Consider the following 114,600-nt stretch of genomic DNA (forward strand, 5'->3'; position numbering starts at 1 on the left):
TCACCGGCGGCGCCAACGGCACACGCCGGAACTTGTCGAAGGCCATGTCGAGCTGGCCCTGGCCCTGCAGCGCCAGGCCGAGCATGCGGTTGGTCTCGGCCGACTCTTCGTCGGACTTCTGCTTGCCGGCCTCGGTGACGAGGAAACGCTTGGTGGTCAGCAGCAAATGGCCGATCAGCAGCAGCGACGCCGGCAGCACCAGGCGTAGCCACACGGCGCTGCCGCTGAGCACCACCACCTCGCCGAGCAGCAACACCAGCAGCACCACGCCGGTGGTGGTGGCGCCCACGCCGGCCGACAGGCGTGGCAGCAGCGCGATGAGGTAGAGCGCCACCAACGCAACGGCCCCCAGCGAAACCGCGTGGGCCCAGCCGGGGGTGGTCACGAAGTGCTCGGACAGGATGCTGGAGGTGATGTGCGCGAGCGTCTCCACCGGCGTCATCGACGACGCCACCGGCGTGGGCAGCGTGGTGCCGATGCCGGCCGCGGTGGCGCCGATCAGCACGATCTTGTCGGCGTATTTCGACGCCGGGATGGCGCCGCTCAGCACCTCGTAGAAGGAGTCGATCTGGAAGGCCGGCTTGCCGCCTTGCGCCACATAGAAGTGCGGCCGCATCAGTGCCGCGCCATCGGTCACGATGCGCAGCCGACCCAGCTCGACCACGTCATCCTGGACGCGGATGTCGCCCGGCCCCAGGTTGAGGCTTTTGGCGGCGGCCAGCAGGGCCAGCGAGGGCACGGCCCGACCGTGATAGTCGACCAGCAAGGCGTCGCGCCGGATGGCGCCGTCGGGGTCTTGGATCTGACGCAGGTGTCCGCTGCCGATCGACTTGCTGCCCAGCAGCTCGATCGGTTGCTGGGTCTGGTCGGCACTGAGCAGCGTGGCGCTGCCGGTGTCGATGGTGCTGGCCTGTGCGAAGTCTGGCAGTGGTCGGTCGGGGCGGCCCACCGGCTCGCCGAAATGCAGGTCGGACGCCAGCAGCACGTTGCCGGCGCGGGCCAGGCTGGCGGCCAACCGGTTGTCGGTGTCGAGCGCCTGCTCGGCCTGGGCGATCACGCGGGCGGCGGCACTGTTGGGCCCTGCGGTGCCCGGCTCGGCGGCCAGGGCCTGCTTGACCTGACGGATGTAGTCGAGCCCGCGGTCTTGCTGCGGCTCGAAAAAGAAGGCGGTGTGAACGACCGTCTTGGCCTTCGCTGCAGCGAGCTTGTCGATCAGCTGCGCGTGCACCTCACGCGACCAGGGCCAGCGGCCGATGTTGCCGACACTACGGTCGTCGATGGCGATCACGGCGATGCGCTCGGACGGCACGCGCGACGCGCTCGACATGCCGAAATCGTAGTAGCGGCGTTCCATGCCCGAGATGAAGTCGGTCACGCCGTGCAGCAGCAAGACTCCCAGCACGACGCAGACGCCGACGAACCAGTCAGCCCGCCAGACGCTCCCCTTCCTCTTGCCCATTGCAGTCCCGTGCCTTCGCGTTGCCGCTTTTAGAGTGTCTGGCACGTTAGCAGAGCCCCCATGCCAACACAAGAAGGGCCTCAGACGCCTGAGGCCCTGGCTCTGGAACAGAGTCTAGCGGGGGGCTTTGCCCTTGCCGTCCCCTGTCGTGGGGACGGCGGGCCGTCGACGCGAGCGCGTCGTGGTGTCAGGCTGCCGGCTGGGATGCCGTGTGGCGGCGTGCGAGCAGCTTGCCGATGAGCAGCACGATCAGTGCGCCGCCGATGCCCGACGCGTATTTGACCGTGTCGGTCTGCGGCAGTTGGGGCAAGTAGGTGGTGACGGCCGGGTCGGTGAGTGCCATGGTGCCGGCGATCCAGCCCAGCAGCATCGCGCCGAGCGTGATGATGACCGGGAAACGGTCCATCAGCTTGATCACCAACTGGCTGCCCCAGACGATGATCGGGATGCTGACCAGCAGGCCGAAGATCACCAACGGCATCTGGTGACCCGGGCCGGCGGTTTCGGCGGCCCCTGCGATCGCGATCACGTTGTCGAGGCTCATCACGAAGTCGGCCACGATGACGGTCTTCACGGCCGCCCACAGCTTGTCGCTGGCCTGGATGTTGCCGTGCGCATCCTCGTCTTCGGGGGCCAGCAGCTTGATGCCGATCCACAGCAGCAGCAGCGCGCCGACGATCTTCAGGAAAGAGATCTTCAGCAGCGTCAACGCGAAGAAGATCAACACGACGCGCAAGCCGATCGCGCCGGCCGTGCCCCACAGGATGCCGAGGCGGCGCTGGGCGGGCGGCAGCTTGCGGCAGGCAAGCGCGATCACGACGGCGTTGTCGCCGCCGAGCAGGATGTCGATCATGATGATCTGGCCCACCGCGAGCCAGAACTCGGCTGTGAGGAATTGCTCCACGTCCAGTCCTTCAGAGATGAATTGAAATCGCGACGATGCGCATCGCAGGGCGAGATTGGCGCAAGTGTAGAGGCGCGCTGGACGCCCCCCTTGCGAGGAAGTACGTAGCGTTCAAGAGCCCCCCGGCGGCCTGCGTCGTGTTCAGCCGAGGCCGGGCGGTTGAACCTGAGCGGCCCTCGCTGCCGGTTGGCCGGCTGCTCGGTGACGGTGTCCCTGCGCTTGCTTGACCCATCGCTCGCGGTCGATCCGACCTCGTGTTCGCGCTTGCGCCAAAAACGCGGAAGGCCGCCAGCGCGGCCTTCCGTGTCGCTCAACTGCCGATCAGATCACGCTCTTCAGCAGCTTGCCCATCTCGGACGGGTTGCGGGTGACTTTGAAGCCGCACTCTTCCATGATGGCCAGCTTCGCGTCGGCCGTGTCGGCGCCGCCCGAGATCAGCGCGCCGGCGTGGCCCATGCGCTTGCCGGCCGGCGCGGTGACGCCGGCGATGAAGCCGACCACCGGCTTCTTCATGTGGTCCTTGCACCAACGCGCCGCTTCGGCCTCGTCCGGGCCGCCGATCTCACCGATCATGATGACGGCGTCGGTCTCGGGGTCGTCGTTGAACATGCGCATCACGTCGATGTGCTTGAGCCCGTTGATCGGGTCGCCGCCGATACCGACCGCCGAGCTTTGGCCCAGGCCCAGTTCGGTCAGCTGCGCCACCGCTTCATAGGTCAGCGTGCCCGAGCGCGAGACCACGCCGATGCGGCCCCTGCGGTGGATGTGGCCGGGCATGATGCCGATCTTGATTTCGTCGGGCGTGATCAGGCCGGGGCAGTTCGGGCCCAGCAGCAGCGTTTCCTTGCCACCCGCCGCGACCTTGGCCTTCATCTTGTTGCGCACTTCGAGCATGTCGCGCACCGGGATGCCTTCGGTGATGCAGATCGCCAGGTCGAGGTCGGCCTCGACGGCTTCCCAGATCGCGGCAGCAGCGCCGGCGGGCGGCACATAGATGACCGACACGGTGGCGCCGGTCGCCTTGGCGGCTTCACCGACGTTGGCATAGATGGGAATGCCTTCGAAGTCTTCGCCGGCCTTCTTGGGGTTCACGCCGGCCACGAAGCAGTTCTTGCCGTTCGCGTAGTCACGGCACATGCGGGTGTGGAACTGCCCGGTCTTGCCCGTGATGCCCTGGGTGATGACCTTGGTGTCCTTGTTGATCAGGATGCTCATATCGATTCCTCTCAGGGCAATTACTTCACCGCGGCCACGACTTTTTGCGCGGCTTCGGCCATGGTGTCGGCGGAGATGATGGGCAGGCCGGATTCGGCCAGCATCTTCTTGCCCAGGTCTTCGTTGGTGCCCTTCATGCGCACCACCAGCGGCACTTTCAGGCCCACCGCGCGGCTGGCGGTGATGACACCGTCGGCGATCACGTCGCAGCGCATGATGCCGCCGAAGATGTTGACCAGGATGGCCTTCACGTTGGGGTTCTTCAACATGATCTTGAAGGCCTCGGTGACCTTCTCGGCGGTCGCGCCGCCGCCCACGTCGAGGAAGTTGGCCGGCTCGCCGCCGAACAGCTTGATGGTGTCCATCGTCGCCATGGCCAGGCCCGCGCCGTTGACCAGACAACCGATGTTGCCGTCGAGCTGGATGTAGGCCAGGTCGAATTTGGAGGCTTCGATTTCGGCCGGGTCTTCTTCGTCGAGGTCGCGGTAGGCGACGATCTCGGGATGGCGGAACAGCGCGTTGGCGTCGAAGTTGAACTTGGCGTCGAGCGCCTTGATGTTGCCGTTGCCCTCGAGGATCAGCGGGTTGATCTCGGCCAGGCTGGCGTCGGTCGCCATGTAGCACTCATAGAGCTTGCGGAACACGTCGATGGCCTGGGCCACCGAGGCGTCGGGCACGCCGATGCCCTTGGCCAGTTCGGTGGCCTGGGCGTCGGTCAGGCCCGCCGCCGGGTCGACGAACACCTTGATGATCTTCTCGGGGGTGGCGTGCGCCACTTCCTCGATGTCCATGCCGCCTTCGCTGGAGGCCATCATCGCGACGCGCTGCGTGCCGCGGTCGGTGACGGCGGCGACGTAGTATTCCTTCTTGATGTCGGCGCCTTCTTCGATCATCAGGCGGCGCACCTTCTGGCCTTCCGGGCCGGTCTGGTGGGTCTTGAGCTGCATGCCCAGGATCTGCTCCGACAGCGACTTGACCTCGTCCAGCGAGCGCGCCAGCTTCACACCACCGCCCTTGCCACGGCCACCGGCGTGGATCTGGGCCTTCACCACCCACACCGGGCCCCCGAGCTTCTGTGCCGCTTCGATGGCTTCCTGCACGGTGAACGCGGGATAGCCGCGCGGCACCGGCACACCGAAATTGCGCAAGATCTCCTTGCCTTGGTACTCATGGATCTTCATGGTGTGTCGCTCTCTAAGACGGTTCTACGGGGGAGGGTTGCAGGAGACCGGACTGGCCTTCGTGGGGCCGGTACCAGCGCGGGTAATGGAGGCGCACCGCTTCACCATCCGATCGCAGCGCATGGCAGCGGTCGAGCTGGAACGGGGCTTGTTGGGTGTCGGCGCTCGCGCCTTCGCGCACGTCGAAGACCTCGCCGGCAAAGGCCTGGATCACGGCGGTGGGAAGCACCTGGGTCATCTCGGTGATGTGGGTGCAGCCGTGTATGCCGCCCAGGCGCTCTTTGACGGCCTGGCGGAAGTTGCGGAACAGGTTCAGGCCCACCAGGCGCGCGTAGGCGTCGCCGTGCTGGTCGCAGTGCCCCGGGTAGGGCATGCTGTCGGTGACGGCGCCGGCCGACACGATGTTGAGTTCGCGATCGACCACCAGCCGCAAGGTCATGTCGTGGAAGGGCTCGCCGGCGCGGCGGACGCCGCTGGCCAGTTGGTGGTCGCGCGTCTTGACGTCGACCAGGCGGGCGTCGACCTCCCAAAGGCCGTCGTCACGGACATAGACGGCAAGGTCGATGCTGCGGCGGTGCTTGAGCTGGCGTTGGGGAGCAGCCGTGGGAAGAGCCATGTCAGCCGGTTTCAGGCGAGTGTCGGCGAGCCCGTCACTTTAGCATGGTGCGTCGCATCAAACCTTGCAGCTGCCTGTCAAGGAGGGTTTGTAACCGGCGGGGGCTTGTCGGCGGGGCGACGAGGGGCCGGAAGTGGCGGCCTTGCGGCCCGGCGTCACAGGTCGTCGTCGGTGCCGCGCACCACACGGCGGATCACCTCGGCCGAAAAACCGCGGCCGGCGAGAAAGCGCATCTGACGGGCACGCTCTGCCGGCTCGGTGGCGACGAGGCCGAATTTGCGCTGCCAGACCGCCTGCGCGCGTTCGTATTCAGTGCCGCGCGCGCGCTCGAGCGCCTCGGCCACCAGCTCGGTGTCCAGCCCATGCCCGTGCAGTTCCTGCCGCAACCGCGCGGTGCCGAAGCGGGCCGACTTGCGGTGCATCACCGACTCGACGAAACGGGCCTGCGACAGCAAACCCTGGGTTTCGAGTTGGTCGAGCACCGCCTGCAGCTGGCCCGGCTCTTCTTCGTGCGGCGCAAGCTTGCGCTCCAGCTCACGGCGCGAGTGCTCGCGCGCGGCCAGATACTTCAACGCCCGGCCCTTCAGCGACAGCTTGCCGAAACCCACCGGTGCCCCCGGCCTGTGCGCACCGCAGGGGTGCGAGTCACTCGTCCTTGGCGGCGGCCTTGCCGCGGCCGGCCGGCTTCTCGGGCTTTTCGGCCGGCGCGTCGGCGGCGGCCGAGGGCGCCGCCCCGGCCAGCAGCGGGATGCCCAGCGAGCTGCGCACCTTGTTCTCGATCTCGAAGGCGATGTCGGGGTTCTCGCGCAGGAACTCGCGGGCGTTGTCCTTACCTTGGCCGATCTTTTCGCCGTTGTAGGCATACCAGGCGCCCGATTTCTCGACGATGCGGGCATTCACGCCCATGTCGATGATTTCGCCTTCGCGGCTGATGCCTTCACCGTAGAGGATGTCGAAGTCGGCTGTCTTGAACGGCGGCGCCACCTTGTTCTTGACGACCTTGACCTTGGTCTCGTTGCCGATGACTTCCTCGCCCTTCTTGATCGAGCCGACACGGCGGATGTCGAGCCGCACCGACGCGTAGAACTTCAATGCATTGCCGCCGGTGGTGGTTTCGGGCGAGCCGAACATCACGCCGATCTTCATCCGGATCTGGTTGATGAAGATGACCATGCAGTTGGTCTTCTTGATCGTGGCGGTCAGCTTGCGCAGCGCCTGGCTCATCAGTCGCGCCTGCAGACCGGGCAGGCTGTCGCCCATCTCGCCTTCGAGTTCTGCCTTGGGTGTCAACGCGGCGACCGAGTCGACGACGATCAAATCGACCGAGCCGGAGCGCACCAGCGCATCGACGATTTCGAGCGCCTGCTCGCCCGTGTCAGGCTGGGAAATCAGCAGGTCTTGCAGGTTGACGCCCAGCTTCTGGGCGTATTGCGCGTCGAGCGCATGCTCGGCGTCGATGAAGGCGCAGACGCCGCCCTGCTTCTGCATCTCCGACACCACCTGCAAGGTCAGCGTGGTCTTGCCCGACGATTCGGGGCCGTAGATCTCAACCACCCGGCCGCGCGGCAGGCCGCCGACGCCCAGTGCGATGTCGAGCCCGAGCGAACCTGTCGAGACCACCTGGGTGTCTTCGACCGCCTCGCCTTCGCCCAATCGCATGATCGAGCCCTTGCCGAACTGCTTTTCGATCTGGGCCAGCGCGGCCTGCAGGGCTTTCGCCTTTTCGGTGTTCAGGGCAGATTTGGTGGGTGCGTCCATGCAGTTCTCCGTTGATCGCGGCATTATCGCAAAAGCTGGATGTTTGTACAGTGCTTGTGCTGTGTGTCGCATCGATCGGTCCCCCGGCCTCGGTATTTCTCTTGGGGACGGTATCCCTGTCGGCATCCCTACAATCGCGTCACGATCGACTTCCCGCCCACACAGCATGCCCACCTGCTGCCGGAGACCCTCATGCGTATCCTGATCGCGGAAGACGATCAAGTGCTGGCCGACGGCCTGCTTCGGTCCCTGCGAAACTCCGGCTATGCGGTCGACCAGGTCGGGTCGGGCGCCGAGGCCGACGCTGCCCTGTCGTCGCACGAGTTCGACCTGGTGATCCTCGACCTTGGGTTGCCCAAGCTGCACGGTCTCGAAGTGCTCAAGCGCCTGCGGGCGCGCGGCACGACAACGCCGGTGCTGATCCTGACGGCGGCCGACAGCATCGAGGAGCGCGTCAAGGGCCTCGACCTGGGCGCCGACGACTACATGGCCAAGCCGTTCTCGCTGCAGGAGCTCGAAGCGCGCGTGCGGGCGTTGACGCGACGCGGCCTAGGCACCGCGTCGAGCGTCATCAAGCACGGTCCGCTGACCTTCGACCAGACCGGCCGCGTGGCCTACATTCATGACCAGATGGTGGAGCTGTCGGCGCGCGAACTCAGCCTGCTCGAAGTGCTGCTACAACGCGCCGGCCGCCTGGTGAGCAAGGACCAGCTGGTCGAGCGATTGTGCGAATGGGGCGAGGAAGTCAGCAACAACGCCATCGAGGTCTACATCCACCGCCTGCGCAAGAAGATCGAACAAGGGCCGATACGCATCGCCACGGTGCGTGGGCTCGGGTACTGTCTTGAGAAGATTCCGGGCTGAGCGCCGCGTGTGGCGCGCCGCCGGCCGCCTGCCGTGATACGGGAACAACGCTCGCTGTTCGGCGAGATCCTCGACTGGATGCTCGCGCCGCTGCTGCTGCTGTGGCCGATGAGCGTGGCGCTGACGTGGCTGGTGGCCGAGGACATCGCCGCGCGTCCCTTCGACCGCGCGTTGGGCGAGGTGGCGCGCTCGCTCGGGCAGCAGATCTCGAACGCCGACGTCAAGGGCGGCCTGCAGTTGCCGGAGACGATCGCCGAGATGCTGCAGGCGGACAACGCCGACACGGTGTACTTCCAGGTGGTGGGCTCGCGCGGCGAGTACCTGGCCGGCGACCCGCAGCTGCCGCAGCCCACGGTGGAACAGAGTGGGCGGGCGGGCGAGCTCAAATACCGCGACGCGGAGGTTCACAACGACGCGATCCGCGTGGCTTACGTGTTCGTGCCCTTGCCGGGCGAGGCCGGGCGGTCGCTGGGGCTGGTGCAGGTGGCCGAGACGCTCAACAAGCGTTCGCAGCTCGCCACCGAAATCATCAAGGGCGTGATCCTGCCGCAGTTCGTGATTCTGCCGGTGGCGGTGCTGCTGGTCTGGCTGGCGCTGGCGCGGGGCATCGCACCTCTGGCCGAGCTGCAGGAGCGCATCCGCCGGCGCCAGAGCGACGACCTGAGCCCGATCGACGAGCGTGAGGCGCCCGAGGAAGTGGCGCCCCTGGTGCGCTCGATCAACGACCTGCTCGGGCGTTTGGATCAGTCGATCAAGGCGCAGAAGCACTTTCTGGCCGACGCCGCCCATCAGCTCAAGACGCCGCTGGCGGGCCTGCGCATGCAGGCGGAACTGGCGCAGCGCGAAATCGACGCGGGGCAGCGCGACCCCCAGGAACTGAAGAAGTCGCTGCGCCAGATCGCGCACTCCAGCCAGCGCGCAGCGCATCTGGTGAACCAGCTGCTGGCGCTCGCGCGGGCGGAGAACCAGGGCCAGTCGCTGCACCGCCAGGACGTGGCGCTGGCGCGCCTGGCCGCCGATGCCGTGCGCGATTTCGTGCCGCGCGCGCTCGAAAAGCGCATCGATCTGGGCTACGAAGGTCCGGACCAGGCCCGCTACTTCGGCGGGACGCCGGTGCGCGTGCTCGGCAACCCGTTGCTGGTCAAGGAGCTGATCCGCAACCTGGTCGACAACGCGATCCTCTACACGCCTGAAGGCGGCACCGTGACCGTGCGCGTGGTTCACGACCCCTTCGGGCAGGTCGGGGTGGTGCAGGTCGAGGATTCCGGCCCGGGCATTCCGGTGACCGAACGTGAGCTCGTGTTCCAACCCTTCTATCGGGCGCTTGGCACCGGCGTGGACGGCAGCGGACTCGGGCTGGCCATCGTGCGAGAGATCGCGCAACAGCACGACGCCGACATCAGCGTGGAAGACGCGCGCGCGCTGCCGGCGTCCCCGGTCGACCCTGCGGCCGCCCACGGCCGCGGCACGCTCATCACGGTGCGCTTTCCGGTCGCCCCCGCGGCGGCGCCACCACCTTCGGCCGATTCTCCGAACGAAGTGCACCCCTGACGGATTGAACGGCTGCGCCCGCCTCTCGGCGCCCCGGTGCGGTCCGCGAACGACGCCGCCTGGCGGTCGCATCGCCGCATGCACCGGGCCGGACAGCCGCAAGTGACGGCTGATGCGGCGCCGCCACCGCGAGCGCCGGCGCCGATCACTTTGCTGCACCGCAGGTCTGGGAAAACCCCGGGCGCCATCCGGCCGCCACCGCGATTCAATGTCAGTCCTGCGGTGCAGCAGCCCGGTATCCGCCTCGATCGCGGCAGGCCTCGCACCGTTGCCAGGCAAGGAGAACGGCGTGAAGGGTAGTTGCATCACCGCGGCGCAGCCGGCGCCGCTTCGCTTGTATTTGGATGCGCTCGAGCGGGCAGCGCGCATGCGGGGCGACCGCAGCGCCTGTGTTCATCCGCATGCAGCGTGTCAGCGTGACAGTGCTTGCGGTGGAGGCGGCCTGTGAGCGCCGGCGAGGGCACGCGGCGGCGGGTGGCCGCGAGGCTGGCTGCCGGGGCTCTGGCCTCGGCCTTGGCGGTCGTGGCCGGGTGGTGGTGGCTGGCCCCGAGCGATCCGGTGCCGCCCGTCCAGGACAAGGGCGCGCCGGTCGGCCGGGCCACGGGGTTCAGCGTCATGGCGGCCGGCTCCGGTGGCCATGCCGCGTCTGCGGCGGTGGAAGCGCCCCTGGCGCAGATCGAGCGGCGCGTGTTCGAGCGAGGTTCGCTGCGCGGCACCACGCCCGACGGCGATTGGGCCCTCGATGCGCAAGGCCAGTTGCGCCCGGGCCTTGGCCTGCGTCGTCGCTTCGACTACTACCTGTCGGCCCACGGCGAGGTGAGCGTGGACGACATCGGCCGGCTGATGCTGCAGCAGGCAGCACGCGAGCTGGCGCCGGAAGCGGTGGCCCAGATCAAGACGGTATGGGAGCGTTACCTCGCGCTGCAGCGCTACGGGTTTACCCAACAGGTGCAGCTCGACGACCGCAGTGCCTGGTCGGCCGCGCTGGCCGAACGGCAACGGGTGCGCCGCCAAATCCTCGGGCCGGCGTGGGCCGAGGCGTTCTACCGCGAGGAAGAAGAGGCGCTGGCGCGGCACATCACCGGCGAGGCTGCTGCTCAGGTGTCGGCCCTGCTGCCCGATCCGCGACGGCTAGACGCCGCCACCTTGCACCAGCAGCGTGTCGCGCAGTTCGGCCCGGAGGCCGCGGAGCGGCTCCGCCAGGAAGACGAGGCTTGGGCGCAGTGGCAACGCAGGCTGTTGCGGGCGCATGCCGAGATCGAGGCCTTGCGTCGGGCACCCGAGTTGTCGCAGCCGCAGCGCGATGCGGCCATCGAACGCTACCTTCAGGAGCATTTCGACGCGGCCGAGCGGATGCGGGTCCTGGCCTTGATGGCAGCGCGCTGACACGTCGGCGTCGCAGCTCCCGCACCGCCGGGGCACCGTGGGGTACCCGTTGCCACTGGCGGTGCGCCGTGACGGTCAGCTAGAGTCATGCCGCAATGGGGGTGGGTCGCCGGGCGACTACGTCGGCTTGTGCCGCACCGTCTGCGGTCTCTCGGCCGCACCTTTGTGAACCGGCTCGCCGCCGTCTGCGCGGCATGGGGGATGCGATGACTTCTATGGCTCGCCGCTGGCAGTTCTGGATCGACCGTGGCGGCACCTTCACCGACGTGGTGGCCAAACGCCCCGACGGTTCGATCGCCACGGCGAAGCTGTTGTCGGAGAACCCGGAGCACTACCGCGACGCCGCGGTGGCCGGGATCCGGCGTTTGCTGGGGATCGCAGAGGAGGATTTGATCACGCCGGACCGGGTCGAGTGCGTGAAGATGGGCACCACGGTGGCCACCAACGCACTGCTCGAGCGCAAGGGCGACCGGACCGTGCTGGTGACCACGCGGGGGTTCCGCGACGCGCTGCGCATCGCGTACCAGAACCGGCCGCGGCTGTTCGACCGGCACATCGTGTTGCCCGAGTTGCTGTACGAGCGTGTCATCGAAGCGCACGAGCGCATCGGCGCCGACGGCGAGGTCGTCGAAGCACTCGACGGCTCGGCCCTGCGCCGGGCGCTGCAGCAAGCCTACGACGACGGGTCGCGCGCCTGCGCGATCGTCTTCATGCACGCCTGGCGCTATCCGCAACACGAGGCGCTGGCGGCCGAACTCGCGCATCACGTCGGCTTTACGCAGGTGTCGGTCTCGCACCGCGTCAGCCCGTTGATGAAATTCGTCTCGCGCGGCGACACCACGGTGGTCGACGCCTATCTGTCGCCGATCCTGCGGCGTTATGTCGAGCAGGTCGCCAACGAGATGCCCGGTGTGCCGCTGTACTTCATGCAGTCGTCCGGTGGCCTGACACTGGCCGACCGCTTCCAAGGCAAGGACGCCATCCTCAGCGGGCCTGCAGGCGGCATCGTCGGCATGGTGCGCACCGCGCTGGCGGCGGGACACGACAAGGTGATCGGCTTCGACATGGGCGGCACCTCGACCGATGTGTCGCACTACGCCGGCGAGTTCGAGCGCGCCTTCGAGACGCAAGTGGCGGGCGTGCGCATGCGCGCGCCGATGATGAGCATCCACACCGTGGCGGCGGGCGGCGGGTCGGTCCTCGAGTTCGACGGTGCCCGGCTGCGGGTGGGGCCAGCGTCTGCCGGGGCATCGCCCGGGCCGGCGTGCTACCGGCGCGGCGGGCCGTTGACCACCACCGATGCCAACGTGATGCTGGGCAAGATCCAGCCAGACTATTTCCCGAAGTTGTTCGGCCCCCAAGGCGACGATCCGCTGGACCGTGGTGTGGTCTTGCAAGGCTTCGCGACGTTGGCTGACGAGGTGGGCCGCAAGTCGGGCCGGGTGGTCGCCCCCGAGGAACTGGCCGAAGGTTTCCTGCAGATTGCGGTGGCGAACATGGCCAACGCGGTCAAGAAGATCTCGGTGGCGCGCGGCTACGACATCACGCGCTACACCTTGCAGTGTTTCGGCGGCGCGGGTGGGCAGCACGCTTGCGCGGTAGCCGATGCCCTCGGCATGACCCGAGTGTTTGTGCACCCGCACGCCGGTGTGCTGTCGGCCTACGGCATGGGCCTGGCCGACCAGTCGGCGATGCGTGAGGCGGCCGTCGAACAGCCGCTCGACGACGCTGGCATGGGCATGCAAAGGGCGGAAGCGGCCCTGGAGGTGATTGCCGAGCAGGCGCGCCAGGAACTGCTGGCCCAGGGTTGCGCGCCGGAGCGCCTGCAGGTGCAGCGCCGGGTGCACCTGCGCTACGAAGGCACCGACACGGCGCTGGTGGTCCCGCTCGGTGCGCCTGCGGCGCTGCGCGCGGCGTTCGAGCAAGCCTATCGCCAGCGCTTTGCCTTCCTGATGCCGGACAAGGCGCTGATCATCGAGTCGGTCTCGGTCGAAGCCCTCGCACCCGGCGATGCGGTGGTCGAGCCCCAAGCCGAAGCGCCCGAACATCAACCCGAGCGTGACACCGTGGTGCAGATGCACGCCGACGGGCAGTGGCATGGCACCGGCCTGTACCTGCGCGCGTCGCTGCGCCCCGGCGCGGTAGTGGACGGCCCTGCCATCATCGCCGAACGGAACGCCACGACGGTCGTCGAGCCCGGCTGGCAGGCGCGCGTCACGGGGCTCGATCACATCGAGCTGTCGCGAGTGGTGCCCCGCCCGCGGCAGCATGCGGTGGGTACCGCGGCCGACCCCGTGATGCTCGAAGTGTTCAACAACCTGTTCATGAACATCGCCGAACAGATGGGCCTGCGGCTGCAGAACACGGCCTATTCGGTCAACATCAAAGAGCGGCTCGACTTCTCCTGTGCGCTGTTCGACGGCGACGGCAACCTGATCGCGAATGCGCCCCACATGCCGGTGCACCTGGGGTCGATGAGCGAGTCGATCAAGACCGTGATCGCCCGCAATCCCGAGATGGCGCCGGGCGACGTCTATGTGCTCAACGACCCGTACCACGGCGGCACCCATTTGCCCGACGTCACCGTCGTGACACCCGTGTTCGACGACGCTGGCGTCGAGGTGCTGTTCTATGTCGCCTCGCGCGGCCACCACGCCGACATCGGCGGGATCTCGCCGGGCTCGATGCCGCCCTTTTCCCGCACGATCGACGAAGAAGGCGTGTTGCTCGACAACGTGAAGCTGGTCGAAGCCGGGGTGCTGCGCGAGGCCGAGCTGTTGGCGCTGCTGACCGCAGGTCCCCATCCGGCGCGCAATCCGCGGCAGAACCTGGCCGACCTGCGGGCGCAGGTGGCGGCCAACGAGAAAGGCGTGCAGGAGCTGCGGGCGATGGTGGCGCAGTTCGGGCTCGACACGGTGCGGGCGTATATGTGCCACGTGCAGGACAACGCCGAGGAAAGCGTGCGGATGGCGATCGCACGGCTCGATCCCTCGCTGTCGCGTGACGGGCGCTTCAGTGTCGCGCTCGACAACGGCGCGCGCATCTGCGTGGCGGTTCGCATCGACCGCGAGCGGCGCTCGGCGGTGATCGACTTCACCGGTACCTCCGCGCAGCTGCCTGACAACTTCAATGCACCTCGCGCCGTCACGATGGCCGCGGTGCTGTACGTGTTCCGCACCCTCGTCGACGCTGACATCCCGCTCAACGCGGGATGCCTGAAGCCCCTCGAGGTCATCGTGCCGGCCGGCTCCATGCTGAACCCGCTGCCCCCCGCAGCTGTCGTCGCGGGCAACGTCGAAGTGTCCACTTGCGTCACCAATGCTCTGTACGGTGCGCTCGGCGTGCTGGCCGGCAGCCAGCCGACGATGAACAACTTCACCTTCGGGGACGAGAGGTATCAGTACTACGAGACCATTGCCGGGGGATCGGGGGCGGGGATCGACACCAGCGCGACCGTGGCGTCCGGCACCGGTGCGGCTGCCGGCGGGGACAGGGATGGGGCGCGGGGCTTCGACGGCACGAGTGTCGTGCAGACTCACATGACCAACTCGCGCCTGACCGACCCGGAGGTGCTGGAGTTTCGCTATCCGGTGCGGCTCGAGCGTTACGAGATCCGAGCTGGCAGCGGCGGCGCGGGACGTTGGCGGGGCGGCGACGGGGGCACCCGCGTCGTGCGGTTCCTCGCGCCGATGACCGCCTCCATCCTGTCGAACGGGCGCGGCGCGGGCGGATTCGGTCTCGCCGGGGGCGCGGCCGGAGCGGCGGGCCGCAACCGGGTGGTGCGCGCCGACGGCCGCACCGAAGTGTTGGGTCATATCGGCTCGGCCGACATGGCCCCCGGCGACCTGTTCATCATCGAGACCCCGGGCGGTGGTGGCTACGGTCGAGCGCCCTGACCTCCGTACGCTGGCGGTTGCCATCGCCATCCGTCGGCGTCGGTGCGCGCCCGCTATCGGCGCTTCGAGCGGCCGAGGCGGCGGCCCGTGGTGGCTCAGCCGGGGGAGCTGCGGGAGCCAAAGCGGGCCAGGACTTGCCGAAAGGCGTCGGGGTCGGACGATTGCAGGCGTTCGAGGGCCGCCGTGGCAGACGCCAGCAAGGCCTCGCGATGGCTGCCCTTGACCCGCTCGATCTCGCGATGCACCGCCTGCAACTCGACATGGCGCCGACGCTGTTCGTCGGTCTGCCACTCGGCCTGGTCCGACAACGCCAGCACGACGTCCATCAACAGCCCGAGCTGCCGCCCGTAGGACGCGGTCTCGAAAATCTCCTTCTCCAGCGCGCCGACCCCGGCGCGGGGAGGTATCGCACCGAAGAACCAGCGGGTGTCGGGTGCGATGTCTTGCACCACATCGCCGCTGAACGGCCAATGGATGTTCGGGTTCCACAACCACAACCACGGCAGCATGGGTCGTCTCCCGAAGTGAACCCAACGAAGTTCGGGCATGTGAGACGCGCGGGTGCCCCGGCGCGGACGGCGGCGATGGCGCACAAGCGCCACGGCTGCGTATATCATCTTCTCAGCGATCGCGCATCTGGCCGATGACCCTTTGAAGCCAGCGGCTCGATCCGGTGGCGCCGTTTCCGGTCTTGCAACGCTTGCACACATATTAGAGCGGGCAGAGACGCGAATAATGCGATCACTTCGGAGCGTCTTGTGTGATGCGGCGAACGATGCAGTGCCTGTATATGCACGTGCTCTGAGGACTCGACGGGAATGGCGGCGGTCGGTCACTTGAGGCCGCTGTAAGCAGAGGGATAGGAGGATCCATGAAAGCGTGGCAGGAGGAAGATATCCACTCCTTGCTGACGATCGGTTCGGAGGCGGAGCTGTTTTCGCGGCTCACTTTGACGATCGGTTCGGAGGCGGAGCTGTTTTCGCGGCTCACTTCTGTGGCCCAGGATCTCGGCTTCGATTTCTGCGCGTACGGCTTGCGCATGCCGTTGCCGCTTTCCAACCCGCGCATCGCGATGTTCAATAACTATCCGCTCAGCTGGCAGCAGCGTTACCAGGAGCGGGGTTATGTCGCAGTCGACCCGACAGTGCACCACGGCATGCGTTCATCGCTGCCGCTGGTCTGGTCCGACAGCGTCTTTGCATCCAGCCGCGAGTTGTGGGAAGAGGCACGGTCGTTCGGCCTGAAGGTGGGCTGGGCGCTGGCGTATCGAGATCCGAACGGGATTCGCAGCCTGCTGACGCTCTCGCGTTCCAGCGGCGAACTGACGTCGACGGAGTTGAAGACCAAGATGTCGAAGATGTACTGGCTGGCGCAGGTGGGCCACCAGGGCATGAGCGACCGTGTTTCAACTCGCTTGATGCCGGAGTTCGATATCCGGTTGAGCGAGCGCGAGACGGAGGTGTTGCGGTGGACCGCCGACGGCAAGACCTCGAACGAAGTCGCTGACATCTTGAACATTTCAGAGCGCACCGTGAATTTCCACATCAGCAATGCCATGGGCAAGCTCGGTGCGAGCAACAAGACGGCGGCCGCGATCCGTGCGGCAGTGCTCGGTTTTCTCTGAACCGGGGTGTTCGAGGGTGGCCGGCCTGACGCGCGTGAGCGCCTCTGGACGGCCAAGCAGGGTCATCCGGGCGGCGCGATGCCCACGGCCTGGGCAACTGTCAGCTGCCAGTCCAGGGCATTCAGGCGTTCGTTCAATAACTGCATCGTCAGCGCCGGCCCCAGGTCGGACCGGCGCTCGTCGACCAGCATCAAATTGCTCCTCACCCCGGGCGCGAGCAGCATCGGCAGCCCGCTGCCGGGATCAACTTGCCAGTCCCAGCCCAGCGACACCATCGGGGCTTCACAACTGACCCACTCGGTGTACCCCATGATGCTTGGCATGGCCTCGCCGCAGCGTGGTCGTGCCTGCAGGTCGATGTCAAGGCCGGAGAACAAGTGAGTGAAGCGCGTCGACATCACGATCGCCCACGTCAGCCGCAGGTAGCCGTCGTCGGGTTGTGAGGGCGGGCCGACGTTCAGGGTGAACGAGGTGGCGAGCGCTGGCGGTGCAGGCCGACGCGCCGCTGCCGCGGGGAAGTCGCGGCGCACGTCGTCGTGCACCCGCGTCTTGTTGCCGCCGGCGGGTGCCGGGGGCGCTGAAGTGCTTCCGCAGGTGATCCAATACCGCCCGAGGACTGCGCGGCGCCCAGACCGGAATGTCCTTGTCATGGGAGTTCGACTGATTACATGACTGGCGCGCCTGGTGCCAGCGGTTGTCTCATCTGGGTGGCGAAGCCCGGGCCGTTCGAACCGTGTCGCCTTGGCCGCCCACCCGCATCTGTGTTTCCCTGGGCAGTGCCGCAGGATGCTAGAGGCCGCCTGCGGCAGTGGGTAGTGTCTGATTTGTCAGGGGAGAGCCGTCCAGCATAAAGCGAGCCGCGTTATCCCTCAAGATAAGCACCTGTCAGTTCTGTCAATCCTGACAGTTGTTGCGGGTGGGGGGGTGATCTGAAATCTGGCGCTCCTGAAAAGTAGCTTGCTGGAGGAGGATCCCGTGGAGATCATTTGCGGAACAGGCGATACATTGGCGCCGGGCATCACCAACGCCCTTGCCGCCTACCGATACCGGGTGTTCGTTGAAACCCTTGGCTGGGACCTTCCCGTTCAAGGCAACGCGGAGACGGACGAATTCGACGGCCCGCACACGATGTACGTGATCGCGCGCAACGAGCGTGGTGAAATCTGCGGTTGTGCCCGGCTGTTGCCGACCACTGGCTCCTACCTGCTGGCCAAAGTCTTTCCGCAGTTGCTGCAGGAAGCACCCCCGGTCGGCAGCGACGTGTGGGAGCTGTCGCGCTTCGCGTCGATGGACTGTGGCGCTCCGGACCGGTTGTCGCACCAGGAGTTGAAGGTCGCGGAGCAATTGCTGGCCGCGGCGCTGGAGCATGCGGCCAAGCGCGGCGTCAAACGTTTCATCACTGTCTCTCCGCTGGGTGTCGAGCGGCTGCTGCGGCGGGCTGGCGTTCACGCGCACCGGGCGGGGCCACCTGTCGCGGTGAACGGGCAGCACCTGTTCGCTTGCTGGATCGAGGTCGACCGTCAGTCCATCCATGCCCTGCGCCAAGGGCTCGGCCATCAAGCCCCCGTCGCGCCGACCAAGGCGCCGGTCTCCGGGCCCCAACTTCCGGCCTGAGAGGAAGGCCCTGTGGGGCGAGCGTCCGGATCTTGCTGACAGCGCTTTCTCGCTAGGCGAACCCGACAGGGGTGGGCCGTGACAGGACTGCAGACCAGGGCCCCGCCCGAGGGTGGTGCAGGGGCCGTCGGCGCGCCCCGAAGGCGGCCTCGGCTGAACAGCCCGAAGGCCGGCTTGTTTTCGACATGTTCTCGCCGCTCCCACGCTGGCTCGCGCTGCGCCCGGGCACCCCGCCGGACGTCCTGGCGGCGCCCCATCGCCTCACACGAGGTGATCGCCCGGCTGGGAGAAGGCCAAAAGCGCGCGTAGTGCTCGGCGTCGCGCCCGCGCCGAGCACTCGCCCTTGAGACGCTGGCCCCATCCGATACCCGGCACGCTACGACACCGGCCCCTGCTTGAGGTCTCGTCGAGCGGGGCCGGCCGGGGCGTGCCGCCCTCCTCTGCCTTCCGGGCACCTCCCCTTGACCACCGCGACGTGGCCGCGGGAAGTCGTTGACGCGGTGTCTGTCGGCGGGCGCCAGTGCTCGCGCCAGCAGCACGTTCGGCTAAATACGGATGGCCCAACGAACACGAGGCCCGAGACGAGCAGAGTCGTTGCGGCTCTTACTTGTTCTGCACGTCGGTGCGTCCCAGCCATAGTCCTGCACAGCGGAACTCGTGTCACTCGCGGTGGAGGCTTCCCCCCTTGCGGGGGATAGACATTCGTTGCCTTGATGCAACTAGATGGGACGTTTGGACCCCCCCTGAATGAGGGGGGTTGTCAGCCAGTTGATAGCCCGATGTGATGCTGATGAAGCACGGCACAGCCCTGCCCCCAGCAGGGTGGTGTAGGCGGATGACACAAAAAACAGCTCCGTCTGCGTCCGGCAGACCGGGCTCGAGAAGGGCACTGTGGCAGACGTCGTAACCCGCCTGACGCCACGGAACGCGCAATGAAAGAAGGGCGGCCGGGGAGGCGCGACAGGGCCGGGCGTTGGGAGCGCCTTGTCCCCTGCCGTCGGCGCCGAATTAGTGTAAACCGCGAACTAATTGGGGGCATCTGAGGCTTCGAAGGGGCCAGTCGAGTTACATCGAGACAATGCCTCGTTCCCATCCTTGCCTCTCGCCAGCGCCTGGAGCCTGCCCTGGCGACCTTTGCTGTATGACCTCCTCTTCCACGGCCACCGCCGCCTCACGCTATTCGGCTGCGTTTCCGCCACGGCCGGCGCTGTTTTCGATCACCTGGCCCTTGTTCACCGAGTTGCTGCTGGGCATTTCGGTGGGCCTGGCCGGGCTCGCGATGGCCTCGCGCATCTCGGACGAGGCCGCCGGGGCGTTTGCATTGGTAAACCACCTGCAAGCTGCGTTTTTCATTCTGTTCCGAGTGGTGAGCATGGGTGTCAGCGTGGTGCTCACCCAAAACCTCGGCGCCGGCAACCGTGCGGGGGCCGATCAGACCGCCCGGGCCTCGTTGGCAGCGACATCCTGGATGGGCTGGACCACCGCGGCGGTGGTCGCTTTGTCGGCACCCGTGCTGCTCGGCTGGATGAACGCGCCGCACAGCATCTTGCCGCTCGCCTTGCCGTATCTGACGGCGGCGGCGGCCGTCCTCGCGCTCGACGCCTACAACGCGACGATGGCCTCGGTCATGCGGGCGCACCTGCATGCTCGCGACACGCTCTACAACATGCTGGCGATGCACGCGCTGCACCTGTTGTTGTGCCTTCCGCTGATGCAGGGCGTCGGGCCGCTGCCGCCGCTCGGTCTGGTCGGGTTTGCGATTGCGATGGCGTTGAGCCGCGCCTTCGGCATCGCCTTCCATCTGTGGCTGTGGCGGCGCCGCCTGCAACTCGTGCCGCGCGCCCGCGACTGGTGGGAGGTGCGGTGGCAACGGCTGCGGCCGGTGCTCCACATCGGACTGCCGGGGGCTGCGGAAAGCGTGGCGTACCGCATCGCGTTGATGGTCAGCATCGCGGTGGTGGCGCGCATGGGGGCCGCAGAACTGGCCACCCACAGCTACACGATGCAGGTGATGTACTTCATCCTGCTGTTCGGGCTGGCCACCGGTTTCGCGAGCGAAATCCTGGTCGGCCACCTGATCGGCGCCGGCCAACTGCACGAGGCGCACCGCCTGGTGCGCAACAGCCTCAAGCTGGGTCTGATGGTGTCGACCGGCATCGCGTTGCTGGCAGCCCTGGCGGCGCCCTGGTACCTGCGCTGGTTCACCGACGACCCGCACATCATCGCGACCGCCCGGCAGCTGTTGTGGCTGACGGTGTTGCTCGAACCGGGTCGCACCTTCAACCTGGTCGTCATCAATGCCTTGCGGGCGACCGGCGACGCGCGCTTTCCGGTCGCGGCCGGCGCCGCCTCGATGCTCATCGTGCTCGCAGGCGGCGCGTGGTTCCTCGGTGTCCACCTCGGGCTGGGGCTGGTGGGCGTGTGGATCGCCTACGCAGCCGACGAGTGGCTGCGCGGCCTGACGATGGCGGCGCGCTGGTATCGCCAGGGATGGGTACCGCACGCTCGCGCGACGCGCCGCCGCCTGCTGCGCAAGCGACTGGGCCTCGACGCGATGGCGTGAAGACACCGCGCCGGTCGCCGGCGCGAGCCGGGCGGCAGGGATGGCGATGGGCGAAGGCGTTTGACGCAGGGCGTTGCTGCGCCGCACAAGATGGCTCCGCCCACGCAGCAGGTCGTGGACGTGGACTCGCTCCTCGGGCTTTCTCAAAAATCCGGCGCAGTCCCGTCGCGGGCCACCGGCATGCACAGCTCGCACCGCACCCGCTCGGGTGACGGCATGGTTTGATCCGCCGCGTAGCGCTCGAAGAAGTGCCCGTCGCGCAGGGACATGCCGCCGTGCGGCAGCCAGTCCCGCAGCAGTTGGGTCCAGGCCGGCCCGACTGCCGCCCCGGGCCCTTCGAAATCGAGGCAGGCATACCAGCCCGCCGTGACGCGCTTGCGCGGTGCGCGCACTCGCGTGTCGGCCCAACCAAGCGGCAGGACCACACAGGCGTCGAAACGGCAGCGGGACGGCGCCGTGATGTCCGGATCGTCCAGTCCCATGCCGATCAGGGGATGCCCGGCCAGCCCCAGCTCGGCTATCCACGGCACGAAGCGAGCCCAAGCCGGGTCGACCACCTGGCCGTAGTCGCCGTGCACGCGCCAGTACAGCAATTCCATGTCGGGCAGCTGCTTCAGCTCGACACGGTAGCGGGGCAGCGGTGGCAGGGGACGCGTTCGGCTGCTCTCTCGCACCTCCCATTCGGCATGCCCGCCGTCGCGCCACTCGCTCGGGCTCATGCCGAAGTGGCGGCGAAACGCGCGCGCAAAGGCTTCACCCGATGCGAAGCCGCAGGCGAGCGCCAGCTCGGTGACACGCAACTGCGGTACATGCCGCAAGCGCGCGCCGGCGGCTTCGAGCCGACGCCGGCGCACGAAGTCTTGCAGCGTCTCGCCGGTCCACGCGCGAAACACGCGGTGGAAATGAAAGGGCGAGAAAGCCGCCAGCTCGGCCAGCGGCTCCAGGCGCAAATCGCCGTCGAGGTGGGCGTCGATGTGATCCAGCACCCGGTTGATGCGGCGGGTGTGGCTGTCGGAAGGGTCGGGGGGGTTCGTCGGCGTCGGCGGACGTGGCATGGTGGTCGGCGGGCGCGGCAGGCTCAAGACACCATCATGCGCCGGCTCTTCGCGATCGACATCAGGATGCCGATGCCCAGCCCCAGTGTCACCATCGCCGTGCCCCCGTAGCTGATGAAGGGCAGCGGCACGCCCACCACGGGCAGGATGCCGCTGACCATGCCCATGTTCACGAAGGCGTAGGTGAAAAAGCTGAGTGACGTCGCACCGGCGAGTAGCCGCGAGAACAGCGTCGGCGCGTCGCTGGCGATCATCAGCCCGCGGAAGATCAGGAAGGTGAAGCCGAGCAGCAGCAACACCCCGCCGACCAGGCCGAACTCTTCGGAATAGGCAGCGAAGATGAAATCGGTGGTGCGCTCGGGAATGAACTCGAGGTGGGTCTGCGTGCCCTTCATGAAACCCTTGCCGTGCACGCCGCCCGAGCCGATCGCGATCATGCCCTGCAGCGTGTGGAAGCCCTTGCCGAGCGGGTCCTTGGTCGGGTCGAGCAAGGTGCAGACGCGGCCCTTCTGGTAGCTGTGCAGGACCGGCCAATCGACCTCGGGCTGGCAGATGCGCTCTTCCGAGAGCACCAGCGCGGTGATCGCGATGGCGCCGCCGCTGAGCACCGGGATGATCAGCTTCCACGACAGCCCGGCGAAGAAAATCACGTACAGCCCGCCCGACAGCACCAGCAGCGCGGTGCCCAGGTCCGGCTGTTTCATGATCAGCCCAACCGGCACCGCCAGCAGCATCACGGCGACGAGGAAGTCGGGCACCCGCAGCTGGCCCTCACGACGCTGGAACCACCAGGCCAGCATCAGCGGCAGCGCGATCTTGAGCAGCTCGCTCGGCTGGATCACCGTCACGCCGATGTTGAGCCAGCGGGTGGCGCCTTTGCGCGTGATGCCGGCGAACTCGACGCCGAGCAGCAACAGCACGCCGGCGACATACAGCGGCACGGCGATGGCCATCAGACGCTGCGGCGGGATCTGCGCGACGACGAACACCACACTCGCTGCGATCAGCATGTTGCGGCCGTGGTCCACGAAGCGCGTGCCGTGGTCGAAGCCCGCCGAGTACATGATCAGCAGACCGGCGCCGCACAAGGCCAACAAGGCCAGCGCGAGCCAGCCGTCGAAGCCCAGGAACAGCGGCTTGGTGCGTTGCCAGAGCGACGGCTTCTTGAAGGCGACGTTCATCGCACCTCCACGATCGGCAGGGTGGGAGACGGCTCGCGCGCCGGTACCGGCACGGGGGACGGTGCCGGCGTCGGTGCGGGCGGCAGCGGGCTGCCGGGGCGCGGTGCTGCCGGCTTGTCGGGCAGAGGCGGTGCGGATTCGCTCGGCAGGGGCGCCGAGCCGGCCGCGGCTGGTGCGCTGGCGGGGGCGCTTGCCGGCGTCGTCGCGATCGCGGGGGCAGCGGTGCCGCTGGGCACCACTGCCGGCGCTGCGGTGGGCGCCGGGGCGCTGGCGCCGGTGGACGGCACGGCGGCGACCGCAGCCGGCAGGGCCACCTGCGCCGCGAGACGCGGGGTGCCGATGGGCGCCGAGGTTTCGCTGCGTTGCGACGCGGCGATGTCTTCTTCGCTCGGATAGACGCCGCTCAACCAGTAGTCGAGCACGCGGCGCGCGATCGGGGCCGCCGCCTGCGCGCCGAAGCCGGCGTTCTCGACGATGACCGCCAGTGCGATCTTCGGGTCGTCCACCGGTGCGAAGGCCGTGTAGAGCGAGTGGTCGCGCAGGTACTCGGCCAGGCGCGACGCGTTGTACTTTTCGTTCTGGCGCACGCCGACAGCCTGCGCGGTGCCGGTCTTGCCGCCGCTCTGGTAGGGCGCCCCCATGAAGACACGGGTGGAGGTGCCCTCTTGCGTCACGCCGTACATGGCCCGGCGGATCACGTCGACGTGCTCGGGTTTCAGGTCGAGCGGCTCGATGTGTTCGACACCCACCGCCCGGCGCTCGCGGCTGACCACGTCGCGGATCTCGCGCACCAGGTGCGGTCGATGCCGCTCGCCCCCGGCCACCAGCGTCGCCATCGCGTTCGCCAGCTGCAGCATCGTGAAGTTGTTGTAGCCCTGGCCGATGCCCAGCGAGATGGTTTCGCCGGCATACCATTTCTGCTGCTCGGGGCGCTTGTAGGCTTTGCGCTTCCACGCGGTGGACGGCAGCACCCCGCGCACCTCACCCTCGATGTCGATGCCGGTCAGCTGGCCGAAGCCGAACGGGGCCAGCTGCTCGTACATCAGGTCGACGCCCATCTCGTTGGCCAGCGAGTAGTAGTAGACGTTGCTCGATTTGACGATGGAGCGGTGCATGTCGACCATGCCGAGGCCACCGTCGCCGTGGCTGCGGAAGCGGTGGTTGCCGAACATGAACGAACCACCGTCGAAGATGACCTGGTGCGGGCCGCGCTTGCCCGAGTTGAGCGCCGCCATCGCCATGAAGGGCTTGAAGGTCGAGCCCGGCGGATAGGTGCCGCGCAAGGCGCGGTTCAGCAGCGGCTTGTCGATCGACTCGTTGAGCGCTTTCCAGTTCTCGACGTCGATGCCGTCGACGAACAGATTGGGGTCGAAGCTGGGCTTGCTGACGAAGGCCAGCACCTCGCCGGTCTTGGGGTCGATGGCCACCAGCGCCCCGCGGCGGTTGCCGTACAGCTGCTCCACCAGGGCCTGCAGCTTGATGTCGATCGACAGCACCACGGTGTTGCCCGGCGTGGCCGGGCTGGAACGCAGCCGCCGCACCGCCCGCCCGCCGGCGCTGGTCTCGACTTCCTCGAAGCCGGTGACGCCGTGCAGCTCGCGCTCGTAGCTCTGCTCGATGCCCAGCTTGCCGATGTAGTCGGTGCCCCGGTAGTTGGCGGCGTCTTCCGACTCGTCGATCTTTTCCTTCTCGGCCTGGTTGATGCGGCCGATGTAGCCGATCACATGCGCGCCGACCTCACCCAGCGGATAGTTGCGGAACAGCCGCGCCTTGATGTCGACGCCCGGGAAGCGGTAGCGCTGCACCGCAAAACGTGCCACCTCCTCGTCGCTGAGCCGGGTGCGCAGCGGCAGCGACTCGAAGCTCTTCGAGTCCTCCATCAGCCGCTTGAAGCGGCGCCGGTCGGCTGCAGAGACGTTGACCACCTGCGCCAGCTCGTCGATGGTCGCGTCCAGGTCGGCCAGCTTCGACGGCGTCAGCTCCAGCGTGTAGGCCGAGTAATTGTTGGCGAGCACGACGCCGTTGCGGTCGAGGATCAGCCCGCGGTTGGGCACGATGGGCACCACCGAAATGCGGTTGTTCTCGGCCCGCGTCGACAGCTCGTCGTAGCGCAGCACCTGCAGATAGGCGAGGCGGGCGAACACCAGGCCGAAGCCCAGCAGCACCATCGCAGCGGCGAACAGCACCCTCGCGCGAAAGCGCGACAGCTCGAGTTCGACGTTTTTCAGTTCGGTCATCGGGGGACTACTCGCCCTTCAAGCCTCGGGCGCGGGCGCACTTACAGCGGGCGGTTCTGGTCGGGGTCGGGCGGCCGCCGCTGCGGGGCCAGCAACAACCAGGTGGCGATGGGCCACAGCAGTGCTTCGAATACCGGTGCCAGCAGCAGTTCCCAGCCGGGAAACACGTCGCCGGCAATCAGTCGAATCAGCACGGAAACCGCGTGCGCCGCAAAAAACAGCGGCAGGATCTGTACCGCCTGCGACAGCGTCGGGAACCACAGCAGCCGCCGGTGGATGGTGATCGCGAAATAACTCAGCAGTGTGTAGGCCAGTGCATGTTGGCCCAGCAAGGCGGCCTGGTGCACATCCATCATCACGCCGAAGGTGAAGGCGGCGCCGACACCGACGCGGCGCGGCTGGTGCACATTCCAGAACACCAGCGTCAGCGCGAGCAGGTCGGGCATCGACGTGCTCTTGCCCATCGGCACCAGGTTGACCGCAAACGCGGCCAGCAGCGACAGCCAGATGAAGACGGGGTTGACCGGCAACAGCAGCTGGTCGGAGCCACGCGGCATCATCGGGCAGGTCCTTTCCTGGCAGGCGCCGAGGCCGCCGCCTTGGGCGCGGACGCGGCGGGCGGCGGTGTTGCGGCAGCCGCCGGCTCGGGCTGCGGCCGCGGCGGCAAGGTGTCGCCCACCGGTTGCAGCACCAGCACGTGGCGGGCGCTGGTCGGCGCGCTGACGGGAGTCAGCACGATCTTGGCGAAGGCCGAATCGGCGCGTCGGTCGACCTTGGCGACCCGGGCCACCGGCAGGCCGGGCGGGTAGACGCCGTCGACGCCGGAGGTGCTCAACAGGTCGCCTTCCTGCACGTCGGCATTGGCTGCCATGAAGCGCAGTTCCATCGCGTCGTTGACGGCGTCGCCGTAGGCGATGCCGCGGGCCGAGGTGCGCACGTTGAGCGTCGGGATCACGGCGTCCTTGTCGGTCAGCAGGGTGACCTCGGACGCCAGCGGATAGACGCGGGTCACCTGCCCCAGCACGCCGGTCTCGTCGATCACCGGCGAGCCCCGCACGACCCCCTGGGCGCTGCCGAGGTCGATCACCACCTTGCGGCTGTACGGGTCGGGCGCGTCGTACAGCACCTCAGCCGCCCGTGTCTTGGCCGGCAGCGCGGGGCGCAGTTCCAGCATCGCGCGCAGCCGCGCGTTTTCTTTCTCGAGCAACTCGACGCGCGCCACCCGCATCGCCTGTTCCGACAGCTGGCGCTGCGCGGCGGCCTCTTTGGCGCGGGCCTCGTTCAGGCCGCGCACGTAGTCACCGCCGGTGCGCGCGGTTTCGACCGGCACCAGCAAGGCCCGCTGGGCCGGGTGCAGCACCGTGGCCACCACCGCGCGCAGCGGCTGGGTCAGGTTGAGCCGCGTGTCGGCCACCATCAGGAAGAAGGCGAGCGCCGAGAAAAACATCAGACGCGTCAGCGCCGACGGCCCTTGCTTGAAGAAGGGCGGCGGCGTGCGGTCGAGAGTGCCGAGTGGCATGGCAGCAGCAGGCAGGTCAGGCAGTGCGGCGCCGGGTGGCGACGCTCACGACGCAAAAATCCAAGGTGGCCAGCCCGTGCGGCGACGGGGCGTCGGTCCGGTGTACGAGCCGCGCACCCGTACCGGAGTTCCGCCGGCCGGGGCAGACGGGCTCGTCAACAAGCATACGGCTCGAACGGGTTCATCACTCCGACGTGAAGATGGCCCCCAGCCGTTCCATCCGCTCCAGCGCCATGCCGCAGCCACGCACGACGCAGGTCAGCGGATCTTCCGCCACCAGCACCGGCAGGCCGGTTTCTTCGGCCAGCAGGCGGTCGAGATCGCGCAGCAGCGCGCCGCCGCCGGTCAGCAGCATGCCGCGCTCGGCGATGTCGGCGCCCAGCTCGGGCGGCGTTTGCTCGAGTGCGTTCTTGACGCTGGAGACGATCTGGTTGAGCGGGTCGGTCAGCGCTTCGAGGATTTCGTTGCTCGAAATCGTGAAGCTGCGCGGCACGCCCTCCGACAGGTTGCGGCCCTTGACCTCCATCTCCTTGACCTCGGAGCCGGGGAAGGCGGAGCCGATTTCTTTCTTGATGGCCTCGGCGGTCGGTTCGCCGATCAGCATGCCGTAGTTGCGGCGGATGTAGTTGATGATGGCTTCGTCGAACTTGTCGCCGCCCACCCGCACGCTGCCCTTGTAGACCATGCCGCCGAGCGACACGACCCCCACTTCCGTGGTGCCGCCGCCGATGTCGACCACCATCGAGCCGGAAGCTTCGGACACTGGCAGGCCGGCGCCGATCGCGGCGGCCATCGGTTCTTCGATCAGGTAGACCTCGGAGGCACCGGCGCCCAGCGCCGACTCGCGGATGGCGCGCCGCTCGACCTGGGTGGAGCCGCAGGGCACGCAGATGATGATGCGCGGGCTCGGTTTCAGCACCGAGCGCGGGTGGACCATCTTGATGAACTGCTTGAGCATTTGCTCAGTGACGGTGAAGTCGGCGATGACGCCGTCTTTCATCGGGCGGATCGCTTCGATGTTGCCCGGCACTTTGCCGAGCATCGCCTTGGCTTCGGCGCCGACCGCCTGGATCGTTTTCTTGCCGTTGGGGCCGCCTTCATGGCGGATGGCGACCACCGAGGGCTCGTCCAGCACGATGCCTTTGCCGCGCACGTAGATCAGCGTGTTCGCGGTGCCCAGATCGATGGCGAGGTCCGTCGAAAAGTAGCGACGAATGGATTCGAACATGTTGGCTTGTCAAAGTCCGCCCTGGCTGTGAGCAACTGGCATTGCAGCCGGGGGGACGAAGGATTTTTCGGGTTTTCTCCGGGACCGCTCCAGGGCACGTCGAAGGTGTCCTTTTGCGCGCTTTTCAGCACGAAACCGGCGCTGATCGCGCAGACGGGGGTGGCGGGGCGACCCCCAAAGCGTAGCGACCTGGCCGGCTGTGGATAACGCGCGATAATACCCGATCCCACCCGCGCCGATCCTTGCGGGAACCACCCAAAAACGAACTAATTTACATGGCACTGACTTCCGAAGACGTCGGCCGTATCGCCCACCTCGCCCGGCTGGAGCTGAGCGGCGAAGAACAAGCGGCGATGCTGCATCAGCTCAACGATTTCTTCTCCATCGTCGAACGCATGCGCGCGGTCGACACCAGCGGTGTGGAACCGCTCTACACCCCCCTGTCGGCGGTTCAAGAGGTGGCCTTGCGGCTGCGCGAAGACGTCGTCACCGAGGCCGACCAGCGTGACGCCAACCAGCGCAGCGCCCCGGCGGTCGAAGACGGCCTGTTCCTGGTGCCCCAGGTCATCGAGTGAGGCGCCCGACCATGGACCTGCACCACCTGGGCGTGGCCGAACTGGCCCGCCAACTCGAGGCCCGCGCCGTCTCCAGCGTCGAACTGACGAAGCAACTGCTTGCACGGGTTGCCGCCCACGAACAGTTGGGCGCTTTCCTCTGCACCGACGAGGCCGTGGCCCTGCGCCAGGCCGAAGCCGCGGACGCCCGCCGCGCGCGTGGTGAGACGGGCCCGCTGCTGGGAGTGCCGATCGCGCACAAGGACATCTTCGTCACCCGCGATTTCCCGACCACGGCCGCCTCGCGCATGCTCGACGGCTACCGCAGCCCGTTCGACGCCACCGTGGTCGACCAGCTCGCGCAGGCCGGCGCGGTGACGCTGGGCAAGCTCAATTGCGACGAATTTGCAATGGGCGGCAGTAACGAAAATTCCGCCTACCTCCCGGCCCGCAACCCCTGGAACACCGAGCGCATCCCCGGCGGCTCGTCGGGCGGCTCGGCCGTCGCGGTGGCCGCGCGCCTGGTGCCCGCCGCCACCGGCACCGACACCGGCGGCTCGGTGCGCCAGCCGGCGGCCTTGTGCAACGTCACCGGCATCAAGCCGACCTACGGCCGCTGCTCGCGCTACGGCATGATCGCCTTCGCGTCCAGCCTGGACCAGGCCGGCCCGCTGGCCCGCAGTGCAGAAGACTGTGCCGTGCTGTTGAGTGCGATGAGCGGCTTCGACCCGCGCGACGCCACCTCGGCCGACCGCCCCGCCGAAGACTACCGCGCCGCGCTCGTCGCGCCGCGCGCCGGCGCGACCGCGGGCCGCCCGCTGCAAGGCCTGCGCATCGGGCTGCCCAAAGAATTCTTCGGCGCCGGTGTGTCGGCCGACGTGGCCGACGCGGTGCGCCAGGCGCTGGCGGAATACGAAAAGCTGGGGGCGACCCTGGTGGAGGTGTCGCTGCCGCGCACAGAGCTGGCGATCCCGGTCTACTACATCATCGCGCCGGCCGAGGCCAGCTCCAACCTGAGCCGTTACGACGGCGTGCGCTACGGGCACCGGGCGCAGGCATACGACGGCCTGCTCGAGATGTACAAGAAAACGCGCGCCGAAGGCTTCGGGCCGGAAGTGAAGCGCCGCATCATGATCGGCACCTACGTGCTGAGCCACGGCTATTACGACGCCTATTATTTGCAGGCGCAGAAGCTGCGCCGCATGATCGCCGACGATTTCCAGGCCGCCTTCCGGCAGTGCGACGTGATCGCCGGGCCGGTGTCGCCGACCGTGGCCTGGCCCATCGGCGGCAAGACCGACCCGGTCGCCAACTACCTCGCCGACATCTTCACGCTGCCCGCCAGCCTAGCCGGGCTGCCGGGCATGAGCGTGCCGGCGGGTTTTGGCGAAGCCGGCTTGCCGGTCGGGCTGCAGCTGATCGGCAACTACTGGAAGGAAGGCGAGCTGCTGCACACCGCACACGCCTTGCAGCAGGCCACCGACTGGCACCTCCGCGCACCGGAGGGCTTTTGAGATGAGCAGCACCACCACCAGCACCACCGCCACGACCGCCAAGCTGGTGCGCGGGTATGAAGTCGTGATCGGCCTCGAAACCCACGCCCAGCTGTCCACCCGTTCCAAGATCTTCTCGGGCGCCAGCACCGAATTCGGCGCCGCGCCCAACACCCAGGCCAGCCCGGTCGACCTGGCGCTGCCCGGCACGCTGCCGGTGATGAACAAGGCCGCCGTGGAGCGCGCGATCCGTTTCGGGCTCGCCGTGGGCGCCACCGTCGCGCCGCTGTCGATCTTCGCGCGCAAGAATTATTTCTACCCGGACCTGCCGAAGGGCTACCAGATCAGCCAATACGAGATCCCGGTGGTGCAAGGCGGGCTGATCGAGTTTTATGTCGGCGACGCCAAACACCAGGTGCGCCTGACCCGCGCCCACCTGGAAGAAGACGCCGGCAAGTCGCTGCACGAGGACTACCACGGCCAGACCGGCATCGACCTCAACCGCGCCGGCACGCCGCTGCTCGAGATCGTGTCCGAGCCCGACATGCGCAGCAGCATCGAGGCCACCGAGTACGCGAAGGCACTGCACGCGCTGGTGGTGTGGCTGGGCATATGCGACGGCAACATGCAGGAAGGTTCGTTCCGCTGCGACGCCAACGTCTCGGTGCGCAAGCCGGGCGCACCGTACGGCACCCGGCGTGAGATCAAGAACCTGAACAGCTTCCGCTTCCTGCAGCAGGCCATCGACTACGAGATCCAGTGGCAGATCGACGAGATCGAGGAAGGCCGCAAGATCCAGCAGGCGACGGTGCTGTTCAACCCCGACTCCGGGGAAACCCGCGCCATGCGGACCAAGGAAGACGCGCACGACTACCGCTACTTCCCCGACCCCGACCTGCCGCCGCTGGTGATCGCGCCCGAGTGGGTCGAGCGGGTGCGCGGCGAGATGCCCGAGTTGCCGCGCGTGATGGCCGAACGGTTCCAGCGCGACTATGCGCTGCCGGCCTACGACGCGACGATGATGACGCAGAGCAAGGACTTCGGCGCTTACTTCGAGCAGGCCGCCAAGGCTTGCGGGCAGCCCAAGCTGGTGGCCAACTGGCTGATGGGCGAGGTGTCGCGCCGGCTGAACGCCGAAGGCAAGGCGTTGGCCGACAGCCCGGTGGATGCGCCGACCCTGGCGCGCATGATCGGGCGGATTGCCGACGGCACGATCTCGAACAACGGCGCCAAGCAGGTGTTCGAGGCCTTGTGGTCCGGCGAGGGTGTCGACGTCGACGTCGTCATCGAGTCGAAGGGGCTGAAACAGATGTCCGACACCGGCGCGCTCGAAGCCATCCTCGACGAAGTGCTGGCGAACAACGCCAAGTCGGTCGAGGAGTTCCGTGCCGGCAAGGAAAAGGCCTTCAACGCCTTGGTCGGCCAGGCGATGAAGGCGACCAAGGGCAAGGCCAATCCGGCACAGGTGAACGAGTTGCTGAAGAAGAAACTCGGGGCCTGAGCGGGCGCGACGCCCGCGGCGGCTGTCCGCCCCGGGCGGCCGCGGCAAGGCGGCGAAAAGCGACGGTCAGCCCTTACTTCGGTTGCCGCTTCGTGGGGCCGGCTGGCACCGTGTCAGCGTGTCCGGCGTCCCCCGGCGGTCGCGGCCCCGGCCTTTTCATCGGCCTCGGCCAGGCTGCCCGGCGCTGCGCCCGCCCACAGGCGAGTCAAGCGCGTCAGTTCCGAATCGAACAGCTGGTTGATGCGCTTCATCTCCGCCTGCTGGTTCTGGATCAGCGTGGCGTGCGCCTCCACCGCCACGTCGACGAACTCGATCGACTGCTTGAGCTTGGCGGGCAGCGCCTTGCCTTTGTAGAACTCGGCTTCGCTGGCCAGCGGCTTGCGCTCGTTCTGCAGTTCGGCGATGCGCCGCTCGGAATTGCGGATCGACTGGCGCACGTCGTCGAGCGCCGCCTCGCGCGCGGCGCGGTGCTCGGCTTCGCTGGGATAGCGTGACAACAGCAGCCGGTCGCGACGCACCGCTTCCTGGTGGGCCATGCGTTCCTGGGCGCGCCGGCGCTCCTTGGTTTCCAGCTCGGCCCGCTCGTCGGCGGTGAGGCTGGGGGGCAACACGCTGCGGGTCGAGCCGTCCTTGTTCATCACCCGCTGTTCCCGGTCCAGGCATTCAATGATGGGCCGGTCGGAGGTGAGGCGGCGGCCCTTGGCGTCGGTGCAGGTGTAGATGCCTTGGGCGGCGGCCGGCAGGCTGAGCAGTGCGCAGACCAGCGCTGCGCCGCGGGCCAGCATACGCGCGGCGTTCGGCGCCATCGCGGGCGGCTGGGTCACCATGGTGTTGAGGTCGCTCCACGCTGCGCTGCGCCATGACGAGGCGCTTGCACCCCACGCGCGCTGGTGGCTGCTACAGGTGCTGGCATGACGTGACTCCCTGGACATTCGGTGCTCCGCAACGCGACCGCCATCGGCTCATCGAGAGCGGCGCTTAGACGCCGTAGCGGTCGCGGTAGGCTGCGACACTTGCGAAATGCGTGCCGAGCTGCGCGTCGCTGCCCGATTGCAAATACTGGAGCAAGTCTGTGAGGGTGGCAATCGCGCAGACCGGCAAACCCAGCTGGCGCTCGACCCACTGAACTGCCGAATATGGCGCATCGTTGCCGTTTTCCGTCGCCTTTTCTTGTCGGTCCAGCGCAATCGCCACGCCGCAGGGCGTCGCACCGGCCGCCTGGATCATCGCGATCGACTCCCGCACCGAGGTGCCGGCCGAGATCACGTCGTCGATGATCAACACCCGTCCCTGCACCGGCGCACCCACCAGCGTGCCGCCTTCGCCGTGGTCCTTGGCTTCCTTGCGGTTGTAGGCATAGGGCACGTTCTTGCCGAGCCGCGCGAGCTCGATCGAGACCGCGGCGGCCAGCGTGATGCCTTTGTAGGCCGGGCCGAACAGCATGTCGAACTCGAGCTTTGCGTCGAGCAGCCGGTGCGCATAGAACTCGGCCAGGCGGCCGAGTTTGGCGCCGTCGTTGAACAGACCCGCGTTGAAGAAATAGGGTGACAGGCGACCAGCCTTGGTCTTGAACTCGCCGAAACGCAGCACGCCGGCCTCGACGGAGAACTCTACAAAGGATTGGGCGAGGGCAAGTTGAGATCGGGATGACATGGACGAGGACCAGGGCATATTAATTGATAGACATCGACCATCTGAGCGTCGATCCGACGAGGTCGCCCTTGGATTTTACGAGGGACCTGTCCACGGACTGTGAGTACGTGGACCTGACGAATAACGGAGTCAGGGATGAAGGCTGTATTTGTTCGAGCGCCCGTTTTGACGCGTCTTGTCACACTGCGGGGCCCAGTACCCCGTGTAGTGTCGCAGTGGCTGGTTAGCGGCGGGCGCATACAGGGGCCGGCGTGGCGGTCCGCATACCGTCCTTCCGATCTGCCAGTCTCCTTCTCGCGCCGAGTCTTGTCGTTTTGCAGTTACTTGCTGATTGGACCCTGTTGAGCACCTCGATGGGCTGCGCGTTCGCCGCCGTAGCCTGTGGACAGACTGCATCCGGTGTGATCGAGACCTTTGCATGAGCACTGCTTCGCCTCGTCCACGCAAGCGTTCGCCCTCCGAGGTTCAGCGCGCTGTGCTCTTCGCCCTGTTCATTCGGGAACTGCAGACACGTTTCGGCGGCCGTTGGTTGGGAGCGTTCTGGGTCCTGCTGGAGCCGTTGGCGCACCTGACTTTGTTGATGCTGGTGTTTGGCTACGTCCGGAACAGGGTGCTTCCGGGCATCGAGTTTCCGGTGTTCCTTCTGACGGGCCTGCTGCCGTTTCTGACGTTCAGAAGCTTGGCGCTCAGATTGATGGAGTCCGTCGATGCGAATCGACCATTGTTCAGCTATCGCCAGGTCAAACCGCTTGACCCTTTGATCTCCAGGGCCCTGCTCGAGATCGGCTTGTACGGCACGATTTACCTGATCCTGCTAGTCACCCTTGGATGGCTCGGATATTCGACTGTGCCGACCCGGCCCCTAGAACTGATGGCAATCAGCATCGCCTTGCTTGTCCTTGGGTTCGCGTTGGGCCTCATTTTTGCTGTGGGTACGGACGAACTGCCACGTGTAAGGCCTTTCATTCGCATCGCCTTCATGCCCTTGTACCTCTTGTCCGGGGTGATCTTTCCAGTCAGCGCGCTGCCTGCGTTTGTCTTGCCGTGGGTGTTGTGGAACCCTGTGCTCCATGCCGTGGAGATCTCGCGCGGGTACTTCTTCCCGCACTACCGGACCCTTCCCCAAGTCAGCGCCCTCTACGTCATCGTCTGGGGCGTCGCAGCCCTCGCTGTAGGGGTAAGTCTGTACCGCGTGCGCAGGCATCGCTTGCTTGCTTCCTGAGCAATATTCAGATGATTGCATTGCAAGCGCTCACCAAGTCCTATCCAACGCCCCATGGCAGGCGATACGTTCTTCGTGATCTCAACTTCACGTTTCCCGAAGGTGCAAACGTTGGCCTGATAGGACCGAATGGAGCGGGCAAGAGCACCCTCATGCGCTTGCTCGGTGGCATCGACACGCCGGACTCCGGCCATGTTTTAACGGACGGTCGGATCTCATGGCCGGTCGGCCTGGCTGGTGGCTTTCAGGGCTCGCTTACAGGGCGCGATAACGTCAAGTTCGTCTGTCGTATCAATGGTGCCACGGGCGACGCGATGCGCGAAAAGGTGCGCTTTGTGGAGGAGTTCGCCGAGATCGGAGAGTACTTCGATCTGCCCGTCAAGTCTTACTCCTCCGGTATGCGCTCGCGGGTCACCTTTGGGCTGAGCATGGCCTTCGACTTCGACTACTACCTGATTGACGAAGTGATGGCGGTCGGCGACGCACAATTTCGCCGGAAAAGCCAGGCGCTATTTGAAGAGAAGCTGCGTCACGCGAAGTTGATCCTGGTTTCGCACAACATGAAAGACATTGAACAGCTGTGTGACGTCGTCGTGCTCATTAAAAAGGGCGAGACGACGCTCTACGAGAACGTGAAGGAAGGTATCGCTGCCTACCGTGGAGAAGTGAGCGCCACCAATGGCAAGACGGATGCCGCATGACGTTTCTGCTGAAGCTCTCCCCACGCCGAATGGGACTGCTCATCATTGGCGTGCCTATGTTATTGGCTCTTTTTTACTACCTCTTCTTCGCAGCTGACCGCTACGTGAGCGAGGCGATCGTGACGGTCAGGCAGTCGACGCAAGAGCAAAACCCTCTTCCGGGCGCCGCGTTGTTGTTCGCAGGAATAAATCCGCCTTCACGAGAAGATACGCTGTACTTGCGGCAATATATCCATTCCCTCGAGATGTTGAGGCGACTCGACGCGAGCCTCGGTTTGCGCGCGCACTACGAGTCAGAAACCGTGGACCCGATCTACCGTCTTTACAAGGGAACCAGCCAGGAATGGTTCCTGGAGTATTACCGAAACCGGGTCGAGGTGCTTTTCGACGACGTCTCATCGCTATTGACGGTGCGCGTACAAGGTTTTGAGCCGGAGTACGCGCAAAAGGTCGCGAAGGCCGTCCTAGAAGAATGCGAGTCCTTCGTGAACGCATTCTCGCATCGTATCGCTCGAGAGCAGATGCGCTTTGCCGAAACTGAGTTGCAGCGGGCCGCAGGACGTTTGCAGACGGCGAAATCGGAGCTGCTCGTTTTCCAGACGAAACACCGGCTCCTCGACCCGACGGCCCAGGCAGAGGCGAGTGGCGTCTTGACGGCGGACCTACAAGCCGCACTTGCACGGCAAGAAGCCGAGCTGCGCAACCTCCGCAGTTTTCTGAACGAAGATTCGTTTCAGGTGCAAGCCCTCCGCAACCAGGTGGACGCTCTGCGCAAGCAACTCGAAGCCGAGCGTAAGCGCGCAACGGTGGGCGACGACAACGAACGCCTGAGCGAACTGGCCGCGCAGTTTCAGGATTTGAAGCTGCAGGCCGGATTTGCAGAAGACTCGTACAAGCTGGCGCTCGCCGCCGTTGAGAACGCGCGAATCGACGCCACTCGAAAGATGAAGAGTTTGGTCGTGATCGAGCCCCCGGCAAAACCCGAAGCGGCACTATACCCACGCCGTGCCTACAACACCGTGACGCTGCTAGTGGTGTGCTGCCTGGTATATGGCATTACCCGCCTCGTCGTCGCCACGATACGGGAGCATCAGGACTGAGTATGCCGACCATTCAGCCAAGAGTGCCGGCCCGTTGGGAGGTCGGCCTAATCGCAATACCCATCCTGCTACTTCATTTGAGCGCCTATGGGCAGCTGGTCGAGTCTGTTCGCCGCTACCCACGCGGCACCACGCAATCGTCGACCGAGCAGGAAGGGGGAACAACGCCGACAGGGTCAGGACAGGGAACGAGTGCTCCGCAGGCGACGGTCGACGCGCCCGCCGCGGGCACCGTTGTCACGGCGCCATTGCCGCCCAACCCTGCTACCTCTGCGGCCCCCGTCATGTTCGGATCGCAAATCTTTACCGGACGCTTCGGGGCCGTTCCCTTTGCGGGGTTCAATCCCAACTACCAAGTGACGACGGGCGACCGCATCAGCGTGCGGATGTGGGGAGCTTTCTCGTACGACGCCGTGCAGCCGGTCGATGCACAAGGCAATCTATTCATTCCGAGCGTCGGACCGGTGAATGTCCAGGGCGTGCGCAACGCCGAGCTGAATCAGCACGTTGCCGTGCAGGTGAAGCGGGTGTTCAGGGCAACCGTGGGCGTCTATGCGTCGCTTGCGGCAGCGCAACCAGTCAAGGTGTATGTGACCGGCTTCGTCAAAGCACCCGGCCTGTACGGCGGCCTGTCGTCTGATTCGATTCTGTACTACTTGGACCAGGCTGGCGGCATCGATCCTGACCGGGGCAGCTACCTGGAAGTGGATGTCCTTCGAGGAGGACAAGTGCGGGCGAAGTTCGACTTGTACCGCTTTCTGCTTGAAGGGCTCATCGACCACGTTCAGCTCCAAGATGGCGACACGATCGTCGCATATCCCCGCAAGCACACGGTTCGCGTCACCGGCGAGGTGTTGAATCCCTATATCTTTGAATTCGGCAAGCCCCGCATCACAGGGGCTGAATTGTTTGCCCTGGCCCGGCCGCGGCCCGGTGCGACACACCTCAGCATCGTTCGAAAGATTGGTGCCGAAAGACGCAGCGAGTACCACGCTCTGGCGGAGGCCGACAAGGTCCTTATCGAGGATGGCGACGAGGTGCTGCTGACATCCGACAAGTACCCTGGAACCATCTTGGTCCGCATCGAAGGCGCTCATTTGGGAGAGCGGACGCTAGTCTTGCCGTACGGTGCCGTGCTGAAGGATGCTCTCAGCCGCCTCAATCCGGCCCCACAGGCAAACGTCCAGGCGATCCAGTTATTCCGAAAATCAGTCGCAGTGCGACAGAAAGAAATGCTCGAGACCTCTCTCCGGGGCCTCGAAGTCTACGCGCTTACGGCGCGAAGCGCGACGAGCGAAGAAGCGGAACTGAGAAGCAAGGAAGCAGGACTGATTCTGCAGTTTATCGAGCGAGCAAAAACAGTTCAGTTCCGCGGCCAAGTCCTACTCGGCGAAGCAAGAGAATCGGAGCGAACACTGCTTGAAGATGGGGATTTAATAAGAATTCCTGAGGAAAGCAATCTCGTATCTGTTAGCGGCGAAGTACTGTTTCCGAATGCCCTTGTGCAAAGGCCCGGAACCACGGCCAAAGACTACATTCGACGGGTGGGCGGTTTCACTCAAACTGCCGATGACTCAAAGATCATCCTCCTGGGACAGGATGGGGTAGTGAAAGATGCGGACGCCTTGCCGATGGCTGGTGATGAAATCATCGTACTGCCAAAGATAGAAACGAAACGACTGGAAGTCACTCGTGGTATCACACAAATTCTCTACCAAATTGCAGTTTCTGCAAAAGTGGTGTTAGGCCTGTGAGGTTGTAAATTAGATGAACCGCAAGCTACGCAAACTCCTCCGGGACCCGAAGGCCTTCTTTCGCGATGCACGCGTGCTGAAGTTCTTCGGCGGAGCAATTCCGAAAATAGAGAAAGGCGATAGCTCGCGGTCTAAAACTTTAGAACAAGATGGGCCCGGGATTCGCGTTGAGGGGTTTGAGCCGTTTGACTTGCGCGGTGAAAACTGGCTTAACAGCTCCGATGATGCGAAACCGATCGCGATCGCCTGGGGCTTCAGTCCTTGGAAGCGAGACTTCACGGCGCGTTATCTGCCCGAGTACAGAGTCGCCTTCGCCAGAGGGCGTAGCGTATGGTCAAGACAACGCGCGGCCCTGGATCGCCTAGAAGGTCTTACTTTCATCGTGTGGGGCATGACGGAGTCGAAGGAGCTGCTTTCCTACGCGGAAAAACGGAGTTTCCCGCTGTTCCGCATGGAGGACGGCTTCATCCGATCTTCAGAGCTAGGCGCAGAGCACACGACCCCCCTGGCACTGGTCTTGGATAAAACAGGCATATATTTCAACGCCAACCAACCTTCTGATCTTGAGAACATCCTAAATGATAGTGATTTTGACGCAGACGCCGTGCTCATGCAGCAGGCAAAGGCACTATTGCAGGTTTTGCGTTTATTGAAGGTCAGCAAGTACAACCTGGGTTCACTGGCACCTGCCCATGAGATCCTAGGTCCCAAGTATAAAAAGAGGGTGCTCGTGCTTGGGCAGGTGGAGCTAGATGCGGGCGTGCGATATGGTATGGCCGGTGATTGGGACAGCGCTAGCCTTATTAGGCTGGCCAGGTCAGAGAATCCGCAGGCAGAAATTTTGTACCGGCCTCACCCCGAAGTCATTAGAAAATTCCGTGAAAATTCAACTGACCTGGAAGAACTGAAGAAAATCTGCCGCGTGATCACTGAAGACATTGCGGTAAACGAGCTGTTCCAACATGTCGACCGGGTCTACACCATCTCGTCGCTCAGCGGTTTCGAGGCACTCATCCACGGTATTCCCGTCACCGTCGTGGGCGCTCCGTTTTATGCCGGCTGGGGGCTGACAGACGACCGTGCCTTGGTGCCTCGGCGTCGAAGAGTCTTAACGCTGGAGCAGCTCTTCTGTGGGGCGTACCTGTTGTATCCGCGATACCTGACCAACCCGTCGGATCCGGTTCGAGGGGCACTGGCAGCGATTTTGTGTGTGACCGCGCAGCGAAGAGCTAGGCTGAACGCATTATTGACGCCTGCCTTCGCGATCGATAATGCAGCCATCGTTGCAGCTTCGGAATACTGGCCCCGACTCCTGATGAAGGACGTTCTGCCGAGACTGATAAAGAGTAAGCCGAAGGAGATCGCCTCGCTACTCCAGCCGCAGAAATTCTTGAATCGATGTGGCGGTGAACACTACCGACACGCCGTCTCCTGCATCCTCGCGGGAAAACTGCGAGGAACTGCTTCCTTTCCAGCGCTTCTTGTGGCCCTGCGGTCCGCAGTGAGTGCTGAACAGTTTTCCGATCTGCTAACACAGCTGTGGAACCTGCAGCCCAGCGGGGAGCTGCTTCATCACTGGGCTTGGCACTGCGAACGACACGGAATGAGCCAAGACGCCGAAAAGGCGTTTGCATTCGCCGCAAGCGGCCTCCGACTGCCAGAAGCGTCGGTCGCGCCGGTGTCGGAGGCCCAGTATCCCCACGTCTTGAGGTTGGCCCAATTCCATCTTCGCCGACGGGCCCTGGACAAAGCGTGGGACGTTCTGCAGCGGCTGCTTCTTTCGGGATTCGTCAATGTCGAAACGCTCAATGCGATAGCTGAAATTGCAAAACTGCGCTTCGATTTTCAGTCTGCCACCGCTGTGCTCGACATGCTGAACCGTATACAGCCGGACTGGAAACTGGGTCGCGGATATATCTCCCATTCGAACACGGCTTCGCTGTCGGGCGATGTTGCTGCCGCAATTAGCAGCGTTGCCTATGCGTGTCTCATCAACCCGCAGAGCGTCGAATCGGCGTATTACGTAGAACAGCAGGTCGAGCGGACCTTCGGAGATCTTCCTCTTTCGTCCGCCCTGCACGACGCGGTCGAAGTACTTGATGTGCAACCGAGTTCGATCAGCCGAGCTCGGGCGCTCATCTTTGGGCGGCGCTTGAAGGATGCCGAAAAACTTCTGCTCGAATATAAACCTAAAGCGTCCGAGCTGCTTCAATATGGGCTTGCATTATCTTCGGCGTACAGCCAGCAGGGGAAGCTGACAGAGGCCAAAGAACTGATCGTGAGTTTGACAAGCAGCAGCCCCTCAGAAGCGCTTTACCGAGAGGGGCTACGCCTGGCTGTCTTGATGAACGACTATGAGTGGGGCGAATATTTGATTGCAGAAGCGGAGCGGCGCGGGTTCTCCGTCGGGGACATGTATCAGCGCAAGATTGGCTTCGGACGTCGCGAAATCAAGCGCAGCTACCTTAGCTTCAGAGGTAGCAAGACCGCGCAGCTCTTGAGGACGTATTTGGGCGAAAAGTATGTGCAGGACCTGGCGAGTCTGTCACGCGGAAGCCCGGCGAAAGTAGCCGTTCTCGCATATTTCGGCCCGGGCGACGAGATTCGCTTCGCTGCCTTTTACGAGGAATTGCGACGGCGGCTTGTAGGTCCAGATCTGCTCATCACTTGTGATCCTCGGCTCCACGCGTTGCTGCAGAGATCTTTTCCGCTCATTCAATTTGTTCCAGTGGAGCGGTTGAGAAACCTTCATGCGTCGAACAATGCGCAGAACTTCAAAATGTTGCCGGGCTCAGATCTTCATGCCGTGGCGGACAACGCGGGATGGGCGCTGGTGAATGAATGTGACCTCGTCACGCTTTCTACCGATCCATTGGGTGATCTCATTGATGGGTACGAGTCGTTCTCCGGAAACCCATACCTAATTCCAGATCCGCAAAAAGTGAAGTACTGGAAATCTCGATTAGAGGGTTTCAAGGCAAAACGGATCGTGGGCCTTAGCTGGCGCAGCAGTCTCGCCACTCACGCGCGCAACGAGCACTACGTCTTCGTCGAGCACCTGGTGCCTCTTCTGCAACTAGAAGACGTGCAGTTCGTAAATCTGCAATACGACGATTGCGCGACCGAATTGGCGTGGATTGAAGAACGCTTCCCGGGGAAGATGTGGAATCCAGAGGGCTTGGATCAGTATAACGATTTGGACAACGTCGCTGCGCTTATGCATTGCCTTGATCTTATCGTATCGCCCGCCACGACGGTCATCGAATTGGCGGGCTCCCTGGGTTGTCCTGCCTTGCTGCTGTCGAATTCGTCCGAGTTGCACTGGCGAAAGCTGCCGGGCTCGGACGTCGACGTGTGGCATCGATCGGTCCGCCACATCGAAGGCGAGTTCCTGGGGAACAAGGACTCGTTGATGGAGGCGGCCCGATTGGCGCTCCAGGGCGGACTTGAAAATGAGGCAGCACGCGCGACGGTTGATGAAGACGAAGTTGCACAGGATTTTCGTGTGCTGAATTAAGTTCTCCGCTTAGAGCCTTTCATCATTGCAAGACTACGCTTCCGCTGTCTGATATTTGCGAAGGAGTAAAAATGCTCAAGGACGCAACGATTTTGATCACCGGTGGCACGGGCTCGTTCGGTAATACTTTTGTGCCAATGACGCTCGCCAGATACAACCCACGCAAGCTCATCATATATTCCCGCGACGAGATGAAGCAGTGGGAAATGGCGAAGAGGTATGAAGGCGATCCGCGCGTGAGATTCTTCATTGGAGACGTGCGCGACCGCGAGCGTCTTTATCGGGCGCTCGACGGTGTCGATTACGTCGTCCACGCGGCTGCAACGAAGATTGTGCCAACAGCTGAGTACAACCCGTTCGAGTGCGTAAAGACGAACGTCAACGGCGCTATGAACTTGATCGACGCCTGCATCGACAAGAAGGTGAAGCGTGTGGTGGCGTTGTCGACCGATAAAGCGAGCAGTCCCATCAATCTTTATGGTGCCACCAAACTTGCCTCGGACAAGTTGTTCGTCGCTGGCAATTCTTACGCCGGCGGGCACGGTACCCGTTTCGCGGTGGTGCGCTATGGCAATGTGATGGGCTCGCGGGGATCTGTCATCCCATTCTTCATGTCGATCAAGGACAGTGGAGTGCTGCCCGTCACCGATTGCCGGATGACGCGCTTCATGATCACGTTGGAGCAGGGCGTCGAACTGGTGTGGCAGGCATTCGACGACATGGAAGGCGGCGAGATCTACGTCAAGAAGATTCCGTCGATGAAGTTGGTCGACATTGCGAAGGCGATCGCACCCGAAGCGGAACTCAAGTCTGTCGGCATCCGGCCCGGAGAGAAGCTGCATGAGCAGATGATCGGCGCGGAAGATGCGCATTACACATATGAATATTCTCGTCACTTCAAAATCCTCCCAGCCATCCATAACTGGAGCTCGTCGATGGAGCGAATCAAGGATGGTGTGAAAGTGCCCGAGGGTTTTGTTTACTCGAGCGACAACAATAATGAGTGGATGGACGTCGGGGCATTGAGGGAGTGGATCGGAACCAACAGCGCGAAGATCGGGGCGATTTGATGGCCGTCATTCCCTACGGTCGGCAAGACATCCGGCAAGAGGACATTGACGCTGTCGTCGAGGTCTTGCAGTCCGACTTCCTGACGCAGGGACCGGCGGTGCCGAGGTTTGAGCAGACTGTGGCTGATTACTGCGGGGTAGCCCACGCGCTTGCGGTCAACAGCGCGACGTCGGCGCTGCACATTGCCTGCCTGGCTCTGGATTTGCGTGAAGGCGACTGGCTTTGGACCAGCCCCATCACGTTCGTCGCGTCTGCGAACTGCGCGCTTTACTGCGGCGCAAACGTCGATTTCGTCGACATCGACCCCCGTACGTACAACATGTGCCCCGTCGCGCTGGCCCGTAAGCTGGAACAGGCGGAGCGCGTGGGGCGCTTACCCAAGATTGTGGTGCCCGTGCATCTGTGCGGGCAGCCATGCGATATGGCGGCGATTCATGATCTGTCCCGGCGCTTCGGCTTCCGAATCATCGAGGACGCATCACACGCTATCGGCGGCCGGTACAAGGGGGAGCCGGTCGGCAATTGCGCGTACAGCGATATTACGGTGTTGAGCTTCCACCCCGTCAAGATCATTACGACCGCGGAAGGCGGCATGGTCTTGACGAACAACGGCGCGCTGGCTGACAAGATGGCGCTGCTGCGTAGCCACGGCATTACCCGTGACGCAGCGCGAATGACCCATGAACCGGACGGTCCCTGGTATTACCAGCAAATCGAGCTGGGCTTCAACTACCGGCTGACTGACCTGCAGGCTGCTCTCGGAGTCAGCCAGATGACACGACTTGACCGCTATGTACATCGGCGACATGAACTTGCTCACCGGTACGACGGGTTGCTCTCGGGCCTTCCGGTGCGCTTGCCTTGGTCGTTTCCCGACGCGTATTCCGGACTGCACTTGTATGTCGTGCGTCTCGAGCTAGACAGCATCAAGACCAGCCACGCACAAGTGTTCGGCTTTCTGCGCGAACGAGGGATTGGAGTGAACTTGCACTACATACCCGTGCACCTGCAGCCGTACTATCAGCGCTTGGGTTTTCATCCTGGGCAGTTTCCCGAATCCGAGCGGTACTACGCTGAAGCCATCTCGTTGCCGATGTACCCAACGCTCACCGAGGCACAACAGGATCAGGTGGTGGGTGCTTTGCACGGTGCCTTGCAGACATGAAACTCGCGGTCATTCCAGCCCGCGGCGGTAGCAAACGCATCCCGCGGAAGAACATCCGGCCTTTCGCCGGTCGGCCCATCATTGCCCACTCGATCGCGGCAGCGTTGGACAGTGCGTTGTTCGATCAAGTCGTCGTCTCGACTGACGACGAGGAAATCGCTGCCGTGGCACGTCAGTGTGGCGCTTCTACGCCCTTCCTTAGGCCGGGTGAGCTCTCCGACGACCATACGGGGACCAACACCGTTGTACAGCATGTGTTGCGCTGGTTTGCCGCGCAGGGACAAGCATACGAACTGGCGTGCTGCATATATGCAACCGCCCCCTTTGTGCAGCCACACTACCTGCGTCAGGGGCTGGAGCAGCTGTTGTCAAGTGGAGCGCAGTTCGCGTTCTCTGTCACGACTTTCCCGTTTCCGATCCAGCGCGCGTTGCGCATCAACGCGGAGGGTACGATCGAGGCTCTGTTCCCCGAACATAGGCAAACGCGCTCGCAGGATCTGGAGCACGCCTTTCATGACGCCGGGCAGTTCTACTGGGGACGGGCCGAGGCCTTTCTGAACGATACGGCGTTGTTCTCGCCGGCGTCCGTACCGGTGTTGTTGCCTCGACACCTTGTACAGGACATCGACACGCTAGAAGACTGGCAGCGCGCCGAACACATGTATCGAGCTTTGCAGCTGGCAGGGGAAATCTCGGCGTGAAAGTCGCAGTCCGCGTCGACGCTGCTCCGGTGATCGGGACTGGCCATCTGATGCGATGCCTGACGCTCGCTGATGCGTTGCGTGCTGGCGGTGGACGCACTCGCTTTCTCTCACGGCAGTTGCCCATCGTTCTCGCCGAGGAGGTGAAGCGGCGCGGGCACGAGTTGGTGATGCTGCCTCCTCCGACAAGTCCCTTGCGTGAGTCGTCGTCTGACGCACCTGCTCACGCTGCCTGGCTGCAAGTGGACGCCTTGCAAGACGTGCAAGACAGCCTCGAAGCTCTTCAAGCTGATGCGCCGTGGGACTGGCTCGTGGTGGATCACTATGGGATCGACAACAGATGGGAGTCGCGGATGCGAGCCTGCGCAAGCCGTATTCTCGTGATTGACGATCTTGCTGATCGCCAGCACGACTGCGACGTGTTGTTGGACCAGAACTTCTATGAACAGGCCGATGGGCGGTATGCAGCGCGTGTCCCGGAGCGATGCCGTAAGTTGCTTGGTCCAAGCTATGCATTGTTGCGTCCAGAATTTGCTGACCTGCGGTCGGCAGTCTCAGTGCGCGAAGGTGAGGTGCGGCGGCTGCTGGTCTTCTTCGGCGGGGTGGACGAGAACAACGTCACGGTTTGCGCGGTGGAGGCCATCGCGCGCCTTCCCCGCGGCGCTTTGGAGGTTGACGTGGTCATCGGTGCCGGTCACCCCGCGCGCAGGGAGATCGAAAAGCGCTGCCTTCAGTTGGGCATGAACTGTCACGTGCAAACCCAGGAGATGGCGCGCTTGATGGCGCGAGCCGACCTTGCGATCGGTGCCGGTGGCACAGCCACTTGGGAACGTTGTTCGCTTGGCTTGCCCACGCTGGCACTGTGCTTAGCAGAAAACCAGCGCCAGCTGCTGGTGGATGGCAGCCGGGCAGGGCTACTGCATGCCCCTAGCATCTGGCCTCACGATGTGGAGAGCCTCGCGAGGCAACTCCTGGTACTGATTGAGTCGCCCGGCTTGCGGCAACTGATGTCGCGGTGCGCTATGAAACACGTCGACGGCCAGGGGGTTGCGCGAGTCGTTCGCAACATGGCCCTTCCTCAAATCACAGTCCGGCTGGCGACGGCCGCGGACAGCCAGAACTTGTTCAACTGGCGCAACCATGAGGCCATCCGCGCGGTGTCCCGCACCAGCGAGCCGATTTCCCCGGAAACGCATGCGAGCTGGTTCTCCAAGGTCCTCAGCAGTCCCGACCGGTGCCTGTTGATCGGTCACTCTGGGCCTTCGGAGGTCGGCGTGGTGCGCTTCGACTTGCAAGCAACGGTGGCCGAGGTCTCCATCTATCTGGTGCCTGGTCAGGAAGGACGTGGCCTCGGCGCCGCCTTGCTCGTGGCGGCGGAAGACTGGCTATCCGCAACACATCCAGAGGTGGAGAGCCTGGTCGCGGAAGTGCGCGGCGACAACGGCCCATCGCACCGCCTGTTCTCCAGCGCCAATTACAAGCTCGACATCACCCGGTACCAGAAGTGGCGCCGCTCCCGACCCCGTTAGCGGTCCGCGAGTTGCCGTCACGTTGCTGCAACCGAAACAAGTCTTCGATGGGGCGCCCCAACCCATATCCTGCTCTTGAGGTGGATCGATGAACCCCCATATCAGCATCGCGAACAGAAGCATCGGCCTCGACGTCTCGCCCTACGTCATCGCCGAGCTGTCCGCTAACCACAACGGCAAGCTCGAGACGGCATTGAAAATCGTCGAGGCAGCCAAAGCTGCCGGGGCGGATGCAGTGAAGCTGCAGACCTACAAGCCCGACACCATCACGCTGCCGAGTGATACCGAAGAGTTCCGTATTCACGGGGGGTTGTGGGACGGACGCACGCTCTACGAGCTGTACCAGGAGGCGCATATGCCGTGGGAATGGCACGCGCCGCTCTTCGAGCGGGCTCGCGAACTCGGCATCACCATCTTCAGTTCGCCGTTCGACCGCACCGCCGTCGATCTATTGGATGAGCTTGGGGCGCCGGCCTACAAGATCGCTTCTTTCGAGGCAGTTGACCTGCCCCTGATCGAATACGTAGCGAGGAAGGGCAAGCCGATGATCATCTCGACGGGTATGGCGGATGAACAAGAGATCCAGGAAGCGATCGATGCGGCGAGGGCCGGCGGATGCACCGAGCTCGCCATCTTGCATTGCGTCAGCGGCTATCCGGCTCCCGCGGCCGACTACAACTTGCGCACGCTGCCCGACATGATGCAGCGCTTCCGCGTTGTGACCGGGCTGTCCGATCACACGCTCGACAACACCACCGCCATTGCCAGCGTCTCGTTGGGCGCGTCTATCATCGAAAAGCACTTCACGCTTGATCGCCGCGGAGGAGGTCCCGACGACAGCTTCTCGCTCGAGCCACCCGAGCTGCAGGCGCTCTGTCGGGACGTCAAGACCGCTTGGAGCGCCCTCGGCAGCGTCGACTATGGCTGCAAGTCGAGCGAGCAAGGCAACGTCAAGTTCCGGCGCTCGCTTTACTTCGTCAAGGCCTTGAAGGCTGGCGAGATGGTCACCGAGGACGCCGTGCGCAGCGTCCGCCCGGGCTATGGCGCGGCGCCGAAGCACCTGCGTGAGGTCATCGGCAAGCGCGTGACGGCAGATGTCCAACCGTACACGCCAGTCCGCCTTAACTGCCTTGCGTGAGGGCCCACAGCGGCAGATCAGCTCTAGTGGCGCTGTGTGAACACCATGGGCAGTGTCAATTCGGCTCACGGTTGTGTTTGTGTGCCAGGGACGAGCATCGGCATTTGGCGTCAGACGCAGCACTTGGCCCAGTTGCTCGGGCACCCCGTGTCCGTCGTTCGGCCTGGTGGCCGGCCTCCTCGTCATGCAGTCGCATGGGCTGGTTGGGGTTTGCGGCTGAGTGGACGTCGTGCCCTAAACGCAGCACGTCGAGGAGGTCTGCCCTGCTGGCGCCTGGAGGACGGTTTCCTGAGATCGGTCGGGCTTGGGACTGAGCAGCCCGGGTTTTCGCTGGCGGTGGACGATCTCGGCATCTACTACGACGCCACTCAGCCCTCCCGTCTGGAAACATTGATCGGCACCCCGCACCTGCCGCACGAACTCGAGCGTGTTGTCGCCTTGACAGCGGCATGGCGGGACCTGCGTCTGTCCAAATACAACCACGCCCGCGAGGCGTTGCCTCCGGTCCAGGGCCCGTACATCCTGGCCGTCGACCAAACCTACGGCGATGCCTCCATCCGTTACGGCTTGGCCGACACGCGCAGCTTCCACCGCATGCTCGAGGCAGCACTCGACGAGCACCCGCGCCTGCCGGTGATCTTGAAGGTGCATCCCGACGTCATCGCCGGTCGCAAGCGAGGCCACTTCAATGGCGGCCTGACGCGCGGTCAAGCGTCACGCGTCGCCCTTGTCGCCGCCAACGTCCATCCGCCGTCGCTGATCGAACCCGCCCATGCGATCTACACCGTGACCTCACAAATGGGCTTCGAGGGGCTGTTGTGGGGTAAGCCGGTTCGCACCTTTGGCATGCCCTTCTATGCCGGCTGGGGTCTCACGCAGGACGAACTGCCGCCTCCGGAGCGACGGCGTGTGGCCGACCGTGTCACCCTCGAAGATTTGGTGCACGCGGCCTTGGTCGAGTACCCCCGCTACGTGGACCCCGAGACCCGGCAACGCTGCGAGCCGGAACGGTTGATGCAGTGGATGGGTCTGCAGCGGCGCCTGCGCGAGCGCTTCGCGCCCCACGTGCACGCCGTCGGCTTCTCGCGTTGGAAAATGCCGATCGTGCAGAGCTTCTTTGCCGGAAGCGAGGTGCAGTTTGTGCGGAGGCCCGACCAGGTGCCGGACGGCGCGACGGTGGCTGTCTGGGGACGGCGGGCGCTGGGAACATCAACGGGCAGCGACGGTACCGCGCCCGCGCAGACCGGCACCGGTGCTGTCGGCAGCAGCTTGGCCGGCACAATCCCCAACTCCCCCTCCACCGCTGTCGTTCGCCTCGAAGACGGCTTCCTGCGCTCGGTCGGCCTCGGCGCCGACCTGATACGACCCCTCTCGTGGGTGATGGATCGCACGGGCGTCTACTACGACGCCACGCGGCCCTCGGATCTTGAAACCTTGCTCCAGACCGCTGTTTTCGACGTTTCGCTGGTGCAGCGTGCGCAGGCGCTACGTCAGCGTATCGTGGCTGGCGGTTTGACCAAATACAACGTCGGCACGGGCGGCTGGTCGCGCCCGGTTGGCACGCAGCGGGTTGTGCTGGTGCCGGGCCAGGTCGAGACAGACGCCTCCATCGCCTGGGGCGCGCCCGGCATCCGCACCAATGTCGATCTGCTACAGGCGGCCCGCCAGGCGGCCCCGGACGCCTACCTGGTTTACAAGCCGCACCCCGACGTCGTCGCCAAATTGCGCCGCCGAGGCCGCGGCGAATCCTTGGCCCGCCGCTACTGCGACGAACTGGTCGTCGACACGCCTATGCACACGCTGCTCCACGCCGTCGACGAACTGCACGTGCTGACGTCGCTGGCCGGTTTCGAGGCGCTGATGCGCGGCAAGACAGTCACCTGCCACGGCCGGCCCTTTTACGCAGGTTGGGGGCTTACCAACGACCGGCAGCCGCTGCCGCGTCGCACCCGCCCGTTGTCGCTCGACGAACTCGTCGCAGGCGTTCTAATCCTCTACCCTACTTACGTCAGCCGCACCACCGGCGCCTTCACAACGCCGGAACGTGCGCTGGACGAGCTGCTGGCGTGGAAAGCTCAAGGGCCCCCGGACTTGCCCATGTGGCGCCAGCTGCTGCGGTGGGTGTTGAGCTGGCGGCAGCGCTGAGGCCGATGTGCGACGATGATGATCCCGCTTTGTTATGCCGCCCGCCAGCGGTCAGGGGTTCGCGATCGAGGGACGCTGACATTCCCGGCGGGTGGGACAATCGTCGGCACCGGCTCCGCGAAACGGAGGCGGCGCCGGGAGGCTTGCTCCGGCGAGGCGCAGGTGCATACCGAGTTGCGCGAACCGGTCAGGGGACGCTGTAACAAGGTGGCCTGCGTGGCTTCAGATCCAGACCCGCACAAAGTGAAGTAGCGATGATCCTCGTCACCGGCGGCGCCGGCTTTATCGGCAGCAACTTCGTCCTCGACTGGCTCGAGCAGGTCGGCGAGTCCGTCGTCAATCTCGATGCGCTCACCTACGCCGGCAACCTGCGCAACCTCGACGTGCTGCAACACGACGCGCGCCACCACTTCGTGCGCGGCGACATCGGCGACCGCGCGCTGGTCGACCGGCTGCTCGCCGAACACCGCCCGCGCGCCATCGTGCACTTCGCCGCCGAAAGCCACGTCGACCGCTCGATCCACGGCCCGGCCGCCTTCGTGCGCACGAATGTCGAAGGCACGTTCACGCTGCTCGAAGCCGCCCGCGCCTACTGGTCGGAGCTGCCGGAAGAGCAGCGCGCCGCCTTTCGCTTCCACCACGTCTCCACCGACGAGGTCTACGGCTCGCTCGGCCCTACCGACCCGCCCTTCACCGAAACGCACCCCTACCAGCCCAACAGCCCCTACTCGGCCAGCAAGGCCGCCAGCGACCACCTGGTCCGCGCCTGGTTCCACACCTACGGTCTTCCGGCGTTGACGACCAACTGTTCCAACAACTACGGGCCCTACCACTTCCCGGAAAAGCTGATCCCGCTGATGATCGTCAACGCCCTGAGCGGCAAGCCGCTGCCGGTCTACGGCGACGGCCAGAACGTTCGTGACTGGCTCTACGTCAAGGACCATTGCGCCGCGGTGCGGGTGGTGCTGGCGCATGGTCGCCCCGGCGAGACGTACAACATCGGCGGCTGGAACGAGAAGACCAACCTCGAAATCGTGCACACCGTCTGCGCGCTGCTCGATGAGCTGCGCCCCGACCCTGCCGGCTCCCATGCCCGGCTCATCACCTTCGTGCAAGACCGGCCCGGTCACGACCGCCGCTACGCAATCGACGCCCGTAAGCTCGAACGCGAGCTGGGTTGGCGGCCGGCCGACACCTTCGATACCGGCATCCGCAAGACAGTGCAGTGGTACCTCGACCACCCGCAATGGGTGGCCGAGGTCCAAAGCGGAGCGTATCGCGACTGGCTGGCCACCCACTACGCGGGCGGAGCGGGGGCATGAGCGACGCGGCCGACCGAAGGCGCTCGCACCGCAGTGCGCGCGCGGAGGTTTCCCCATGAGCCCCCAAATCTTGCTGCTGGGTCCGAACGGCCAGGTCGGCTGGGAACTGCAGCGGGCGTTGGGACCGCTGGGCGATCTGACCAGCCTCGATCGCCACGGTGACCCGGCGCGCGGCTGGTGCGGCGACCTGTCGCAGCCCGAGGCGCTGGCGGAGACCGTACGCGCGCTTCGGCCCGACGTGATCGTCAACGCCGCCGCCCACACCGCAGTCGACCGCGCAGAAGCCGAACCCGACCTGGCGCGGCAGCTGAACGCGACAGCCCCCGGCGTGCTGGCGCGCGAGGCTGCCGCGCTGGGCGCCTGGCTGGTGCACTACAGCACCGACTACGTGTTCGACGGCAGCGGCGACCAGCCGCGTGACGAAGACGCCCCCACCGGCCCGCTCAACACCTACGGCCGCACCAAGCTCGAAGGCGAGCAGCTGGTGCGGGGCAGCGGCTGCCGCCATCTGCTGCTGCGCACCAGTTGGGTCTATGCCGCGCGCGGCGGCAACTTCGCGAAGACCATGCTGAGGCTGGCCGCCGAGCGGGACCGGTTGAGCGTGGTCGACGACCAGATCGGTGCCCCCACCGGCGCCGACCTCATCGCCGACGTCACCGCGCACACCTTGCGGGCGGCCTTGCGGCAACCGGCACTGGCGGGCACCTACCACCTGGCTGCGGCCGGCGAGACCAGCTGGCACGGCTACGCCCGCTTCGTCATCGCGCGCGCTCGCGCTGCCGGCGCGTCCTTGCAGGTTGACGACGACGCCATCGATCCGGTGCCGTCGTCTGCCTTCCCCACGCCCGCGGCACGGCCGCGAAACTCGCGCCTGGCCACGGCCCGGCTGCAGGCCGCTTTCGGACTGGTGCTGCCGCCATGGCAGCGGGGCGTCGAGCGCTTGCTGGCCGAGATCCTGCCTCCCATGGCTGGGCGGTGACCACGACAACCAGGAGACCCCAGATGACGGCCACCTCGCCTGCCCGGAAAGGCATCATCCTCGCCGGCGGGTCCGGCACCCGGCTGCACCCGGTCACGCTGGCGGTCAGCAAGCAGCTGATGCCGGTGTACGACAAGCCAATGATCTACTACCCGCTCAGCGTGCTGCTGTTGGCGGGTATCCGGGAGATCCTGGTCATCTCCACGCCGCAGGACACTCCGCGCTTTCAGCAGTTGCTGGGAGACGGCAGTGCCTGGGGCCTGTCGCTGCGCTACGCGGTGCAGCCGAGCCCAGATGGTTTGGCACAGGCCTATCTGATCGGCGAACCCTTTCTTGACGGTGCCTCCAGCGCCCTGGTGCTGGGGGACAACATCTTCTATGGGCACGATCTCACCGCGCGCCTGGGCAACGCAGCGCGCCAGACCCAGGGCGCCACCGTGTTCGCCTATCCCGTCACCGACCCCCAACGGTATGGCGTGGTCGAGTTCGACGCTGGGGGCCGTGCGATCAGCCTGGAAGAGAAGCCGGCGCAGCCTAAGAGCCGCTACGCCGTCACGGGGTTGTACTTCTACGACGGCGAGGCGGTCGAGCGTGCCAAGCAATTGCGGCCCAGCGCGCGGGGCGAGCTGGAGATCACCGACCTCAACCGCAGCTACCTCGACGATGGCCGCCTCGACGTGCAGCTGCTGGGCCGCGGCGACGCGTGGCTCGACACCGGCACCCACGAGTCACTGCTGGCCGCCAGCCAGTTCATCCACACACTCGAAACCCGCCAGGGCCTGAAGATCTGCTGCCCCGAGGAGATCGCCTGGCGCCAGGGCTGGATCGACGCTGAACAACTGGAGCGCCTCGCGGCGCCGCTCGCCAAGAACGGCTATGGTCAATATCTGCTGCAAGTCCTGCGCGAAAGGGTGTTCTGATGCAGGCCCGGCCCACTGCGATTCCTGATGTACTCGTGATCGAGCCGCGCGTGTTCGGCGACGCGCGCGGCTACTTCATGGAAAGCTTCAATCAACAGCGTTTCGCCGAACTCACTGGCGCCCCGCATGCATTCGTGCAGGACAACCAGTCGCGCTCGGCCGCAGGCGTCCTGCGTGGCTTGCACTACCAGCTGCCGCCGCACGCGCAGGGCAAGCTGGTGCGCGTGACGCACGGCCGGGTGTTCGACGTGGCCGTCGATTTGCGCCGCAGCAGCCCCAGCTTTGGTCGTTGGGTGGGTGAGGAATTGAGCGGCGAGAACCATCGCCAGCTGTGGGTCCCGCCGGGGTTTGCGCATGGCTTTCTGGTATTGAGTGAGAGTGCCGACTTTCTTTACAAGACCACCGCCTATTACGCTCCTGCCTCTGAGCGGTGTATCCGCTGGGACGACCCGGCGCTGGCAATCCAGTGGCCTCTTGGCGACGTTCAACCTTTGGTGTCTGCCAAGGATGCGCAGGGCGTGTCGCTCACCCAGGCCGAGCTGTACCGTTGATGTGCGATGAGCGGGAAATCCGCGTGGAAGCAGGAGAAGTTTTTGCTGCACATGTGTGAACCGACACGGATTCCGCGACCAGTGTCACGCCTATAGGCTGGCGCGGTATCCGCTTCGACAAAATGTGCCGAGAGCGGCAGCTGGTTGTGTTTCAGCTGGCCGGTCACACGCAAGCAAGATGCCCCATCCCGCCTCGTTTCTGTCGCTGCTCACACACCGGCGCACCTTGCTGCTGCAAGGCCCCATGGGGCCGTTCTTCGCCCGGCTCGCAGCCTATCTCGAACATTGCGGGCAGCGGGTGTACAAGGTCAACTTCAACGGTGGCGACCGGTTCTTCTTCAGAGGCGATCGGGCTTTGGACTTCACGGGCCGCATTGAAGCGTGGCCGGAGTGGCTGCGGCGCTTGTTGATCCTCAAGCGAATCGAAGCCGTGGTCCTGTTTGGACAAACGCGGCCGGTGCACGAGGTCGCTCGCCGCATTGCAGCTCAGTTGGAACTGCCCGTCTACGTGTTCGAAGAAGGGTATTTGCGCCCGGACTACGTCACGCTAGAAATTGGCGGCGTGAACGGCTGCTCAAGGGTGCCGAAGGATCCGGCTGCATTCCCTGACGTCGGCAGCGCACGCCTGCCGGAGCCCGTACCAACCTACCAGCGTTTCCGCCTGATGCTGCTGCAGGCGTCAGCCTACTTCACGGCGGCCTCGTTGCTCGCTCGCCGCTATCCCCACCAAGTGCACCACCGTCCCCTGAACCCGCTGCCCGAAGGCCTGCGCTGGCTGCGCGGCGGCTGTCGCAAGCTGATCAACGGCTGGCGGCAACGCGAATTGTTGCCCCAGCTCACCTCGCCGGCGATGAGCAAACGCTGGTTTTTGCTGCCGCTGCAGGTGCACAACGACAGCCAGATCGTCCACCATTCGCGCTACCCCTGCATGGACGAGGTGATCGAGGAGGTGGTCGCGTCCTTCGCCGCGCACGCCGACCCCGAGCACCTGCTGGTCATCAAGCATCATCCGATGGACCGGGCCTACCGCGACTACACAGAGGTGATACGGGTGGCTGCGCGGGCGTGCGACGTTGCCCACCGTGTGCTGTATGTCCACGATCTGCATCTTCCCACGCTGCTGAAGCACGCCCGGGGCGTGATCACAGTCAACAGCACCACTGGCCTGCAATCGCTGTTTCATCGCACGCCGGTGACGACGCTGGGTGATTGCTTCTATGCCATCGAAGGGCTGGTTCACATGGGGCCACTAAACCACTTCTGGCGCGAGCCTGGGCAGGTCGACGAGGAGCTGTTCCGGCGCTTCCGGCACTACCTAGTGCGTCAAAACCAGCTCAATGCCAGCTTCTATGGCCGTACCCCGGCGTTCGACAGCACGCCGCTGCACCTCGCCCACGCCCCGGGGACGGACGAAGGTGCATCGAGCTTGATCAGTCAGCCCTTCCCGCTCGCCGACGTTCCCGCCGCCGCAGTGCCGGTCAGCTCGGTCGCCGTGTCCTTGCAGGTGCCCGGCGACGAAGAGCCGCATGCCAACGACGGGGCGCTTCCTCCTGCGGCGGCCGCATCGAGCAGCGCCCCCCAACCCTGGTCCCGCAACAACCCCGCACGACTCCAGTAAGCTCGCGGCATGCTGCGAGTCATTTCTGCAAATCTGAACGGTATCCGCTCCGCCGCCACCAAGGGGTTCTTCAGCTGGCTGCCCCAGCAAAACGCCGACGTGGTGTGCGTGCAGGAGCTGAAGGCCCAAGCGGGCGACATCACCGAAGCCATGCGCCAGCCCGAGGGCCTGAAAGGCTGGTTCCACTGTGCCGAGAAAAAGGGCTACAGCGGCGTCGGCCTGTATGCCCGGCGCGAGCCCGACCGTGTCGTCGAAGGCATCGGCCACGCCGCCTTCGACGCCGAGGGCCGCTACCTGCGGGCCGACTGGGGCCGGCTGTCGGTCATCTCGCTCTACCTGCCCTCGGGCTCTTCCGGCGAGGAGCGGCAGCAGGCCAAGTTCCAGTTCATGGACGAGTTCTTCCCGGTGCTGCAGGCCTTGCGCGCGGAAGGCCGCGAGATCGTCATCTGCGGCGACTGGAACATCGCCCACCAGGCCATCGACCTGAAAAACTGGAAGGGCAACCAGAAGAACTCAGGCTTCTTGCCCGAGGAGCGCGCCTGGCTGACCCGGGTGCTCGACGAAGTGGGCTGGGTCGACGTCTACCGCCGGCTGTACCCCGAGGCCACCGGCGAGGGCTACACCTGGTGGAGCAACCGCGGCCAGGCCTGGGCCAAGAACGTCGGCTGGCGCATCGACTACCAGGTGGCCACGCCCGGCCTGGCCGCCACCGCGAAGCAGGCGGCCATCTACAAGGACCAGCGGTTCTCCGACCACGCGCCGCTCAGCGTCGACTACGACTTCGAGGTGTGAACGCAACACCCCGGCCGTGACGGAGTGCGCACGGCGCCACTTCTCTCCCTGGCGCGCGCCGGGTTAACGCCCGCAGCCCGCCGCTGTCGTCGGATCATCGGGACACATTCATTTCACATAGGAGACAGTCCCATGAACTGTGCAGTACTCGTCCGCTGTGCGGCTGCCACTGCCCTGCTCGGGTCTCTCGCCAGCGTCGCGCAGGCTGGCGAGGTGTATGGCGGCTTCGGCCTGCCGGGTGTGATGATCGGTTATGCACATGCGATCAATTCGAGCTTTACGGTGCGGGCCGATTTCGCCACTTTGGGCGAGCATGACTTGGACGGTGAAGAAGAGGGCATCGACTACGAAGGCGATCTCAAGCTGCACCGCACCGGCGTGTTTGCCGACTGGTTTCCCACCACCAGCGCCTTTCGCCTGACCGGCGGCATCACCTTCAACCGCATCCGCGCCGACCTCGTGGGCCGACCGACCGGCAACGCCATCACGATCGGCGACACCACCTACGCCGCCACCGCTGAAGACCGCTTCGACGTGAGCGTGAAGTTCCCCACCACCACCCCCTACATCGGCCTCGGCTGGGGCCACCAGCTGCGCAACCCCGGCGGTGCGGGCTGGGTCGTCACCTTCGACGTAGGCGGCTCGATCGGCAAGGCCAAGGTGCGCGGCACCGTCAGCGGGCCCTTGCTGTCGCAGACGGTCTCACAGGAAGACATCGACCGTGAGCTGGAAGAACTCGAAGACGGCGTCGGCAAGGTGCGGTTCATTCCGCAAGTGAGCATCGGCGTCAGCTACCGGTTCTGATACGGCGGTTCTGAAGGGGGGCGGCGTTTGCCGGCGCGCCCCTGTTCTTGTGCACCTTGGCCCGGCGGCCGGGCGCTCGGGAAGGCACCGGTTTGGCCGGGGCCGACCGGCTGATATTCGCCCGCCTTCTTCCCGACCGCCGAGGCCACCGGGATGCCGGCGGTGGCGCGTCGAGCGCCTCCAATCGGCCGCCATGGCCTTCGCCACGCAGGGCCCGCCCCGGCGCTGTAGGACTGGGCCTACGGACCTGTACGAGTCGTCCTATGCCCGACGGGGCGCCCGTCCTGCGGCGGCCCCTCCTCCGCCTGCCTACTCTTGCGCTGTCGCTCGCCCCCCGGGGCCGAGACCCGACAAACAGCAGCGAACCCGTACAGGAGGAAAAGCACATGAAACAGACCATGTTCACCCGTCAAGCCCGCCTCACCCGCGCCGTTGCCGCCGCCATCGGCGCCCTGGCCCTTTCGAGCGCCGCGCTGGCGGCCGGTGACCGGACGGTCTACGACCAGTCGCGTGCAACCGCCAAGACCAGCTATGAAAGCGCCCGCAAGCAGTGCGACGGCCTGAAGGCCAACGCCAAGGACGTCTGCATCGCCGAAGCCAAGGCCGCACGCGCCAAGGCCGACGCCGATGCCGACGTCTCTTTCAAGGGCACGCCCAAGGCCCGCCAGGAGGCCTCCGCAGACGTGGCCGAAGCTCAGTACGAGCTGGCCAAGGAGCGCTGCGACGACAAGCAGGGCAACGAGAAAGACGTCTGCGTGAAGGACGCCAAGGCGACGCTGGAGCAGGCCAAGGCGGATTCGAAGGCGCAGCGTGAAGTGACCGACGTGCGCAAGGAAGCGGTCGAAGACAAGCGCGAAGCCCAGTACGAGGTACAGGCAGAGAAATGCGACACGATGAAGGGTGATGCCAAGGACGCCTGCGTCGACCGGGCCAAGAAGGCGCATCATCAGTGATGGCAAGGGCCGGCCGGCCCTGATGCAGTTTCGGCGGCCGCCCTTTCCCGGGCCGGACCGCGCCTCCCCGGGCGGCGCGGTCCGGTGATCCCAACCCTCGTGACGAAGGAGCCGCACATGAACTGGGACCGTATCGAAGGCAACTGGCGCCAGCTGAAAGGCAAGGCCATCGAGCAGTGGGGCAAGCTCACCGACGACGACTTCGACCGCATGGACGGCAAGCGTGAACAGCTGGTCGGCCGCATCCAGGAAGCCTACGGCATCGGCCGCGACGAGGCGGAACGGCAGGTGCAGGACTGGTCGGATCGGCTGCAATAAGCTCGTTTGATCGTCGGGCCGGCCACCAGGCCTGACACCCACCCCAATTTATGCTGCGCACGGCAACCGCCGTGCGCATTTTTTTGTGATGGCGGTGCCACCCACGGTGGCCGTTGCCGGCCCGCCGGTCAGCCCGCGGCCAGCCGCCGCTCGACAAAATCGAGCCGGTCCTGCCCCCAGAACAGCTCGCCGTCGACCACATAGGTCGGCGCGCCGAACACCCCGGCCTTGATGGCCAGCTCCGTGTCGAGCTCATAACGCTCGTGTGCGGCCTGCGAGTGCGAATCGTCCAGCCGCTGGGCCGGCAGTTCGCAGCGTTGCAGCAGCTGCGCCAGCACCGCCTCGTCGGCGATGTTCAGTTCTTCCACCCAGACGGCGCGCTGGATGGCGCCGGCAATCGTCATCGCCGCGTCGGTGCCGTCCTTCATGTCGACCGCGATGATCAGCCGCGCCGCTTCGTCGCCGTTGACCGGGAAGTAACGTGGCTCGACGTTGATCGGCAAGCCCAGGTATTCGCCGAAGCGCCGCAGTTCGAGCAGCCGGTAGGCCTGACGCTGCGGCGCGCGCTTGGACAAGGGCACGCCGCCCGACACCGGAAACACCTTGCCGCCCAGGTCGACCGGCAGCACGCGGATCTCGGCATGCGCCTTGCGTGCCAGATCCCAGAAGCGCTGGTGCCCCAGGTAGGCATACGGCGACTGCGGGGCGAAGTAGTACTCGACAGTGCGGCTCATGGGGGCCCTCCTTGAATGGGGCGGAGTCTAGCGCCGGGGGGAACTCCACCGCGGCGGGCCGGGGCAATCGCGGAGTTGGGAATAGGGCATCTGGCGTTGCGGCGCCGGCCGGGGGCGGAAGAGGGTAAACGCGGGGCGGGCGCCGGGTCGGCAGCGGTTTGTCGGCCGGTGCTCCGCACTGACCCAGCGCCGGCCGCTAGGGCGAAGGAAAGCCAGGGCAGGCACGCCCCGACAAGGCCTTGCCCACCAAAACCCCGCAATGCTGCGCCAGCCACCCGGCCCCATGGCCCACCCACGCAAGGGGCCGCACCGAGACCGGCCGGCGCGCCAGATGCCGGCGCACGTCGTCTGCCAGCCGTGCAGCCGAGCCGTAACGCGCCTCCGGCAGCTTGCGCAGAGCCGTCAGCACGATGGCGTCGAGATCGCCGCGCAAGCGCTGGGCCAGGCGACGCGCCTTTGCGCCGGCGCCGTCGAGGACAGCCCGGCTCGGGGGAACCGGTTCGCGCTCGCACACCGCGTCGGCCAGTGCCTCCGCGTCGAGATGCAGACTTGCGCCATACGGCCCGACCCCCGCCAACATCCCATACATCAACACCCCCAGCGAATACAGGTCGCTGGCGGGCGAGAGCGCGCCGCCTTGCACCTGCTCCGGGCTGGCATAGGCGAGCGTGAGGGCCAGTGGCTGCGGCGGCGCATCCGCCCGGTCGACCGGGCGCGACGCTGCAGCCACTTCGGCGATGCCAAAGTCGACGAGCTTGGGTTGCCCGTCGCGGGTCACCAGAACGTTGGACGGCTTCAGGTCGGCGTGGACCACACCTTGTCCGTGCACATCGTGGACGACCCTGGCCAGCGCCTCGAACAGTCGCAGGCGCTGGCTGATCGAAAGCTTGTTGCGTTGGCAATAGACGTCGATCGGCAACCCGACGATCAGCTCCATCACCAGATAGGGCAGGCCGTCCGCACCCACGCCACCACCGAGGACCTTGGCGACATGTGGATGGTCGAGCCGCTCCAGAATTTGCTGCTCGCGCTGCAGCCGCGCCGCAGCGCCCGACACCGCTGCCTCGTCGCGCAGCAGCTTGAGTGCGACAGGTGTTGCGAACGGTGCCCGCGCCGCGACGCCGCAATACACGTCGCCCATCCCACCACGGCCGAGCAACCCCGTGAGCCGCCAACGTCCCACCCGCTGCCCGACGCGTGCAGCCTCCGCTTGCTGACAGGCCGCACTACAGGACCCGTTCGGCAGCGCCAGCCTCGCAGCATCGGCTGTCCTCTGCTCGGCGTTGCCTCTCCCCCCGAGCGGGCCGAGCACCGCTGCCCGCAGTGCGCGCAACCCTTGCCAGCGGTCCCGCTCCCCGAAGTGAGGTACCGTCGTCACAAGGCCCCCGTGTGTGCCGCGTGCCCCAACCCCGGAGCCCACCCCAGCTCGTCCAACAGCCATTTGCGCGCCGCAGCCCACTTGCGCAACACGGTCGCGATGGAGGTCTTCAACGCCACGGCGGTTTCTTCCACGCTCAGTCCGACGAAGAAGCGCAGCTCGACGACGCGGCCTTGCTGCGGATCGAGTTGGGTCAGCCGGTCGAGTGCCTGTTGCAGGGCGACAAGGTAGGGCCCTTCGTCTTCCACGCCGAGCTGCGCTTCGACGGCCGGCAGCAGGCCATCCTCACGCAGCGCTTCCAGACTCTGCTGCCAGCCTCCCCCACCCCGCTTGTCGGCCTTTGCCGCCCGTGCCTGGTCGATCAGGATGCGACGCATCAGTCGCATGACCCAGGCATAGAAGAATGCGCGTGACGGCCAGCTCGAGTGACGCAACCGGACCATGCGCAAGTACGCCTCATGCACCAGTTCGGTCGGCTGCTGCAGGGCACGTGCGGCGGTCTCGCTGCGCAGCACGCGGCCGGCCATGCGCCTCAGCTCACCGTAGACGAGCGGCAGCACGCGGTCCAGCGCCGAGCGGTCGCCTTGCGACCAGCGGCGCAGCAAGCGGGTCACGTCTGCAGGGCTGTCGTCGGGCTTTGAGAGGTGGGGCGTGAGGTCCAAGCGTGGTCTCCTGTTGCCTCCTCAGCATCGGCTGGAAGATGGCAACTGGCAAACCGGAGCAGGCCGGACGCAGCAGATGCGTCCGGCGGTACTGTGGGGAGATACCGGGGGTACGTCGCCTGCGTTGGGTTTGGAGGTCGCGTTGCGGCTGAGCAGCACGTCCGAAGGCAGCACGCCAGTGCCGAGTGGACCTTGTCGAGCTTGTCAGTGGCGTCGCAACTGCTGACGGTGTCTTGGCCGTAGCCTCGGCCGAAAACATAGCTGTCGTTGCCGGCGCCGCCTACGAGGAAATCGTTGCCCGAGCCGCCGTCCAGCATGTCCGCGCCATCGCCTCCAAGCAGCTGGTCATCGCCGGCACCGCGGGCCAAAGTGAGTCTGAAGACGCAGGCCCTCGGCACCGGCAGAACGGGCCGGAAGCGCGCATTGTCGCGAGAAACGCCCAAAGCAAAACGCCCAACCGAGGACGGTTGGGCGCTGAACTCTGGCGGTGGAAAAGGAGGCTACGGCAAACCTTCCTCTCAAGCTCCTGCGGCCTAGCGGGGAAACGGGAGCCCAGCCACCGAGGTTGAGCTGTCGACTACCGGACTCCGTTTGCCTCCGTAGCACGAGTGCCGTGTTTCAACCGTTCCTTTGCAATCTGCGGAGGCGCATGTCGTCATGCGACCCCACAGGCTGAAACCGTTGGGCTGAGGCTCGAGCCCTTTACCCGAAGCCCGGTCGACCTGCACATCGAACGCGAGCTTCGGTGGGCAACGTGGTCTACTTACTTCCAGTTGGCAGCGATCACCGGGTTGAGCGATGTCTGGTAGTCCGCTGACAGCGTCGTTTGGCCTGCTGCTGGCGGGGCGAAGCCAGCCATGGCAGAAACAAGCGCGTTGACCTGCGTATTGAGCAACATCTTGCCATCCGCAGTTTTGAACTGCTCTACCTGGTACGCACTGGCAGAGTACCAACCGCCAATGGTGGTCTTGTCGGTTGTGCCGATGATGCTCACTTCAAGGTCACTGCCGACGCGGCGGAACCAGATCTGGTCGATCGCGACATTGGGTCCGACCTGAACGACGTCGGTGTTTCCGGCAAGCGTGTCGTAGTCGGACACAGTGTCGGCCTCCGTGCCGCGGACGAGCAGGTATGTGTCCGAGCCGGCGCCTCCGTTGAGGTAGTCGTTCCCTGTGCCACCATCCAGAGTGTCGTTGCCGGCATCACCGTACAGCGTGTCGTTGCCGACCCCGCCTACCAGCAGATCGCTACCGTTACCTCCGCGCAGCGTATCGCTGCCGATGTCTCCATCGAGCAAGTCGTTGCCATCGTCTCCGTAGAGCTTGTCGTCGCCGCTACCGCCGCTCACCGTGTCGTCGCCGCTGGCTGCCGAGATGGTGTCATTGCCATTGCCGCCGTTTAGCGTATCCGCCGTGGCATAGCCGTACAACTCGTCTGCGCCCGCGGTGCCCTGGATCGCCAAGGTCTTGACCGTGCCCACATCCCATGTGGTGCCGTCGGCGAAGCGGATCTGCTCGACCTTGTACAAACTGGTCCCGTCGCTGGTGAAGTACGACGAGACCGTGATCTTGTCGGTACTGCCTGCGAGGCTCAGAATCAGATTAGTACCGCTGCGCGTGACCTTGATGTCCGACGGCGTGATGTCCGCGGCGAACTCGATCACATCCGTCTTGCCGGTGCCGCTGTCGTAGTTGAGGATCGTGTCCTGACCCCAGCCGCGCGCAAACGTGTACGTGTCCGAGCCTGCTTCGCCATGGATGCTGTCGTTGCCGGCCCCACCGTCGAGCAGATCGTCGCCGTTGCCACCCCTCAGGGTGTCGTTGCCGATACCACCCACCAACCGATCGTTGCCGTTGCCTCCGTCGAGTGTGTCGTTGCCGATGCCGCCATCGAGCAGGTCGTTGCCGTCCTCCCCGTTCAAGGTGTCGTCGCCGCTACCGCCGCTCACCGTGTCGTCGCCGCTGGCTGCCGAGATGGTGTCATTACCATCGCCGCCGTCCAGCGTATCGGCCGTCGCATAGCCGTACAACTGGTCCGCACCCGTCGTGCTTTGGATTGCCAAGGTCTTGACCGTGTCCACATCCCATGTGGTGCCGTCGGCGAAGCGGATCTGCTCGACCTTGTACAAACTGGTCCCGTCGCTGGTGAAGTACGACGAGACCGTGATCTTGTCGGTACTGCCTGCGAGGCTCAGAATCAGATTAGTACCGCTGCGCGTGACCTTGATGTCCGACGGCGTGATGTCCGCGGCGAACTCGATCACATCCGTCTTGCCGGTGCCGCTGTCGTAGTTGAGGATCGTGTCCTGACCCCAGCCGCGCGCAAACGTGTACGTGTCCGAGCCTGCTTCGCCATGGATGCTGTCGTTGCCGGCCCCACCGTCGAGCAGATCGTCGCCGTTGCCACCCCTCAGGGTGTCGTTGCCGATACCACCCACCAACCGATCGTTGCCGTTGCCTCCGTCGAGTGTGTCGTTGCCGATGCCGCCATCGAGCAGGTCGTTGCCGTCCTCCCCGTTCAAGGTGTCGTCGCCGCTACCGCCGCTCACCGTGTCGTCGCCGCTGGCTGCCGAGATGGTGTCATTACCATCGCCGCCGTCCAGCGTATCGGCCGTCGCATAGCCGTACAACTGGTCCGCACCCGTCGTGCTTTGGATTGCCAAGGTCTTGACCGTGTCCACATCCCATGTGGTGCCGTCGGCGAAGCGGATCTGCTCGACCTTGTACAAACTGGTCCCGTCGCTGGTGAAGTACGACGAGACCGTGATCTTGTCGGTACTGCCTGCGAGGCTCAGAATCAGATTAGTACCGCTGCGCGTGACCTTGATGTCCGACGGCGTGATGTCCGCGGCGAACTCGATCACATCCGTCTTGCCGGTGCCGCTGTCGTAGTTGAGGATCGTGTCCTGACCCCAGCCGCGCGCAAACGTGTACGTGTCCGAGCCTGCTTCGCCATGGATGCTGTCGTTGCCGGCCCCACCGTCGAGCAGATCGTCGCCGTTGCCACCCCTCAGGGTGTCGTTGCCGATACCACCCACCAACCGATCGTTGCCGTTGCCTCCGTCGAGTGTGTCGTTGCCGATGCCGCCATCGAGCAGGTCGTTGCCGTCCTCCCCGTTCAAGGTGTCGTCGCCGCTACCGCCGCTCACCGTGTCGTCGCCGCTGGCTGCCGAGATGGTGTCATTACCATCGCCGCCGTCCAGCGTATCGGCCGTCGCATAGCCGTACAACTGGTCCGCACCCGTCGTGCTTTGGATTGCCAAGGTCTTGACCGTGTCCACATCCCATGTGGTGCCGTCGGCGAAGCGGATCTGCTCGACCTTGTACAAACTGGTCCCGTCGCTGGTGAAGTACGACGAGACCGTGATCTTGTCGGTACTGCCTGCGAGGCTCAGAATCAGATTAGTACCGCTGCGCGTGACCTTGATGTCCGACGGCGTGATGTCCGCGGCGAACTCGATCACATCCGTCTTGCCGGTGCCGCTGTCGTAGTTGAGGATCGTGTCCTGACCCCAGCCGCGCGCAAACGTGTACGTGTCCGAGCCTGCTTCGCCATGGATGCTGTCGTTGCCGGCCCCACCGTCGAGCAGATCGTCGCCGTTGCCACCCCTCAGGGTGTCGTTGCCGATACCACCCACCAACCGATCGTTGCCGTTGCCTCCGTCGAGTGTGTCGTTGCCGATGCCGCCATCGAGCAGGTCGTTGCCGTCCTCCCCGTTCAAGGTGTCGTCGCCGCTACCGCCGCTCACCGTGTCGTCGCCGCTGGCTGCCGAGATGGTGTCATTACCATCGCCGCCGTCCAGCGTATCGGCCGTCGCATAGCCGTACAACTGGTCCGCACCCGTCGTGCTTTGGATTGCCAAGGTCTTGACCGTGTCCACATCCCATGTGGTGCCGTCGGCGAAGCGGATCTGCTCGACCTTGTACAAACTGGTCCCGTCGCTGGTGAAGTACGACGAGACCGTGATCTTGTCGGTACTGCCTGCGAGGCTCAGAATCAGATTAGTACCGCTGCGCGTGACCTTGATGTCCGACGGCGTGATGTCCGCGGCGAACTCGATCACATCCGTCTTGCCGGTGCCGCTGTCGTAGTTGAGGATCGTGTCCTGACCCCAGCCGCGCGCAAACGTGTACGTGTCCGAGCCTGCTTCGCCATGGATGCTGTCGTTGCCGGCCCCACCGTCGAGCAGATCGTCGCCGTTGCCACCCCTCAGGGTGTCGTTGCCGATACCACCCACCAACCGATCGTTGCCGTTGCCTCCGTCGAGTGTGTCGTTGCCGATGCCGCCATCGAGCAGGTCGTTGCCGTCCTCCCCGTTCAACGTGTCGTCGCCGCTACCGCCGCTCACCGTGTCGTCGCCGCTGGCTGCCGAGACGGTGTCATTGCCATCGCCGCCGTCCAGCGTATCGGCCGTCGCATAGCCGTACAACTGGTCCGCACCCGTCGTGCTTTGGATTGCCAAGGTCTTGACCGTGTCCACATCCCATGTGGTGCCGTCGGCGAAGCGGATCTGCTCGACCTTGTACAAACTGGTCCCGTCGCTGGTGAAGTACGACGAGACCGTGATCTTGTCGGTACTGCCTGCGAGGCTCAGAATCAGATTAGTACCGCTGCGCGTGACCTTGATGTCCGACGGCGTGATGTCCGCGGCGAACTCGATCACATCCGTCTTGCCGGTGCCGCTGTCGTAGTTGAGGATCGTGTCCTGACCCCAGCCGCGCGCAAACGTGTACGTGTCCGAGCCTGCTTCGCCATGGATGCTGTCGTTGCCGGCCCCACCGTCGAGCAGATCGTCGCCGTTGCCACCCCTCAGGGTGTCGTTGCCGATACCACCATCGAGTACGTCGTTGCCGTCCTGGCCGTAAATACGGTCGCCGCCCTCATCTCCCAACAGGTGGTCATCGCCAGAGCCACCGTACAAGGTGTCGGCGCCCCCGCCGCCTGAAACGACGTCGTTCCCCTCATCGCTATCGAACGTATTCCCGTTCGCGTCCCCGAGAAAGAGGTCGGCCGACTCGTGACCCTTCGTAGTGCTAGGTTCCAGAACCAAATCTTTCAGCACAGGTGCCAGTTCTGAATCAGGCGGAATCGCGTCGATCCACTGGCGAAGAACTGTAAGGCCGTCATACCCGATCGTTTGAAGGATGCCTTGCCCGTATCGGTTGAAATCAATCAAATCGACTAGGGCATTTTTCTCATCCTCGGTTCTCTTGTTTTCAAGGGAGGCGGCGAACCTGCTTGAATCCAACCGCACCCCATTGTCATCTACGACGAGATCCACCTCGCCGAGATAGGATTGCAGGCGCGTCTGCAGCACGAGCGCCCCATAAACGCTTTCGCGCAGAGCTTCGTAAGATTTATCAAAAAGCTCCCCGGCGCGAGGCTGTATAAGGACGTGCTCTCTATAGCTAACCATCCCAGGCCCACCGTCACGAAAAACAGTTGCGCCTGCGACAAAGGGTGACTGGCCGTTGAATGCATTCAAGACGGTCAGCTGGCGATATCGGGCCGGATCCTGTTCAGCGAAGGCATTCAGAAGTGACTGAGACGGCAGTGCAAATTGGAACCGGTAGCCAAGCACTTCATCGAGCTGTACAAACATGCCCGCAAGGATAAGCCCTTCGCGGCAAAGGATGGAAATAAATTCGTGGTCCGATGCTCCCCGCCAATTCACACCCTTCGCATCCAGGGCCTCACTGAAATAGTCTCTCGCCATGTGATCGGGGATATCCGTATACTCCGAGAGGCGACGTCGATCGGATAACGACCATGGATCTGAAGTTCCGGCCCAGGTCTCAAGCAGTTGATCGAGCAACGCTAGTTGCTCGTCGCGCGTGCTAGCGGCACTGTACTGCTGGACAACTTGTTTGAGCAATTGAGCTTCATCAGTTTCTAAGCTCATTGCTTCGCGTAAATCACGCACAACCCCGCTTCCGCCCATTTCGGGTAGAACCTGAGCTTCGTCCGATATGAGGATTTCGTCGGTGAATTCGCGATAGAACGGGTTGTCCACCAAGTTCAGATTTCCGGCCGACTCGCTCGTGACCGTTACGCTCTCAATCTCAGTAGTAGTGCCGATGCTGCGCGTGACAGTTGCTGTACCGGTAACGGTGTTTCCGTTGCCTAGATTCGTAGTCGTCAGACTCTCGTTAAGATCGATGGAGACAATGTTCTTCTCGGTTAAAGTGAATAGCTCGTTACTCTGACTGACACCATCCTGGTTTATGTCTTGCCAAACGCGGACTTGGGCAAAGCCCGCGTCCATGCTATCGAACTTCCTGTCGCCATTACTGTCTTGTGCACGGAGTGCTTCAAAACCCGTTGCGGCAGTTCGGGTCGTACCATCTGCGTCGGTGATCTGAGTGTCTACACCAAACAGCTCTCGGCCAGAGTCAATTGAGCCATTGCCGTCTCGGTCCATTACCAGCCAGCTGTCGTCGCTGTTTAGCCAACCAGTGCCGGTGCGGATACCGTCACCATTGTGGTCAAACAGAACAGGCTGTGCCCCAGTGCCGATCGTCTCGATGCCGTCGCCGTCCAGATCGATGGCAAGAGGGTCACGTTGGCGCCAGGTGATGGCATCCTGATAGGGGTCGTTGACTGACGAGTCGACACTCGCACGGCTGTTCGAAATGTCGATCATTGTATTTATGACGCCCGCCACAGCGAACCCCACGCCGACGATCGTAATCGCGCCTGCCGCAACCGGAAACCCAGCGGCAACTACGAGCGGGGCGATCATTCCTGCCACATTACCTGCCATCGTGATGAGGTCACCGACGGACGTGCGGCCGTTCTCGGTAATACCAACACCCACCATGCCAAGCGCGATAGCGTTCGTTACGATGGCGGCAGGCCCCGGCGTGGCAGCCGCAACGATCTGAATCCCTGAAGCGGCGATCTGGAACGGCGTGGCGTTGTTTATTCCTTGTACGATGTTGTCGATGCCAGCCGCAGACACACCGTGGATCTGAAAGACGCCGACGACGCCATCGAAAGTTTGAGCAAAAGACATTGGCCCTCCAAAAATTTTTGTGCGATCTTAATTGGCGCCTTCGACGCGCAAAACCACGGCACTTCCAAGCAAAAAGATAAAGGCGGAAATTATAAATAACATATACGCCTGCGACAATCGATCACCTTTCTTTGATAGATCCCAGATGAATTGAATATTCCAGATTTTCTTGCGGAATAAAATTATGGGCAGGAGAATGAATGCGATTGCGGCCAAAGCAAGACCTATATAAAGCAGCATTTGTCCCATCTCGGCTCCTATTGACTTTTCAAGCTGGCATCCGTTGCCAATATAACTCGAAAGAATGGCGGTCGCAGCTTTGATTCTTCAGCTCTACCACTCGCTGTGTCGCGGCTGATATTTACCGTTCTGTCAAGCTGTCACTCATTGTGCGTTGAATGGGGCTTAAGAGATATTCAATCACACGCCGCTTACCTGTCTTGATTTCGGCGGTCAGGTTCATCCCCGGCGACAATCGAATCAGCTTGCCGTCCACGAGGATCGTGGGCCGCGTTAGTCTGAGCGTCGCCGGAAAAATCGCCCCCCGCTTCTCGTCCTCCACCGCATCCGCGGTGACCCAGCTCACCTCCGCCGGCACCGTCCCGTACTTGGTGAAGTTAAAGGTCTCCAGTTTCACCTCCGCCAGCTGCCCCGCGTTCACAAACCCGATGTCCTTGTTGTCGATCACCACCTCGGCGGTGACTTCCGCCTCGTGCGGCACGATGACCATCAAAGGTTGCGCCTCGGTCGCGACGCCGCCCGGAGTGTGCACGGCCAATTGCTGCACAGTGCCTGCCACCGGCGCGGTCAGCTGCGTCAGTCGAGTGCGCTGTCGGGCCTTGGCGCTTTCCTGCGTCAACTGGCTCTGTTTCAAGCCCGCCTCCGACCAGCGGTCGTTCAGCGCCCGGCGTGTCTCGGCGAGATAAGCCGCCTTGGCGTTCTGGGCCTCGGCCAGCGTCGCTCGGGCTTCGGCCAGGCGCGCCTGCTGGGTGACCAGATCGCGTTCCAGCTCGATGCGCTCGCGGGTGCGGTCCTGATTGGCGTGCCCGGCGACAAATCCTTGATCGGCTAAGGACTTGAAGTCCGCCTCACGTTGGCGGACCAGCGGCAGCGTCGCGTTCAGCTTGGCGAGACTCGCCTCTACCGTCGCGATCTCGGCACTGCGGCGGCTGTGCTCCGCGTCCAGCTTGGCGACCTTGGCGCGGATGTCGCTCCATTCCGCGTCGAGCTGCGCTTCGGCGGAGCGGCGATCGAAGGCGGCGACGTTGTCGGCTGGCAGCCGCGGCGCGCCGCGGCCCTCCAACGCCTTCAGCAGCGCCGCCGTGCGGGCCGCTTCGCTGCTGGCCGAGGCCAGCTGCTGCTCGATGCTGGACTGGTCCGCGGTGGCGACGGTGCTGTCCAGCTCCACCAGCACCTGGCCCGCTTGCACCGCGTCTCCGTCTTTCACCAGGATGTTCTTGATGACGCTGGTCTCCAGCGGCTGGATCACCTTGGTCCGCTCGCTCACGACGATACGGCCCTGGCCGACGGCGACGATGTCGATCTCGCCCACGATGGACCAGACCAGCGCAATCAGGAACAGCGCGCAAATGACCAGCGCGGTGCGCCGTGGTGCCGGGTGCACCGGCGTCTCCTGCAGGCTCAAGGCTGCGGGCAAAAAGGCGGCTTCGTCGGCCAGGCGCTTCGGCCCGGCCAACTCATGGCGCACCGCCCAGGCCGCCTGGAACACCGCCTTGTAGCGCGCCAGCAGTTCGAGCACCGGGTGGCGCGGGCCCATGGCTTGAGGCGAGGTCGTGGTCGTGCTCATGCCGACGCTCCTTGCCCGCCTTGCATACGCCACAGGTGCGCGTACAAGCCCTTCTCGCGCGCGATGAGCTGCTCGTGCGGTCCCATCTCGACAATGCGCCCCTTGTCCATCACGACGATCCGGTTCGCTTGTCGGACCGCACTCAGCCGGTGGGCGATGATGATCACGGTGCGGCCCTGGCAGATCGCGGCCATGTTGCGCTGCACGATGGCCTCGCTCTCGTAGTCCAGCGCGCTGGTCGCCTCGTCAAAGATCAGGATGCGCGGGCTGTGGAACAGCGCGCGCGCAATCGCGATACGCTGGCGCTGCCCACCGGAGAGGCTGGCACCTTGTTCGCCAACAACGGTGTCGTAGCCCTCGGGCAGCTCGCTGATGAAATCGTGCGCACCGGCCCGCTGAGCCGCCCGCACCACCGCTTCGATGGGGGCGGCCGGGTCGATGATGGCGATGTTCTCGCGCACGCTGCGGTTGAACAGCACGTTTTCCTGCAGCACCACGCCGACCTGGCGGCGCAGCTGGGCGGCGTCGATCAGGCTGATGTCGATGCCGTCGACCAGCAGTCGGCCCTGCTCAGGGCTGTACAGGCGCTGCACCAGCTTGGTGAGTGTGCTTTTGCCGGAGCCGGAACGCCCGACGATGCCAATCACCTCGCCGGGGCGGATGTCCAGGCTGACACCGTTGAGCACCGGGGCGGCTTCGGGCCGGTAGCGGAAGGTGACCTGGTCCAGGGTGACACGGCCCTTGACGGGCGGCAGCTGGGCGGCATTGGTGGGCGGCACCTCGGTGCGGGTGTTGAGGATGTCGCCAAGCCGGGCCATGGAAATGCCGGTCTGCTGGAAATCGGTCCACATCTGCGCCATGCGCATGATGGGTTGCGCCACGCGCTGGGCGAACATGTTGAAGGCGACGAACATGCCCACGGTGAGCTGGTTGTCCATCACCAGGTGAGCGCCATACCAGAGCGTGGCGGCGTTGACCAGCTTGCCGATCAGGTTCACGCCTTCGTTGGCAAAGCTGGCCAGGGTCTGGGTCTTGAAGCCGGCGGAGACATAGGCGGCGAGCTGGTCGTCCCAGCGGCGCGCCATCGCGGGCTCCAGCGCGGTGGCCTTGACGGTCTGGATGGCGCTGACGGTTTCCACCAGCATCGCCTGGTTCTCGGCGCCGCGGGCGAACTTCTCGTTGAGGCGGCCGCGCAGCACCGGCACGACCAACAGGCTCAGGCCGACGTACAGCGGCGCCGAGACCAACACGATCAAGGTCAGCGGCACGCTGTAGGCGAACATCACGGCGATGAAGATGACCGAGAACAGCAGATCGAGCACCAGGGTCAGGGCGTTGCCGGTGAGGAAGCTGCGGATGTTCTCCAGCTCGCGGATGCGGGCCACCGAGTCGCCGACACGGCGGGCCTGGAAGTACGCCAGCGGCAGTTGCACGAGGTGGCGGAACAGCCGGGCGCCGAGTTCGACGTCGATACGGCTGGTGGTGTGGCTGAAGACGTAGGTGCGCAAACCGTTGAGCACGCTCTCGAACACCACGACGACCAGCAGGCCGATGATCAGCACGTCCAGGGTGGTGAGGCCGCGGTGCACCAGCACCTTGTCCATCACGACCTGGAAAAACAAGGGCGAGATCAGCGCGAAGAGCTGCAGGAACAGCGAGATCAGCAGCACCTCGCCGAGCAGCTTGCGGTGTTTGACCAGGCTGGGGATGAACCAGCTGAAGTCGAACTTGGCGAGGGCGCCGGTCAGGGAGGCGCGGCTGGTGATGAGGATGAGCTCGCCAGTCCACTGAGCGGCGAACACGTCCAGGGGTTCGATGGTGGGGCGGCTGGTCTCGGTGCTGGTGTCCTGGAACAGCACACGCTGGCCGTCGCATTGGGCGAGCACGACGACGCGGCCATCCTTTAAAAGGGCCAAGGCCGGCAGCGCGGACAAGGTCAGGCGGTCGGCCGTGGTGCGGCTGAGCTTGGCCTTGAGGCCCAGGTGTTTGGCGGCCAGCAGCAGGTCGCGGGTGGTGAGCGGCTCGCTGGGCGTCTTGCCGAGCTGGTGCAGCAGCGTTCCGGCATCGGCGGCGACATGGTGCAGACGGGCAATGAGGCAGAGGGCCTCGAGCCCGGCGAGCGGGGAGGGCTCAGTGTCGGGAGAGGATGCCGGTGAACCTCGCTTCGTTGTTTCCTGCGCTGGCGGCTGCGGTTCCACGCCGGCCTCAATCTGCAGCGTCGTACTGGCCTGCATGCTTCCTCACCTGTTCCGATAGCCGTCTTTGGCTGAGGCGGGACTGTAATTGTTTGTTGCGGTATCGGCGACCCCCGAACAAGGGATAGCGGAGGCAGAAGTAGGTCGAGGGGGCCCGGCAGTGCGCCTTGTGGACGCTGGTTATGCCAGGGACCGGCATGAGTCCGCGCTTACATACAAGAAGCTGCTAACCGGCGTATTCGCTGGCGCGGCATGGCCTCCTCAGAGCGCTGGAATTGAAAGGCTGCCTTCAAAGAACTTTTGAACCAAGCCCAATAGCGAGGGGTAAGCGTAGCGGCCGGAACCGAACGCGAGCGAGCAAGCGAAGAGGCGATGGCGGCACTCGCGAAGCAAGCGCAAGAACTGCGCACGGGCTACGAATGACGACCGCTCATCGGCGACTCACTACCCGGCTCCCTCCACCCCGTCGCTCTCCATCCCCTTGAAGACTAGCCCCAGCGGCAACTCGAACCCGATGCTCTCCAGCACCAGCCGCCCGTGCTCCGTCATGTCGAAGTACATACAGCTGCCGTCAGCTTGAGGACGGAAGACTTCGGCGCGCCGCGTCTCGGGGTCGATGAGGACGTACTCACGCAGCGCACTCAGCTTGCGATAGATCGCGAACTTCTCGCTGCGGTCATACCGTTGCGTGGTGGGGGATAGCACTTCGACGATCAGCACCGGGGCCGTGAACACGATGTCGTCGGCGGTAAAGCGCTGGTCGCACGTCACGAAGACGTCGGGGTACAGGATGGCCTCGTCGCCCACTTGCACCTTCATGTTCTCGCTGAACACTTGGCAGGGGCTCTCGTCCAGATGGTTGCCGAGGTGACGCATGAGGTTGGCGATCACGCGCCCGCGGCCGCGGCGGCCTCCGACCATCGCGAATGTTTCGCCACGGAAGAACTCATGTCGGTCCGGCTGTTCGTTCTCCCACTCAAGAAACTCGGTGAGGGTGAGTGTATGAACGGGCACGCCCATCGTTCGTCCTTCACATGTGATGAGTCTGCCGGAGACGGCGGACGTAGTCGGCCACGTCGGCAATGTCGGTTCTGTCCTGCCACATCCCGAAGAGGGGATCGTCCGCAAAGTGGGACGGCGCAGCAGCTTTCGGCGGGGGCTCGACGGGCTGCTCGGGTTCGATGCGCACTGTGACGTGGGCGTCTGGCAGCTGGGTGAGTCTGTGTCGCCAAGCTTGAGGGAGTTCTTCAACCGGCACATGCTGGATCACGATCGTCGTATCCACTGGATTCCTCCTCTCCGCTGCCACGCTGCGGGAAATGCTTGTCTCGCTGGTCCGATTTTCCCTGTCAGGGAGAGCCAAAGTACCGGAGTGCAGCAAGGCGACACCCAATGCTACTGCGCTCAAGCACAGCCCGCTTAGACAGGCGGGGCCGGCTGGTCGACTCAGCGCTGCGCCTCCCGCGCCGCCAACAACTCCGCCCCTTCCAACGCCACCCGCTCCCACAGGTCCCTGAACGCCGCTTCGTTCAACTCGTCGCAATACGACAACGCAATCAGCGTCGCCGGGTGGACGTTCATCACACTCGCCAACTCTTCGATCTTGCCCAGGGTGGGGATCTTGAGGCCTCGTTCCATCGCGCTGAGGTACGTACGGCTGCTCACCGTGTCGAACTGCTCCTGCGACAAACCACGCAACACGCGCACCGCTCGCAAGGTGCGCGCGAACTTCGACTGCATAGGGGACTTGCTTCTTTCGGCCACGCCTCGATTGAGGCACGCAGAAACCTATAGGACTACAAACTTTAGGATTACAGCTTATAGGGCTACATCCTATAGGATTCGCGAGATTGGCGGCGGCAGGCGAACTCCACATGGCCCGGCCGGCGCCCAGCACTGAGACGAGAGGCCTCCATGCACGTTCTCTTCCTCGACTTCGACGGCTGCCTGCACCGCTGCGAACTCCTGAGTTCCCCTTTGCCCTCGGACCGCCCCGACAGCCCGGCCGACATCGCGTCAGACCTCGACGCGCTGCACCTCTTCGAATGGCTTTACGTGCTCGAAGACCTGCTGCACCCGCACGACGACGTTTACATCGTCGTCTACTCCCCGTGGCGCTACCTGTGCTCGCATCGTCAGATTGCCCAGTGCCTCGGCACGCTGCGGCCCCGCTATCTCGGCGTCACGCCTTGCGGCCAACGTTATGACTCGATACGTCGTTGGCTGCATGCCGAGCCCGAGGTCATCAGCTACCGCATCCTCGACCTTGCGGTGGCGGGAGACCTGGCCAAGCCACCGGCGCCGACCGTCATCGCCTGCGACCCGCAGCGTGGGGTGTCCTGTCATCGAGTGCAGGCACAGTTGCAAAGCTGGCTGCTCGGCGAGACCAAGGCGACGTCCGAGAGCCTCGATGCGTCAAGCGGCGGCGGCAATGCGGCGCTGCGTCGCAAAGGCCCGTTGCATCGGCGGCTGGAAGATGTGGGGGGATGAGGGGTGTCGGGAGCCGGGGAGACCGGCTGCGGGTTCAGCCCCACAGCAAAGAGACGGCTCGCCGGAGGCATGGCCACCGGCGAGCCACAAAGCGTCCCTGCCTAGGGGTGAGGGAGGGGGATAAGACGCAAGGACGCGGCGCGAGTGTAGCGGTCGTTTGAGCGCTTGCGGAAAGGTGTTTCAAAGCGACGCACTTCACACCAGGCAATGACTCAGGCTGGCGTAAGGCTGCGGGCGCAGGGCGTGTTCGCATCGCTGCAGGGGTTGCAAGCCCGGGATCTTGGATCACCGCTAGAAACGTACGCCGAGTTCGCGCGGTCCAGTGTTTGACCCTGCCAGCCAGGACGTCATCGCGCTCGACGCTGCGTTTCTGCATATGGCGCACAGCGAGCGAAGTAGGCGCTGAGCACGCGACCGCTTAGGACAGAAAAGGCGGCGCCTGGCGGTAGCAGAATGACGGCTGAGGTCCCGATCAAACTTTGACGTCGCGGCGGAACGGCGCCCTGCTGCGCGAACGCCGGCTGTCAGGCTTGTCGCGACTCCTTGCTTGCTGAGGACCGCAAAATTACCATGGGGATGAGTTTCGAGAAAGGACCCCTCATGCTGGAGCTCGACCGCATCACTCAACAGCCCGAGGTCATGGGAGGAAAGGCGTGCATTCGCGGAATGCGCGTCACGGTCAGTACGGTGGTAGGCCAGATTGGCGCCGGGTACACCGTAGACGAAGTGCTCGCTGACTACCCTTATCTCGAACGCGAGGACATCATGCAGGCCCTGCGCTATGCAGCCTGGCGCGCGGAGGAACGCGAAGTCCAACTCGCCGGCGGTACATGAAACTGCTGGTGGACATGAATCTGTCTCCGCGGTGGGTAGGCCTCCTGGCCAGCGAGGGCTTCGACGCCTTGCATTGGTCCACCGTCGGCGCCAAGAACGCTTCGGATTCCGCCATCATGGCCTACGCGCTGGCCAACGAGTTCGTCGTGCTGACGCACGATCTAGATTTCAGCGCGATCCTCGCCGCGAACAAAGGCCGCAAGCCAAGCGTCGTGCAAATCCGGGCGGTCGACGTGAACCCTGACGTTATCGGTCGTCAAGTCCTCGTAGCGCTGCACCAGATGGAAGCAGAACTGACCGAAGGCGCGTTGCTGACCGTCGACCCAAAGCGCACGAGGGTTCGGGTACTGCCTCTTCTGCGTAAGCAATAGGGCCATCGCGAAGCTGGGTTGGCGGTTGCGGCGCTGTCGATCTTGCAGGCTGATTGCCGGATTCCGCAGGGCTCTCGCGCCCGTTGCGCCTCGTTGCCTGCTTGTTCAACCGGTCCCGATTCAACGCCCCTGTTCGCGGCGTTTCTGGATTGCGCCCGCAGCAAATCGAAGTATTCGGCGTCAGCCGGGCCGCTGGGCGCAGAGGCCGCCCCTTCGAGCAGCAGCGCTCGCAGCAAGGCGCGACCCTTGTCGCGCCTTGCGAGGTCATCCGGCGCAGGACAGGTCGAGCTGTTCCAGTCTGAGTCCCTCTGCTCCACGCCAACGTCGTTCAGATGTTCAGCATCAGCGATGGGCAGGATAGGCATGAAGGTACGCCGTGTCGTGACCGAAGGAGGGCTTGCGGCAGGCCTGCGCGCAGCTGCTGTAGCCACGTCCCCGTTCACACCCTGACGGCTGCCCGTCCGGCACCCTACCATGGGAAACGACTTTCCGGTCCTGTTGCCTGCCGCAGTGCAACTTGTGCGTCGGCACCTCACCCAGCGAGACCGCGGCGTCATTTGTTGCCGGGCAGCTGTAGAGGAGGCCAGAGCGATCCCGTTCGTATCCGGCTGATCTGCAAGTATCGTGCTCGTGATACTTGGCGATACTTGGGAACGGCCGAGAGAAGCCCAAGCTTCGCGAACCCATCCGACGCCCCGCTACCCCCCTCACTCCTCCAACAACGGCCTCAAATACTTCCCCGTATAACTCCCCGCAAACGCCGCAATCTCCTCCGGCGTCCCCGTCACCACCACCGTCCCACCCCCGGCCCCACCCTCGGGCCCCATGTCGATCACCCAGTCGGCGGTCTTGATCACATCCAGGTTGTGCTCGATCACGACAATCGTGTTCCCCTGGTCCCGCAACTGGTGCAGCACCTGCAGCAGCAACTGGATGTCCGCAAAGTGCAAGCCGGTGGTCGGCTCATCCAGGATGTAGAGCGTGCGCCCCGTGTCCCGCTTGCTCAGCTCCAGCGCCAGCTTCACACGCTGCGCCTCGCCGCCTGACAAGGTGGTCGCGCTCTGCCCCAGGTGGATGTACCCCAAGCCCACATCCAGCAGCGTCTGCAGCTTCCGCGCAATCGACGGCACCGCGCTGAAGAACTCGCGCGCATCTTCCACCGTCATGTCGAGCACTTCGCTGATGTTGCGCCCCTTGTAGAGCACCTCCAGCGTCTCGCGGTTGTAGCGCTTGCCGTGGCACACGTCGCAGGGCACATACACGTCCGGCAGGAAGTGCATCTCCACTTTCAACACGCCGTCGCCCTGGCAGGCCTCGCAGCGCCCGCCCGCGACGTTGAAGCTGAAGCGGCCCGCGCCATACCCGCGCTCACGCGCGGTCGGTACCTCGGCAAACAGCTCGCGGATCGGCGTGAACAAGCCGGTGTAGGTGGCCGGGTTCGACCGCGGCGTGCGCCCGATCGGCGACTGGTCGACGTTGATGATCTTGTCGAAGGCGTCCAGCCCCTCGATGTCGTCGTGCGGCGCCGGCTCGGTGTGGCTCTGGTAGAGCTTGCGGGCCACCGCAGCATACAAGGTGTCGTTGACCAGCGTCGACTTGCCCGAGCCCGATACACCGGTGACGCAGGTGAACAAGCCCACCGGCATCTCGACCGTCACGCCCTTCAGGTTGTTGCCGCGCGCGTTGACGATGCGCAGCACCTTGGCGTCCTCGCCCACCGCGGCGCGGTGGCGCTGACGCGGCACGCCGATCTTGAGCTTGCGCGCCAAATACTGCCCGGTCAGCGACACGTCGCTCGCGGCCACCTCGTCCGGCGTGCCCTGCACCATCACCTGGCCGCCATGCACCCCGGCACCCGGCCCCATGTCGACCACATGGTCCGCCGCGCGGATCATGTCTTCGTCATGCTCCACCACCAGCACCGAATTGCCCAGATCGCGCAAATGCTTCAACGTGCCGATCAGGCGGTCGTTGTCGCGCTGGTGCAAGCCGATGCTCGGCTCGTCGAGCACGTACATCACGCCCGTGAGCCCCGAGCCAATCTGCGACGCCAGCCGGATGCGCTGCGCCTCACCGCCCGACAAGGTGTCGGCGCTGCGGTCGAGGCTCAGGTAGTCGAGGCCGACGTTGTTCAAAAAGCTCAGACGTGAACGAATCTCGCGCACCACCTTGTCGGCGATCTCGGCCTTGGCGCCCTTCAGTCGCAGCGTGTCGAAGATGCCCAGCGCTTCACGCAGCGTCGCATGCGAAATCTCGTAGATGGGCCGCGCCGAGCTGGTCGCCGCGTCCACCAGCTTCACATGCCGCGCCTCGCGCCGCAGCCGCGTGCCTTCGCACTCGGGGCAGGGCTTGGCGCTCTGGTAGCGCACCAGCTCTTCGCGCACCGCCACCGAGTCGGTCTCGCGAAAGCGGCGCTCGAAGTTGGGGATGATGCCCTCGAAGGGGTGCGTGCGCTTGACCGAGCGCTTGCGCCCGTTGGCACCCTCGGCCTGGTAGACGAACTCGATCTCTTCCTCGCCCGAGCCGCGCAGCAACACCTGCTGGGCCTGCGGTGGCAGCTCTTCCCAGGGCAGGTCGATGTTGAACTTGTAGTGCTTGGCCACACTCTCCAGCATCGAGAAGGTGTAGGCGTTGCGCCGGTCCCAGCCTTTGACGGCACCGCTGGCAATGCTCAACGACGGGAAGGCGACCACACGGTCAGGGTCGAACACCGTCACCTCGCCCAAACCGTCGCACGACGGGCAGGCGCCCACCGGCGAGTTGAACGAGAACAGCCGAGGCTCCAGCTCGGACAGCGAGTAGTTGCAGGCCGGGCAGGCGAACTTGCTCGAAAACAGATGCTCGTGGCCCGTGTCCATCTCCAGCGCAATCGCGCGTCCGTCGGCAATGCGCAGCGACGCCTCGAAGCTCTCGGCCAGCCGCTGTTTCAGGTCACCGCGCACCTTCACACGGTCCACCACGATGTCGATGTCGTGCTTCTCGGTCTTCTTGAGCTTGGGCACCTCCACCGCTTCGAAGATGGTGCCGTCGATGCGAAAGCGCACATACCCGCGCGCCTGCATGTCCTGGAACAGTTCCACATGCTCGCCCTTGCGGTCGCGCATCACCGGCGCCAGCACCATCAGCTTGGTGTCCTCGGGCAGCGCCAGCACCGCGTCGACCATCTGGCTCACGCTCTGGGCTTCCAGCGGCAGCTGGTGGACGGGGCAGAACGGTGTGCCGGCGCGGGCGTACAGCAAGCGCAGATAGTCGTGGATCTCGGTCACCGTGCCGACCGTCGAGCGTGGGTTGTGGCTGGTGGCCTTCTGCTCGATCGAGATCGCCGGCGACAGCCCTTCGATCACGTCGACGTCCGGCTTGTCCATCAGCTGCAGAAACTGCCGCGCGTAGGCCGACAGGCTCTCCACATAACGCCGCTGGCCCTCGGCGTACAAGGTGTCGAAGGCGAGCGACGACTTGCCCGAGCCCGACAGGCCGGTGATCACCACCAGCTGATGCCGCGGCAGGTCGAGGTCGATGTTCTTGAGGTTGTGCGTGCGCGCCCCGCGGATGCGGATCTGCGGCGCTTCGGGCCCTCGTGCAGGCGCTGCTGCTGGCGCCGGCGGCGCGACGCTGACGGACTCGGTCGTGGCGCGTGTCGCAGGGGCAGACGAGGCTGGCGCGCCGCCGGCGGACGGTGTGCCGACGACAGCGTCGGCGGCTGCCGCAGGGTCGGCCGGCGTGCCTTTGGCCTGGGCCGTTTCTTCAGCCTTCCGACGGCCGCCTGCCGCGGTCTTGCGTGTCACGGCTGCCGCCGAGGCGGCGCCGGCCGGGCTGGTGTTCCCCGCGTGCTGCGCCTTGGGGGAAGCCGGCGCGGTTCCCGCCGCGGCGGAAGTCGTTGGGCGCTTGCGGGGTGTCGGACGCTCGGACATGGCAATGGATCAATCAGCCGGAAGGAGGAAAGGACAACCCACCATCATAGTGGGCCAAGGTTTCGCCGCCGGGGCCGCGCCAGAAGACCCGCCCAACGCGCTTGCCGAGCCACGGCGGCGCGCCTTACGATGGCGCCATGTTCTTCCCACGTCTCGACCCTCTTCATCCTCCACGGCGCCGCGCGCGCCGTGCCGCGCTGGCCCTGGCGGTGCTGCTCGTCGGCTGCGGTGGCGGTGTCTGGGTCGGCGTCGGTGACGACGACTTCGACGACGAAGCGCCCGACGTCGAGCTGGTCGCCAGCCCCGACCCGGCCACCTCCGGCGGCCAGCTCGAGCTGCGCGCCGCGGCGAGCGACGACAGCGGTTTCGTCGAGTCGGTCGAGTTCTACCGCGTCGAGGGCGACGAGCTCGAGTCGCTGGGCCGCGATGACGAAGCGCCGTTCCGGCTGCAGGTGAGGGCACCGACGGTGTCGCGTTCCACCGTCGTCGAATACGTGGCGCGCGCCCAGGACGACGACGGCCACCGCAGCGACAGCCCGGTGCTGGCCATCACGGTCAATCCCTGAGGCGCTCCGGATTCAGCTCCGTCAGCAAGATCTGTTTCTGTCGGTGCGCCCGTGAACGCCAGCGTGATTCGGTCGCCGGCACCTCCACCAGCACCTCTTCGGCGCCTTCGGCCATGTCCTGGATGGCACCGAACAGGCTGCCCGAGCCGAGCACGAACAGTTTGCGGATGCGTGTTTCCGGGTCGCAGCCATGCTCGCGCAACTGCGCCTGCGCCCACAGCTCGCGCTCGCGTTCAGACATCGGCGTGTCGACCATCGCGGCCACCGGCTGGGTGATCAGCGACGGCTCGAGCCGGCCCGTGTCGAGGTCGAACAGGCTGAACAAGGTGTGTCCGTCTTGAAACCGGACGGCGGCGATGAAACAAGTCATGGGCTTACTGCTACGGCCCGATCCGCGGGCTCCTGCACTGTGACACGGCCCGGGCGAACCGGTTCCACCCCCTAAAAGGGGGAGTGAGCGCCCACCGAAGCTGCGGCCCTGTCGCGCCGGCGACACGTACTTCTGTTGCATACAGCAGGGAAATCCCCAGCGAATCGACGCAACAAAGTATCGAAACTGCCTCGCCGCGGTATCGGCCGCGGGAGGGGGCACGGCCTACCTTATGCAGGCGTCGGCAGGGCCTTTCAGGTCGCGCCGCACCGCCGGCGGTGACGGCCCAACGACACACACAAACAAGCAACGCAGGAGACCCACCCCATGAAGCAGCTGAACCTCTGCCTGGCCTTGGCCGTCGCGGCGGCCGCGACCACGACATCGGCCGGTGCTGCCACCGAGCTGGTGGTGGCCACCGTGAACAACGGCCACATGATCGAGATGCAGAAGTTGAGCCGCCACTTCGAGCAGGCCCACCCCGACATCAAGCTCAAGTGGGTGACCCTCGAAGAAGGTGTGCTGCGCCAGCGCGTGACGACCGACATCGCCACCAAGGGCGGCCAGTTCGACATCATGACCATCGGCATGTACGAGACGCCGATCTGGGGCAAGAAGGGCTGGCTCAAGGAGCTGAAGCCCGACGCGAGCTACGACCTCGACGACCTGCTGCCCGCCATCCGCGCCGGCCTGTCGGTCGACGGCAAGCTCTACGCCGCGCCTTTCTATGGCGAAAGCTCGATGACGATGTACCGCGCCGACCTGGTCAAGAAGGCCGGCGCCACCATGCCCGAGCAGCCCAGCTGGGAGCAGCTGCGCGACATCGCCGCCAAGGTGCACGACCCGAAGGCCGGCGTCTACGGCATGTGCTTGCGCGGCAAGCCGGGCTGGGGCGACAACATGGCCTTCCTGTCGACCATGGTCAACACTTTCGGCGGCCAATGGTTCGACATGCAGTGGAAGCCGCAGCTGACCAGCAAGCCCTGGAAGGACGCGGTCGGCTTTTATGTCGACGTGCTGAAGAAATACGGCCCGCCCGGCGCCTCGGCCAACAGCTTCAACGAGAACCTGGCCCTGTTCAACGAGGGCAAGTGCGGCATGTGGATCGACGCCACCATCGCCGCCTCGTTCGTCTCGGATGCCAAGCAGAGCAAGGTGGCCGACAAGGTGGCCTTCGCGCAGGCGCCCACCGCGGTCACGCCCAAGGGCGCCAACTGGCTGTGGGCCTGGGCGCTGGCGATACCGGCCAGCTCGCAAAAGGCCGAGGCGGCGCAGAAGTTCATCCACTGGGCCACGTCGAAAGACTATGTGAAGCTGGTCGGCAAGGAAGTGGGCTGGGCCAACGTGCCCACCGGCACCCGCAAGTCCACCTATGCCATGCCGGAGTTCCAGCAAGCGGCGAAGTTTGCGCAGGCCGAGCTGAAGGCCATCAGCACCGCCAACCCGACCGACAGCACCTTGCCCAAATCGCCTTATGTGGGCGTGCAGTTTGCAGCCATCCCCGAGTTCCAGGCGATCGGCGTGGCGGTGGGCCAGCAGATGAGCGCGGCCTTGTCGGGCCGGGTGTCGGTCGACCAGGCGCTGACCGCCTCGCAAACGGCGGCAGAGCGTGAAATGCGCCGGGCGGGCTACTACAAATGAGCGCACTCGCCACGGCCGACGCGGTGGCGGGCGAGGGCCACCGCCCGCTGCCGAGCCATCTGCCGGCCCAGGCGTCGCAGGCCCGGCGCCCTGCCGGCCACCGGCTGGTGCCGCGCTTGCTGCTGGCGCCGGCGGTCAGCACCTTGCTGCTGTGGATGATCGTGCCGCTGGCGATGACGCTGTACTTCTCCAGCGTCCGCTACAACCTGATGCAGCCCGGCGAGCACGCCTTCGTCGGGCTGGAGAACTTCGAGTACTTCGTCACCGACCCCGGCTTCGGGCCGGCGGTGGCCAACACCCTGCTGCTGCTCGGCTCGGTGATCGCCGCCACCGTGGTGCTGGGCATCGGCCTGGCGCTGCTGGTGCACGAGCCCTTCCCGGGCCGCGGCATCGTGCGCGTGTTGCTGATCTCGCCCTTCTTCGTGATGCCCACGGTCAATGCGCTGCTGTGGAAGCACATGATGATGAACCCGATCTACGGCGTGCTGGCACAGCTGTGGCGCTTCTTCGGTGCCACCCCGGTCGACTGGCTGACCGAACATCCGCTGTTCTCGGTCATCGTGATGATCAGCTGGCAGTGGCTGCCGTTCGCCTGTTTGATCTTCATCACCTCGCTGCAGTCGCTCGACCGCGAGCAGCTCGAGGCCGCGCGCATGGACGGTGCCAATGCGCTGCAGCGCTGCTGGTATCTGGTGCTGCCGCATCTGGCGCGGCCCGTCGCGGTGGTCGTGATGATCGAAATGATCTTCCTGATGAGCGTGTTCGCCGAGATCTACACCACCACCGGTGGCGGCCCCGGCCATGCCAGCACCAACGTCGCCTTCTTGATCTACACGCAAGCGCTGCTCAGCTTCGACGTCGGCGTGGCCTCGGCCGGCGCCTTGTTCGCGGTGCTGCTCGCCAATGTGGCGGCGGTGTTCCTGATCCGCCTGATCGGCAAGAACCTGGACCGGTGACGCGATGAGTGCCTACCGAACCAAACGACTGCCGCCGGCGCTGGTGGCCCGCACGCTGGGCGCCTGGGCCGCCGCGCTGGTGGTGTTCTTCCCGCTGCTGTGGCTGGGCCTGACGGCCTTCAAGACCGAGCTGCAAGCCATTGCGGTGCCGCCGCAGCTGGTGTTCGAGCCCACGCTGGAGAACTTCACCGAGGTGCAGGCGCGCAGCGACTACCTGAAGCACGCGGGCAACTCGGCCGTGACCAGCATCGTCTCGACCTTGCTGGGCCTGGCCATCGCCGCGCCCGCCGCCTACTCGATGGCCTTCTTCCGCACCCGCCGCACGCGCGACCTGCTGATGTGGATGCTGTCGACCAAGATGATGCCCGCCGTCGGCGCGCTGGTGCCGATCTATGTGCTGGCGCAAACCGCCGGCCTGCTCGACACGCTCAGCGGCCTGACCATCGTCTTCACGCTGTCCAACCTGCCGCTGTTGGTGTGGATGCTGTATTCGTGCTTCAAGGACATCCCGCCCGACATCCTGGAAGCCGCCCGGATGGACGGCGCCACCTTGTGGCGCGAGTTCCGCCATGTGGTGCTGCCGCTGTCGGCCGGCGGTTTCGCATCGTCCGGGCTGCTGTGCCTGGTGTTGGCCTGGAACGAAGCCTTCTGGTCGCTCAACCTCAGCTCGGCGCAGGCCGGCACGCTGGCCACGCTGATCGCGTCGTATTCGAGCCCCGAAGGGCTGTTCTGGGCCAAGTTGTCGGCCGCGTCGCTGCTGGCCATCGCGCCCATCGTCGTGTTCGGCTGGTTCAGCCAGAAGCAGCTGGTGCAGGGCCTCACGTTCGGCGCCGTCAAGTAGCGACCCACCAGGAGCCAACCCCCATGTCCTTTCTGCAACTGCGCGGTGTCGAGAAATGGTTCGGCGCGCAGCACGCCATCCGCGGCATCGACCTCGACATCGAGCCCGGCGAGTTCGTCGTCTTCGTCGGGCCGTCCGGCTGCGGCAAGTCGACCCTGCTGCGCCTGATCGCCGGGCTCGAAGGCATCGACGCCGGCAGCCTGCACCTGGACGGCCGCGACATCACCACGCTGCCGTCGGCCAAGCGTGACCTGGCGATGGTGTTCCAGTCGTACGCCCTCTATCCGCACATGACGGTGTTCGACAACATGTGCTTTGCCCTCAAGCTGGCCGGCGCCGACAAGGCCACGATGCGCCGCAAGGTCGAACGTGCCGCCGAGATCCTCAACCTCACGCATTTGCTGCAGCGCACGCCGCGCGAGCTGTCGGGCGGGCAGCGCCAGCGGGTGGCGATCGGGCGCGCCATCGTGCGCTCGCCCAAGGTGTTTCTGTTCGACGAGCCGCTGTCCAATCTCGATGCCGCCTTGCGCGGCCAGACCCGTGTCGAGATCGCCAAGCTGCACCGCGAACTGGGCGCCACCACCATCTACGTCACGCACGATCAGGTCGAGGCGATGACGCTGGCCGACCGTGTGGTGGTGCTGCGTGACGGCGCGATCGAGCAGGTCGGTGCGCCGCTCGCCTTGTACGACCGGCCCGCCAACCAGTTCGTCGCGCAGTTCATCGGCATGCCGCAGATGAATGTGCTGCCGGCGGCGGCGCTGTCGCAACTGCAGGTGATCGGTGGCGCGCAGGCGCCCAGCGACGGTTACGTGGGCATTCGGCCGGAGGCGGTGGCGGTGCGCTCGCGCGGTCAAGCGCCGATCGAGGCCCAGGTCGAGCTGGTCGAAGCGCTGGGGGCCGACACGCTGATCCACACGGCCGCTGCAGGCGGGCTGCAGTTCGTCGCACGTCAAAGCGAGCGGAGCCCGCTGCGGCCCGGCGATGCGGTCGCGGTGGCGCTCGACCCCGGCGCCCTGCACTTCTTCGACCGCGAGGGCCGCGCCTTGCGGGCCACCGCCTGACCCTGCACACCTGCTTCATGACCTTCACACCTGCTCAAGCGTCCCTGGAACCGGAGCCGCTGGTGATGCTGCACCTCGGCCTCGGCGCCTTCCACCGCGCCCACCAGGCGGACTACCTGCAAGACCTGGCCGATGCCGGCGACCGCCAGTGGATGCTGGCCGGCGGCAACCTGCGCGCCGACCCGACGGCCACGCTGGAGGCACTGCGCCAGCAGGGCGGCCGCTATACGCTGGAGACCGTCACGCCCGATGGCGAGCGGCGCTACCGCCAGCTCGACGTGATCCGCCAAGTGCTGCCCTACGAACCCTCGCTGGCCGGGCTGATCACGCTGGGTGCCCAGCTTCGCACCCGCATCGTGTCGTTCACCGTGACCGAGGCCGGCTACTATCTCGACCCCGCCGGTGGCCTGGACGAACAAGCGCCCGAACTCGCGTCCGACTTGCAAGGACTCACTCGCTGCACCATCTACGGTGCAGCGGCCGCCGTGCTGCAAGAGCGCATGCGCCGCGGCAGCGGGCCGGTCACACTGCTGAACTGCGACAACCTGCGTCACAACGGTGATCGGTTCCGGGCCGGGTTGATGGCCTTCCTCGAGCGCCGCGGCCAGCATGCGTTGCGCGACTGGGCCGAGGCCAACGTCTGCACTCCCAACAGCATGGTCGACCGCATCACACCCCGGCCGGGGCCCGAGGTGCGCGAGCGCGTGAGGGCCGCCACTGGCGTCGACGACGCCGCGGCGGTGATGGCCGAAGATTTCCGCCAGTGGGTCATCGAAGACCGGTTTTGCCACGGCCGCCCCGGTTGGAAGTGGGTGGGCGTGGAGATGGTCGACTCGGTGCGGCCCTACGAGGAGGCCAAGATCCGCATCCTCAACGCCACCCACAGTTGCATCGCCTGGGCCGGCACCTTGCTGGGCTATCGCTACATCCACGAGGGCACGCGCGACCCGCGGGTGCGCCAGCTGGCGCATGCCTACGTCACCGAAGACGTGCTGCCCTGCCTCGACCGACCCGGCCGCCGCAGCCCGCTCGACCTGGCCGCCTATCGCGACACCGTGCTCGACCGCTTCGGCAATGCGGCGTTGTGCGATACCCACCAGCGCGTGGCGATGGACGGGTATTCCAAGATCCCCGGATTCATCGCCCCCACGCTGCGCGAGCGACTGGCAGCGGGGCAGCCGGCGCACGCGGTGGCGCGGCTGCCGGCGCTGTTCCTCGCCTTTTTGCAGCTGTGGCACCGCGGCATGCTGCCGTGGGACTACCAAGACCAGGCGATGGACCCGGCGGCGGCCCACGCCGTCTGCAGCAGTGCCGACCCGGTGGCGGCCTTGTGTGGCGACCGCCAGCTGTGGGGCGACCTGGCGGGCCAACCCGCCCTGGTCGACGCGCTGCGCCAGGGCCTGCGCGACATCTCATTCATGACCGGAGCCTTGCTTGACTGACCCCTCGACCTTGAGACTGCAGCGCCACCACGCCCTGTTGACCGGCGCAGGCGGCGGCATCGGCCTGGCGGTGGCGGAGGCCTATTTGCGCGAAGGCGCGCGCTGCACGGTGGCCGACCTCGCGGAGACCCCGGGAGCCGCGGTGCTCGACCTGCTGGAGCGCCATCCACAGCAGCTGCACTACCGGCGCGCCGACGTGACCCGCCGCGATGACATCGAGCAGCTGCTGGTGGCGGCCGAGGCGCGCTTCGGCACCGTCACGCTGCTGTTCAACAATGCCGCCGTGTTCGACCTTGCGCCGCTGCTCGACTCGGACGAGGCGATGTACCAGCGCTTGTTCGACGTCAACGTCAAGGGCATGTTCTTCACGATGCAGACGATGCTGCGGCGGCTGGTGGCCGCGGGCTTGCCGGGCAGCGTGGTCAACCTGGCGTCCCAGGCCGGCCGGCGCGGCGAGGCGCTGGTCTCGCACTATTGCGCGACCAAGGCCGCGGTGATCAGCTACACGCAATCGGCAGCACTCGCGATGGCGCCCCACGGCATCCGCGTCAACGCGATCGCACCCGGCGTGGTGGACACGCCGATGTGGAGCCAGGTCGATGCCTTGTTCGCGCGTCACGAAGGCCTGCAGCCGGGCGAGAAGAAGGCCGCGGTGGGCCGCGCGGTGCCGTTGGGCCGCATGGGGCGCCCGGACGACATCGCCGGCGCCGCGGTTTTCCTTGCCAGCGACGAGGCCGCCTCCATCACCGCGCAGACGCTCAACGTCGATGGCGGTAATGTGATGAGTTGAGACAACAGCAGAACCTGTATTCGATGTACTCGGCCGCCGAGCTGGCGGCCGTTGAAGGACAAGCCCGCCATGGCCCTCGCCCGCCCCCGCACCCCTGAGCTGGAACACGAGTGTGTCCGTTCGCCCACGCTGGGCTACGAGCCGCAGGGCAGCTACGGCTGCGTGCGCTACCTCGAGCACGGCTACCCCAACCCGCTGGTGCGCTGGCACTACCACGAGGAGTACGAGCTGCACCTGATCGTCGCCACCCGGGGCAAGGTGTTCGTCGGTGACTACATCGGCCAGTTCGAGCCCGGCCATCTGGTGCTGACCGGCCCCCGGTTGCCGCACAACTGGATCTCTACCGACACGCCGCCCGAAGGCGTGCCGCTGCGCGACATGGTGCTGCAGTTCCCCGACACGCCGCTGCGCGAGGCGGCCGAGGGTATCGCCGAGCTGCGCGAGGCCTTGCCGCTGCTGGAGCGGGCGCGCCACGGCATCGAGTTCTTCGGCATCAGTGAACGGGCGCGGATGCACTACGAGCGCATCCAGCACACCCAGGGGCTGCGACGGTTCGCCGAATTCGTCGAGCTGCTGGGCGAGCTGGCCGCCTGCGTGGACTACCGCTTGCTGTCGACGGTGCAGCTGCAGAGCTACGACGACGACGTGGCACTGGCGCGCATCAGCGGCATCGTCGACTACATCACCGAGCACAGCGCGGCGCAGTTCTCGATGGCGGAGCTGGGGCGCCGTGCGGGCATGACCGAGAGCCAGTTCTCGCGCTATTTCCGCAAGGCGACCGGCAACACGTTCACCGACTTCGTCAACCGGCTGCGCATCAACCGCGCGTGCCAGCTGTTGATGGAATCAGACCGCTACATCACCAACATCTGCTATGACGTCGGGTTCAACAACGTGGCCAACTTCAACCGGCGCTTTCTGCAGATCAAGGGGATGACGCCGAAAGAGTTTCGGCGCCAGGCGGAGGCAAGGTTCGGGGCGTCGCGGGGCTGAGGGGTTGCGGGGATGCAAGGTCGGGTCAGCGCCTGCCACCGAGGCCCCCGGCCCTGAACCGCAAGGCGTGGGTCACAGCGAACAGTCGCACGCCCCGACGTCTGCACATGAGCTGGCGGCATCACAGGCGCCGCTCGGGTCGGGCAGATCGCAGCTCCCGCAGTCCCCGCAGTCCCGGCTGTCTCGCTGTCGTGCGTGCTGCCTTTGTTGTGAACGCTGCGTGCGCTCGCCTTTTGCCTTGGTGGGACGACGGAAAGCCGATGCGTTGGCAGCGGCCGCCCGGATCAGATGACATGCCCTGCGGCAGCGCTCGAACTGCCGGGGCATGGCCGCGAACAGTGCCGTGAGGCCGAGGCGGCGCACGATCTTCCTGGCGTACTGCGAACAGGAGGCGCCGCCACTGTGGACACGATGGGCGCAGCGGAACCCCTTGTAGGGCGACACGTACCGTTGATAAAGGCCGATGGCGGAATCCGCGATGGCATCGAGGGCGGTGCTTCTTGACAGCGAGATCACAGCAAGCGAGGGAGCGGTAACAGAGTTGCAGTGTGCCTCATTTTCATGGCGTTGCGAGCCGCCTTAAGCACCCCTCCGGGGAGCCTGCCACGCCTAGTACAACGGAACATCAAGCGGCGCTTTTCGGAAATCCAGGGTATGACACATGAAGTGTGCATACACTGATGGACCATTCCACATCGTTGTGAACCTTGCGGCGTAGACGCCGCTCCCCGTCTTCCGCGTCTGACGTAAGGATCTCCATCATGGGCACCGCTGCCACCACGATCAAAGTCCGTGCTTCTGTCGAAGAGCGAGAACTGGTGGACCGAGCGGCCACAGCTCAAGGCAAAACGCGCACCGACTTCATTCTCCAAGCCTCCGTCGAGGCTGCCGGGCGGGTACTGTTAGACCGGGTGTTCTCCGAGATCGATGAAGAGCGCATCAAAGCTTTGGATACGGTCATGAGCCAACCCGTCGGGAACAACGAAGCGGTTCGGCGACTGCTGGTCAAGAATTCTCCATGGGATCGGTAAGGAGCAGCGGGCTTCCCGCGCCCTGCTAGATGCCTGCCAAGCACGAGAGCTCGGTATGTTCCTGCCAGAACGAGACGCTGGGCCATTAGCTCCAAAAAGGGCGCGCTGGCCGATCTCAGCCTTCGCCCAACACCCGCAAGATCTCGCGACCGTAGGCTTCCAGCTTCTTCGCCCCCACGCCGCTGATGCCCCCCAACTCATCCAGTGAGCTGGGTTGCAAACGCGCCATCTCGGCCAGCGCCGCGTCGTGGAACACGACATACGCCGGCAGGTTGTGCTCGCGCGCGACCTCCGCGCGCCAGCCTTTGAGGGCCTGAAAACGATCGAGCGCGGCGGCGTCGAGGTCGACTGGCGCGGCCTTCGCTGCGCTCTTGCCGCCACCTTTGGCGACGCGCCCGCTGCGCCCGGCGCGCTTGGTCTCGGCCGCGACGCGCAGCTGCAGCTGCACTTCGCCGCGCAGCACGTTGCGGGCACTCTCGGTCAGCCCGAGCGTGTTGAACTCGCCTTCCGCGACCACGTGGCCCAACGCCACCAACTGGCGCAGCACCGAGCGCCATTGCTGCTCCGACAAATCGGCCCCAATGCCGAAGGTGCTCAGCGTTTCGTGGCGGTACTGCGCCACCTTGTCGGTGTTCTTGCCGCGCAGCACATCGATCAAATGCCCGGCACCGAAGGCGCTGGGCCCATAGCCGCCGCCATGCTGGCGGAAGCGGTAGATGCACGACAGCACCTTGCGGGCGGCCTCGGTGGCGTCCCAGGTGGCGGGCGGCTGCAAACAGTTGTCGCAGTTGCCGCAGGGCTCGCTGGCCTCGCCGAAATAGCCCAGCAGGCGCACGCGCCGGCATTCATGGGTCTCGGCCAGCGCCAGCAGCGCGTCCAGCTTGCCGCGTTGCACACGTTTGAAGTCGTCGCCGGCCGGGCTCTCGTCGATCATGCGGCGCTGGTTGACGACGTCGGCCAAGCCGTAGGCCATCCACGCTTCGGCGGGCGCACCATCGCGGCCCGCGCGGCCGGTTTCCTGGTAATAGCTTTCGATGTTCTTGGGCAGGTCGAGGTGGGCCACGAAACGCACGTCGGGCTTGTCGATGCCCATGCCGAAGGCGATCGTCGCGACCATCACCAGGCCTTCCTCGCGCAGGAAGCGGTCCTGGTGCCGCTGGCGCACCGCGGCGTCGAGGCCGGCGTGGTAGGGCAGCGCGGCGATGCCTTCGCCGCTCAGCCAGGCCGCGGTTTCTTCGACCTTCTTGCGCGACTGGCAGTACACGACACCCGCCTCGCCCTCGTGTTCGTCGCGGATGAAGCGCAGCAGCTGGGCGCGCGGGTTGTCCTTCTCGACGATCAGGTAGCGGATGTTCGGCCGGTCGAAGCTGCTGATGAAGACCTGCGCGTCTTGCAGCTGCAGCCGCTCGATGATGTCGGCGCGGGTGTGCTCGTCGGCCGTGGCGGTCAGCGCGATGCGGGGCACGGCTGGGTAGCGCTCGTGCAACACGCTCAGGCCGAGGTATTCGCTGCGGAAGTCGTGGCCCCATTGCGAGACGCAGTGCGCTTCGTCGATCGCGAACAGGCTCAACAGGCCGCGCTCGTGCAGCGAGTCGAGCTGGGCCAGAAAACGCGGGGTCGTGACACGCTCGGGCGCCGCATACAGCAGCGTCAACCGCCCGCTCATCATCTCGCGCTCGACATGCTGCGCCTGCTCGAGCGAGAGCGTCGAATTGAGAAACGCGGCGTGCACGCCGACTTCTTCCAGTGCGCCGACCTGGTCGTGCATCAGCGCGATCAGCGGCGACACCACGATGGCGACACCCTGGCCGCGCCGGTGCCGTGCGATGGCCGGCACCTGGTAGCACAAGGACTTGCCGCCGCCGGTGGGCATCAGCACCAGCGCATCGCCACCGCCCACCACGTGGTCGACGATCTCCCGTTGCCGGCCACGGAAGGCGCTGTAGCCAAACACCTCGTCGAGGATGTGCAGAGGCTCGGTGGAGGCCGCACTCGGGCGGCGGGACGGGGGGGCGACGGTGGACATGGAGGGCAGGCGGCGCGCAGGCGCGAAGCCCGCATCCTAACGTCCCCGGCGGCCCGGCACGCTCCGACCGGCCGACGAGCAGGGTTGGTTCGCTGGGTGACAATAGCCGTTTGACCGACGCCGAGATGAGTGAGCCGTCCCCTTTGCGCATGACACCCGACGAACGCCGAGCCAGCGGCTGGCTCGCGGCCCTGTTTGCCTTGCGCATGTTGGGACTGTTCTTGATCCTGCCGGTGTTCTCGCTGCACGCCCGCACGCTGGCGGGCGGCGAGCAGCTGGGGCTGGTGGGGTTGGCGATCGGCATCTACGGCCTCACCCAGGCGGTGTTGCAACTGCCCTACGGCTGGGCCTCCGACCGTTACGGGCGCAAACGGGTGATCGCCATCGGCCTGCTGGTGTTCGCAGCCGGCTCGTTTGTCGCAGCGGCGGCCGACAGCCTGATCGGCGTCGTGCTGGGCCGGGCCTTGCAAGGCGCCGGGGCGATCTCGGCCGCGATCACCGCGCTGATCGCCGACAGCACGCGCGACGAGGTGCGCACCAAGGCAATGGCGATGGTCGGCGGCTCGATCGGCCTGAGCTTCGCACTGTCGCTGGCGCTCGCGCCGACGCTGTACGGTTGGGTGGGCATGGGCGGCCTGTTCTCATTCACAGGCGCGCTGGCGCTGGGCGGCTGTTGGGTGGTGTGGAAGCTGGTGCCCACCGTGCCCCGGCATCCTGCCGGCGCCGCCCGCGCCTCGTGGCGCGACGTGCTGCTGCACCCCGAGCTGATGCGCCTGAGCCTGGGTGTGTTCCTGTTGCATGCCGTGCAGATGGCGATGTTCGTCGTGGTGCCGATCGCGCTGGTCGACCACGCCGGCGTGCCGCTCAGCCAGCATGGTTGGCTCTATATCGGCGTGGTGGTGCTGTCGTTTGCCGTGATGCTGCCGGCGATGTTGTGGAGCGAACGGCGCCAGCGCCTGCGCCCCGTGTTCCTCGGCGCCGTCGCGTTGCTGGCGGTCAGCGAAGCTGCGCTGGCCTGGTATTGGCGCTCGCCGGCTGGCCTGATCGCGCTGCTGGTGGCGTTTTTCGTCAGTTTCAATTTGCTCGAGGCCAACATGCCGTCGCTGGTGTCGCGCGTCGCGCCGCCCGCGGCGAAGGGGCTGGCGCTGGGCGTGTTCAACACCTGCCAGTCCCTGGGCCTGTTCGCCGGCGGTTTGCTGGGCGGGCGGGTGGCGGGCGTTTGGGGCTCGGCCGCGGTGTTCCAGGTGTGTGCCGCGCTGGCGCTGCTGTGGCTGGTGGTGGCTTGGCCGATGCGACCGCCGGCACGCCAGCGTGCCAAGGCCCAAGCGTAGCGAGTGCTCACGACCAGGCGCCCCGGACCGGGCTGTGGCCACCCTGTCAGTGTGCAGCCGGGGGCATCGGAGATAATGGCCGATCCGCTGAACGAACCATCCTAGGAGCCGAGCCATGGCCTCTGTCAACAAAGTCATCCTGATCGGCAATTGCGGCCGTGACCCCGAAGTGCGCTACACCCCGACCGGCACGGCCATCTGCAACGTCTCGGTCGCCACCTCGAGCCGTCGCAAGGACCGTTCGTCGGGTGAAAGCATCGAAGACACGCAATGGCACCGCGTGACCTTCTATGAACGCCTGGCCGAAATCGCCGGTGAGTACCTGAAGAAGGGTCGCCCGGTCTACATCGAAGGCCGTTTGAAGTACGGCAAGTACACCGACAAGGACGGCATCGAACGCAACACCGTCGACATCATCGCCGAGCAGATGCAATTGCTGGGCGGCCGCGAAGGCATGGGCGGCGGCGACGACATGGGGGGCGGTGGTGGCGGTTATTCGCGCGACCGCGAGGAAGGCGGCGGAGGCGGCCGCAGCGAGCGCTCGGCGCCGGCACCGCGTTCGGCCCCCGCGCCGCGTCCTGCGCCCAAGGCCGCGACCGGCTTCGACGACATGGACGACGATATTCCGTTCTAAACCCTGCTTCGTCGCTCGTGAACAAATGGCCCTGGCGCCCTGCGCTGAGGGCCATTTTCTTTATTTGGAGCGCTCAAACCGGTCCCGAGGTCGGCTCCCCCTCCGCCCCATCACCTTTCGTTCGCAGGTGAGCTTTTTTCACCGTCGTGCAAGAGTTTCGGCAAGCAGGTCGGGAGCATCTGCATTGGACGAATGCGATGAGCGCCGACCCACGGCTGGCCGGGAAGCGCGCGACGGGTTCGTTCATCGCGTCTGCCTGCCTGGGCGCCGTCGGTGCCGTGCGCGTCCCGCCAGCGAACCGAGCGACGACAGCGGACGGCCAAACGTTCGTGTTCCACGGCGTCCATCGATTTATCGAGCTTGAGCCCCATGCAATGGCGGCTACGCTGGTACTTGCATCTCGCGACGCTTGTCGGCCTTGGCCTCCCCGCCCCACAGAGGCACACCAGGCAGTGCCAGGCGAGCCAGGACAGCGAGGCTCGGAGTGATTGGAATCTTGAGCACGAAAGGCCCGAACATGCCCGCCCTCATCTCGAGACCGCGTCGACGTGGCGTTGCCGAAACATCACAAGAGACCGCTGGCTGCCGTCAGCGCCGCGACGCTGCCCTCCGTCGTCTGCGGCCGGGCAAGTCGCTGGAGAACCTCCGAAGAGCCGTGGCATGGTTACCGCTGGTGATCCTCATGCCGGCCTGCGGACCTGACCTGAGCAAGGTCGGGCAGGACAAGGCGTCGGACCCGGTGACAATCAAGGCGCTTTCCACTCTCACTGACAGGAAGTGGCGCTTGGAGCGATTCCAGGCAGGCGACGGCACGACCCTCGCTTCCACGGATACCCTCATCTACACCGTTCGCTTCGCGCCCGAGGGGCGCTATGTCGTGCGCTTCGACTGCAACCAGGGAACTGGGACCTGGAAGTCGCCACGCCCGAACGCCCTGCAGTTTGAAGAATTCATCCTCACGTCCGCACTGTGCAAGGAGCCGGGTCTGCACGACCGGTTGGTGCGGGACTGGTCGCTGATTCGGTCATTCCGCGTCGATGGCGACCACCTGTTGTTGTCGCTCGACGCCGACGCAGGCGTCTACGAATTCCGCGAAGAGCCCCGTTGAGCGTGGCGCTTCCGGCCGTGCATCTTCACCTCACACCTTCACTCGCCCCAACACCGCCGTGACGATCCGGTCGCACCGGGCTCCGGCGAAACTGAACACGTCCTGCTCGGCCAGATCGATCTCCTGCGCCAGCGCCTCGCGCAACAGACTGCGGGCACGGAAGTAGCGCGAGCGCACCGTGGCCTCCGGGATGTCGAGTGCCTGAGCCGTCTCCTCGACGCTCATCTCCTCCACGCCCCGCAGCATGAAGACGGTGCGAAAGGCCTGGGGCAGTTCGTCGAGCTTGCGCTCGAGCAGCGCCCGAAGCTCCGCCCGGGCAAGGGCTTCGTTCGGTAGCTCGGTGGACGTTCGGCTCACGAGATGCGGCTCGACTTCAGGTTCCCCGTCGCTGCTGACGATGTGCACGATCTGGTCGCGCCTCGATTGTTTCCTCAGCCGCCCGAGACACTCGTTGAGCACCAGACGTGACAACCAGGTGGACACCGAAGACTGCCCACGGAAGGCCGCGATCGAGCGGTACGCCGAAAGGTAGGCCTCCTGCAGCGCGTCTTCGGCTTCGGCAGCGTCGTGCAAGGTGGCGCGCGCCAGCCGGTACAGGCGCCGGTTGTGGCGGCGCATCAGCTGCTCGAAGGCTATGCAGTCGCCGTGGGCCACGCGCTGTGCCAGTGCGTGGTCGTCATCCGGAAGGGGGGCTGACGTTGGCTGGGCAGGAACTCGCACGTGTTGTTACTCCACGATCAGCTTGGCTTTCATGGTGGGGTGCAGGGTGCACACGTAGTCGTAGCTTCCCCGCTTCGGCGTGGTGGCCCAGGACTGTCCCGGCGCGACGGAGCCGGAGTCGAACCCTTTCGGCACGGTCGCAGTATGAGGGACGACGTCCTTGTTGACCCACACCACCTTGTCGCCTTGCTTCACCGTCACGCTGGGCGGCGAGAACTGCATGCCCTCCATCGTGACGGTGTGCGTCGCGCCGAAAGCGGTCGCCGCGATGGACAGGCCCGCCGTGACCAAGGCGCGCCCGCCCCAGTGGCGGGCGCGCGATTTCTGAAGAGCCGCCTCAACCACCGCTCTTCCCCAGCTGGGCTTGCAATTGCTTTGCATGTTCCAGATGGTGCACGAAGGCCGGGCGCACCTTGACCAGCAGCGCCTTCAGCTCCTCGTTCTGCGCGCTGGGGATCAGCGCCGTGTCCACCGCCTCCAGCACCGACTGGTGATACGCGACCTCATGGTCCACATAGGCCTTGTCGAACCGTGCGCCTTCGAGCTTGCGCAGCTTGGCCAGGTTCTCGTCGCCGCCCTTCTTCAGGCCCTGCGCCGTTGTGTTGTCCTCGGGCGTGACCTTGAGCTTCTGCACCAGGTCGGTTGCCGCCTTGTTCACGCCGGTGTGGTCGGTGACCATCAGCTTCGCAAAGTCCTTCACTTCCTTCGAGCGGCTCTTTCCCTCGGCGAGTTTGCCCGCATCGATGTCGACCTGGTTGGCGGTCACCACGATCGCGGCGATCTGCGCGTCGTTGAAAGCGGCACTTTGAGCCTGGGCGCCCAGTGCCAACGAGGCGGCCACTGCCAGACCGGCGAGCTTGAATAGAGAGGTCATCTTTGTCTGCTCCTGTTATGCGCGTCCGACCAGCGGCGGCGCAACATGCGCCGTCGTCCTGATCTTGCGGGGATAGACGTCGCCAGGTGCGTTTGCGTTCCCACGTATCTCGTCACGTGTCGGGCACCTGGTTTGCAGCGCGGCGGTCGGCTCTACGACAAAGAAAGGAGAAGCCATCATGACCACCACCTCCGTTTGGCACGGGACCGCGCCGCCCACCCAGTGGCCTGCCCTGGACGAAGACCTGCAGGTCGATGTCGCCGTGGTCGGCGGCGGCATCACCGGTGTGACCACGGCGCTGCTGCTCGCACGCACCGGCAAGCGGGTGGCGCTGCTGGAGGCCCGACGGGTCGGCAGCGCCGACACCGGCGGCTCGACCGGCAACCTCTATGCGACGGTCAGCGGGGGTGTCCACGCCTTGCGCGAGAAGTGGGGCGCCGAGGTCGCGCGGGAGGTGGTGGCCTCGCGCGCCGACACGGTGGACTTCATCGAGCAGCTAGCGACCCAGGCTGCCCGGGACGCTGCGGCCTTCCGTCGTTGCGGCATGTACGTCTACGCCGGCTCGGCAGAGGCCGAGGCGCAGGTGCACAGCGAATACGAGGCCGTCATCGAAGCCGGGTTGTATGCCCAGCTGATCGACATGCTGCCGCCCGGACCGCCTGCGGCGCACGGCAAGGTGCTGCGGATCGACAGGCAGGCGCAGTTCCATCCGATGTCGTATGTGCAAGCGCTGGCTGAGCAGTTGGTCGCCAGCGGAGGCCGTTTGTTCGAGCACAGTGCCGCGCTGGAAGTGAACACATCGACGAACCAGGTGCGCACCGAACGTGGCAGCGTCACCGCCGCGGAGATCGTGCTCGCGACACATTCGCCGAGCGGCTTTCACCTGGTGCAGGCGGGCATGGTGCCGCACCGTGAGTACGGCATCGCAGGGCCGGCACCGGGCGGCGCGTTTCCGCCCGGCATCTTCTGGGCGCAGGGCCCGGAGCGGCTGTCGGTGCGCAGCCTGGACACACCTCAAGGTCCGTTGCTGATCTGCGTTGGTGAGGATCACAAGGTCGGACAGCACGACGCACCCGAGGCCTTGGCGAGCCTTGCGGCCGCCGCACGGCGACGTGTGCAACTTTCCGAGGTTGCGTTCCAATGGTCGGCACAGAATTTCCAGTCGCCCGACAATCTGCCCTACATCGGGAAGGACACCTCGGGTTGCTACATCGCCACCGGCTTCGCGACCGACGGGTTGGTGTACGGGACCCTGGCCGCGCGCATCATCGCGGCCCAAATCCTCGGGCGAGAGCACCGCTGGAGCGACCTCTACAAGGCCACGCGGTTCACGCCGGTGAAGTCGGCCCGCACCTTCGGCGAAGAGACCGTGGCGGTCGTCAAGGTGGTGGTGCAGGACTACCTGACGCGACGTCAGCACGAGGAGCTGGCGAGCCTGCAGCCCGGCCACGCGGCCATCGTGGACCTGCAGGGCGAGCGGCTGGCGGCCTATCGGGACCTGCAGGGCGAGCTGTCCGTCGTGTCGCCAGTTTGTACACACCTGAAGTGCATGGTGCACTGGAACCCGGTGGAGACGAGCTGGGATTGCCCCTGCCACGGCAGCCGCTTCGCGCCCGACGGCAGCGTGCTGCAAGGGCCGGCCATCGAGCCGCTGAAGCGCAAACAGGTGACGGCGTAGCGCCATACCCGGGCAGGTCAGGCGGGTGCCTTTTCCCCTGCTCGGGTCACCCAGCCTGCCGACGCGACGATGAGCAGGCCGCCGATCCAGCCCTGCAACGCCATCTGCTCGCCCATCCACAGGACGGCGATCAGTGCGCCCCACAGGGGCTCGCTGCCCATCAGCAAGGCCACGCGCGAGGGACTGGTGCGCGACGCCGCGTCGTTCTGCACGAAGAATGCAAACAAGGTGCACAGCAACACCAGGAAGGCCATGGCGGACCAGAACGACACGCTGCGCGGCAGCGATGGCCACGCGGTGCTGCCGTGGACGGCCAGCATCAGGATCGCCGAACCCAGCGTCATCACGCCCATCTGCACCGCGGTCACCGTGAGCGCGGGCAGCATGTGGCGTTGGCCGTACCGGCGCGTGAGGCAGACCATGACGCCGCGCAGGAACGCGGCGAGGACCATCAGGCCGTCGCCCCAGGCGAGACGGGCCGATCCGCCTTCGTGCTGAAACGCCAGCAACCCCGCACCCAGTAGCGACAGCGCTGCAGCCGCCATCACCGCGAGGCTGGGCCGGGTCTTGAGCAGCCACCACTCGCACAGCGGCGTGAAGGCCACGCACAGGCTGATCAGAAAGGCCGCGTTGGAGGCGGTGGTCAGCGACACGCCGAAGGTCTCGCAGACGAAGATGGCCAGCAGGTTGGCGCCCAGCATCGAAGCACCGGCCAGTGCCGCTGGCCAGGACGTTGTCGCGAGGCCGCGCAGGGCGGGCAGCAACAACAGGAACGTCAGGCCAAAGCGAAGCACCAGGAACTGCAGCACCGGCATCTGGCTGGTGGCGATCTTGGCAGCGCTGTAGCTGCCACCCCAGATCACCGCCACCAGAAGCAGCCACCACTCGACCGGTCCGAGCCGTGGCCATGTGCGGCGTGGCGCTCGCACCGCTCCCCCCGGACCTCGCGGCGTGGAGGTGGTGCTCATATCTTGCGCGTGGGCATGACCCGTCCTTCTGAATGTCGTGAAGTTGTTGGTCGCGATTGTTCTGCCGGTCGCAGCGCTTGAATAGACTCGGCGCCAGAACAGGAGCTGTGCACGGTGAGAACAGATGACTTTCTGGAGGTGATGCACGAACTGGTGGCCTTTGTCCGCGTGGTGGAGTCCGGCAGTTTCTCGGCCGCGGCAAGGCGTCACGGGCAGACGCCGTCGGCCGTCAGCCGGCAGGTCGCTAGGCTGGAGCAGGCCATGGGTGTTTGCCTGTTGCAGCGCACCACCCGCCAGCTGCGTTTGACCGAAGCCGGCCTGGAGGTTCTGGAGCGCGGTCGCGAGATGGTGGCTGCGGCGCAGGCCAGCCTGCAGGTGGCCGAAGGGCATGTCGGCACGCCCAAGGGCCTGGTGCGCATCAGTGCGCCCAAGGCGTTTTCGCGCCACGTGCTGCAGCCCGCGCTGCTCGACTTCCTGCAGCGTTTCCCCGAGGTGGATGTGCACATGCTGGTGGTCGACCGGTCTGTGGACCCGCTCCGTGAGGGGGTGGACCTGGTGATCCGGCTGACCGACGATCCGCCGCAGGGCATGGTGGCGAGGGCGCTGATGCCGGTACGCCAACTGGTGCTGGCCAGCCCGACCTATCTGTCTTCCCACCCGCCGGTCTCCGCGCCGGAGGACCTGATGGCCCACAGCTGCCTGGCGATCGGCGAACAGGAGCGCGACAGCCGCTGGCGTTTTGTGCGCGGCGACGACGAGGTCGAGGTGGCCGTCGCCGGCCGCTACACCGTCAACCACAGCGAGATGCGGCTGGCGGCGGTGGAGGCCGGCCTGGGCGTGGGTTGTGTGCCCGACTTCGTGGCCGAGGATGCGCTGAAGGCCGGGCGCGTGGTTCGTTTGCTGCCCGAGTGGGCCTTCGACACCAACTATCAGGGCCTCGCGCACTTGTTGTATTCAGCGTCCCGCTACACGGCGCCCAAGGTGCGGGCGTTGATCGATCACCTTGTGGCGACGCTGAGTCGGCCGGGGAGTCGGAGGGGGGAACCCGGCTGAGTTCCTGGGAGCGCGGTCAGCATCGACACTTGCGGCAGCCGCTTGTGACCGGCTGGCTTCTCTTCCGGGCGTGGCCGGCTGTCGGGATACCGGTCGAAACCAGTTTGATCACCGCGACGCAGATGGCATGAGCGGCGCCACGACCGTCTGAATGCGCGCCTGAAAGCCGACAGATGGCCGGAAAAAGTGGCCAAGACCGATATTTTGCACCTATTGGACAAGACCAGTAATATTGCGACCATGGACCATCCTGTTCGGCTTCCGGAGCAACTCGGTCAGCAGATCCGCGCGCTCCGGAAAATGCGGGGGCTGAGTCAAGCTCAGCTTGGCCGGTTGATCGGCGTCGGGCAGGCGCGCGCGGCCGAGATCGAGGCCAAGGCGGCCAGCGTCAGCGCCGAACAGCTCATGCGAGTGCTGCAGGCGCTCGGCGCGGAGTTGGTCATCCGCGCCGACACGTCGGTGCCCGTCCAGCAGGTCGGCACCTCGACGCGCAAGCGCCCTCCCACGGGCACAGAGCAACAACTGTTGGCGAGCCTCGCGAAGCTGCTTGGGGTCTCCCCCCGCAAGCTGGCGCAAGCGATGAGCGAGGTCGCCGGGACGGGTCTCGAACAAGGCTGGCGTGACGAAGTGGTGGCACCAGCTGGGCCGACCGCGCGTACCGGGCAGGCCGCGCCGGCTCAACCCGAACCGGCCCCTTTGGTGCGTCCCCTGACACCATCAGATCCGCACAAGGGCAGCTGGTGAGTGAGCTGGCCGTCTGGATGAATGGGGAGCAGGTCGCGACCTGGACCGAGCACCGCGGCGCCCACCGTCTGCATTACCAGCCGTCCTGGCTGGCATCACCGCGGTGCCGTTCGCTGTCGTTGTCGCTGCCGATCACGCCCAGCCTCGAGATCGCCGGACCGGCCGTCAAGCACTACTTCGACAACCTGCTGCCCGACAACAAGGACATCCGCGAGCGGGCCCGGAGGCGCTATGGCGCGAAGAGTACGGAGGTCTTCGACCTGCTCACCGCGCTCGGGCGCGACTGCGTCGGCGCGGCGCAGCTCCTGCCGCTCGACGCAACACCTGACGGATACGACCAGGTGCGATGCCGGCCGTTGACCGAGGAGGACGTAGAGCGGCGCCTTGTGGCGGTCACCTCGGACCGGCCCGAGGCGGTGGACGAGATGCAAGGGGAGTTCCGAATCTCACTGGCGGGTGCACAGGAGAAGACGGCATTCTTGTGGCATGAAGGGCAGTGGTGTTTGCCGCTCGGTGCTACGCCTACGACCCACATCATGAAGCTGCCTCTGGGGATCATCGGCGGGATGCGGCGAGCCGATCGACTCGAGTCGATCGAGAACGAATGGCTGTGTCTGCACCTGATGCAGGCCCTCGGCTTTCGCGTCGCGCAGACCGAGATGGCGAGGTTCGGAGATCAAAAAGTCCTGGTGGTGGAGCGGTTCGACCGTGGCAGGGTCGACGGCCGCGGCATCGCTCGATGGCCTCAGGAGGACTTCTGCCAGGCGATGGGCCTGCCGCCGTCGCAGAAGTACGAAAACGAAGGCGGGCCGGGGCTGGACCGCTGCCTCACGCTGCTACGCGGCGGGGCTGACCCTTGGAACGACCGGGCGGTGTTTCTGCTCGGTCAGCTGGTGTTTTGGATGCTGGGTGCCACCGACGGCCACGCCAAGAACTTTTCGGTCTTCCTGCACGCGGGCGACACCTATGCATTGACGCCGTTCTACGACGTGCTCTCGATCTATCCGATGGTCGGCAAGGGTGTCGGCGAGGTGCCGCCGCAAGGCGTGCGCATGGCGATGGGGGTGAAGTCCCGCAACAAGCACTGGTACCAGCACGAGATCCAGCCCCGACATTGGGCCAGCCTGGCAAAGAAGGCTGGCCTGCCCTCGCTGCTGGGGCAGATGGTGGCCCTGGCACATGCGGTTCCGGTTGCGATCGCCCATGTTGAGAGCGAACTACCCGCCGACTTCCCTGCCAGGATTTGGGACACGATCACGTTGGGGCTGCGCAAGCAGGCGCAGCACTTCCTGGCAGGTCTCGAGGCCGACGAAGGCTGACGGTGAGCGTTTGCGAGCCCGTGAACTCGGTACTGCCGGGGCTCTGGCCGCAGTCGAGTTGTCCCTTGATCTCCAAGGGAAAGCGGGTCAGGTCGGCGACGTCGCCCGATCTTTCTTCCAGGACCGCCGCCCGAAAGTCCTTCCAGTAGCGCTGCGCTGATTCCGGGCGGCGAGGTGGCCGCACTGCACGCGACCGCCGTGACAAGCAAGCTCGCACCACGTCGAGGAGGCGGTGCCGGCCGTTCCCGGTAGTTCATAGAAATGACGTTTGGATTGGATGGAAAGGGACGCGTCAGGATGGCCCGCCGAACCGAACGGCCCGGAAAGCCCCAAAACAGCAGGGCAAGCGGCCCTGCCGAGCTAGTCAGCAATGGGTCGGAGGAGGAGAAACATCGGTGAGAACTTGCGCCGCCGCGGGCCCCCCAGACACCCGTGGCCGCGCCTGGTCACGGCCCAACGCGGCGCCCCAACGGTTTCCAAGTGAAGTGTCAGTTGCGCTCCCCGCAGGCACGAAGGCTGCATGTAGACCGTACTTCCCACCACGCGCGCTCCTCCATGGACCTAGACAGCACCTACCCCCGGATGGTCGGCGACATCGGCGGCACCAATGCCCGCTTCGGCTGGCTCGAGCGGCCGGGGGACGGGTTGCGGAGCGTGCGCAGCTACCTGGCCGCCGACCACCCGACCTTGCTCGACGCGATGCGCCGCTACCTGGCCGAGGAGGCCAAGCCGGCGCCGCGCTGGTGCGCGATCGGCATTGCCAATCCGGTGGTGGGCGACCACGTGAAGATGACCAACCACCATTGGTCGTTCTCGATTTCGGCGGTGCAGCGCGAGCTGGGCTTGGCGCGCTTCCTGGTCATCAACGATTTCACCGCGCTGGCGCTCGCGCTGCCCGGGCTGAGCCCGCAGGAATTGCAGCAAATCGGCGGCGGGGAAGCGGTCCCCGGCGCGCCGCGGGCGCTGATCGGCCCCGGCACCGGGCTCGGTGTCTCAGGGCTGCTGCCCGCCGGTGCGGGGCACGGGCTGGTGCCGCTCGATGGCGAAGGCGGGCATGTCACGCTGGCGCCGGCCGACGACTTCGAGTCGGAGGTGCTCGGCGTGCTGCGGCGGCGCTACGGTCATGTGTCGGCCGAGCGGGCCGTGTCGGGCCCGGGCCTGGTCAACCTGTACCAGGCGGTGTGCAGCCTGCAAGGCGCCGAGGCGGCGCCGCTCAGTGCGGCCGCCATCAGCGAAGCCGCCCTGAATGGGCGCGATGCTCACTGCGTGACCGCGCTGGAACTGTTCTGTTCTTTCCTCGGCAACGTCGCAGGCAATCTGGCCCTGACCTTGGGCGCGCGCGGCGGCGTGTTCGTCGGTGGCGGCATCGTGCCCAGGTTGGGCCCCTGGTTCTGGCGTTCCAGGTTCCGCGACCGTTTCGAGGACAAAGGCCGTTTTCGTGACTACCTGCGCCACATACCGGCCTTCGTCGTCGAAGCACGTGACCCGGCGCTGAGCGGTGCGGCCTACGCCCTCGAGGTGCTGCCGGTGCGGTCTTGCGCGGACGCCTGACGTGAGGGCCGCAGTGGCAAGGGCTACGACAACGCCAGCCAGGGCGGGCAGGACCGCGACGGGCCGGCTCCCACGTCGGCCCGCTCGACGTAAGGGCCGCCCAGTCATTGCAGCGACAACTTGTTCAAGGGAGTGAATGGATGGAGATTTTGTTAGACCCGCAGAACTGGGTGGCGCTCGCCACCCTCGCGGCCCTGGAGATCGTGCTGGGCATCGACAACGTGATCTTCATCTCCATCCTCGCCGGCAAGCTGCCGCCCGAGCAGCGCGAGCGGGCCCGCAAGCTGGGCCTTGCGGGCGCCATGTTGACGCGTTTGGCGCTGCTGTTCTCGCTGGCCTGGGTGATCGGGCTGACGCAGCCGCTGTTCACGGTGTTCAACGAGGAAATCTCGGGCCGCGACCTGGTGCTGCTGATCGGCGGGCTGTTCTTGCTCGGCAAATCGACGCACGAGATCCACGGCACCATCGAGGGCGACGACGATCAGTCCACCGTGCGGGTCGCCGCCTCCTTCGCCGGCACCATCGTGCAGATCATGCTGCTCGACATCGTCTTCTCGCTCGACTCGGTCATCACCGCCGTCGGCATGGTGGATCACGTCTCGATCATGGCGACGGCGGTGGTGCTCGCGACCGTCGTGATGGTGCTGTTCTCGGGCCCCGTCAGCCGTTTTGTCGCCCGCCATCCCACCGTCAAGATGCTGGCGCTGAGCTTTCTGATCCTGATCGGCGTGGCGCTGATCGCCGAAGGCTTCGACCTGCACATCCCCAAGGGCTACATCTACTTCGCGATGGCGTTCTCGGTGATCGTGGAGATGCTCAACCTTCGGCTGCGGCGCAAGTCGCGGGGCCCGGCGCGGGCCACGTCGGCCTGAAGCGGGACGACGGCTCGACGAGCAACACCGATGGCCAGGCAGAGCACCGGCACCAGCCGCCGCTCTCACTTGCTGGAGTTGCATTTTGTGATGTGAAGGCGAGCCGGGTGGGCCATCCTCGCCCCTTTCGTGTGTATCGGGTTCGAAAGGAGAGATCGATGCGGCAGTTGTGGCAATCGGCAGGGCTCGGCCTTGTCCTGGCGCTGGCGCTGGCCGGCTGCGGCGGCGGTGGGGGAGGCGATGGGGGTGAGGGCGGCGACGCGGCCGGCGCTCCCGAGAGTTCGTCGACCGAAACGACGGGCGCGCCCCCAGTGAACAACAACCCGGCCGAGACCGGCGACCCGGCGCCGGCAGCCGGGCCCGCCGCGCCAGCGGCAGCCGCCGACATCACCTGCGGCCTGCCCAACTTCCGCGCCGATGCCTTGCGGCTGATCAACCAGAGGCGCGCCGCCGGCGCCACCTGCGGGTCCAACGGATACTTCCCGCCGACCACGGCGTTGGCCTGGAACGACCGCCTCACCGCGGCAGCCTACGGGCACAGCCGCGAGATGGCCACGTACAACTACTTCTCGCACAGGAGCCGCGACGGCCGCACGATGTCCGACCGGGTCACCGCGGCCGGCTACACCTGGTCGGCCGTCGGCGAGAACATCGCGGCCGGTCAGCAGACCGTGGCGGCGGCGGTGGACAGCTGGATGAAGAGCGCCGGCCATTGCGCCAGCATCATGAGCGCGCGCTACCGCGACATGGGGTTGGCCTGCGCTTCGTCGTCGAGCAGCGACTATGGGCGCTACTGGACGTTCGACGTGGCCCGTCCGCGCTGATGAGGACCCGGCGCGGACCCACGGCGGTGCTTCGGGTGGCCTCGCCCCCGCGCCGGCGGGGCACAGCGCGGCTGGCCCTCAGGTCGACGCCGTGATCACACCGCCGCCCAGACACACGTCGCCGTCGTAGACCACCGCCGACTGCCCGGGCGTCACCGCCCATTGCGCTTGCGCGAAGTCCAGGCCGACCGACTCGCCGGCGCCGCGGCGCACCTCGCACGCCGCGTCACTCTGGCGGTAGCGCGTCTTGGCGGCCGCCGGGCCCGGCTCGGGCGGCCGGCCCGCCACCCAGCTGGTGTCGTCGGCCGCCAGGCTGCGCGACAGCAGCCACGGGTGGTCGTGGCCCTGCACCACCCACAGCGTGTTGCTCGCCATGTCCTTGCGGGCCACGAACCACGGCTCGTGGTCGCCGCCGCCGCGCGGCGCGCCCTTGTCCTTCAGTCCGCCGATGCCGATGCCCTTGCGTTGTCCCAGCGTGTAAAAGCTGAGGCCGACGTGTTCGCCGATGACCCGTCCGCGGTCGTCCTTGATGGGGCCGGGCTGGTTGGCCAGGTAGCGGTTCAAAAACTCCCGGAACGGCCGTTCGCCGATGAAACAGATGCCGGTCGAGTCCTTCTTCTTGGCGTTGGGCAGGCCGATCTGGTCGGCGATGCGGCGCACCTCGGTCTTGTGCAGCTCGCCCACCGGAAACAAGGTGCGCGACAGCTGCGCCTGGTTCAGCCGGTGCAGGAAGTAGCTCTGGTCCTTGGCCGGGTCCAGCCCCTTGAGCAGCTGGAATTCGCCGTCGCGCTCACGCACCCGGGCATAGTGGCCGGTCGCGATCTTCTCGGCGCCCAGGCGCATCGCGTGGTCGAGAAACGCCTTGAACTTGATCTCGGCGTTGCACAGGATGTCCGGGTTGGGTGTGCGGCCGGCCTGGTATTCGCGCAAGAATTCGGCGAACACCCGGTCCTTGTATTCGGCCGCGAAATTGACGTGCTCGATGTCGATGCCCAACACGTCGGCCACCGAGGCCGCGTCGAGCCAGTCCTGGCGTGACGAGCAGTATTCGCTGTCGTCGTCGTCGTCCCAGTTCTTCATGAAGATGCCGACCACGTCGTGGCCCTGCTGCTTGAGCAGATAGGCCGAGACGGCCGAGTCCACGCCTCCGCTGAGGCCCACCACCACGCGTGTCATGGCCGTTTGATCTCGGGCGTGTAGACCGTCGGGTCGGTCGTCAACAGGTCGAGCGGAAAGCGGCGCCCGGCCAGATGGTCGTCCAGGCAGCGCAGCACCAGCGGGCTGCGAAGGCGGTCGGCGGCAGCGCGGATTTCGTCGGGCGTCATCCACACGGTGCGCACGATGCCCTCGTCCAGCACCCACCCGGGTTGGGGGTCGCTGACGTCGCCGGTGAACGCGAACCGCACATACGTGACATCTTCACCAGTGGTCGGACGGTGGAAGCGCGATAGATACACTCCCAGCACGTGAGTGGGCGTGAACACACAACCTGTTTCTTCGAGCGCCTCGCGGGCCACCCCCTGCTCAGGGGACTCGCCGGGGTCGAGGTGGCCGGCTGGATTGTTGAGCTTCAAGCCCTCCGACGTCTGCTCTTCCACCAGCAAATAGCGTCCGTCGCGCTCGATGATGGCCGCGACGGTGACACTGGGTTTCCAACGTTCTTCCATGGTGGGCAGTTTATCGTTGCAGCCCGGCGCACCACCCGGCCGCGGCAAAGCCCGTCGAGCCGTCCGGTCGGATACCGGAGCTGTCAATGAACTGAAAGTTGAAACTCAGTTACCCTGACGGCCAGGTAAGGTTGTGTAAGCTGCCGACCAGTTCACATCCGAACATCGAAATTCCAGAACCAGGAGGGCTTCATGCTGATAGGCGTACCGCTCGAGACCGTGGCGGGGGAGACCCGCGTGGCTGTCACGCCCGAGACGGCGAAAAAACTGATCGCCATGGGGCACACGCTGCGCGTCCAGTCCGGCGCGGGCGTGCCGGCCTCGGCTACCGACGAGGCCTATGTGGCCGTCGGTGCCGAGATCACCGACCAGGCGGGCGCCTACGCGTGCGACCTGGTGCTCAAGGTGCGGGCACCGCAGACCGGCGAACTGTCGCTGGCCCGCGCGGGCAGTGTGCTGGTCGGCATGCTCAACCCGTTCGACGCCGAAGGCCTGCAGCGGCTGGCGGCGGCCGGGTTGACCAGCTTCGCCCTCGAGGCCGCGCCGCGCACGACGCGCGCGCAGAGCATGGACGTGCTGAGCTCGCAGGCCAATATCGCCGGCTACAAGGCCGTCATCATCGCGGCCGACCGCTACCAGCGCTTTTTCCCGATGCTGATGACCGCGGCCGGTACCGTCAAAGCCGCGCGCGTGGTGATCCTGGGGGTCGGCGTGGCCGGCTTGCAGGCGATCGCGACGGCCAAGCGCCTCGGCGCGGTGATCGAAGCCTCCGACGTGCGCCCCTCCGTCAAGGAGCAGGTCGAGTCGCTCGGCGCGAAGTTCATCGACGTGCCCTACGAGACGCAGGAAGAACGCGAGGCGGCCGAAGGTGTCGGCGGCTATGCGCGGCCGATGCCGCCGAGCTGGCTCGAGCGGCAGAAGGCGGAAGTGGCCAAGCGCGTGGCGCTGGCCGACATCGTGATCACCACCGCGCTGATCCCCGGCCGTCCCGCACCGCAGCTGGTGACCGAAGAGATGGTGCGCAGCATGAAGCCGGGCTCGGTGATCGTCGACCTGGCGGCCTCGCAAGGCGGCAACTGCGCCCTCACCGAGGCCGGCCGCACCGTGACCAAGCATGGCGTCACGCTGGTCGGCGAAACCAATCTTCCCGCGCTGGTGGCCGCCGATGCCTCGGCCCTCTATGCGCGCAACGTGCTCGACTTCTTGAAGCTCATCCTCACCAAGGAAGGCGGCCTCAAGATCGACCTCGAAGACGACATTGTGGCCGCGTGCCGCGTAACCCAAGACGGTCAGGTGACCCGCAAATGAACCGATACATGCTCCGCGCGAAGCTGCACCGCGCAACCGTGACCGAAGCCGACCTGCACTACGAGGGCTCCTGCGGCATCGACGAAGACCTGATGGACGCGGCCGACATGCGCGAGTACGAGCAGATCCAGCTCTACAACGTCAACAACGGCGAGCGCTTCTCGACCTACATCATCAAGGCACCGCGCGGCTCCGGCGCGATCTCGCTGAACGGCGCCGCGGCGCGCAAGGCGCATGTCGGCGACCTGCTGATCATCTGCACCTATGCCCCGATGAGCGAAGACTACGCGCGCGACCACAAACCCAAGGTCGTGCTGCTCGACGAAGGCAACCGCGTCAAAGAGATCCGCAAGCTGTGACGTTCGCGTCGAGGCCGACGCGTGCTGCCACGCCGCGCCGGCTTCGCCCCCCCGTTGTTCCACATCTCAAGGAGAGCCCGGCATGGACACCGTCAGCCCGGTCATCATCAACCTGATCATCTTCGTGCTCGCGATCTACGTGGGCTACCACGTTGTCTGGACCGTGACCCCCGCACTGCACACGCCGCTGATGGCGGTGACCAACGCGATCTCGGCGATCGTGATCGTCGGCGCCATGCTGGCGGCGGCGCTCACCGAAACCGTGCTCGGCAAGAGCATGGGCCTGCTGGCGGTGGCGCTGGCCGCGGTCAACGTTTTCGGCGGCTTTCTCGTGACGCGGCGCATGCTCGAAATGTTCAGGAAAAAGGACAACAAGAAGTCCGCAACGGGAGGCAAGTAAATGGCACTGAGCGCGAACCTCGTGACGCTGCTGTACCTGGTGGCGTCGGTCTGCTTCATCCAGGCCTTGAAGGGGTTGTCGCACCCCACCACCTCGATCCGCGGCAACCTGTTCGGCATGGTGGGCATGGCGATCGCCGTCATCACCACCGCGGCGCTGATCGTGAAGCTGGCCGGCGGTGCCGGTGCCGGGCTGGCCTACGTGCTGATCGGCCTGCTGGTCGGCGGTGCCGCGGGCGCCGCGATGGCCAAGCGGGTCGAGATGACCAAGATGCCCGAGCTGGTCGCCTTTATGCACAGCATGATCGGCCTGGCCGCGGTGTTCATCGCCGTCGCGGCGGTGGCCGAACCCTGGGCCTTCGGCATCACCGGGCGTGACGAGCCGATCCCGGCGGGCAACCGGCTTGAGCTGTTCCTCGGTGCGGCCATCGGCGCGATCACCTTCAGCGGTTCGGTGATCGCCTTCGGCAAGCTGAGTGGCAAGTACAAGTTCCGGCTGTTCCAGGGGGCGCCGGTGGTATTCCCCGGCCAGCACTTGTTGAATCTCGTGCTGGGCCTCGCAACGCTGGGTTTGGGCATCGCCTACATGCTGACCGGTGACTGGGGCGCCTTCCTCCTGATGCTGGCGCTGAGCTTCGTGCTTGGCGTGCTGATCATCATCCCGATCGGCGGTGCCGACATGCCGGTGGTGGTGTCGATGCTCAACAGCTATTCGGGTTGGGCCGCAGCGGGCATCGGCTTCTCGCTGAGCAACGGCATGCTGATCGTCGCCGGCTCGCTGGTGGGCTCGTCGGGTGCCATCCTGAGCTACATCATGTGCAAGGCGATGAACCGGTCGTTCTTCAACGTGATCCTGGGCGGCTTCGGTGGCGACACCGCGGCGGCGACCGGCGGCGCGCAGCAGCAGCGCAACGTCAAGAGCGGCAGCGCCGACGATGCCGCGTTCATCCTCGGCAATGCCGAGACCGTCGTGATCGTGCCGGGCTACGGCCTGGCCGTCGCACGTGCCCAGCACGCGGTCAAGGAATTGGCCGAGAAGCTCACCCACAAGGGCGTGACGGTGAAGTACGCCATCCACCCGGTGGCCGGGCGCATGCCGGGCCACATGAACGTGCTGCTGGCCGAGGCCGAAGTGCCTTACGACCAGGTGTTCGAGATGGAAGACATCAACGGCGAGTTCGGCCAGGTCGACGTGGCGATCGTGCTGGGCGCCAACGACGTGGTGAACCCGGCCGCGCAGGTCAAGGGCAGCCCGATCTACGGCATGCCCATCCTCGAGGCCTACAAGGCCAAGACGGTGATCGTCAACAAGCGTTCGATGGCGGCCGGCTACGCCGGCCTCGACAACGAGCTGTTCTACATGGACAAGACCATGATGGTCTTCGGCGACGCCAAGAAGGTGGTCGAAGACATGGTCAAGGCTGTCGAGTGAACCGCAGGGCGCCGGTCGGCGCCCTGCCGCATTGACGCGCAGGCGCACCCGCGCTGCGCCGTGCCGGCCGACTCAGGCCGGCGCCGGCCCCGGCGCGCGCCCTGTCGCCCGGGCCTCCAGCCGCACCACCGGCAGTGGCGGCATCGACACGCGCCAGCGCAGTTTGGTCCACCAGGTCTGCGGGTGTGTCTTGCAGTAGAAGGGGCGGCGCTCGCGCAAGTCGCGCGCGCCAGGCTCGTCGCGCAAGGCCGTCGGGTCGAGGTGCAGCAGCGCCAACCCGGGCGGCAGGTGAAGCTGCGACAGCTGCTCGAACTGCTCTTCATGGAAGGCCTGGCTCGACGCGTCGAGCATCACCGCCACGCTGATGACGCCGCCCGGTGCGACGATGAAGCCCAGCCAGCAGCGGCGCACGTCCGCGCGGCCCGCGCAATACGCATAGACCGCCCGCGCGAACGGGGCGATCGACGGCAGCGCGGGTTCCTTGTCGCTGTCGTTCAGCGTCGTCGACGACAACAACAGTGCCGTGCGCAGGTTGCAGAGCTCTCCGTACGGCACGATCACGATGCGCTCACCATCGCTGAGCACCGCATCGAACTTCTGTTGCCGCGTCCACGACAGCAACAGCGCGCCGGTGCACGCGATCAGCGGGCCTCCTGGAAAGGCCGGGTCGCGGGCGGGCGCCTGTTGGTCCACGTAGCTGGTCAGCCCCAGCCGGGCGCCGCCGTCGTAAGGCGTGAACGCCACACGGGTGGGCACGCCGCCGTCGACCGTCTGGCCTGGGTGCCCGCACACCCACAGCGGATGGGCCGCTAGCGTGGTGGCGAACCGCAACCGCCGCGCGTGTGTCTTGTCGTCCTGCGACGCGGCATCGAGCAGCGGGTGAGATGCCATCGCGATTCCTCCTGTCGCGGCGGGGCCGCCTTGTGTGAGCGTCTGGTGTGAGCGTCTGGTCCACGTCGCCGGTGCGGTGGCTGAACGTCTGCCGAAGTGGTCAGCCGCGGGCCCGCGCGGGCGGGCATGCCGGCGTTGTGGGCACGCATGATGGCGGCGTCGCCGGGCGCGGGCAACCCCTCAAGAGGGCGTTCGTGGGGCTTATGCCCAGCTGTGGGAGCGGCGCAAAAAAAGCAGCCGAAGCTGCTTGGGGTCCTGACAAGTGAAACTGCCAGGGGGCAGAACTTGCAGGGCGGTCCCTGCTGCAAGTTCTGCTGGAGGGGCGATCAGCGGGGCGCCGTCGTCGTGCCGGGGGCCGTCTGAATGGCGCCGCCCGCCGGTGCATTCAGTTGATCCGAGCCGGTGGCGTCGCCCGAAGGCGCCATCGGCGAGGTCTGAGGCGCCGCCGGGGTCGACGGCGACGACATCGTGCCGCTGCTGCCGGCCGGCGCATCGAGCCGGCTGCCTGACGTGCTGGGCACGTTGCTGTAGCTGGCCTCCGGCGCGGTCCTTTCGCCGTCGGCCGCATGCGTGCCGCGGCTGAGCGGCGAGTTGGGCTCGACCGAGCCGCTGTTGGAACCCGGGCCGCGCGACGACAGGGCCTCGCCTTGCGGGCCGGTCGGTGTGGCGAACTGGGCGCTTGCCAAGCCGGTGGCAGCCGCCAGGGTCAAGGCCACGGTGGTGCCGATCAGGGATTGCTTCTTGATGCTCATGGTTCACTCCTTCTCTTGATGCAGAGCCGCAGGGGCGGGGAGGCCCGCGACCGCTGGGCGGCCGCAGGCAGGTTCATCGACGATCTTGGACGCAACCCGCATGCCCACCATCTCTGCCTGCGACTTCTGCAACGGGCTTGATGTAGGCGACATGCCGACGCGTGTCGGACAGCCCGGCGCTCCTGGCCCCGCGCGGCAACCGGGCGGCAAGAGGTCGTGTAGGCGTGCGCTCCCCTGGTTTTCGCGCAATGCGTACCATTGCTCACTTTTCACCGGTGGCAGGTCGCTGCGAACACGAATGGCATTTCGTCAAGGATGGCAGCGCCCTATCGCACAACCGACCTCGAAACACCTGATGCGGGATGTGTCAGGTTTGAGTCAGAATCCCGCGTTCTGACGGAGAACGATTAGATGGACAAGGTTTGGCTGAAGCAGTACCCAGAGGGTGTCCCACAGGAGATCAACCCCGACCAATACGCCTCGTTGGTCGCGCTGCTCGAAGAGAGCTTCGAGAAGTACCGCGAGCGGGCGGCCTACAAGTTCATGGGCAAGGCCGTGACGTTCGGCCAGCTCGACGACTTGTCGCGGGCCTTCGCTGCCTACCTGCAGTCGCAAGGGCTGGAAAAAGGCGACCGCGTCGCCGTCATGATGCCCAACGTGCCGCAATACCCGATCGCGGTCGCCGGCATCCTGCGGGCCGGCCTGGTGGTGGTGAACGTCAATCCGCTGTACACCCCGCGTGAGCTCGAGCATCAGCTGAAAGACGCGGGCGCCAAGGCCATCGTCATCATCGAGAACTTCGCCAAGACGCTGCAGGAATGCCAGGCCCAGACGCCCACCCGCAAGGTGGTGCTGACGTCGATGGGCGATCTGCTCGGCTTCCCGAAGGGGGCCATCGTCAACTATGTGGTGCGCAAGGTGAAGAAGATGGTGCCGGCTTTCAGCCTGCCCGGTGCCGTGCGCTTCAAGGACGCCATCGCGCAGGGCCGCACGGCGCCGTTCAAGCGCCCCGAGATCAAGCGCGACGACATCGCGGTGCTGCAATACACCGGCGGCACCACCGGTGTCAGCAAGGGGGCCGTGCTGTTGCATCGCAACGTGATCGCCAACGTGCTGCAGTCCGAAGCCTGGAACGCACCGGCCATGAAGAAGGTGCCGGCCGGCGAGCAGGTCGTCACCATCTGCGTGCTGCCGCTCTATCACATCTTTGCGTTCACCGTGAACATGATGTTGAGCCTGCGCATTGGCGGCTGCAACGTGCTGATCCCCAACCCGCGCGACATGTCAGCCGTGCTGAAGGAGCTGTCGCAGCACCGGTTCCACAGCTTCCCGGCGGTCAACACGATGTTCAACGCGCTGGCTCACCATCCTGATTTCAACAGCGTCGACTGGAGCAGCCTGAGCCTCAGCGTGGGCGGTGGCATGGCGGTGCAACAGGCGACCGCCAAGCTGTGGCTCGAGAAGACCGGCAGCCCGATCTGCGAGGGCTACGGGCTCAGCGAATGTTCGCCTTCGGTGAGCTGCAACCCGACCGACAGCAAGGCCTACACCGGCAGCATCGGCGTGCCGCTGCCGTCCACCGAGTTCAAGCTGCTCGACGACGAAGGCCAGGAAGTGCCGTTTGGCACGCCCGGCGAGATCTGCGTGCGCGGGCCGCAGGTGATGGCGGGCTACTGGCAGCGACCCGACGAGACCGCCAAGGTGATGACGGCCGACGGCTTCTTCCGCACCGGCGACATCGGCACCGTCGACGAGCGCGGCTTCTTCCGCATCGTCGACCGCAAGAAGGACATGATCCTGGTCTCGGGCTTCAACGTCTATCCCAACGAAGTGGAAGACGTGGTGGCCCAGATGGAAGGTGTGCTCGAGTGTGCCGCCGTGGGTGTGCCCGACGAGAGGTCGGGCGAGGCCGTCAAGCTGGTGCTGGTGAAGCGCCAGCCGCAGCTGACCGAGGCCGACGTGCGAGCCTATTGCGAGCAGCACCTCACTGGCTACAAGCGGCCGCGCATCATCGAGTTCCGCAACGAGCTGCCGAAGACCCCGGTCGGCAAGATCCTGCGCCGCGAGCTTCGCGGCGGATAAGCGCAGGCGAGGCCCCGGCGGCCGAAGATCGCACACCGAGCATACGGCCCGATGGCAACATCGGGCCGTTGTTCTTTTTGTCGTCTTCCCGCAAAGGAGAGCCCATGTCACGCATTGCCATCATGGCGGCCATGCACGAAGAGTTGCACACCCTGCTGGCGCTGATGCCTGACGAGCAGCGTCACCTGCTCGGCGGGCGCGAGTTCTGGGTGGGCCGGCTGCAGGGCCGTGAGGTGGTGGTGGTGCTGTCACGCATCGGCAAGGTCGCCGCCGCGACCACCGCGACCCTGCTCGCGACGCACTTCGACGTGCGCGAGCTGCTGTTCACGGGCGTCGCTGGCGGCCTGGGCGAGGGCGTGCGGGTCGGCGACGTGGTGGTGGCGGATCTGCTGCTGCAGCACGACCTCGATGCGTCACCGCTGTTCCCGCGCTACGAAGTGCCCTTGTACGGGCGTTCGCGCTTTGCCACCGACGCGCGCCTCAACCGGGCGTTGCAGGAGGCGGCCGAGGTCGTGCTCGGCGCGTCAGCGACCCATCTCGGTGAGGCCGCCGTCCAGGCCTTCGGCCTCGGCAAGGCTCGCGTGCACGGGGGACTGGTGATCAGCGGCGATCAATTCGTCGCGTCAGCTGCACAGAGCGGGGCGTTGCGCGCCGCATTGCCCGATGCACTGGCGGTCGAGATGGAAGGCGCTGCAGTGGCGCAGGTGTGTCACGACCTGGGCGTGCCCTGCGCGGTGGTGCGCACCATTTCGGATCGCGCCGACGATACCGCCGAGCGCGACTTCGGTGCGTTCGTGCGCGAGGTCGCCAGCCACTACAGCAGCGCCATCGTGCTGCGCTATCTGCAGGGCGGCTGAGACAGACCGCTGCGCTGCATCAGCGGCGGTCTGCTTCGCGCGCGCCGCCTCTTCGACCGGCGTCGCAGCTGTCGCCCCGGTGCGCACCGCACGTCCAACCGCCTCTTCTTCTTTCCTCTCATCGCGACGTTCGCACCCCCCCTCTCTTAGGGGTGCGGTGCTCGCACGCGATCACGCGATCGGGCTGCAGGCCGCGATCTGCTGCGGTTTGTGCATGTGTACATGACGCTGGGCTGACAGCGCGCTAACAGAAATGATAGGAGACGCGAGGGGTCTCGCTCCCTACGATGCAACGCATGGCAGACGACAACCGCGACATACCACAGGCTGCCCGGCGCAAGAACTTTTGCGCTCGCGTCCGCTGATCCTGAGAACACGTCACCGCCGGTCTTCTTGATGAAGTCCATGCCCCAGTGCGTCTGCTCGGCCCTGCACCCCTTCAAGACCCTGGACACACATGCAAGAAATTTCTTTCGAACACCGGATCGCCAAACGATCCCAGCTTCCGGCCGCCGACGTCGATGCGATGCTCCGCCTGCGGGCACGTGTTTTCCATCAACGCCTCGGCTGGGATGTCGACGTGCGCAACGGCCGCGAGGAGGACTGGTACGACGCCGTCGACCCGTACTACCTGCTGATGAAAGGCGGTGACCGCCAACTCTACGGCTGCATGCGCTTGCTGCCGACGCTCGGGCCCAACATGTTGCG

99 protein-coding genes (2 of these 99 running past the window's edge) are annotated in these 114,600 nt (G+C 65.7%); 59 read left to right on the top strand and 40 right to left on the bottom strand.

From position 1 onward, the window contains the following. The 7 genes from AAW51_RS00510 to recA form a co-directional block, all read right to left on the bottom strand. Positions 1-1,459, bottom strand: partial view of a CHASE2 domain-containing serine/threonine-protein kinase gene (locus AAW51_RS00510; RefSeq protein ID WP_083437967.1) — the 5' portion only. Its footprint begins 1,286 nt before the window's first position; the window shows 1,459 of its 2,745 coding nt (coding positions 1-1,459); its start codon is at positions 1,457-1,459; its stop codon lies beyond the left edge, outside the window. Positions 1,460-1,646: 187 nt separating this feature from the next. Next, positions 1,647-2,363: a TerC family protein gene (locus AAW51_RS00515; RefSeq protein WP_047193055.1), complete on the bottom strand. Its 717-nt coding sequence runs from the start codon at positions 2,361-2,363 to the stop codon at positions 1,647-1,649. 321 nt (positions 2,364-2,684) lie between these two features. Continuing rightward, positions 2,685-3,578 (bottom strand): succinate--CoA ligase subunit alpha, encoded by an 894-nt coding sequence (sucD, locus tag AAW51_RS00520; RefSeq protein ID WP_047193056.1) that lies wholly within the window; start codon positions 3,576-3,578, stop codon positions 2,685-2,687. A gap of 20 nt (positions 3,579-3,598) precedes the next feature. Next, positions 3,599-4,759, bottom strand: coding sequence for an ADP-forming succinate--CoA ligase subunit beta (gene sucC / locus AAW51_RS00525; protein ID WP_047193057.1), 1,161 nt, complete (start codon positions 4,757-4,759; stop codon positions 3,599-3,601). A 13-nt stretch (positions 4,760-4,772) separates the two neighbouring features. Beyond that, positions 4,773-5,375, bottom strand: coding sequence for a DUF2889 domain-containing protein (locus AAW51_RS00530; RefSeq protein ID WP_047193058.1), 603 nt, complete (start codon positions 5,373-5,375; stop codon positions 4,773-4,775). A gap of 155 nt (positions 5,376-5,530) precedes the next feature. Further along, positions 5,531-5,983 carry a recombination regulator RecX gene (gene recX, locus AAW51_RS00535; RefSeq protein WP_047193059.1) on the bottom strand — a complete coding sequence of 151 codons (453 nt, stop codon included), beginning with the start codon at positions 5,981-5,983 and terminating at the stop codon, positions 5,531-5,533. A gap of 37 nt (positions 5,984-6,020) precedes the next feature. Then, positions 6,021-7,133: a recombinase RecA gene (recA, locus tag AAW51_RS00540; RefSeq protein WP_047193060.1), complete on the bottom strand. Its 1,113-nt coding sequence runs from the start codon at positions 7,131-7,133 to the stop codon at positions 6,021-6,023. Positions 7,134-7,325: 192 nt separating this feature from the next. Here recA and AAW51_RS00545 point away from each other — a divergent pair, with 192 nt between their 5' ends. The 4 genes from AAW51_RS00545 (at position 7,326) to AAW51_RS00560 (ending at position 14,830) form a co-directional block, all read left to right on the top strand. Beyond that, on the top strand, positions 7,326-7,997 hold the full coding sequence (locus AAW51_RS00545) for a response regulator (RefSeq protein WP_047193061.1): 672 nt from the start codon (positions 7,326-7,328) through the stop codon (positions 7,995-7,997). A gap of 78 nt (positions 7,998-8,075) precedes the next feature. Next, a complete protein-coding gene (locus tag AAW51_RS00550) occupies positions 8,076-9,548 on the top strand; it encodes a sensor histidine kinase (protein ID WP_047197222.1) in 1,473 nt (490 codons plus the stop codon). 444 nt (positions 9,549-9,992) lie between these two features. Further along, positions 9,993-10,934 (top strand): lipase secretion chaperone, encoded by a 942-nt coding sequence (locus AAW51_RS00555; RefSeq protein ID WP_053013220.1) that lies wholly within the window; start codon positions 9,993-9,995, stop codon positions 10,932-10,934. A gap of 206 nt (positions 10,935-11,140) precedes the next feature. Further along, positions 11,141-14,830, top strand: a complete 3,690-nt coding sequence (locus tag AAW51_RS00560) for a hydantoinase B/oxoprolinase family protein (protein ID WP_047193062.1) — start codon at positions 11,141-11,143, stop codon at positions 14,828-14,830. Between the two features lie 95 nt (positions 14,831-14,925). Here the strand turns inward: AAW51_RS00560 and AAW51_RS30560 are convergent, their stop codons facing one another. Then, positions 14,926-15,339 (bottom strand): hypothetical protein, encoded by a 414-nt coding sequence (locus AAW51_RS30560; RefSeq protein ID WP_047193063.1) that lies wholly within the window; start codon positions 15,337-15,339, stop codon positions 14,926-14,928. A gap of 362 nt (positions 15,340-15,701) precedes the next feature. Between AAW51_RS30560 and AAW51_RS00570 the strand changes: the two genes are divergently transcribed. Beyond that, on the top strand, positions 15,702-16,454 hold the full coding sequence (locus AAW51_RS00570; RefSeq protein WP_047193064.1) for an autoinducer binding domain-containing protein: 753 nt from the start codon (positions 15,702-15,704) through the stop codon (positions 16,452-16,454). 62 nt (positions 16,455-16,516) lie between these two features. Here AAW51_RS00570 and AAW51_RS00575 read toward each other — a convergent pair whose 3' ends face one another. Continuing rightward, entirely contained in the window at positions 16,517-16,996 is a 480-nt protein-coding gene (locus tag AAW51_RS00575) for a DUF4902 domain-containing protein (protein ID WP_053013221.1), read from the bottom strand. Between the two features lie 433 nt (positions 16,997-17,429). Here AAW51_RS00575 and AAW51_RS00580 point away from each other — a divergent pair, with 433 nt between their 5' ends. Beyond that, the gene (locus AAW51_RS00580) at positions 17,430-18,068 is read left to right on the top strand and encodes an acyl-homoserine-lactone synthase (RefSeq protein ID WP_047197225.1); all 639 of its coding nucleotides are present in this window, start codon (positions 17,430-17,432) and stop codon (positions 18,066-18,068) included. A 1,141-nt stretch (positions 18,069-19,209) separates the two neighbouring features. Beyond that, positions 19,210-20,631, top strand: coding sequence for an MATE family efflux transporter (locus tag AAW51_RS00585; protein ID WP_047193065.1), 1,422 nt, complete (start codon positions 19,210-19,212; stop codon positions 20,629-20,631). 143 nt (positions 20,632-20,774) lie between these two features. Here the strand turns inward: AAW51_RS00585 and AAW51_RS00590 are convergent, their stop codons facing one another. The 6 genes from AAW51_RS00590 to AAW51_RS00615 form a co-directional block, all read right to left on the bottom strand. Beyond that, on the bottom strand, positions 20,775-21,713 hold the full coding sequence (locus tag AAW51_RS00590; RefSeq protein WP_157359538.1) for an AraC family transcriptional regulator: 939 nt from the start codon (positions 21,711-21,713) through the stop codon (positions 20,775-20,777). Further along, positions 21,710-22,867 (bottom strand): rod shape-determining protein RodA, encoded by a 1,158-nt coding sequence (rodA, locus tag AAW51_RS00595; protein WP_047193067.1) that lies wholly within the window; start codon positions 22,865-22,867, stop codon positions 21,710-21,712. Before rodA ends, AAW51_RS00590 begins: the two co-directional genes overlap by 4 nt. After that, complete coding sequence (gene mrdA / locus AAW51_RS00600) at positions 22,864-25,104, bottom strand: penicillin-binding protein 2 (protein ID WP_083437969.1); 2,241 nt, start codon at positions 25,102-25,104, stop codon at positions 22,864-22,866. The genes rodA and mrdA overlap by 4 nt, the downstream gene beginning before the upstream one ends. A 41-nt stretch (positions 25,105-25,145) precedes the next feature. Continuing rightward, positions 25,146-25,664, bottom strand: coding sequence for a rod shape-determining protein MreD (gene mreD / locus AAW51_RS00605; protein ID WP_047193068.1), 519 nt, complete (start codon positions 25,662-25,664; stop codon positions 25,146-25,148). Continuing rightward, positions 25,661-26,623 (bottom strand): rod shape-determining protein MreC, encoded by a 963-nt coding sequence (gene mreC / locus AAW51_RS00610; protein WP_083437970.1) that lies wholly within the window; start codon positions 26,621-26,623, stop codon positions 25,661-25,663. The genes mreD and mreC overlap by 4 nt, the downstream gene beginning before the upstream one ends. 184 nt (positions 26,624-26,807) lie before the next feature. Further along, positions 26,808-27,851 (bottom strand): rod shape-determining protein, encoded by a 1,044-nt coding sequence (locus AAW51_RS00615; RefSeq protein WP_047193069.1) that lies wholly within the window; start codon positions 27,849-27,851, stop codon positions 26,808-26,810. 275 nt (positions 27,852-28,126) lie between these two features. Here AAW51_RS00615 and gatC point away from each other — a divergent pair, with 275 nt between their 5' ends. The 3 genes from gatC to gatB are packed head-to-tail and all read left to right on the top strand — an operon-like array spanning position 28,127 to position 31,399. After that, positions 28,127-28,426 (top strand): Asp-tRNA(Asn)/Glu-tRNA(Gln) amidotransferase subunit GatC, encoded by a 300-nt coding sequence (gene gatC, locus AAW51_RS00620; protein WP_047193070.1) that lies wholly within the window; start codon positions 28,127-28,129, stop codon positions 28,424-28,426. A gap of 11 nt (positions 28,427-28,437) precedes the next feature. Then, on the top strand, positions 28,438-29,919 hold the full coding sequence (gatA, locus tag AAW51_RS00625) for an Asp-tRNA(Asn)/Glu-tRNA(Gln) amidotransferase subunit GatA (protein WP_047193071.1): 1,482 nt from the start codon (positions 28,438-28,440) through the stop codon (positions 29,917-29,919). A gap of 1 nt (position 29,920) precedes the next feature. Then, positions 29,921-31,399, top strand: a complete 1,479-nt coding sequence (gene gatB, locus AAW51_RS00630; protein WP_047193072.1) for an Asp-tRNA(Asn)/Glu-tRNA(Gln) amidotransferase subunit GatB — start codon at positions 29,921-29,923, stop codon at positions 31,397-31,399. A gap of 113 nt (positions 31,400-31,512) precedes the next feature. On the opposite strand, the gene AAW51_RS00635 is transcribed toward gatB, so the two are convergent. Further along, positions 31,513-32,331 (bottom strand): DUF4124 domain-containing protein, encoded by an 819-nt coding sequence (locus tag AAW51_RS00635; RefSeq protein ID WP_238947716.1) that lies wholly within the window; start codon positions 32,329-32,331, stop codon positions 31,513-31,515. 46 nt (positions 32,332-32,377) lie between these two features. Then, a complete protein-coding gene (gene pyrE, locus AAW51_RS00640) occupies positions 32,378-33,052 on the bottom strand; it encodes an orotate phosphoribosyltransferase (protein WP_238947717.1) in 675 nt (224 codons plus the stop codon). Positions 33,053-33,470: 418 nt separating this feature from the next. On the opposite strand from pyrE, the gene AAW51_RS00645 reads away from it, so the two are divergent. From AAW51_RS00645 to AAW51_RS00740, 20 genes are all read left to right on the top strand, one after another. Next, positions 33,471-34,274, top strand: a complete 804-nt coding sequence (locus AAW51_RS00645) for an ABC transporter permease (RefSeq protein ID WP_047193074.1) — start codon at positions 33,471-33,473, stop codon at positions 34,272-34,274. Positions 34,275-34,285: 11 nt separating this feature from the next. After that, positions 34,286-34,975, top strand: a complete 690-nt coding sequence (locus AAW51_RS00650) for an ABC transporter ATP-binding protein (RefSeq protein WP_047193075.1) — start codon at positions 34,286-34,288, stop codon at positions 34,973-34,975. Further along, positions 34,972-36,075, top strand: coding sequence for a KpsE/RkpR family capsule polysaccharide export protein (locus AAW51_RS00655; protein WP_047193076.1), 1,104 nt, complete (start codon positions 34,972-34,974; stop codon positions 36,073-36,075). The genes AAW51_RS00650 and AAW51_RS00655 overlap by 4 nt, the downstream gene beginning before the upstream one ends. A 2-nt stretch (positions 36,076-36,077) precedes the next feature. After that, complete coding sequence (locus AAW51_RS00660; protein ID WP_083437971.1) at positions 36,078-37,829, top strand: polysaccharide biosynthesis/export family protein; 1,752 nt, start codon at positions 36,078-36,080, stop codon at positions 37,827-37,829. Between the two features lie 13 nt (positions 37,830-37,842). Continuing rightward, a complete protein-coding gene (locus AAW51_RS27705; RefSeq protein WP_083437972.1) occupies positions 37,843-41,346 on the top strand; it encodes a capsular polysaccharide export protein, LipB/KpsS family in 3,504 nt (1,167 codons plus the stop codon). Between the two features lie 71 nt (positions 41,347-41,417). After that, entirely contained in the window at positions 41,418-42,416 is a 999-nt protein-coding gene (gene pseB / locus AAW51_RS00670) for a UDP-N-acetylglucosamine 4,6-dehydratase (inverting) (protein WP_047193078.1), read from the top strand. Further along, complete coding sequence (gene pseC, locus AAW51_RS00675) at positions 42,416-43,582, top strand: UDP-4-amino-4,6-dideoxy-N-acetyl-beta-L-altrosamine transaminase (RefSeq protein WP_047193079.1); 1,167 nt, start codon at positions 42,416-42,418, stop codon at positions 43,580-43,582. Before pseB ends, pseC begins: the two co-directional genes overlap by 1 nt. Continuing rightward, positions 43,579-44,283: a pseudaminic acid cytidylyltransferase gene (gene pseF, locus AAW51_RS00680; protein WP_047193080.1), complete on the top strand. Its 705-nt coding sequence runs from the start codon at positions 43,579-43,581 to the stop codon at positions 44,281-44,283. Before pseC ends, pseF begins: the two co-directional genes overlap by 4 nt. After that, entirely contained in the window at positions 44,280-45,812 is a 1,533-nt protein-coding gene (pseG, locus tag AAW51_RS00685; RefSeq protein ID WP_047193081.1) for a UDP-2,4-diacetamido-2,4,6-trideoxy-beta-L-altropyranose hydrolase, read from the top strand. Before pseF ends, pseG begins: the two co-directional genes overlap by 4 nt. An 88-nt stretch (positions 45,813-45,900) precedes the next feature. Next, the gene (gene pseI / locus AAW51_RS00690) at positions 45,901-46,950 is read left to right on the top strand and encodes a pseudaminic acid synthase (RefSeq protein ID WP_047193082.1); all 1,050 of its coding nucleotides are present in this window, start codon (positions 45,901-45,903) and stop codon (positions 46,948-46,950) included. A 45-nt stretch (positions 46,951-46,995) separates the two neighbouring features. Beyond that, on the top strand, positions 46,996-49,095 hold the full coding sequence (locus AAW51_RS00695) for a capsular polysaccharide biosynthesis protein (protein WP_047193083.1): 2,100 nt from the start codon (positions 46,996-46,998) through the stop codon (positions 49,093-49,095). A gap of 254 nt (positions 49,096-49,349) precedes the next feature. Further along, on the top strand, positions 49,350-50,417 hold the full coding sequence (gene rfbB / locus AAW51_RS00700; protein WP_047193084.1) for a dTDP-glucose 4,6-dehydratase: 1,068 nt from the start codon (positions 49,350-49,352) through the stop codon (positions 50,415-50,417). 55 nt (positions 50,418-50,472) lie between these two features. Beyond that, positions 50,473-51,396: a dTDP-4-dehydrorhamnose reductase gene (gene rfbD / locus AAW51_RS00705; RefSeq protein WP_047193085.1), complete on the top strand. Its 924-nt coding sequence runs from the start codon at positions 50,473-50,475 to the stop codon at positions 51,394-51,396. A gap of 23 nt (positions 51,397-51,419) precedes the next feature. Next, on the top strand, positions 51,420-52,316 hold the full coding sequence (gene rfbA / locus AAW51_RS00710; protein WP_047193086.1) for a glucose-1-phosphate thymidylyltransferase RfbA: 897 nt from the start codon (positions 51,420-51,422) through the stop codon (positions 52,314-52,316). Continuing rightward, positions 52,316-52,867, top strand: coding sequence for a dTDP-4-dehydrorhamnose 3,5-epimerase (rfbC, locus tag AAW51_RS00715; RefSeq protein WP_047193087.1), 552 nt, complete (start codon positions 52,316-52,318; stop codon positions 52,865-52,867). The genes rfbA and rfbC overlap by 1 nt, the downstream gene beginning before the upstream one ends. A gap of 178 nt (positions 52,868-53,045) precedes the next feature. After that, positions 53,046-54,485 (top strand): capsule biosynthesis protein, encoded by a 1,440-nt coding sequence (locus AAW51_RS00720; RefSeq protein ID WP_053013223.1) that lies wholly within the window; start codon positions 53,046-53,048, stop codon positions 54,483-54,485. A 9-nt stretch (positions 54,486-54,494) separates the two neighbouring features. Further along, complete coding sequence (locus tag AAW51_RS00725) at positions 54,495-55,277, top strand: exodeoxyribonuclease III (protein WP_047193088.1); 783 nt, start codon at positions 54,495-54,497, stop codon at positions 55,275-55,277. 132 nt (positions 55,278-55,409) lie between these two features. Then, positions 55,410-56,081 carry a hypothetical protein gene (locus AAW51_RS00730; protein ID WP_047193089.1) on the top strand — a complete coding sequence of 224 codons (672 nt, stop codon included), beginning with the start codon at positions 55,410-55,412 and terminating at the stop codon, positions 56,079-56,081. A 386-nt stretch (positions 56,082-56,467) separates the two neighbouring features. Further along, a complete protein-coding gene (locus tag AAW51_RS00735) occupies positions 56,468-57,034 on the top strand; it encodes a hypothetical protein (protein ID WP_047193090.1) in 567 nt (188 codons plus the stop codon). A 117-nt stretch (positions 57,035-57,151) separates the two neighbouring features. Further along, positions 57,152-57,352, top strand: coding sequence for a CsbD family protein (locus AAW51_RS00740; RefSeq protein WP_047193091.1), 201 nt, complete (start codon positions 57,152-57,154; stop codon positions 57,350-57,352). 128 nt (positions 57,353-57,480) lie between these two features. Here the strand turns inward: AAW51_RS00740 and AAW51_RS00745 are convergent, their stop codons facing one another. The 11 genes from AAW51_RS00745 to AAW51_RS00790 all read right to left on the bottom strand — a co-directional run bounded on the left by AAW51_RS00745 (position 57,481) and on the right by AAW51_RS00790 (position 72,883). After that, entirely contained in the window at positions 57,481-58,086 is a 606-nt protein-coding gene (locus AAW51_RS00745; RefSeq protein WP_047193092.1) for a 2-hydroxychromene-2-carboxylate isomerase, read from the bottom strand. 196 nt (positions 58,087-58,282) lie between these two features. Continuing rightward, on the bottom strand, positions 58,283-59,227 hold the full coding sequence (locus AAW51_RS00750; protein WP_047193093.1) for a serine/threonine-protein kinase: 945 nt from the start codon (positions 59,225-59,227) through the stop codon (positions 58,283-58,285). A 233-nt stretch (positions 59,228-59,460) separates the two neighbouring features. After that, positions 59,461-60,126, bottom strand: coding sequence for an ECF-type sigma factor (locus AAW51_RS00755; RefSeq protein ID WP_047193094.1), 666 nt, complete (start codon positions 60,124-60,126; stop codon positions 59,461-59,463). Beyond that, positions 60,075-60,443: a hypothetical protein gene (locus AAW51_RS31250; protein WP_417903592.1), complete on the bottom strand. Its 369-nt coding sequence runs from the start codon at positions 60,441-60,443 to the stop codon at positions 60,075-60,077. Before AAW51_RS31250 ends, AAW51_RS00755 begins: the two co-directional genes overlap by 52 nt. A 446-nt stretch (positions 60,444-60,889) precedes the next feature. Continuing rightward, the gene (locus AAW51_RS31145; RefSeq protein ID WP_157359539.1) at positions 60,890-67,141 is read right to left on the bottom strand and encodes a calcium-binding protein; all 6,252 of its coding nucleotides are present in this window, start codon (positions 67,139-67,141) and stop codon (positions 60,890-60,892) included. Positions 67,142-67,168: 27 nt separating this feature from the next. Beyond that, positions 67,169-67,390: a hypothetical protein gene (locus AAW51_RS00765; protein WP_157359540.1), complete on the bottom strand. Its 222-nt coding sequence runs from the start codon at positions 67,388-67,390 to the stop codon at positions 67,169-67,171. 112 nt (positions 67,391-67,502) lie between these two features. After that, on the bottom strand, positions 67,503-68,948 hold the full coding sequence (locus AAW51_RS00770; protein WP_047193096.1) for an HlyD family type I secretion periplasmic adaptor subunit: 1,446 nt from the start codon (positions 68,946-68,948) through the stop codon (positions 67,503-67,505). Beyond that, a complete protein-coding gene (locus AAW51_RS00775; protein WP_083437976.1) occupies positions 68,945-71,182 on the bottom strand; it encodes a type I secretion system permease/ATPase in 2,238 nt (745 codons plus the stop codon). The genes AAW51_RS00770 and AAW51_RS00775 overlap by 4 nt, the downstream gene beginning before the upstream one ends. A gap of 405 nt (positions 71,183-71,587) precedes the next feature. After that, on the bottom strand, positions 71,588-72,163 hold the full coding sequence (locus AAW51_RS00780) for a Uma2 family endonuclease (RefSeq protein ID WP_047193097.1): 576 nt from the start codon (positions 72,161-72,163) through the stop codon (positions 71,588-71,590). Between the two features lie 10 nt (positions 72,164-72,173). Continuing rightward, positions 72,174-72,428 carry a hypothetical protein gene (locus tag AAW51_RS00785; RefSeq protein ID WP_047193098.1) on the bottom strand — a complete coding sequence of 85 codons (255 nt, stop codon included), beginning with the start codon at positions 72,426-72,428 and terminating at the stop codon, positions 72,174-72,176. Between the two features lie 161 nt (positions 72,429-72,589). Then, positions 72,590-72,883, bottom strand: a complete 294-nt coding sequence (locus AAW51_RS00790; protein WP_047193099.1) for a helix-turn-helix domain-containing protein — start codon at positions 72,881-72,883, stop codon at positions 72,590-72,592. A 174-nt stretch (positions 72,884-73,057) separates the two neighbouring features. Between AAW51_RS00790 and AAW51_RS00795 the strand changes: the two genes are divergently transcribed. The 3 genes from AAW51_RS00795 (at position 73,058) to AAW51_RS00805 (ending at position 74,838) form a co-directional block, all read left to right on the top strand. Next, on the top strand, positions 73,058-73,633 hold the full coding sequence (locus tag AAW51_RS00795; protein WP_047193100.1) for an HAD domain-containing protein: 576 nt from the start codon (positions 73,058-73,060) through the stop codon (positions 73,631-73,633). A gap of 600 nt (positions 73,634-74,233) precedes the next feature. Next, positions 74,234-74,467 carry a DUF433 domain-containing protein gene (locus AAW51_RS00800; RefSeq protein WP_047197233.1) on the top strand — a complete coding sequence of 78 codons (234 nt, stop codon included), beginning with the start codon at positions 74,234-74,236 and terminating at the stop codon, positions 74,465-74,467. Beyond that, positions 74,464-74,838, top strand: a complete 375-nt coding sequence (locus tag AAW51_RS00805) for a DUF5615 family PIN-like protein (protein WP_047193101.1) — start codon at positions 74,464-74,466, stop codon at positions 74,836-74,838. Before AAW51_RS00800 ends, AAW51_RS00805 begins: the two co-directional genes overlap by 4 nt. 707 nt (positions 74,839-75,545) lie before the next feature. Here the strand turns inward: AAW51_RS00805 and uvrA are convergent. After that, complete coding sequence (gene uvrA, locus AAW51_RS00810; protein ID WP_047197234.1) at positions 75,546-78,395, bottom strand: excinuclease ABC subunit UvrA; 2,850 nt, start codon at positions 78,393-78,395, stop codon at positions 75,546-75,548. Between the two features lie 491 nt (positions 78,396-78,886). Between uvrA and AAW51_RS00815 the strand changes: the two genes are divergently transcribed. Beyond that, on the top strand, positions 78,887-79,315 hold the full coding sequence (locus tag AAW51_RS00815; protein ID WP_047193102.1) for an Ig-like domain-containing protein: 429 nt from the start codon (positions 78,887-78,889) through the stop codon (positions 79,313-79,315). Here the strand turns inward: AAW51_RS00815 and AAW51_RS00820 are convergent. After that, positions 79,305-79,685, bottom strand: coding sequence for a hypothetical protein (locus AAW51_RS00820; protein ID WP_047193103.1), 381 nt, complete (start codon positions 79,683-79,685; stop codon positions 79,305-79,307). The two genes, AAW51_RS00815 and AAW51_RS00820, sit on opposite strands and share 11 nt — an antisense overlap. Positions 79,686-80,012: 327 nt before the next feature. On the opposite strand from AAW51_RS00820, the gene AAW51_RS00825 reads away from it, so the two are divergent. The 7 genes from AAW51_RS00825 (at position 80,013) to AAW51_RS00855 (ending at position 87,412) form a co-directional block, all read left to right on the top strand. Continuing rightward, entirely contained in the window at positions 80,013-81,326 is a 1,314-nt protein-coding gene (locus tag AAW51_RS00825) for an ABC transporter substrate-binding protein (protein ID WP_047193104.1), read from the top strand. Positions 81,327-81,481: 155 nt separating this feature from the next. Further along, entirely contained in the window at positions 81,482-82,282 is an 801-nt protein-coding gene (locus AAW51_RS00830) for a carbohydrate ABC transporter permease (protein ID WP_047197235.1), read from the top strand. A 4-nt stretch (positions 82,283-82,286) separates the two neighbouring features. After that, positions 82,287-83,123 (top strand): carbohydrate ABC transporter permease, encoded by an 837-nt coding sequence (locus AAW51_RS00835; RefSeq protein ID WP_047193105.1) that lies wholly within the window; start codon positions 82,287-82,289, stop codon positions 83,121-83,123. A gap of 23 nt (positions 83,124-83,146) precedes the next feature. Then, the gene (locus AAW51_RS00840) at positions 83,147-84,187 is read left to right on the top strand and encodes an ABC transporter ATP-binding protein (protein ID WP_047193106.1); all 1,041 of its coding nucleotides are present in this window, start codon (positions 83,147-83,149) and stop codon (positions 84,185-84,187) included. 65 nt (positions 84,188-84,252) lie between these two features. Further along, positions 84,253-85,629: a D-arabinitol 4-dehydrogenase gene (gene dalD / locus AAW51_RS00845; protein ID WP_047193107.1), complete on the top strand. Its 1,377-nt coding sequence runs from the start codon at positions 84,253-84,255 to the stop codon at positions 85,627-85,629. Between the two features lie 10 nt (positions 85,630-85,639). Further along, on the top strand, positions 85,640-86,419 hold the full coding sequence (locus AAW51_RS00850; protein WP_238947865.1) for an L-iditol 2-dehydrogenase: 780 nt from the start codon (positions 85,640-85,642) through the stop codon (positions 86,417-86,419). A gap of 69 nt (positions 86,420-86,488) precedes the next feature. Continuing rightward, a complete protein-coding gene (locus AAW51_RS00855; RefSeq protein WP_047193109.1) occupies positions 86,489-87,412 on the top strand; it encodes an AraC family transcriptional regulator in 924 nt (307 codons plus the stop codon). Positions 87,413-87,484: 72 nt separating this feature from the next. Here the strand turns inward: AAW51_RS00855 and yidD are convergent, their stop codons facing one another. Beyond that, positions 87,485-87,928: a membrane protein insertion efficiency factor YidD gene (gene yidD / locus AAW51_RS31255; protein WP_083437978.1), complete on the bottom strand. Its 444-nt coding sequence runs from the start codon at positions 87,926-87,928 to the stop codon at positions 87,485-87,487. Between the two features lie 245 nt (positions 87,929-88,173). Here yidD and AAW51_RS00860 point away from each other — a divergent pair, with 245 nt between their 5' ends. Continuing rightward, on the top strand, positions 88,174-88,443 hold the full coding sequence (locus AAW51_RS00860) for a type II toxin-antitoxin system TacA family antitoxin (RefSeq protein WP_047193110.1): 270 nt from the start codon (positions 88,174-88,176) through the stop codon (positions 88,441-88,443). A gap of 115 nt (positions 88,444-88,558) precedes the next feature. Here AAW51_RS00860 and recQ read toward each other — a convergent pair whose 3' ends face one another. Then, positions 88,559-90,469, bottom strand: coding sequence for a DNA helicase RecQ (gene recQ / locus AAW51_RS00865; RefSeq protein WP_047193111.1), 1,911 nt, complete (start codon positions 90,467-90,469; stop codon positions 88,559-88,561). Positions 90,470-90,594: 125 nt separating this feature from the next. Between recQ and AAW51_RS00870 the strand changes: the two genes are divergently transcribed. From AAW51_RS00870 to AAW51_RS00880, 3 genes are all read left to right on the top strand, one after another. Continuing rightward, complete coding sequence (locus AAW51_RS00870; protein WP_238947718.1) at positions 90,595-91,800, top strand: MFS transporter; 1,206 nt, start codon at positions 90,595-90,597, stop codon at positions 91,798-91,800. A 115-nt stretch (positions 91,801-91,915) separates the two neighbouring features. Further along, positions 91,916-92,434 (top strand): single-stranded DNA-binding protein, encoded by a 519-nt coding sequence (ssb, locus tag AAW51_RS00875; RefSeq protein ID WP_047193113.1) that lies wholly within the window; start codon positions 91,916-91,918, stop codon positions 92,432-92,434. Between the two features lie 517 nt (positions 92,435-92,951). Continuing rightward, entirely contained in the window at positions 92,952-93,542 is a 591-nt protein-coding gene (locus AAW51_RS00880) for an META domain-containing protein (RefSeq protein ID WP_083437979.1), read from the top strand. A 30-nt stretch (positions 93,543-93,572) separates the two neighbouring features. Here AAW51_RS00880 and AAW51_RS00885 read toward each other — a convergent pair whose 3' ends face one another. From AAW51_RS00885 to AAW51_RS00895, 3 genes are read right to left on the bottom strand one after another with little or no spacing between them, the layout of a single operon-like run. After that, positions 93,573-94,262: an RNA polymerase sigma factor gene (locus AAW51_RS00885; protein WP_047193115.1), complete on the bottom strand. Its 690-nt coding sequence runs from the start codon at positions 94,260-94,262 to the stop codon at positions 93,573-93,575. A gap of 6 nt (positions 94,263-94,268) precedes the next feature. After that, positions 94,269-94,553: a cupredoxin domain-containing protein gene (locus AAW51_RS28770; protein WP_417903606.1), complete on the bottom strand. Its 285-nt coding sequence runs from the start codon at positions 94,551-94,553 to the stop codon at positions 94,269-94,271. Between the two features lie 46 nt (positions 94,554-94,599). Then, the gene (locus tag AAW51_RS00895; RefSeq protein ID WP_047193116.1) at positions 94,600-95,136 is read right to left on the bottom strand and encodes a DUF4142 domain-containing protein; all 537 of its coding nucleotides are present in this window, start codon (positions 95,134-95,136) and stop codon (positions 94,600-94,602) included. A 178-nt stretch (positions 95,137-95,314) separates the two neighbouring features. On the opposite strand from AAW51_RS00895, the gene AAW51_RS00900 reads away from it, so the two are divergent. Beyond that, positions 95,315-96,814 (top strand): FAD-dependent oxidoreductase, encoded by a 1,500-nt coding sequence (locus tag AAW51_RS00900; RefSeq protein WP_047193117.1) that lies wholly within the window; start codon positions 95,315-95,317, stop codon positions 96,812-96,814. 17 nt (positions 96,815-96,831) lie between these two features. Here the strand turns inward: AAW51_RS00900 and AAW51_RS00905 are convergent, their stop codons facing one another. Beyond that, positions 96,832-97,782, bottom strand: coding sequence for a DMT family transporter (locus AAW51_RS00905; protein ID WP_047193118.1), 951 nt, complete (start codon positions 97,780-97,782; stop codon positions 96,832-96,834). 114 nt (positions 97,783-97,896) lie between these two features. Here AAW51_RS00905 and AAW51_RS00910 point away from each other — a divergent pair, with 114 nt between their 5' ends. The 6 genes from AAW51_RS00910 (at position 97,897) to AAW51_RS00935 (ending at position 104,145) form a co-directional block, all read left to right on the top strand. Next, a complete protein-coding gene (locus tag AAW51_RS00910; RefSeq protein ID WP_047193119.1) occupies positions 97,897-98,835 on the top strand; it encodes a LysR family transcriptional regulator in 939 nt (312 codons plus the stop codon). 186 nt (positions 98,836-99,021) lie between these two features. Beyond that, positions 99,022-99,579 (top strand): helix-turn-helix domain-containing protein, encoded by a 558-nt coding sequence (locus AAW51_RS27710; protein WP_238947719.1) that lies wholly within the window; start codon positions 99,022-99,024, stop codon positions 99,577-99,579. Continuing rightward, positions 99,576-100,898 carry a type II toxin-antitoxin system HipA family toxin gene (locus AAW51_RS00920; RefSeq protein ID WP_047193120.1) on the top strand — a complete coding sequence of 441 codons (1,323 nt, stop codon included), beginning with the start codon at positions 99,576-99,578 and terminating at the stop codon, positions 100,896-100,898. The genes AAW51_RS27710 and AAW51_RS00920 overlap by 4 nt, the downstream gene beginning before the upstream one ends. 555 nt (positions 100,899-101,453) lie before the next feature. Continuing rightward, the gene (locus tag AAW51_RS00925; RefSeq protein ID WP_047193121.1) at positions 101,454-102,449 is read left to right on the top strand and encodes a glucokinase; all 996 of its coding nucleotides are present in this window, start codon (positions 101,454-101,456) and stop codon (positions 102,447-102,449) included. A gap of 140 nt (positions 102,450-102,589) precedes the next feature. Continuing rightward, the gene (locus AAW51_RS00930) at positions 102,590-103,321 is read left to right on the top strand and encodes a TerC family protein (RefSeq protein ID WP_047193122.1); all 732 of its coding nucleotides are present in this window, start codon (positions 102,590-102,592) and stop codon (positions 103,319-103,321) included. A 158-nt stretch (positions 103,322-103,479) separates the two neighbouring features. Further along, positions 103,480-104,145, top strand: a complete 666-nt coding sequence (locus AAW51_RS00935) for a CAP domain-containing protein (RefSeq protein ID WP_047193123.1) — start codon at positions 103,480-103,482, stop codon at positions 104,143-104,145. Positions 104,146-104,223: 78 nt separating this feature from the next. Here AAW51_RS00935 and mnmA read toward each other — a convergent pair whose 3' ends face one another. Continuing rightward, positions 104,224-105,321, bottom strand: coding sequence for a tRNA 2-thiouridine(34) synthase MnmA (gene mnmA / locus AAW51_RS00940; protein ID WP_047193124.1), 1,098 nt, complete (start codon positions 105,319-105,321; stop codon positions 104,224-104,226). Beyond that, complete coding sequence (locus tag AAW51_RS00945; protein WP_047193125.1) at positions 105,318-105,812, bottom strand: NUDIX hydrolase; 495 nt, start codon at positions 105,810-105,812, stop codon at positions 105,318-105,320. Before AAW51_RS00945 ends, mnmA begins: the two co-directional genes overlap by 4 nt. A gap of 192 nt (positions 105,813-106,004) precedes the next feature. Between AAW51_RS00945 and AAW51_RS00950 the strand changes: the two genes are divergently transcribed. The 4 genes from AAW51_RS00950 to AAW51_RS00965 all read left to right on the top strand — a co-directional run bounded on the left by AAW51_RS00950 (position 106,005) and on the right by AAW51_RS00965 (position 109,310). After that, positions 106,005-107,120, top strand: coding sequence for a Re/Si-specific NAD(P)(+) transhydrogenase subunit alpha (locus AAW51_RS00950; RefSeq protein ID WP_047193126.1), 1,116 nt, complete (start codon positions 106,005-106,007; stop codon positions 107,118-107,120). Beyond that, positions 107,117-107,479 carry an aspartate 1-decarboxylase gene (panD, locus tag AAW51_RS00955; protein WP_047193127.1) on the top strand — a complete coding sequence of 121 codons (363 nt, stop codon included), beginning with the start codon at positions 107,117-107,119 and terminating at the stop codon, positions 107,477-107,479. Before AAW51_RS00950 ends, panD begins: the two co-directional genes overlap by 4 nt. A gap of 82 nt (positions 107,480-107,561) precedes the next feature. Next, the gene (locus AAW51_RS00960; protein WP_047193128.1) at positions 107,562-107,879 is read left to right on the top strand and encodes an NAD(P) transhydrogenase subunit alpha part 2; all 318 of its coding nucleotides are present in this window, start codon (positions 107,562-107,564) and stop codon (positions 107,877-107,879) included. A 6-nt stretch (positions 107,880-107,885) separates the two neighbouring features. Then, positions 107,886-109,310, top strand: a complete 1,425-nt coding sequence (locus AAW51_RS00965; protein ID WP_047197238.1) for an NAD(P)(+) transhydrogenase (Re/Si-specific) subunit beta — start codon at positions 107,886-107,888, stop codon at positions 109,308-109,310. Positions 109,311-109,382: 72 nt separating this feature from the next. On the opposite strand, the gene AAW51_RS00970 is transcribed toward AAW51_RS00965, so the two are convergent. Both AAW51_RS00970 and AAW51_RS00975 read right to left on the bottom strand, forming a co-directional pair. Next, a complete protein-coding gene (locus AAW51_RS00970; protein WP_047193129.1) occupies positions 109,383-110,201 on the bottom strand; it encodes a hypothetical protein in 819 nt (272 codons plus the stop codon). A gap of 326 nt (positions 110,202-110,527) precedes the next feature. Continuing rightward, complete coding sequence (locus tag AAW51_RS00975; RefSeq protein ID WP_047193130.1) at positions 110,528-110,953, bottom strand: hypothetical protein; 426 nt, start codon at positions 110,951-110,953, stop codon at positions 110,528-110,530. A 411-nt stretch (positions 110,954-111,364) separates the two neighbouring features. Here AAW51_RS00975 and AAW51_RS00980 point away from each other — a divergent pair, with 411 nt between their 5' ends. The 3 genes from AAW51_RS00980 to AAW51_RS00990 form a co-directional block, all read left to right on the top strand. After that, on the top strand, positions 111,365-113,035 hold the full coding sequence (locus AAW51_RS00980; RefSeq protein ID WP_047193131.1) for a long-chain-fatty-acid--CoA ligase: 1,671 nt from the start codon (positions 111,365-111,367) through the stop codon (positions 113,033-113,035). Between the two features lie 104 nt (positions 113,036-113,139). Continuing rightward, complete coding sequence (locus AAW51_RS00985; protein WP_047193132.1) at positions 113,140-113,892, top strand: 5'-methylthioadenosine/adenosylhomocysteine nucleosidase; 753 nt, start codon at positions 113,140-113,142, stop codon at positions 113,890-113,892. A gap of 457 nt (positions 113,893-114,349) precedes the next feature. After that, a protein-coding gene (locus tag AAW51_RS00990) for an acyl-homoserine-lactone synthase (protein WP_047193133.1) crosses the window boundary here: on the top strand, positions 114,350-114,600 show its 5' portion. It continues 427 nt past the right edge of the window; only the first 251 of its 678 coding nucleotides appear in the window; it begins with the start codon at positions 114,350-114,352; its stop codon lies beyond the right edge, outside the window.

The organism is Caldimonas brevitalea (genome assembly GCF_001017435.1).
Taxonomy (GTDB): domain Bacteria; phylum Pseudomonadota; class Gammaproteobacteria; order Burkholderiales; family Burkholderiaceae_C; genus Caldimonas; species Caldimonas brevitalea.

Excerpts from the sequence above, each read along its gene's own strand:
- AAW51_RS00780 (WP_047193097.1), bottom strand. The coding sequence starts at position 72,163 with ATGGGCGTGCCCGTTCATACACTCACCCTCACCGAGTTTCTTGAGTGG.
- rodA (WP_047193067.1), bottom strand. The coding sequence starts at position 22,867 with ATGAACGTCGCCTTCAAGAAGCCGTCGCTCTGGCAACGCACCAAGCCG.
- AAW51_RS00655 (WP_047193076.1), top strand. The coding sequence starts at position 34,972 with ATGACGTTTCTGCTGAAGCTCTCCCCACGCCGAATGGGACTGCTCATC.
- AAW51_RS31250 (WP_417903592.1), bottom strand. The coding sequence starts at position 60,443 with ATGCTGGACGGCGGCTCGGGCAACGATTTCCTCGTAGGCGGCGCCGGC.
- AAW51_RS00840 (WP_047193106.1), top strand. The coding sequence starts at position 83,147 with ATGTCCTTTCTGCAACTGCGCGGTGTCGAGAAATGGTTCGGCGCGCAG.
- AAW51_RS00635 (WP_238947716.1), bottom strand. The coding sequence starts at position 32,331 with ATGTCCAGGGAGTCACGTCATGCCAGCACCTGTAGCAGCCACCAGCGC.
- AAW51_RS00740 (WP_047193091.1), top strand. The coding sequence starts at position 57,152 with ATGAACTGGGACCGTATCGAAGGCAACTGGCGCCAGCTGAAAGGCAAG.
- AAW51_RS00735 (WP_047193090.1), top strand. The coding sequence starts at position 56,468 with ATGAAACAGACCATGTTCACCCGTCAAGCCCGCCTCACCCGCGCCGTT.
- mrdA (WP_083437969.1), bottom strand. The coding sequence starts at position 25,104 with ATGACCGAACTGAAAAACGTCGAACTCGAGCTGTCGCGCTTTCGCGCG.
- AAW51_RS00870 (WP_238947718.1), top strand. The coding sequence starts at position 90,595 with ATGAGTGAGCCGTCCCCTTTGCGCATGACACCCGACGAACGCCGAGCC.
- AAW51_RS00745 (WP_047193092.1), bottom strand. The coding sequence starts at position 58,086 with ATGAGCCGCACTGTCGAGTACTACTTCGCCCCGCAGTCGCCGTATGCC.
- AAW51_RS00770 (WP_047193096.1), bottom strand. The coding sequence starts at position 68,948 with ATGAGCACGACCACGACCTCGCCTCAAGCCATGGGCCCGCGCCACCCG.
- AAW51_RS00725 (WP_047193088.1), top strand. The coding sequence starts at position 54,495 with ATGCTGCGAGTCATTTCTGCAAATCTGAACGGTATCCGCTCCGCCGCC.
- gatA (WP_047193071.1), top strand. The coding sequence starts at position 28,438 with ATGGACCTGCACCACCTGGGCGTGGCCGAACTGGCCCGCCAACTCGAG.
- AAW51_RS27705 (WP_083437972.1), top strand. The coding sequence starts at position 37,843 with ATGAACCGCAAGCTACGCAAACTCCTCCGGGACCCGAAGGCCTTCTTT.
- AAW51_RS00960 (WP_047193128.1), top strand. The coding sequence starts at position 107,562 with ATGGACACCGTCAGCCCGGTCATCATCAACCTGATCATCTTCGTGCTC.
- sucD (WP_047193056.1), bottom strand. The coding sequence starts at position 3,578 with ATGAGCATCCTGATCAACAAGGACACCAAGGTCATCACCCAGGGCATC.
- pyrE (WP_238947717.1), bottom strand. The coding sequence starts at position 33,052 with ATGTCATCCCGATCTCAACTTGCCCTCGCCCAATCCTTTGTAGAGTTC.
- AAW51_RS00805 (WP_047193101.1), top strand. The coding sequence starts at position 74,464 with ATGAAACTGCTGGTGGACATGAATCTGTCTCCGCGGTGGGTAGGCCTC.
- recA (WP_047193060.1), bottom strand. The coding sequence starts at position 7,133 with ATGGACGCACCCACCAAATCTGCCCTGAACACCGAAAAGGCGAAAGCC.
- AAW51_RS31145 (WP_157359539.1), bottom strand. The coding sequence starts at position 67,141 with ATGTCTTTTGCTCAAACTTTCGATGGCGTCGTCGGCGTCTTTCAGATC.
- AAW51_RS00860 (WP_047193110.1), top strand. The coding sequence starts at position 88,174 with ATGGGCACCGCTGCCACCACGATCAAAGTCCGTGCTTCTGTCGAAGAG.
- AAW51_RS00950 (WP_047193126.1), top strand. The coding sequence starts at position 106,005 with ATGCTGATAGGCGTACCGCTCGAGACCGTGGCGGGGGAGACCCGCGTG.
- rfbB (WP_047193084.1), top strand. The coding sequence starts at position 49,350 with ATGATCCTCGTCACCGGCGGCGCCGGCTTTATCGGCAGCAACTTCGTC.
- ssb (WP_047193113.1), top strand. The coding sequence starts at position 91,916 with ATGGCCTCTGTCAACAAAGTCATCCTGATCGGCAATTGCGGCCGTGAC.
- AAW51_RS00645 (WP_047193074.1), top strand. The coding sequence starts at position 33,471 with ATGAGCACTGCTTCGCCTCGTCCACGCAAGCGTTCGCCCTCCGAGGTT.
- pseF (WP_047193080.1), top strand. The coding sequence starts at position 43,579 with ATGAAACTCGCGGTCATTCCAGCCCGCGGCGGTAGCAAACGCATCCCG.
- AAW51_RS00935 (WP_047193123.1), top strand. The coding sequence starts at position 103,480 with ATGCGGCAGTTGTGGCAATCGGCAGGGCTCGGCCTTGTCCTGGCGCTG.
- AAW51_RS00695 (WP_047193083.1), top strand. The coding sequence starts at position 46,996 with ATGGGCAGTGTCAATTCGGCTCACGGTTGTGTTTGTGTGCCAGGGACG.
- AAW51_RS00815 (WP_047193102.1), top strand. The coding sequence starts at position 78,887 with ATGTTCTTCCCACGTCTCGACCCTCTTCATCCTCCACGGCGCCGCGCG.
- rfbA (WP_047193086.1), top strand. The coding sequence starts at position 51,420 with ATGACGGCCACCTCGCCTGCCCGGAAAGGCATCATCCTCGCCGGCGGG.
- gatB (WP_047193072.1), top strand. The coding sequence starts at position 29,921 with ATGAGCAGCACCACCACCAGCACCACCGCCACGACCGCCAAGCTGGTG.
- AAW51_RS00790 (WP_047193099.1), bottom strand. The coding sequence starts at position 72,883 with ATGCAGTCGAAGTTCGCGCGCACCTTGCGAGCGGTGCGCGTGTTGCGT.
- sucC (WP_047193057.1), bottom strand. The coding sequence starts at position 4,759 with ATGAAGATCCATGAGTACCAAGGCAAGGAGATCTTGCGCAATTTCGGT.
- dalD (WP_047193107.1), top strand. The coding sequence starts at position 84,253 with ATGCTGCACCTCGGCCTCGGCGCCTTCCACCGCGCCCACCAGGCGGAC.
- mreD (WP_047193068.1), bottom strand. The coding sequence starts at position 25,664 with ATGATGCCGCGTGGCTCCGACCAGCTGCTGTTGCCGGTCAACCCCGTC.
- AAW51_RS00895 (WP_047193116.1), bottom strand. The coding sequence starts at position 95,136 with ATGACCTCTCTATTCAAGCTCGCCGGTCTGGCAGTGGCCGCCTCGTTG.
- AAW51_RS00615 (WP_047193069.1), bottom strand. The coding sequence starts at position 27,851 with ATGTTCGAATCCATTCGTCGCTACTTTTCGACGGACCTCGCCATCGAT.
- AAW51_RS00985 (WP_047193132.1), top strand. The coding sequence starts at position 113,140 with ATGTCACGCATTGCCATCATGGCGGCCATGCACGAAGAGTTGCACACC.
- AAW51_RS00900 (WP_047193117.1), top strand. The coding sequence starts at position 95,315 with ATGACCACCACCTCCGTTTGGCACGGGACCGCGCCGCCCACCCAGTGG.
- AAW51_RS00925 (WP_047193121.1), top strand. The coding sequence starts at position 101,454 with ATGGACCTAGACAGCACCTACCCCCGGATGGTCGGCGACATCGGCGGC.
- AAW51_RS00970 (WP_047193129.1), bottom strand. The coding sequence starts at position 110,201 with ATGGCATCTCACCCGCTGCTCGATGCCGCGTCGCAGGACGACAAGACA.
- AAW51_RS00560 (WP_047193062.1), top strand. The coding sequence starts at position 11,141 with ATGACTTCTATGGCTCGCCGCTGGCAGTTCTGGATCGACCGTGGCGGC.
- recQ (WP_047193111.1), bottom strand. The coding sequence starts at position 90,469 with ATGTCCACCGTCGCCCCCCCGTCCCGCCGCCCGAGTGCGGCCTCCACC.
- AAW51_RS00765 (WP_157359540.1), bottom strand. The coding sequence starts at position 67,390 with ATGGGACAAATGCTGCTTTATATAGGTCTTGCTTTGGCCGCAATCGCA.
- AAW51_RS00730 (WP_047193089.1), top strand. The coding sequence starts at position 55,410 with ATGAACTGTGCAGTACTCGTCCGCTGTGCGGCTGCCACTGCCCTGCTC.
- AAW51_RS00820 (WP_047193103.1), bottom strand. The coding sequence starts at position 79,685 with ATGACTTGTTTCATCGCCGCCGTCCGGTTTCAAGACGGACACACCTTG.
- AAW51_RS00905 (WP_047193118.1), bottom strand. The coding sequence starts at position 97,782 with ATGAGCACCACCTCCACGCCGCGAGGTCCGGGGGGAGCGGTGCGAGCG.
- AAW51_RS00855 (WP_047193109.1), top strand. The coding sequence starts at position 86,489 with ATGGCCCTCGCCCGCCCCCGCACCCCTGAGCTGGAACACGAGTGTGTC.
- AAW51_RS00750 (WP_047193093.1), bottom strand. The coding sequence starts at position 59,227 with ATGGGCGACGTGTATTGCGGCGTCGCGGCGCGGGCACCGTTCGCAACA.
- AAW51_RS00660 (WP_083437971.1), top strand. The coding sequence starts at position 36,078 with ATGCCGACCATTCAGCCAAGAGTGCCGGCCCGTTGGGAGGTCGGCCTA.
- AAW51_RS00980 (WP_047193131.1), top strand. The coding sequence starts at position 111,365 with ATGGACAAGGTTTGGCTGAAGCAGTACCCAGAGGGTGTCCCACAGGAG.
- mnmA (WP_047193124.1), bottom strand. The coding sequence starts at position 105,321 with ATGACACGCGTGGTGGTGGGCCTCAGCGGAGGCGTGGACTCGGCCGTC.
- AAW51_RS00880 (WP_083437979.1), top strand. The coding sequence starts at position 92,952 with ATGCCCGCCCTCATCTCGAGACCGCGTCGACGTGGCGTTGCCGAAACA.
- AAW51_RS00775 (WP_083437976.1), bottom strand. The coding sequence starts at position 71,182 with ATGCAGGCCAGTACGACGCTGCAGATTGAGGCCGGCGTGGAACCGCAG.
- AAW51_RS00650 (WP_047193075.1), top strand. The coding sequence starts at position 34,286 with ATGATTGCATTGCAAGCGCTCACCAAGTCCTATCCAACGCCCCATGGC.
- AAW51_RS00570 (WP_047193064.1), top strand. The coding sequence starts at position 15,702 with ATGAAAGCGTGGCAGGAGGAAGATATCCACTCCTTGCTGACGATCGGT.
- AAW51_RS00825 (WP_047193104.1), top strand. The coding sequence starts at position 80,013 with ATGAAGCAGCTGAACCTCTGCCTGGCCTTGGCCGTCGCGGCGGCCGCG.
- rfbC (WP_047193087.1), top strand. The coding sequence starts at position 52,316 with ATGCAGGCCCGGCCCACTGCGATTCCTGATGTACTCGTGATCGAGCCG.
- AAW51_RS00835 (WP_047193105.1), top strand. The coding sequence starts at position 82,287 with ATGAGTGCCTACCGAACCAAACGACTGCCGCCGGCGCTGGTGGCCCGC.
- AAW51_RS00795 (WP_047193100.1), top strand. The coding sequence starts at position 73,058 with ATGCACGTTCTCTTCCTCGACTTCGACGGCTGCCTGCACCGCTGCGAA.
- pseI (WP_047193082.1), top strand. The coding sequence starts at position 45,901 with ATGAACCCCCATATCAGCATCGCGAACAGAAGCATCGGCCTCGACGTC.
- AAW51_RS00545 (WP_047193061.1), top strand. The coding sequence starts at position 7,326 with ATGCGTATCCTGATCGCGGAAGACGATCAAGTGCTGGCCGACGGCCTG.
- AAW51_RS00930 (WP_047193122.1), top strand. The coding sequence starts at position 102,590 with ATGGAGATTTTGTTAGACCCGCAGAACTGGGTGGCGCTCGCCACCCTC.
- AAW51_RS00550 (WP_047197222.1), top strand. The coding sequence starts at position 8,076 with ATGCTCGCGCCGCTGCTGCTGCTGTGGCCGATGAGCGTGGCGCTGACG.
- AAW51_RS00800 (WP_047197233.1), top strand. The coding sequence starts at position 74,234 with ATGCTGGAGCTCGACCGCATCACTCAACAGCCCGAGGTCATGGGAGGA.
- AAW51_RS00830 (WP_047197235.1), top strand. The coding sequence starts at position 81,482 with ATGATCGTGCCGCTGGCGATGACGCTGTACTTCTCCAGCGTCCGCTAC.
- AAW51_RS00720 (WP_053013223.1), top strand. The coding sequence starts at position 53,046 with ATGCCCCATCCCGCCTCGTTTCTGTCGCTGCTCACACACCGGCGCACC.
- gatC (WP_047193070.1), top strand. The coding sequence starts at position 28,127 with ATGGCACTGACTTCCGAAGACGTCGGCCGTATCGCCCACCTCGCCCGG.
- pseB (WP_047193078.1), top strand. The coding sequence starts at position 41,418 with ATGCTCAAGGACGCAACGATTTTGATCACCGGTGGCACGGGCTCGTTC.
- pseC (WP_047193079.1), top strand. The coding sequence starts at position 42,416 with ATGGCCGTCATTCCCTACGGTCGGCAAGACATCCGGCAAGAGGACATT.
- panD (WP_047193127.1), top strand. The coding sequence starts at position 107,117 with ATGAACCGATACATGCTCCGCGCGAAGCTGCACCGCGCAACCGTGACC.
- AAW51_RS30560 (WP_047193063.1), bottom strand. The coding sequence starts at position 15,339 with ATGCTGCCGTGGTTGTGGTTGTGGAACCCGAACATCCATTGGCCGTTC.
- mreC (WP_083437970.1), bottom strand. The coding sequence starts at position 26,623 with ATGCCACTCGGCACTCTCGACCGCACGCCGCCGCCCTTCTTCAAGCAA.
- rfbD (WP_047193085.1), top strand. The coding sequence starts at position 50,473 with ATGAGCCCCCAAATCTTGCTGCTGGGTCCGAACGGCCAGGTCGGCTGG.
- AAW51_RS00530 (WP_047193058.1), bottom strand. The coding sequence starts at position 5,375 with ATGGCTCTTCCCACGGCTGCTCCCCAACGCCAGCTCAAGCACCGCCGC.
- AAW51_RS00585 (WP_047193065.1), top strand. The coding sequence starts at position 19,210 with ATGACCTCCTCTTCCACGGCCACCGCCGCCTCACGCTATTCGGCTGCG.
- AAW51_RS00945 (WP_047193125.1), bottom strand. The coding sequence starts at position 105,812 with ATGGAAGAACGTTGGAAACCCAGTGTCACCGTCGCGGCCATCATCGAG.
- AAW51_RS00975 (WP_047193130.1), bottom strand. The coding sequence starts at position 110,953 with ATGAGCATCAAGAAGCAATCCCTGATCGGCACCACCGTGGCCTTGACC.